At 49.9% G+C, this 115,343-nt stretch carries 98 protein-coding genes and 1 pseudogene (2 of these 99 cut by a window edge); 40 read left to right on the top strand and 59 right to left on the bottom strand.

The features are described from left to right. From ACKU41_RS09485 to ACKU41_RS09510, 6 genes are all read left to right on the top strand, one after another. On the top strand, nucleotides 1–349 hold the final stretch of the coding sequence (locus tag ACKU41_RS09485; protein WP_319776943.1) for a sn-glycerol-3-phosphate ABC transporter ATP-binding protein UgpC. Its footprint begins 749 nt before the window's first position; 349 of the gene's 1,098 nt are visible here — the last part of the coding sequence; the start codon falls outside the window, past its left edge; the stop codon is at nucleotides 347–349. Between the two features lie 147 nt (nucleotides 350–496). Next, a complete protein-coding gene (locus ACKU41_RS09490; RefSeq protein ID WP_321405172.1) occupies nucleotides 497–1,759 on the top strand; it encodes an ABC transporter substrate-binding protein in 1,263 nt (420 codons plus the stop codon). A gap of 171 nt (nucleotides 1,760–1,930) precedes the next feature. After that, nucleotides 1,931–3,049, top strand: a complete 1,119-nt coding sequence (locus tag ACKU41_RS09495) for a sugar ABC transporter permease (protein WP_321405173.1) — start codon at nucleotides 1,931–1,933, stop codon at nucleotides 3,047–3,049. A 3-nt stretch (nucleotides 3,050–3,052) separates the two neighbouring features. Continuing rightward, on the top strand, nucleotides 3,053–3,892 hold the full coding sequence (locus ACKU41_RS09500) for a carbohydrate ABC transporter permease (RefSeq protein WP_319776948.1): 840 nt from the start codon (nucleotides 3,053–3,055) through the stop codon (nucleotides 3,890–3,892). A gap of 10 nt (nucleotides 3,893–3,902) precedes the next feature. Beyond that, a complete protein-coding gene (locus ACKU41_RS09505) occupies nucleotides 3,903–4,790 on the top strand; it encodes a PfkB family carbohydrate kinase (RefSeq protein ID WP_321405174.1) in 888 nt (295 codons plus the stop codon). A 20-nt stretch (nucleotides 4,791–4,810) separates the two neighbouring features. Next, nucleotides 4,811–5,482: a D-lyxose/D-mannose family sugar isomerase gene (locus tag ACKU41_RS09510; RefSeq protein WP_319776952.1), complete on the top strand. Its 672-nt coding sequence runs from the start codon at nucleotides 4,811–4,813 to the stop codon at nucleotides 5,480–5,482. A 69-nt stretch (nucleotides 5,483–5,551) separates the two neighbouring features. On the opposite strand, the gene ACKU41_RS09515 is transcribed toward ACKU41_RS09510, so the two are convergent. The 5 genes from ACKU41_RS09515 to ACKU41_RS09535 all read right to left on the bottom strand — a co-directional run bounded on the left by ACKU41_RS09515 (nucleotide 5,552) and on the right by ACKU41_RS09535 (nucleotide 10,685). Next, nucleotides 5,552–6,511: a response regulator gene (locus ACKU41_RS09515; RefSeq protein ID WP_321405175.1), complete on the bottom strand. Its 960-nt coding sequence runs from the start codon at nucleotides 6,509–6,511 to the stop codon at nucleotides 5,552–5,554. Then, on the bottom strand, nucleotides 6,504–6,908 hold the full coding sequence (locus ACKU41_RS09520) for a response regulator (RefSeq protein WP_321405176.1): 405 nt from the start codon (nucleotides 6,906–6,908) through the stop codon (nucleotides 6,504–6,506). The genes ACKU41_RS09515 and ACKU41_RS09520 overlap by 8 nt, the downstream gene beginning before the upstream one ends. Nucleotides 6,909–7,002: 94 nt before the next feature. Next, complete coding sequence (locus tag ACKU41_RS09525) at nucleotides 7,003–8,643, bottom strand: GAF domain-containing protein (protein WP_321405177.1); 1,641 nt, start codon at nucleotides 8,641–8,643, stop codon at nucleotides 7,003–7,005. Between the two features lies 1 nt (nucleotide 8,644). Beyond that, entirely contained in the window at nucleotides 8,645–9,868 is a 1,224-nt protein-coding gene (locus ACKU41_RS09530; RefSeq protein WP_321405178.1) for an HDOD domain-containing protein, read from the bottom strand. A gap of 154 nt (nucleotides 9,869–10,022) precedes the next feature. Further along, entirely contained in the window at nucleotides 10,023–10,685 is a 663-nt protein-coding gene (locus tag ACKU41_RS09535) for an HAD family hydrolase (RefSeq protein WP_321405179.1), read from the bottom strand. 114 nt (nucleotides 10,686–10,799) lie between these two features. Here ACKU41_RS09535 and ACKU41_RS09540 point away from each other — a divergent pair, with 114 nt between their 5' ends. Then, nucleotides 10,800–11,183 carry a response regulator gene (locus ACKU41_RS09540; protein WP_319776963.1) on the top strand — a complete coding sequence of 128 codons (384 nt, stop codon included), beginning with the start codon at nucleotides 10,800–10,802 and terminating at the stop codon, nucleotides 11,181–11,183. A 5-nt stretch (nucleotides 11,184–11,188) separates the two neighbouring features. Here ACKU41_RS09540 and ACKU41_RS09545 read toward each other — a convergent pair whose 3' ends face one another. From ACKU41_RS09545 to ACKU41_RS09555, 3 genes are read right to left on the bottom strand one after another with little or no spacing between them, the layout of a single operon-like run. Continuing rightward, on the bottom strand, nucleotides 11,189–12,241 hold the full coding sequence (locus ACKU41_RS09545) for a hybrid sensor histidine kinase/response regulator (protein WP_321405180.1): 1,053 nt from the start codon (nucleotides 12,239–12,241) through the stop codon (nucleotides 11,189–11,191). 12 nt (nucleotides 12,242–12,253) lie between these two features. Then, nucleotides 12,254–13,333 carry a two-component system response regulator gene (locus ACKU41_RS09550; RefSeq protein WP_321405181.1) on the bottom strand — a complete coding sequence of 360 codons (1,080 nt, stop codon included), beginning with the start codon at nucleotides 13,331–13,333 and terminating at the stop codon, nucleotides 12,254–12,256. Between the two features lie 3 nt (nucleotides 13,334–13,336). Beyond that, on the bottom strand, nucleotides 13,337–18,667 hold the full coding sequence (locus ACKU41_RS09555) for a transporter substrate-binding domain-containing protein (RefSeq protein ID WP_321405182.1): 5,331 nt from the start codon (nucleotides 18,665–18,667) through the stop codon (nucleotides 13,337–13,339). 339 nt (nucleotides 18,668–19,006) lie between these two features. On the opposite strand from ACKU41_RS09555, the gene ACKU41_RS09560 reads away from it, so the two are divergent. The 3 genes from ACKU41_RS09560 (at nucleotide 19,007) to ACKU41_RS09570 (ending at nucleotide 20,893) form a co-directional block, all read left to right on the top strand. Next, complete coding sequence (locus ACKU41_RS09560; RefSeq protein ID WP_321405183.1) at nucleotides 19,007–19,705, top strand: Crp/Fnr family transcriptional regulator; 699 nt, start codon at nucleotides 19,007–19,009, stop codon at nucleotides 19,703–19,705. Between the two features lie 98 nt (nucleotides 19,706–19,803). Beyond that, nucleotides 19,804–20,115: a DUF190 domain-containing protein gene (locus ACKU41_RS09565; protein ID WP_319776972.1), complete on the top strand. Its 312-nt coding sequence runs from the start codon at nucleotides 19,804–19,806 to the stop codon at nucleotides 20,113–20,115. Between the two features lie 64 nt (nucleotides 20,116–20,179). Then, entirely contained in the window at nucleotides 20,180–20,893 is a 714-nt protein-coding gene (locus tag ACKU41_RS09570) for a DUF554 domain-containing protein (protein WP_319776974.1), read from the top strand. Nucleotides 20,894–20,962: 69 nt separating this feature from the next. Here ACKU41_RS09570 and ACKU41_RS09575 read toward each other — a convergent pair whose 3' ends face one another. Beyond that, nucleotides 20,963–22,198 (bottom strand): patatin-like phospholipase family protein, encoded by a 1,236-nt coding sequence (locus tag ACKU41_RS09575; protein ID WP_319776976.1) that lies wholly within the window; start codon nucleotides 22,196–22,198, stop codon nucleotides 20,963–20,965. Between the two features lie 166 nt (nucleotides 22,199–22,364). Here ACKU41_RS09575 and ACKU41_RS09580 point away from each other — a divergent pair, with 166 nt between their 5' ends. From ACKU41_RS09580 to larB, 4 genes are all read left to right on the top strand, one after another. Continuing rightward, a complete protein-coding gene (locus tag ACKU41_RS09580) occupies nucleotides 22,365–23,564 on the top strand; it encodes an aldo/keto reductase (RefSeq protein WP_321405184.1) in 1,200 nt (399 codons plus the stop codon). Nucleotides 23,565–23,638: 74 nt separating this feature from the next. Continuing rightward, nucleotides 23,639–24,859 carry a nickel pincer cofactor biosynthesis protein LarC gene (larC, locus tag ACKU41_RS09585; protein ID WP_321405185.1) on the top strand — a complete coding sequence of 407 codons (1,221 nt, stop codon included), beginning with the start codon at nucleotides 23,639–23,641 and terminating at the stop codon, nucleotides 24,857–24,859. A gap of 109 nt (nucleotides 24,860–24,968) precedes the next feature. Then, nucleotides 24,969–25,766: an ATP-dependent sacrificial sulfur transferase LarE gene (larE, locus tag ACKU41_RS09590; RefSeq protein WP_321405186.1), complete on the top strand. Its 798-nt coding sequence runs from the start codon at nucleotides 24,969–24,971 to the stop codon at nucleotides 25,764–25,766. A gap of 93 nt (nucleotides 25,767–25,859) precedes the next feature. After that, nucleotides 25,860–26,612, top strand: coding sequence for a nickel pincer cofactor biosynthesis protein LarB (larB, locus tag ACKU41_RS09595; RefSeq protein WP_321405187.1), 753 nt, complete (start codon nucleotides 25,860–25,862; stop codon nucleotides 26,610–26,612). Nucleotides 26,613–26,664: 52 nt separating this feature from the next. Here larB and ACKU41_RS09600 read toward each other — a convergent pair whose 3' ends face one another. From ACKU41_RS09600 to ACKU41_RS09695, 20 genes and pseudogenes are all read right to left on the bottom strand, one after another. Further along, nucleotides 26,665–27,087 (bottom strand): EutP/PduV family microcompartment system protein, encoded by a 423-nt coding sequence (locus tag ACKU41_RS09600; protein WP_319776986.1) that lies wholly within the window; start codon nucleotides 27,085–27,087, stop codon nucleotides 26,665–26,667. Between the two features lie 115 nt (nucleotides 27,088–27,202). Then, nucleotides 27,203–27,556: a BMC domain-containing protein gene (locus ACKU41_RS09605; RefSeq protein WP_321405188.1), complete on the bottom strand. Its 354-nt coding sequence runs from the start codon at nucleotides 27,554–27,556 to the stop codon at nucleotides 27,203–27,205. A 143-nt stretch (nucleotides 27,557–27,699) separates the two neighbouring features. After that, entirely contained in the window at nucleotides 27,700–28,251 is a 552-nt protein-coding gene (locus ACKU41_RS09610) for a BMC domain-containing protein (RefSeq protein ID WP_319776990.1), read from the bottom strand. A 104-nt stretch (nucleotides 28,252–28,355) separates the two neighbouring features. After that, a complete protein-coding gene (locus ACKU41_RS09615) occupies nucleotides 28,356–29,681 on the bottom strand; it encodes a 4Fe-4S dicluster domain-containing protein (RefSeq protein WP_321405189.1) in 1,326 nt (441 codons plus the stop codon). A gap of 138 nt (nucleotides 29,682–29,819) precedes the next feature. Then, nucleotides 29,820–30,929 (bottom strand): 1-propanol dehydrogenase PduQ, encoded by a 1,110-nt coding sequence (locus ACKU41_RS09620; RefSeq protein WP_321405190.1) that lies wholly within the window; start codon nucleotides 30,927–30,929, stop codon nucleotides 29,820–29,822. Between the two features lie 104 nt (nucleotides 30,930–31,033). Beyond that, the gene (locus ACKU41_RS09625; RefSeq protein WP_319776996.1) at nucleotides 31,034–31,321 is read right to left on the bottom strand and encodes a BMC domain-containing protein; all 288 of its coding nucleotides are present in this window, start codon (nucleotides 31,319–31,321) and stop codon (nucleotides 31,034–31,036) included. Between the two features lie 35 nt (nucleotides 31,322–31,356). Next, the gene (locus ACKU41_RS09630; protein WP_319776997.1) at nucleotides 31,357–31,698 is read right to left on the bottom strand and encodes a hypothetical protein; all 342 of its coding nucleotides are present in this window, start codon (nucleotides 31,696–31,698) and stop codon (nucleotides 31,357–31,359) included. A gap of 2 nt (nucleotides 31,699–31,700) precedes the next feature. Then, on the bottom strand, nucleotides 31,701–32,249 hold the full coding sequence (locus tag ACKU41_RS09635) for a BMC domain-containing protein (protein ID WP_321405191.1): 549 nt from the start codon (nucleotides 32,247–32,249) through the stop codon (nucleotides 31,701–31,703). A gap of 5 nt (nucleotides 32,250–32,254) precedes the next feature. Continuing rightward, nucleotides 32,255–32,524: a EutN/CcmL family microcompartment protein gene (locus ACKU41_RS09640; RefSeq protein WP_319777001.1), complete on the bottom strand. Its 270-nt coding sequence runs from the start codon at nucleotides 32,522–32,524 to the stop codon at nucleotides 32,255–32,257. A 10-nt stretch (nucleotides 32,525–32,534) separates the two neighbouring features. Beyond that, the gene (locus ACKU41_RS09645; protein ID WP_321405192.1) at nucleotides 32,535–33,134 is read right to left on the bottom strand and encodes a hypothetical protein; all 600 of its coding nucleotides are present in this window, start codon (nucleotides 33,132–33,134) and stop codon (nucleotides 32,535–32,537) included. Between the two features lie 128 nt (nucleotides 33,135–33,262). Beyond that, nucleotides 33,263–34,078, bottom strand: coding sequence for an ethanolamine utilization protein EutJ (eutJ, locus tag ACKU41_RS09650; protein WP_319777005.1), 816 nt, complete (start codon nucleotides 34,076–34,078; stop codon nucleotides 33,263–33,265). A gap of 115 nt (nucleotides 34,079–34,193) precedes the next feature. Next, nucleotides 34,194–34,859, bottom strand: a complete 666-nt coding sequence (locus ACKU41_RS09655) for a phosphate propanoyltransferase (RefSeq protein WP_319777007.1) — start codon at nucleotides 34,857–34,859, stop codon at nucleotides 34,194–34,196. A gap of 117 nt (nucleotides 34,860–34,976) precedes the next feature. Further along, the gene (eutM, locus tag ACKU41_RS09660) at nucleotides 34,977–35,261 is read right to left on the bottom strand and encodes an ethanolamine utilization microcompartment protein EutM (RefSeq protein WP_015850358.1); all 285 of its coding nucleotides are present in this window, start codon (nucleotides 35,259–35,261) and stop codon (nucleotides 34,977–34,979) included. Nucleotides 35,262–35,366: 105 nt separating this feature from the next. Then, the gene (locus ACKU41_RS09665; RefSeq protein WP_321405193.1) at nucleotides 35,367–36,812 is read right to left on the bottom strand and encodes an acetaldehyde dehydrogenase (acetylating); all 1,446 of its coding nucleotides are present in this window, start codon (nucleotides 36,810–36,812) and stop codon (nucleotides 35,367–35,369) included. A gap of 4 nt (nucleotides 36,813–36,816) precedes the next feature. Next, a complete protein-coding gene (locus tag ACKU41_RS09670; protein ID WP_319777013.1) occupies nucleotides 36,817–37,452 on the bottom strand; it encodes a BMC domain-containing protein in 636 nt (211 codons plus the stop codon). Between the two features lie 30 nt (nucleotides 37,453–37,482). Further along, nucleotides 37,483–38,412 carry a choline TMA-lyase-activating enzyme gene (cutD, locus tag ACKU41_RS09675; protein ID WP_321405194.1) on the bottom strand — a complete coding sequence of 310 codons (930 nt, stop codon included), beginning with the start codon at nucleotides 38,410–38,412 and terminating at the stop codon, nucleotides 37,483–37,485. A 108-nt stretch (nucleotides 38,413–38,520) separates the two neighbouring features. After that, on the bottom strand, nucleotides 38,521–41,067 hold the full coding sequence (cutC, locus tag ACKU41_RS09680; RefSeq protein ID WP_321405195.1) for a choline trimethylamine-lyase: 2,547 nt from the start codon (nucleotides 41,065–41,067) through the stop codon (nucleotides 38,521–38,523). Between the two features lie 31 nt (nucleotides 41,068–41,098). Further along, nucleotides 41,099–42,586: an aldehyde dehydrogenase family protein gene (locus ACKU41_RS09685; protein ID WP_321405196.1), complete on the bottom strand. Its 1,488-nt coding sequence runs from the start codon at nucleotides 42,584–42,586 to the stop codon at nucleotides 41,099–41,101. A 63-nt stretch (nucleotides 42,587–42,649) separates the two neighbouring features. After that, nucleotides 42,650–42,934: a BMC domain-containing protein gene (locus tag ACKU41_RS09690; protein WP_394700667.1), complete on the bottom strand. Its 285-nt coding sequence runs from the start codon at nucleotides 42,932–42,934 to the stop codon at nucleotides 42,650–42,652. A gap of 141 nt (nucleotides 42,935–43,075) precedes the next feature. Further along, nucleotides 43,076–43,264 (bottom strand): annotated as a pseudogene (locus ACKU41_RS09695) (BMC domain-containing protein); the annotation flags it as partial. 752 nt (nucleotides 43,265–44,016) lie between these two features. Between ACKU41_RS09695 and ACKU41_RS09700 the strand changes: the two are divergent. The 3 genes from ACKU41_RS09700 to ACKU41_RS09710 all read left to right on the top strand — a co-directional run bounded on the left by ACKU41_RS09700 (nucleotide 44,017) and on the right by ACKU41_RS09710 (nucleotide 46,367). After that, nucleotides 44,017–45,102: a hypothetical protein gene (locus ACKU41_RS09700; RefSeq protein WP_321405197.1), complete on the top strand. Its 1,086-nt coding sequence runs from the start codon at nucleotides 44,017–44,019 to the stop codon at nucleotides 45,100–45,102. Further along, complete coding sequence (locus ACKU41_RS09705; protein ID WP_319777025.1) at nucleotides 45,102–45,368, top strand: hypothetical protein; 267 nt, start codon at nucleotides 45,102–45,104, stop codon at nucleotides 45,366–45,368. The genes ACKU41_RS09700 and ACKU41_RS09705 overlap by 1 nt, the downstream gene beginning before the upstream one ends. A gap of 147 nt (nucleotides 45,369–45,515) precedes the next feature. Then, nucleotides 45,516–46,367, top strand: a complete 852-nt coding sequence (locus ACKU41_RS09710) for a MerR family DNA-binding transcriptional regulator (RefSeq protein ID WP_321405198.1) — start codon at nucleotides 45,516–45,518, stop codon at nucleotides 46,365–46,367. A 136-nt stretch (nucleotides 46,368–46,503) separates the two neighbouring features. Here the strand turns inward: ACKU41_RS09710 and ACKU41_RS09715 are convergent, their stop codons facing one another. From ACKU41_RS09715 to tssJ, 6 genes are all read right to left on the bottom strand, one after another. Next, nucleotides 46,504–46,944: a transcriptional repressor gene (locus ACKU41_RS09715; protein WP_321405199.1), complete on the bottom strand. Its 441-nt coding sequence runs from the start codon at nucleotides 46,942–46,944 to the stop codon at nucleotides 46,504–46,506. Between the two features lie 114 nt (nucleotides 46,945–47,058). After that, the gene (locus ACKU41_RS09720; RefSeq protein ID WP_321405200.1) at nucleotides 47,059–47,787 is read right to left on the bottom strand and encodes a hypothetical protein; all 729 of its coding nucleotides are present in this window, start codon (nucleotides 47,785–47,787) and stop codon (nucleotides 47,059–47,061) included. 10 nt (nucleotides 47,788–47,797) lie between these two features. Then, nucleotides 47,798–51,304: a type VI secretion protein IcmF/TssM N-terminal domain-containing protein gene (locus ACKU41_RS09725; RefSeq protein ID WP_321405201.1), complete on the bottom strand. Its 3,507-nt coding sequence runs from the start codon at nucleotides 51,302–51,304 to the stop codon at nucleotides 47,798–47,800. A gap of 26 nt (nucleotides 51,305–51,330) precedes the next feature. After that, on the bottom strand, nucleotides 51,331–52,071 hold the full coding sequence (locus tag ACKU41_RS09730) for a DotU family type IV/VI secretion system protein (protein ID WP_321405202.1): 741 nt from the start codon (nucleotides 52,069–52,071) through the stop codon (nucleotides 51,331–51,333). Next, nucleotides 52,071–53,450: a type VI secretion system baseplate subunit TssK gene (tssK, locus tag ACKU41_RS09735; protein ID WP_319777037.1), complete on the bottom strand. Its 1,380-nt coding sequence runs from the start codon at nucleotides 53,448–53,450 to the stop codon at nucleotides 52,071–52,073. The genes ACKU41_RS09730 and tssK overlap by 1 nt, the downstream gene beginning before the upstream one ends. 4 nt (nucleotides 53,451–53,454) lie before the next feature. Continuing rightward, nucleotides 53,455–54,027 (bottom strand): type VI secretion system lipoprotein TssJ, encoded by a 573-nt coding sequence (gene tssJ / locus ACKU41_RS09740; protein ID WP_321405203.1) that lies wholly within the window; start codon nucleotides 54,025–54,027, stop codon nucleotides 53,455–53,457. A 197-nt stretch (nucleotides 54,028–54,224) separates the two neighbouring features. Between tssJ and ACKU41_RS09745 the strand changes: the two genes are divergently transcribed. After that, complete coding sequence (locus ACKU41_RS09745; RefSeq protein WP_321405204.1) at nucleotides 54,225–55,682, top strand: type VI secretion system contractile sheath domain-containing protein; 1,458 nt, start codon at nucleotides 54,225–54,227, stop codon at nucleotides 55,680–55,682. 39 nt (nucleotides 55,683–55,721) lie between these two features. On the opposite strand, the gene ACKU41_RS09750 is transcribed toward ACKU41_RS09745, so the two are convergent. The 15 genes from ACKU41_RS09750 to ACKU41_RS09820 form a co-directional block, all read right to left on the bottom strand. After that, a complete protein-coding gene (locus ACKU41_RS09750) occupies nucleotides 55,722–56,495 on the bottom strand; it encodes a hypothetical protein (protein WP_321405205.1) in 774 nt (257 codons plus the stop codon). A gap of 211 nt (nucleotides 56,496–56,706) precedes the next feature. Continuing rightward, nucleotides 56,707–57,111 carry a DUF4150 domain-containing protein gene (locus tag ACKU41_RS09755; protein WP_319777045.1) on the bottom strand — a complete coding sequence of 135 codons (405 nt, stop codon included), beginning with the start codon at nucleotides 57,109–57,111 and terminating at the stop codon, nucleotides 56,707–56,709. A gap of 17 nt (nucleotides 57,112–57,128) precedes the next feature. Continuing rightward, nucleotides 57,129–57,752 (bottom strand): DUF3540 domain-containing protein, encoded by a 624-nt coding sequence (locus ACKU41_RS09760; RefSeq protein ID WP_321405206.1) that lies wholly within the window; start codon nucleotides 57,750–57,752, stop codon nucleotides 57,129–57,131. A 92-nt stretch (nucleotides 57,753–57,844) separates the two neighbouring features. Continuing rightward, complete coding sequence (locus ACKU41_RS09765; protein WP_321405207.1) at nucleotides 57,845–58,906, bottom strand: pentapeptide repeat-containing protein; 1,062 nt, start codon at nucleotides 58,904–58,906, stop codon at nucleotides 57,845–57,847. Continuing rightward, nucleotides 58,903–62,736, bottom strand: a complete 3,834-nt coding sequence (locus ACKU41_RS09770) for a DUF2169 domain-containing protein (protein ID WP_321405208.1) — start codon at nucleotides 62,734–62,736, stop codon at nucleotides 58,903–58,905. The genes ACKU41_RS09765 and ACKU41_RS09770 overlap by 4 nt, the downstream gene beginning before the upstream one ends. A gap of 12 nt (nucleotides 62,737–62,748) precedes the next feature. After that, the gene (locus ACKU41_RS09775) at nucleotides 62,749–65,058 is read right to left on the bottom strand and encodes a type VI secretion system tip protein TssI/VgrG (RefSeq protein WP_321405209.1); all 2,310 of its coding nucleotides are present in this window, start codon (nucleotides 65,056–65,058) and stop codon (nucleotides 62,749–62,751) included. A 21-nt stretch (nucleotides 65,059–65,079) separates the two neighbouring features. Beyond that, a complete protein-coding gene (gene tssH, locus ACKU41_RS09780; protein ID WP_321405210.1) occupies nucleotides 65,080–67,722 on the bottom strand; it encodes a type VI secretion system ATPase TssH in 2,643 nt (880 codons plus the stop codon). Then, the gene (tssG, locus tag ACKU41_RS09785; RefSeq protein ID WP_319777057.1) at nucleotides 67,719–68,744 is read right to left on the bottom strand and encodes a type VI secretion system baseplate subunit TssG; all 1,026 of its coding nucleotides are present in this window, start codon (nucleotides 68,742–68,744) and stop codon (nucleotides 67,719–67,721) included. The genes tssH and tssG overlap by 4 nt, the downstream gene beginning before the upstream one ends. Continuing rightward, on the bottom strand, nucleotides 68,708–70,438 hold the full coding sequence (gene tssF, locus ACKU41_RS09790; protein WP_319777058.1) for a type VI secretion system baseplate subunit TssF: 1,731 nt from the start codon (nucleotides 70,436–70,438) through the stop codon (nucleotides 68,708–68,710). Before tssF ends, tssG begins: the two co-directional genes overlap by 37 nt. Nucleotides 70,439–70,547: 109 nt before the next feature. Further along, a complete protein-coding gene (gene tssE, locus ACKU41_RS09795) occupies nucleotides 70,548–70,967 on the bottom strand; it encodes a type VI secretion system baseplate subunit TssE (RefSeq protein WP_319777060.1) in 420 nt (139 codons plus the stop codon). Nucleotides 70,968–71,018: 51 nt separating this feature from the next. Continuing rightward, nucleotides 71,019–71,501 (bottom strand): Hcp family type VI secretion system effector, encoded by a 483-nt coding sequence (locus ACKU41_RS09800; RefSeq protein WP_319777062.1) that lies wholly within the window; start codon nucleotides 71,499–71,501, stop codon nucleotides 71,019–71,021. A gap of 92 nt (nucleotides 71,502–71,593) precedes the next feature. After that, nucleotides 71,594–73,075 carry a type VI secretion system contractile sheath large subunit gene (tssC, locus tag ACKU41_RS09805; protein WP_321405211.1) on the bottom strand — a complete coding sequence of 494 codons (1,482 nt, stop codon included), beginning with the start codon at nucleotides 73,073–73,075 and terminating at the stop codon, nucleotides 71,594–71,596. Nucleotides 73,076–73,086: 11 nt separating this feature from the next. Next, a complete protein-coding gene (gene tssB / locus ACKU41_RS09810) occupies nucleotides 73,087–73,569 on the bottom strand; it encodes a type VI secretion system contractile sheath small subunit (protein WP_319777066.1) in 483 nt (160 codons plus the stop codon). Nucleotides 73,570–73,613: 44 nt separating this feature from the next. Beyond that, nucleotides 73,614–75,173, bottom strand: coding sequence for a type VI secretion system protein TssA (gene tssA / locus ACKU41_RS09815; RefSeq protein ID WP_321405212.1), 1,560 nt, complete (start codon nucleotides 75,171–75,173; stop codon nucleotides 73,614–73,616). 207 nt (nucleotides 75,174–75,380) lie between these two features. Further along, on the bottom strand, nucleotides 75,381–76,679 hold the full coding sequence (locus ACKU41_RS09820) for an MBL fold metallo-hydrolase (RefSeq protein WP_321405213.1): 1,299 nt from the start codon (nucleotides 76,677–76,679) through the stop codon (nucleotides 75,381–75,383). 206 nt (nucleotides 76,680–76,885) lie between these two features. On the opposite strand from ACKU41_RS09820, the gene ACKU41_RS09825 reads away from it, so the two are divergent. The 14 genes from ACKU41_RS09825 (at nucleotide 76,886) to ACKU41_RS09890 (ending at nucleotide 94,923) form a co-directional block, all read left to right on the top strand. After that, nucleotides 76,886–77,923, top strand: a complete 1,038-nt coding sequence (locus ACKU41_RS09825; RefSeq protein ID WP_321405214.1) for a LacI family DNA-binding transcriptional regulator — start codon at nucleotides 76,886–76,888, stop codon at nucleotides 77,921–77,923. A 67-nt stretch (nucleotides 77,924–77,990) separates the two neighbouring features. Then, nucleotides 77,991–78,995, top strand: a complete 1,005-nt coding sequence (locus tag ACKU41_RS09830; RefSeq protein ID WP_321405215.1) for a C4-dicarboxylate TRAP transporter substrate-binding protein — start codon at nucleotides 77,991–77,993, stop codon at nucleotides 78,993–78,995. Between the two features lie 54 nt (nucleotides 78,996–79,049). Then, a complete protein-coding gene (locus ACKU41_RS09835) occupies nucleotides 79,050–79,541 on the top strand; it encodes a TRAP transporter small permease (RefSeq protein WP_321405216.1) in 492 nt (163 codons plus the stop codon). Between the two features lie 3 nt (nucleotides 79,542–79,544). Then, nucleotides 79,545–80,825, top strand: coding sequence for a TRAP transporter large permease (locus tag ACKU41_RS09840; protein WP_321405217.1), 1,281 nt, complete (start codon nucleotides 79,545–79,547; stop codon nucleotides 80,823–80,825). A gap of 15 nt (nucleotides 80,826–80,840) precedes the next feature. Beyond that, entirely contained in the window at nucleotides 80,841–81,782 is a 942-nt protein-coding gene (locus ACKU41_RS09845) for a glycerophosphodiester phosphodiesterase (RefSeq protein ID WP_321405218.1), read from the top strand. A 57-nt stretch (nucleotides 81,783–81,839) separates the two neighbouring features. Further along, the gene (locus tag ACKU41_RS09850) at nucleotides 81,840–84,926 is read left to right on the top strand and encodes a hypothetical protein (protein WP_321405219.1); all 3,087 of its coding nucleotides are present in this window, start codon (nucleotides 81,840–81,842) and stop codon (nucleotides 84,924–84,926) included. Nucleotides 84,927–85,053: 127 nt separating this feature from the next. After that, the gene (locus tag ACKU41_RS09855) at nucleotides 85,054–85,860 is read left to right on the top strand and encodes a protein phosphatase 2C domain-containing protein (protein ID WP_321405220.1); all 807 of its coding nucleotides are present in this window, start codon (nucleotides 85,054–85,056) and stop codon (nucleotides 85,858–85,860) included. Nucleotides 85,861–85,922: 62 nt separating this feature from the next. Further along, on the top strand, nucleotides 85,923–86,966 hold the full coding sequence (locus ACKU41_RS09860) for an extracellular solute-binding protein (protein WP_321405221.1): 1,044 nt from the start codon (nucleotides 85,923–85,925) through the stop codon (nucleotides 86,964–86,966). 11 nt (nucleotides 86,967–86,977) lie between these two features. Then, nucleotides 86,978–88,024, top strand: a complete 1,047-nt coding sequence (locus ACKU41_RS09865) for an ABC transporter ATP-binding protein (protein WP_321405222.1) — start codon at nucleotides 86,978–86,980, stop codon at nucleotides 88,022–88,024. A gap of 24 nt (nucleotides 88,025–88,048) precedes the next feature. Beyond that, on the top strand, nucleotides 88,049–89,719 hold the full coding sequence (locus tag ACKU41_RS09870; RefSeq protein ID WP_321405223.1) for an iron ABC transporter permease: 1,671 nt from the start codon (nucleotides 88,049–88,051) through the stop codon (nucleotides 89,717–89,719). Between the two features lie 143 nt (nucleotides 89,720–89,862). Next, nucleotides 89,863–91,092, top strand: coding sequence for a glycosyltransferase family 2 protein (locus tag ACKU41_RS09875; RefSeq protein WP_319777088.1), 1,230 nt, complete (start codon nucleotides 89,863–89,865; stop codon nucleotides 91,090–91,092). A gap of 57 nt (nucleotides 91,093–91,149) precedes the next feature. After that, a complete protein-coding gene (locus ACKU41_RS09880) occupies nucleotides 91,150–92,064 on the top strand; it encodes a glycosyltransferase family 2 protein (protein WP_319777090.1) in 915 nt (304 codons plus the stop codon). Nucleotides 92,065–92,167: 103 nt separating this feature from the next. Then, nucleotides 92,168–93,583, top strand: coding sequence for a HAMP domain-containing sensor histidine kinase (locus tag ACKU41_RS09885; protein ID WP_321405224.1), 1,416 nt, complete (start codon nucleotides 92,168–92,170; stop codon nucleotides 93,581–93,583). After that, nucleotides 93,580–94,923: a sigma-54 dependent transcriptional regulator gene (locus tag ACKU41_RS09890; protein WP_319777094.1), complete on the top strand. Its 1,344-nt coding sequence runs from the start codon at nucleotides 93,580–93,582 to the stop codon at nucleotides 94,921–94,923. Before ACKU41_RS09885 ends, ACKU41_RS09890 begins: the two co-directional genes overlap by 4 nt. Here the strand turns inward: ACKU41_RS09890 and ACKU41_RS09895 are convergent. Next, entirely contained in the window at nucleotides 94,920–96,968 is a 2,049-nt protein-coding gene (locus ACKU41_RS09895) for a S16 family serine protease (RefSeq protein WP_321405225.1), read from the bottom strand. The two genes, ACKU41_RS09890 and ACKU41_RS09895, sit on opposite strands and share 4 nt — an antisense overlap. Nucleotides 96,969–97,469: 501 nt before the next feature. On the opposite strand from ACKU41_RS09895, the gene ACKU41_RS09900 reads away from it, so the two are divergent. The 4 genes from ACKU41_RS09900 to ACKU41_RS09915 all read left to right on the top strand — a co-directional run bounded on the left by ACKU41_RS09900 (nucleotide 97,470) and on the right by ACKU41_RS09915 (nucleotide 103,069). Next, entirely contained in the window at nucleotides 97,470–98,081 is a 612-nt protein-coding gene (locus ACKU41_RS09900) for a hypothetical protein (RefSeq protein WP_319777098.1), read from the top strand. 40 nt (nucleotides 98,082–98,121) lie between these two features. Continuing rightward, nucleotides 98,122–99,921: an SLC13 family permease gene (locus ACKU41_RS09905; protein WP_321405226.1), complete on the top strand. Its 1,800-nt coding sequence runs from the start codon at nucleotides 98,122–98,124 to the stop codon at nucleotides 99,919–99,921. A gap of 146 nt (nucleotides 99,922–100,067) precedes the next feature. Beyond that, nucleotides 100,068–101,690 carry a sodium/proton antiporter NhaB gene (gene nhaB, locus ACKU41_RS09910; RefSeq protein ID WP_321405227.1) on the top strand — a complete coding sequence of 541 codons (1,623 nt, stop codon included), beginning with the start codon at nucleotides 100,068–100,070 and terminating at the stop codon, nucleotides 101,688–101,690. A 332-nt stretch (nucleotides 101,691–102,022) separates the two neighbouring features. Then, nucleotides 102,023–103,069, top strand: coding sequence for a tRNA-dihydrouridine synthase family protein (locus tag ACKU41_RS09915; RefSeq protein ID WP_321405228.1), 1,047 nt, complete (start codon nucleotides 102,023–102,025; stop codon nucleotides 103,067–103,069). A 133-nt stretch (nucleotides 103,070–103,202) separates the two neighbouring features. Here ACKU41_RS09915 and ACKU41_RS09920 read toward each other — a convergent pair whose 3' ends face one another. Beyond that, nucleotides 103,203–103,592: a PaaI family thioesterase gene (locus ACKU41_RS09920; protein WP_319777105.1), complete on the bottom strand. Its 390-nt coding sequence runs from the start codon at nucleotides 103,590–103,592 to the stop codon at nucleotides 103,203–103,205. 418 nt (nucleotides 103,593–104,010) lie between these two features. On the opposite strand from ACKU41_RS09920, the gene ACKU41_RS09925 reads away from it, so the two are divergent. After that, nucleotides 104,011–105,603, top strand: coding sequence for a sigma 54-interacting transcriptional regulator (locus ACKU41_RS09925; RefSeq protein ID WP_321405229.1), 1,593 nt, complete (start codon nucleotides 104,011–104,013; stop codon nucleotides 105,601–105,603). Between the two features lie 100 nt (nucleotides 105,604–105,703). On the opposite strand, the gene ACKU41_RS09930 is transcribed toward ACKU41_RS09925, so the two are convergent. The 6 genes from ACKU41_RS09930 to ACKU41_RS09955 form a co-directional block, all read right to left on the bottom strand. Further along, nucleotides 105,704–106,420, bottom strand: a complete 717-nt coding sequence (locus tag ACKU41_RS09930) for an ABC transporter ATP-binding protein (RefSeq protein ID WP_319777109.1) — start codon at nucleotides 106,418–106,420, stop codon at nucleotides 105,704–105,706. After that, nucleotides 106,408–107,178: an ABC transporter ATP-binding protein gene (locus ACKU41_RS09935; protein ID WP_321405230.1), complete on the bottom strand. Its 771-nt coding sequence runs from the start codon at nucleotides 107,176–107,178 to the stop codon at nucleotides 106,408–106,410. The genes ACKU41_RS09930 and ACKU41_RS09935 overlap by 13 nt, the downstream gene beginning before the upstream one ends. Beyond that, nucleotides 107,178–108,191, bottom strand: a complete 1,014-nt coding sequence (locus ACKU41_RS09940) for a branched-chain amino acid ABC transporter permease (protein ID WP_319777113.1) — start codon at nucleotides 108,189–108,191, stop codon at nucleotides 107,178–107,180. The genes ACKU41_RS09935 and ACKU41_RS09940 overlap by 1 nt, the downstream gene beginning before the upstream one ends. A gap of 15 nt (nucleotides 108,192–108,206) precedes the next feature. Further along, complete coding sequence (locus tag ACKU41_RS09945; RefSeq protein ID WP_321405231.1) at nucleotides 108,207–109,118, bottom strand: branched-chain amino acid ABC transporter permease; 912 nt, start codon at nucleotides 109,116–109,118, stop codon at nucleotides 108,207–108,209. Between the two features lie 69 nt (nucleotides 109,119–109,187). After that, nucleotides 109,188–110,306 carry an ABC transporter substrate-binding protein gene (locus tag ACKU41_RS09950; RefSeq protein ID WP_321405232.1) on the bottom strand — a complete coding sequence of 373 codons (1,119 nt, stop codon included), beginning with the start codon at nucleotides 110,304–110,306 and terminating at the stop codon, nucleotides 109,188–109,190. A gap of 385 nt (nucleotides 110,307–110,691) precedes the next feature. Then, the gene (locus tag ACKU41_RS09955; protein WP_319777119.1) at nucleotides 110,692–111,174 is read right to left on the bottom strand and encodes an L-2-amino-thiazoline-4-carboxylic acid hydrolase; all 483 of its coding nucleotides are present in this window, start codon (nucleotides 111,172–111,174) and stop codon (nucleotides 110,692–110,694) included. A 201-nt stretch (nucleotides 111,175–111,375) separates the two neighbouring features. Between ACKU41_RS09955 and ACKU41_RS09960 the strand changes: the two genes are divergently transcribed. The 3 genes from ACKU41_RS09960 to ACKU41_RS09970 all read left to right on the top strand — a co-directional run bounded on the left by ACKU41_RS09960 (nucleotide 111,376) and on the right by ACKU41_RS09970 (nucleotide 114,462). Continuing rightward, complete coding sequence (locus ACKU41_RS09960) at nucleotides 111,376–112,659, top strand: L-serine ammonia-lyase, iron-sulfur-dependent, subunit alpha (RefSeq protein WP_321405233.1); 1,284 nt, start codon at nucleotides 111,376–111,378, stop codon at nucleotides 112,657–112,659. Nucleotides 112,660–112,699: 40 nt separating this feature from the next. Beyond that, the gene (locus ACKU41_RS09965) at nucleotides 112,700–113,083 is read left to right on the top strand and encodes a Rid family detoxifying hydrolase (RefSeq protein WP_321405234.1); all 384 of its coding nucleotides are present in this window, start codon (nucleotides 112,700–112,702) and stop codon (nucleotides 113,081–113,083) included. Nucleotides 113,084–113,184: 101 nt separating this feature from the next. Next, nucleotides 113,185–114,462 carry a hypothetical protein gene (locus tag ACKU41_RS09970; RefSeq protein WP_321405235.1) on the top strand — a complete coding sequence of 426 codons (1,278 nt, stop codon included), beginning with the start codon at nucleotides 113,185–113,187 and terminating at the stop codon, nucleotides 114,460–114,462. Nucleotides 114,463–114,480: 18 nt separating this feature from the next. Here ACKU41_RS09970 and ACKU41_RS09975 read toward each other — a convergent pair whose 3' ends face one another. Further along, nucleotides 114,481–115,343 carry the 3' portion of a sigma-54 dependent transcriptional regulator gene (locus ACKU41_RS09975; protein ID WP_321405236.1) on the bottom strand. 592 nt of this gene lie beyond the right edge of the window, so 863 of the gene's 1,455 nt are visible here — the last part of the coding sequence; the start codon falls outside the window, past its right edge — the gene reads right to left on this strand; its stop codon occupies nucleotides 114,481–114,483.

Below are 115,343 nucleotides of genomic sequence, written 5' to 3' on the forward strand. Positions count from 1 at the left end.
TGGCAAACGATTCGTGGAGGTAGGCAGCTCCAAATTCCCGGTGGGAGATCATCAGGGGCCGAACCTCAAGGACGGCGATGCAGTTCTGGCCGGACTGCGCCCCGACTGCATCAAGATGGGTGACAACATCGAGCGGCTGCCAAAAGACTGGTGGTGCAGCGGTGAAGTCGTGGTTTCCGAAGTACTCGGTGCCCATTCCCTGCTCGAAATCATCATTGACGGTGAAAATGAACTCATCGCCGAGGTAGAAGGCAGGGTCATAGCCCATCCCGGAGAAACCGTACCCATCGGTTTTGAATTCGACCGCATGGTTCTTTTCGACCCTGAAACGAAAGAGGCTCTTTATTAGCGGATTTTAAATGATGAACTCGCCTTGATGAAGATTTAGCGTCTACAGTAATATTGTATGAAAAACATTTACTGTAAAAATCTTCTGGAGGCGACGAATTATAAAGGCTTAAGGATAGAGTAGATTGTTTAACATTTAGGAGGAAAAATGAAACAATCCCTGATTAAATTTTGCTTGGTGTTCGCGGCGGTCATACTACTTGCGGTTCCGCAGGTCTCGCAGGCCAAAGAGCTCAAAGGAGATCTTGAAATTTTCTCTTGGTGGGCAGGTGACGAAGGTCCTGCTCTGCAGGCCCTGATCGGTATTTACAAAGGTCAGAACCCTAAAGTGAAAGTTATTGACGCCACTGTTACCGGCGGTTCCGGCGTAAACGCCAAGGCCGTGCTCAAAACCCGCATGCTCGGTGGTGAGCCGCCGGACAGCTTTCAGGTTCACGCAGGTCAGGAACTCATCGGTACCTGGGTTAAGGCCGACCGCATGGAGGACCTTACTTTCCTGTTCAAAGAGCAGGGTTGGATGGACGCATTCCCCAAAGGTCTGGTCAAACTGATCGGTACTGACAAGGGTATCTGGTCCGTTCCGGTAAACATCCACCGTTCCAACGTAATGTGGTACATCCCCGCCAACCTGAAAAAATGGGGCGTTGAAGCACCCAAGAGCTGGGATGATTTCCTTAAAATCGCTCCCAAACTTCAGAAGCAGGGCATAGTTCCCCTCGCACTGGCCCAGAACTGGACTGCCAACCATCTTTGGGAATCAGTTGCTCTGGCTTCACTCGGAGCGGACAACTGGGAAGCCCTCTGGTCCGGCAAGCTGAAATTTAACAGCCCTGAAGTAATCAAGGCCTGGGAACTTTTCGGCAAGGTGCTGCAGTACACCAACAAAGACGCTGCTTCCCTTTCATGGCAGCAGGCTACCGATATGGTCATCGACGGCCGCGCAGCCTTCAACATCATGGGGGACTGGGCAGCCGGTTATATGGTTACTACCAAGAAAATGGCTCCCGGCAAGGATTTCGGCTGGGCAGCTTCTCCTGATACCGCAGGTGAATTCATGTTCCTCGCCGATTCCTTCGGTCTGCCCAAGGGCGCACCCCACCGTGACAATGCTATTGCATGGCTGAAAGTCCTCGGCTCCAAGGAAGGCAGTGATACCTTCAACCCCCTCAAAGGTTCCATCTCCGCCCGCAAGGATACCGACCTGAGCAAATACAACGGCTACCTGCAGTCCGCAGCCAAGGACTTCGGTAAAGACCGTGTGGTTGCATCCCTTGCCCATGGCGCAGCAGCAAATGAAACCTTCATGGGCGGCTTCGCACAGGTTATGGAAATGTTCTTGAAGACTAAGAATGCCAAGGCAACTGCCATGGCCTGCCAGCAATTGGCCGACAAAGCCAAAATTGGCAAATAAAAATTAAAGCTCTGTAAAAAAACAGGGCGAAGCTTACCAAAAAGTTTTGGGATTCTTAAGCCCTTTTCCAAAAGGGTTTAAGGCCCCCGGCAGCGCCGCCGGAGGCATCCCATTATGAAAGAAAAGCCGCGCCGGGAAGTCCCGGCGCGGTCCCAAAAGGGGTAAGGGCATATGAGGGAAGCATCACGGGACAGGCTGAAGGCGTTTTTAACCCTTCTACCATCAATTATCCTTGTCGCCGTTTTCGTTTACGGTTTTATCGGCAACACCATCTGGATTTCCATGACCGACTGGGGCGGAAGTGGCTCAATGGCCCTTGACCCGCAAAAAAATTTCATAGGTCTGGACAACTATGTGGACCTGTTCAACGGGTTCCTTTCCAGCGGTTTCAGGCAGGACCTTGTCAATGCTGTCTACTACTCAATCATGCTGCTGGCCGGGGCTATCGGGCTGGGCATGTTCATTGCCATCCTGCTGGACCAGAAGCCCAAAGGCGAAGACGTCCTGCGTACCATATTCCTCTATCCCATGTCCCTTTCCTTCATTGTTTCCGGTACTATCTGGCGCTGGCTTCTGGCACCGCAAGGCGGGGTCAACGTGCTGCCCACCTATATGGGATTCGATGCCCTTAATTTCCAGTGGACTTCATCCACCAAGGCCATTCTAGAATTCAACTGGCAGAACCTGTTCCAGATTCTGATCTACATCGCAGCTTTCATTTTGATTATGGTAGGACTTTTCCTGCTCAAGGGAGAACCCGAAAAAGCGGTCAAACGCTGGCTCGGTCCCGGCGTGATCATCGGTGCTTTTGCATGGCTGGGGGGTTCCCTGCTTCCGGAGGCCCTGTTCATGGAAGAGATGCATGGCTTCAACCTTGCCACACTGGGGATCATAATCGCCACGGTCTGGCAGTATGCTGGCTATACCATGGCCCTGTACCTTGCCGGATTCAACGGAATTTCACAGGATCTGCGCGACGCAGCCATGCTCGACGGGGCCAGCAACACCGATTACTACCGCTATGTCGCCATTCCCATGCTCAAACCGATCACGATAAGTGCGGTTATCATCCTCTCGCACATCTCTTTAAAAATGTTCGACATTATCTTTGCCATGACCGGGCCGGACAACGCCCAGACCGGACACCCGGCCCTGAACATGTATATGACCACTTTCCGGGCCAACGACTTTGCACGGGGCGCAGCCATCGCCATCGTGCTCTTCCTCGTAGCGGGAACATTCATCGTTCCCTATGTAGTCAGCCAGTACAAGCAAAGGAGAAGGGGATAAGACATGAGTACTACAACCCAGAAATCCGGAATCACTCCCGGCTCCATCCTGCTTTACGGATCACTTTTCGTGCTGGCCCTGTTTTTCCTTATGCCGGCTTATATGGCGATTGTCACCGCACTCAAGGACCCGGCAACCATCAGTCTGCCCACCGCATGGGAATGGCCGGATAAACTTAACTGGGCCAGCTTTCCGCAGGCTTTTAAACTTCTCAAATCAAACATTGCCAGCTCACTGGTGCTGACCGTCAGCGCCACTGCACTTTCCACAGTACTGGGTTCCCTGAACGGCTACGTGTTCTCCAAATGGAAATTCAAAGGCAGCGAACTGATTTTCACCCTGTTCCTGTTCGGCATGTTCATTCCCTATCAGGTTATCCTGATCCCGCTCTTCCAGACCCTACGGGCCATGAACCTTTATGGAGGACTTCCGGGGCTGATACTCGCCCACGTGGTTTACGGCTTACCCATCACTTCTCTGATTTTTCGAAACTTCTATGCCCAGATTCCCACCGCTCTGGTGGAATCCGCGAGACTGGACGGAGCCGGATTCTTCTCCATCTACACCAGAATTGTCTTTCCGCTGTCCATTCCGGGTTTTGTTGTCACCAGCCTGTGGCAGGTTACCCAGATCTGGAACGAATTCCTCTGGGGTATCTGCCTGACCCGCCACGAGGACAACCCCATCACCGTGGGGCTGGCTCAACTGGCAGGCGGACAGGCCGTAAGCTGGAACCTGCCTATGGCCGGGTCAATCATGGCAGCATTTCCAGTGCTCATGATTTATATTTTCCTCGGACGGTACTTTATCCGTGGCTTATTGGCCGGTTCAGTAAAAGAATAAGAGGCATATTTTGACAAAACAATTCTTCATAGCAGGACTTGGCGAAATTCTCTTCGATGTACTAGCTGATTCCGAAGAGATAGGCGGTGCTCCGGTCAACTTTGCGTATCATGCGGGAAAGCTGGGAGCAGAAGGTGCGGCAATCTCCACCCTCGGGAATGACAGGCGGGGACGGCGGGCCACCAATGAACTCATGGACCGGGAGCTCTGCCTTTCCGGGGTCAGCATTGATCAGGACCATGAGACCGGATACGTGGAAGCCCAGTTGGATGAGGATGGTGTTGCTACATATTATTTCCCGGACGACATTGCATGGGATCACCTGAAGCTTAATGATATTGCCATGGGTTTTGCCTCACAGGTTGATGCTGTCTGTTTCGGTACCCTTGCCCAGCGTAGCGAAGAATCCAGAAAGGCAATTCTCACTTTTCTGAATGCAGCACCGCAGGCCTTGAAAATCTACGATATGAACCTGCGTCAGCTTTTTTATACCAAAGAAATAATTACTGAATCTCTTCATCAAGCAGATGTGCTGAAACTAAACGAAGATGAAATAAGGGTCATTGCCCCCATGTTCCAATTGAACGGAAGCGAACGGGATATGCTGAAAAAACTGCATAAGGAGTTCAATCTTAACTGCTCTGTGCTGACCCGTGGCAGCAAGGGAAGCCTGATTATCAGGGATAATGAAGAGGTGGAGCATCCCGGAATCAAAATCAAGGAAGTTGAAGATACTATCGGCGCAGGAGATGCATTTACCGCATCGGTAGTTATAGGTTTATTGCTGGGTCATCCGCTGATTAAGATCAGTGACCATGCTAATAGACTAGCCGCCCATGTTTGCTCCTGCAAAGGTGCCATGCCCGCCATCCCAACTGAATTTAAGCTGATCAAATAATTTTAATACAGGTTACGAACATGAAAAGAAGTGAAATCAACGCACTTATCGCTAAAGCCAAAGATTTTTATGCCGGTCACCGTTTCAATCTGCCCAAATGGGCCTTCTGGGGACCGGAAGATTGGAAAGGCAAAGGTGAGAGTGAAGTAGTCCGCAACATGCTCGGCTGGGACCTTACCGACTACGGCAAAGGAGATTTCGAAAAGCTGGGTCTGATCCTGTTCACCATTCGCAATGGTAATCTCCAGACCGGGGACCCGAAACCATACGCGGAAAAAATTATGATCCTGCGTGAGGGACAGCTCTGCCCCATGCATTTTCACTGGTCGAAGCGCGAAGACATCATCAACCGCGCAGGAGGCAACCTTGTGATCCAGCTTTACGGGTCAAACGAAGATGAGTCTATGTCCGATAAGCCGCTTGATGTCAGCGTGGACGGATTTATACGCACAATAGATCCGGGCGGGGAAATCGTTCTCGAGCCGGGCGAATCCATCTGTCTTGAACCGGGCATGTACCATTGTTTCTACTGTGAAAAAGGAACCGGAGATGTCATGGTCGGCGAGGTCAGCGCAGTGAACGATGACAATATAGATAACCGCTTTCACGAACCCCTGCCCCGCTTTCCCGAAGTAGATGAGGATGAAGAACCGATCCATCTGCTGGTTACTGACTACGCAAGATATGTGTAGAACGCTGAAAAATCCCGGACAGGAGCAGAATCCAGTCCGGGATTATTAATTTTAATCCTTCAGCATCCGCTAAGAAGCAATTAATTTAAAACGCTCCAGTTGCTTCTGCAACCTATCAAACGTAACGGGCTTGATTATATAACTGTCCGCCTGACATTCATAAACAGCCTTGTGGAGGGTTTCGTCATCGCCCAGACTGCTGACTATGAAAATTTTTGATTCCTTACCGAATGAATCCAAATTCTTGCTGCGTTCCAGCTGCCGAATGGCCTTACAGGCCTGCAGGCCGTCAATATTAGGCATCATTATATCCAGCATGATCAGGTCAAATCTGGGGCAGTTACCGGCAAGACTTTCCGAAACGGCCTGAATGGCTTCAACCCCGTCTTTAGCCACATAGCAGGGCATATACCTAGAAAGAAAAGTACTGAGAATCTTACGGCTGGAAAAATCGTCATCCACTATCAAAGCCGTCGGCTCTGCCCTGAGTCTGATTTCCTCTCCATCTGCAGCGGAGGGAAGATCTGTCTTTGCGGCCTTCTCTACCTCTTTAGCAGTCAGCCCTTTTACGCTCTGTCCTGCGGGAACCGGTTCAGCCCCCCTGTCTTCGGAAACACGCTTCCCGGAAGAGGATACACCTGTCTGGGAGTCCATTTCCTCTAGAAGCCGATATCCTGAGCTGAAATCTATTTTGTCATGACCGTTTTCAAGAATACAATCAAAGGCTTCATCAATACGGTCAAAGCTTTTGAGCAGCACAGAGATTGCTGTCTTGTCCACTTCCCTTTTACCGGAACGAATATCCGAACAGGCATCTTCAACTCTGTGTACAAATCCTGACAGTTCCATCAATCCCAACATGGAAGAATTGCCTTTGATACTGTGCAACACCCTGAAAATGCGGTCCAACGAATCCTGATCATGCATTTCCTCAAGATTCAGGATATCCTGCACTGCCAGCTCTGCGGCTTCGCGACACTCATTGACAAACTCGGCAAGAAATGAATCCGGATCAAATCCCTCACTCATCTTTAATAAGTCCTATTTCCTTTAACTTAGCAGTCAAGGTTTCCACATCCAGCGGCTTGGTTATATAATCTGTGGCTTCGCTCTTATTAAAAGCCTCAAATACAGTTTTCACATCTGAAAGAGCTGTGGCCATAATTATTACAGCTTCCTTAGCAGGTGCCACATTAAACTCACGCTCAATTTCCCGAATTTCCCGAGCGGCATCCAGCCCGTTCTTCTCCGGCATCATGATATCCATAAATACATATTGATATGGAGCTTTTTCATTCAGAGCTTCCTTAAAAACTTCCAGAGCCTCACTCCCGTTTACTGCAACATCCACTTCCCCATATTTTCTGAGAAAAAATTGCAGAAAGTTACGTGAGGCAAAATCATCCTCGGCAACCAGTATTTTCATTATGCCACCTCACTGGCTTGGATTACGAAAATCATTACTCAACACTATCACTCCAAACCCTTTTCTTCAAACAACTTCTCGTAACAAATATGTATTATTCCTCTATTCCCGGAAATTCAATAAACATAGAGGTCCCTTTTTCACGGGAAGTTTCAAAATAAATATGTCCGCCCATGGTTTCAGTTATAAGTCTGGCTGAATATGTCCCCAGCCCGGTTCCTCCTGATTTATTGGCTGTCACGTATTTATCAAAAAATGTTTCACGAATTTCATCCGGGATTTCACCTATATTATGAATGTGCAAAAGCACATTACTGCCCTTACGTCTCACCTCGAAAATGATAGCTTCATTTACCGGAGAAGCTTCCACTGCATTTTTTAAAAGATTGGACAAGAGTGAATAGGTAAGGAATTCATCGCAACGGACATTAAATGAATAACTTCCGCCCACATCCTTACCCTCAAACTGTTCCCTGATTACAAGCTTCTTGTAATTTACCAGATCGAACAAATCCTTGAGAACTGACCGGGCAATGGCATAAATATCGGCCACAGCAGGGCGGTATTCATAAGTTCCGCTCTCCATTTTATAAAGATCAAGCGAAAGGTTGATCATGTTCAGCAACTTATAACCGGAGGTCTGGATATATTCCAGAATCTCGCGCTGGCTTTCGTTGAGTGGAGCATCGTCATCCATCAGCAATACTTCAGGCAGGCCGATAATTCCATTCAAAGGCCCTTTCAAGTCATGGCGCATGATGCGGTCGACATCTTCCTTAAGTGCGGCCAGCTTTTTCTGCTCGGTAATATCGATAAAATTTTCAACCATGTGCAGTTTGCCATTGATCATGACCCGGCTGACAGTCTTCTGTATCTGGATTTCGCTGCCGTCTTTTCGCTTAATAGAAAACTCTCCAGTGTGCTCGTGCTTCCCTTGATGCATTATGGGGCAATTGCCCCGCAAAGAATCACGGATCACTTTAAAGCACTCTTGACCTATCAGTTCTTCCCAACTCAGTCCCAGCATTTCCAGAGCCTTGGGATTGGCTTCTACAATTTTATAAGTATTGGCTTCCACAACCATTACACCGGCCTGCATGCCGTTCAGGGTCACATCCAGCCGGTCATAGGCATCGGCAAGTTCAAGGGTACGTTGTTGAACCTTCCGTTCCAACTCCAGGTTATGATTGCGCATAAACTGGTGGTTTTCACAGTTTTCCAGAGCATTGACCGCCGAAAGCATGAAAACGGAAAAAAGTTTAAGGGTTGTATCCAGAATATCATGCTTGTTCTGGAGCATCAGCCCGACAAACATGCCCCGCATCCGAAACGGAGTGGAAAGTGAATGGAGAAGAATATGTTTTTCTCCTGTGGAATCAAGAAAGAATACTGGTCCGTCAGACTGCAGCGCATAGGCAAAAGACTGGTCTCTTATCAACGAATTGACTTCTTTATCCAGCACTGTGGAGGAAAGATCAGGATAAGACCGGGCCTGCACGAAATCCTGTGTTTCGTTGTCCACAAGATAAATCGCACAGGACTTAAAAGGGATCATACGGTTGGCACGAATACATATTTCCTGCAGCAGTTTTTCCAGAGAAGGCTGCTCCTGAGTAAGGCCCGTGATCGAACCCAGCTCCCGGGCCAGATCAAGGGCATCCATAGCGGCGGCCTTCTCCTCCTGAAGAATCTTAATCTGCCGACTCTGAAAATTTATCAACGTTTTATCGTCCACCCTACCCCCCGAATATGGCAAGAATATCGGTAATCTGCCGACGGGCCTTTAAAACCGAGGTCGCCAACGCTCCCCCCGGAAGCCCCAGAACATCCCAAGCTCCCGGATAAGGAGCACCGACAAGTCCCGGACCGTCACTGCCGTACTGCATGGCAACAGCCATCATGTCTGCAACGGAACAGATAGCCGACTCAATTGAAAGCTCCCTGCTGCGGTCGCCATGATGACCGGCGACACCGACAATCAAAGAAGGAGGAAAATTCCAGTGCTCAAAAAGCTCTCCGGCCAGTTGGCAATGGTCAAAACCGAAAACCTTTACCTCCGCCTGACACCCTGTCAATCCATGAAATTTACACAATCTGAATGTCAGGCTGATCTCGTCCGGATGATGCTGCATCAGGACCAACCGCCCCAGATCATGGAGCATACCGACCACAAAACATTTATCCTGTGATGTTCCGGGAATCTGGGAAGCGAAAATACGGCAGAAGACCGCGCAGGCTAATGAGTGTTTCCAGAAATCAGCCATGGAAAGAACATCGGCACCAGAGCCTTTGAAAGACTCCATCACCGAGACGCTGAGTGCCAACTGACAGAGTCCGCTTGTACCCACAAGGGAGACTGCCCGGCTCAAGGATTCCACCGGAAGACTGAATCCGTAAAGCGGGCTGTTCACCAGACTGATGAGCTTGGCGCTCAATCCTGAATCTTTAGAAATTATATCCGCGAGGCTTTCAGAGGTTGCAGTAGGATCATTGAGCGCGTTCATGATCTTGTAATAAATATCCGGGAAGGAACTTAGCCGGATTCCGCTGGTCATGAAAGCTGCGGCATCGGCATAAAGGTGATCCTCAGGAATGTCACTCAACTCGTTACCGTATTCCGGAAGAGGTGGAAGCGATAGATTCTCTGACAGCATTCCGGCGTAACGCTTAACGCAAATTCCTTTCAGCAGCCGCACAGGTTCTGAATCCTTATTCACATTGGCAAACAATCGCCCGGCATATTCTTCGGCGCGCTCTACAAGAGCAGGGTCGAAATCGCTATCATTTTCTCCGCCACCGGAACCTTCGACCTCCACTTCGCTGACACCCCAGATATTGAAAACACGCAAATGCTGTTCTTCAATAACCGTACCGGCAGCAAGCAGAAATCTTCCATTGGCACCTTTTACGTCCTCAGCCAGACGCATTCCTGTCTTGATATCACCTACGAATACTTTCATAGAATTCCCCGCGATTAAAAAAACAGACTCAGGATTTATCCTCCACCATAAATTATTTAGAGCAATTATTAAAGGACAATCGGAATTTATACTCTACTGCACAGCAGGGTGCCAGTATGACAATGCGGCTTTTCAACAACCAGACTAATCCAGCTTAAAGTAACGATACAAGATCAGCAGGAGTATCCAGCACAATATTGGCACCGGCCTTGATCAGTTCTTCATCGCCACGAAAACCCCACCCCGCTCCAATGGAAATCATTCCCGCGTTAACGCCGGTTTTGATGTCCACATCGGAATCACCGACAAACAATGTCTGTTGTGGCGAAACTCCCATGGCCTTAGCAAGCTTAAGAGCCGCATCCGGTTCGGGTTTGAGCGGAACACCTTTGCGCCCGCCGCAAACTGCAAAAAAATCAACATTCGGCAGGAACTTGCTGACCGCCTCCACTGTAAATTCATGAGGCTTGTTGGAAAGTACGGCCAGCTTCTTTCCGCAGGACGCAAAATCAGCCAGCACTTCAGGAATCCCGGCATAAGGTTTGGCCACAGTATTGAGCCCCTGCCCGAATTCTTCAAGAAGCACGGGGACAAAACTGTCATATACTTCCTGAATCTGTTTTTCTTCGGGAAGAACCCGCCAGGCCAACTTCTTTGCCCCTGCCCCAACGAATTTACGGTAAGCATCAACAGGGTGGGTATCAAATCCCATACGTGAGAGAGCGGCATTACCGGCAGAAGCTATCTCACCAAGTGTATCAAGCAATGTTCCGTCCAGATCAAAAATCACAGCGGAAAAATCAAGCGAACTTTCCATATTTACAACCTAATATTATTTAAATGTTTACGATCTATTTTCGACAACATATTGCATTCAATAAAAAAAAGAGGTACTCGTTATAGTACTATCCAGTATATTATGGAGACTGCTATGCTAAACACAAACGCAAGCGTACTTATTGTAGACGACCATCAGTCCATGCGCCGCACCGTTGCAGATATTATGCGCATGCTGGGCTATTTCAACATCAAATATGCAGAAGACGGACTTATGGCTCTAGAACAGCTCAAGGAACACTCTTCAACCAAACTGGTTCTGTTGGACTGGAATATGCCGCGCATGAGCGGCCTTGACTGCCTGCGGGAGATACGTAATTCCCCGGAATTAGAAAAAATTCCTGTAATAATGGTCACAGCAGAAGCCGAGCAGGACCTTGTGGTCGAAGCCGTGGCTGCAGGAGCCACCAATTATATTGTCAAACCATTCACTCCTGCAACACTGGAAAGAAAGCTCAAAGAGGTCTTTCCCGGATAAAAAATCTACCGTGGAATAACGACAGACACAGAGACCTCATTGTCAACGCTATCCATAAATATATCGCCCTTATGAGCCTGCGCGATGAGTTTGGCGGAATAGGTTCCCAAACCTGTTCCCCGATCTTTTCCGGAAGTGGCGTACTTGGCAAAAAAACGATTTTTTATATCTTCCGGAACCATTCCGGGATTATGAACGGAAATCCGCACAGAATCATCCGTCTGCTGCAGGCGGACTCGGATCGTTCCCCCCTTGGGGCTGGCATCTACTGCATTTCCTACAAGGTTTCCCAACATAGAATAGCAGAGCAATTCTTCCCCGAAAAACATGAACTCCTGCCCGGGGACAGCCGTGCTGCCTTCAATTTCCAGCACCAGTTCCTGTCCGCGCATTTGGGCAGTATCCTCATACCCGAGAAAAACTTTACGCACCACTGCGGCAAGGTCAAATGATTCAGGGACAAAAGAATAAGTCCCACGCTCCATTTTAAAGAGGGCGGTGGACATGTTGATCATGGACAGCACAGTATATCCGGCATCCTCAATACGCCCGAGCATAGACTTGATATGGTCATCAAAATCCCCGGACATAAGAATAAGCTGCGGCAGGCTGATCACGCTGGTCAACGGTGACTTGAGATCGTGGCGCATGATCCGTTCAACATCTTCACGCATACGCACAGCTTCCCTGAGTTCAAGATGATTCCTGACCCGGGCCTTAACGATATCAGGATTGAACGGCTTGGTAATATAATCAATGGCTCCGAGAGCAAGCCCTCTGGTTTCATCTCCGGCTTCACTGAGGGATGTGACAAAGACAACAGGGATATCTTTGGTCCGCTCCTCAGACTTCAGGCGTTTGATGACCTCATAACCGTCCATCCCCGGCATCATCACATCCAGAAGAATAATATCAGGTTCTTTTGAATGTGCCAGCTTAAGAGCCTTTTCACCATCTTTGGCTGCGATTATGGCGTAATCGACCTTAAGCAGATCCATGAGAACATGAAGGTTTTCAGGCGTATCATCCACTGCCAGCACGGTTGGTTTATGGCTCATATCCGATTATCCCTATTTTTTAAGGGTTTTCCGTTCCTCGTCAAAATCAGCGAATTCAAGTGCTATTTCCCTGAATTCCTCCTGAATTTTCAAAAAAATATCAGTCAAACGCGGATCGAAATGGGTCCCACGCCCTTCGGAAATTATTTTTACCGCCTTTGAGTGCGGGAAAGGTTCTTTATAAACCCTTTTGGAAATCAATGCGTCGTATACATCGGCAATGGCCATGATCCGGGCGGACAAAGGGATATCCTCCCCGGAAATACCACGCGGGTAACCGCTACCGTCCCATTTTTCATGGTGGGCAAAGGCAATTTCACGGGCATGATGCAAAAAGGAATTTCCGCCCAAAGCCTTTTCGGCCCCGGCCAGAGCATCAGAGCCGAACTGTGAGTGCTTTTTCATTTCCTCAAATTCTTCAGCAGTGAGCTTACCCGGCTTAAGCAGGATGGCGTCGGCAACACCCACCTTACCCACGTCGTGCAGAGGGGCGGAAAGGTAAAGGGTTTCAATCAGTTCTTCATCCAGCTGGGATGCGAATTTTTCCTGTTTCATGGCATGCTCAGCCAGAATTTTCACATAATTCTGGGTTCGGGCAATGTGTCCCCCTGTTTCAGGATCACGCCATTCTGCCATGGTTGCCAGACACTCAATGGTGACTTTTTTGACCAGAGCGAGCTCTTTAGTGCGTTCCTTGACCAGTCTTTCAAGATTATCCTGATGTTCCTTTAGATCCAGCTGATTCTTGACCCGGGCTTTAACAAGCGCCGGACAGAAAGGCTTTACAATGTAGTCCACCGCACCAAGCGCAAGCCCCCTTGCCTCATCTTCCTCCTCCATGAGTACGGTGATAAAAATAACGGGAATATCCTTTGTTCGCACATCGGCTTTCAGCTTCTCGCAGACTTCGTAACCGTTCATTCCCGGCATCATTATATCAAGCAGGATTATATCCGGGCGGGGCTTGTTCATGGCCAGTTCAAGAGCTTTTTCCCCATTTTTGGCCGTGACAATGGCATATTCGCTTCTAAGAGCCTCCATCAAGACCTGTAAATTCTCCACCGTGTCATCAACAATAAGTACCTGTTTCATAACTTAAACCTGCTTATCGCCAAGCGAATCAAGAATAGCCCGTGCTTCATCACGGGCCTCATCCGTTTCGAAATCATCCATAGCCTGAACCATTTTCCGGACCGAATCCAGCATATCCGTCCCGCTGACCATCTTTTCAAGCTCTCCGGCAAGCTCCATGGCCTGAGCGACATTTTCATCGACCAGAACAACAAACTGCTCCAGCTTTTCCTGTAATTCCCCTACATCCGGGAAATTACCTTCGGCTTCAAAAGAACCCTGCCATGATTCACCTGAGGCAGCGTTGCCATCCGGTTCAGGCAAGAGTTTATCCAATGCTTCGGCAACAATATCCATCCGGGCAGACATGTCCATTAATAAATCATCCTGTTCGGTCCTACCGGCCCTGAAAGCTCGCTCGACTTCCCCGGCTGAAAGTGAAAGATCATCCGCACCGAGATTTGCAGCCACCCCTTTTACTGTATGAGCGGTGCGGGTTGCGGTTTCAACATCACCTGAGCGCAACTGCTCGCGAATGTCTTCCACTGCCCCGAGATACTTGGCACGAAACTGTGTAAGCAGTTTTTTGTATAATTCACGGTTACCGGAAACCTTGACCAGACCGGACTTCACACTGATTCCCGGAACCCCTTCAAGAGGCAGACTGCTTTCGACAAGCTCCCGCTCCTTGAGCTCAGTGCTGGAAACATATCCATCAGGAAATTGCCGCTCACCGGGAGTTATCCATTTTACAAGGGTAGCTATAAGTAGATCAGGATCGATCGGTTTGGTTATATGATCGTTCATCCCGGCTTCCAGACTCTTGTCCCGGTCACCGGTCATGGCATGGGCGGTCATGGCGACAATTGCCAGCTCATCAGCACTAATACCCATCTCCCTGATTTCCGTGGTTGCGGAAAGACCGTCCAGCTCCGGCATCTGAATGTCCATGAAAACCAGATCATAATTATTTCCCAAGACACTTTGCACTGCTTCCCGGCCATTGTCGACAACATCAACAACCATGCCTGCTTTCTCAAGCAGTTCAACAGCTATCTGCTGGTTTATTTCATTGTCTTCCGCCAGCAGAACCTTTGCCCCGCGTATTTCATTCAATCCTTCAGGTTCCTTGGAAAAAAGCAGTGCCCTCTTTGTTTTCCGCTCTACATCATGGCCGAAAACTCCCATGATGGTATCGAACAGGACGGACTGGTTTACCGGCTTAATGAGGAAAGCTTCCAGCCCGGCCTCTTCGGCCTGCTGCATAATCTCTTCCCGGCCATAGGCGGTGACCATTAAAATTTTAGGTAACTTATGACCACATTTTTTTTCAATCAACCGGGCTGTTTCTATGCCGTCCAGACCGGGCATTTTCCAGTCCAGAAGAACAAGTTCGTACGGTTCGCCTTCTTCGGAAGCCCGCTTGAGAATATCCACGCCTTCCTGACCGGAAGAGGCAGTATCAACTTTGAAACTCATGCTTTCCAAAGCCTCAGACAGGATTGTCTGCGCCGTGGGGTTATCATCCACTACCAAGGCCCGCAGGCCGCGCAGGTCTGCGGCAGGGATATAACCGGCCGAAACCACCTCTCCTTTACCCAGTACGACGGTAAATGAAAAAGTTGCCCCCTGTCCGGGCCGACTCTCCACCCGGATATTACCGCCCATCATTTCCACAATCCGCTTGCAGATAGCCAACCCCAACCCGGTACCGCCGTACTTTCGGGTTGTCGATCCGTCCGCCTGAGAAAAAGATTTGAAAAGCCGGCCTATCTGCTCTTCAGTCATTCCGATACCTGAATCAGTAACAGAAAAGAACAGGGTCACATGCTCATCAGTCTCAGCCTGCTTTTCCACGGAAATGACAATATCGCCCTCATCTGTGAATTTGGTGGCATTGTTGGCAAGATTTATGAGCACCTGCCCCAGACGCAGAGGGTCACCGACCAGATAGTTGGGTACATCTGGGCAGACATGGAAAAGCACTTCCAACCCTTTTTCTTCAGCTTTAACCGCAACTACATTGGCAAGATTATCCATGGTTTCATCCAGACGGAAAGGAATATTCTCCATCTCCATCTTTCCGGCCTCGATTTTGGAAAAATCAAGGATATCGTTGATGATACCAAGCAGGCTATTCGCCCCGGAGCGTATTTTTGTAAGATAATCATGCTGCTTGGCAGTGAGTTCTGTCTGCAGAACCAGATGGCTCATACCGATAATGGCGTTCATGGGCGTCCGGATCTCATGGCTCATGCGGGCCAGAAAATCACTTTTTGCCCGCGTGGCCTCTTCTGCTTTGTCACGCGCTTTAAGCATTTCCTGCTCGGCTTCCTTACGCATCAGCACTTCCCCGGCCAGCCGCCTGTTGGCCCGGACAACGACAAACAGAATAATCCCGGCCACACTTCCTATACCGAGAACAATTTTAGCCACCATCCACAAATTGATTCCACTCTCCACCCGCAGGCTGATCCACTTACGGATAACTGCTTCGGACTCCCTTTCGGTAATGGAACTGATCCCTTTATTGAGGATTGACAGCAGGTATGGAGACATCTGCTTGCGCAATGCAAATCGAAGCTGACGGGTAATGGGAAGCTGCAGGGCCACTTTAAGATTGTACAAACCATTCTGGTTGATCAGATACCCAAGCACTTCAAGGGTACCCACATAAGCATCGGCCTGTCCCTTAGCCACCATTTTCAATCCGTTCAAAGCGCCGGAAACAGGAATCAGATTCAATTGCGGGTAATTGGCTTCCAGATATTTGTGGGCAGCATTGCCTGCGCTGACCCCGACCCGCATCCCGGCCAGATCCTCCACACTGGAAATAAAAGGCATATCCTGCTTGACCACTACAACTTCGGAAAGATTGATATAAGGATTGGAAAAATTCAAAAACTGTTTGCGTTCCGCTGTTTCACTGGCTGCGGCAAGCATGTCTGTTTTGCCATTACGGACCAGCTCAACCGATTCACTCCACTTTTCAGTGGGCACCAGTTGAAGGGAAAGTCCAGTGCGATCCGCCACCATACGCAGCAGGTCCGCGGAAATACCCTCATACTGCTTTGAACGGGGATCAATGCGTTCCAGAGGCAACCAATCGGGGTCAACGCTGAACCGGATCACCGGACTGGTACGCAGCCAGAGCTGTTCATCCCGACTGAGGTCAACCCGGCGTTGCCTGCCTTCCCCGGTCCACTTTTTAAGAATTTCACGTTCTTCTTTCCGGCTTATTGATTTCAAGGCCCGGTTAAAAATAGAAGTCAGCTCTGGCCAGTCCTTACGGACCCCGATAGCCAGCACAGATCCTTTCCTCTTGATTTTTCCCTGCACTTCCAGATTGGTCAGCAGATTACGTTCAATAAGGTAAACGGCCACGGCACGGTTACCTACGTAGACATCAGCCTCTCCCTGGGACACAGCCTCCAGTGCCGCTAGGGTATCCGGGAATTCTTTGACCAGTGCAAGGGGGTAGTTTTCACGAAAATATTTTACATTAAAAAAACCGCGCTCAAGGGCAATGGTCTTATCCGCAAGGTCTTTTTCTGCCGCTGATTCAGGACCATCGGTACGTCCCACAATCACATGGGGAATAACCATATAAGGATCTGTAAAGTCCACAAACGGTTCACGGTCCTTCTTCGGGGTCACGTCCATAAGAGCATCAATGCGCTTTTCCTTGACCGCTTCAAGATTCTCCTTGAACGGCCCGGCAATAATCTTCAATTTTTCGCCCAGACGTTTGTTGAGCAGCTTTATGTAATCAACACCCAATCCTTCCGGTTCACCGCGTTCGTTCGCGTAATCAAGCGGAGGCCACGCATTCATGACCGCAATTGTAATCTGCGGATGTTTATCAAGCCATTTCAGATCATCCGCGCTCAACTTGAAAGAATTGCTCTCCGCTGAATAGTAAAGCTCTTCAGGATCAGAGACCCAGCGTTTTTCAATATCAGCATAAACCTGATAGGGAATCGCATTGAACCCGGCCTCTATTTTTTTTTCCAGATCGAGACGTCCCTTGAGTACCCCAGCCCTGATAGAATCGGAAAAGACGGTCTCAGGTACTTTGATCAAAACCCCTTTCATCTGCCAGCTTTCCAACTCTGCTCTTACAGGAAGAACCTCGTGAAAAAGGGCATCCGCCTTACCTTGTAAAACAGCCAGCACTAGGCTCTCGCCGTCCGGGTAGGGTACGGCTTCAATCTGCGGGAATTTCTGTTTCAGATAATTCTGTTGAAACGAACCATCCAGCACAGCTACCTTTTTCCCGCCCAGTTTATCCAGTCCGCCGGGCAATATCCGGTCAGCGCGGAAAAACAAGGCAGTATCCACTCCAAATAAGGGCCTTGAAAAATGAAAATATTTCTCCCTCTCCTTTGACATGAACAATCCGGAATGAATATCGGCATTGCCGTTTTTGACCGCTTCTATGGTCCCGGTCCAGCTGTCGGGCATGAAATCAACCGGAATTCCTGTTTGCGAACTCCACGCCCTCCACAAATCAACCAGAAGTCCGGCAGGTTCTCCATTTGGGCCAAGCAATGAGAACGGCGGATAATCACGGTCCAGAGCTATGGTCAGGCTTTCCGGGTCACGTCCATGCGCGGCTGCCACCCATTTACGGTTTAAAGACCGTTTTTCCTCAGTTCTGAGGCCGCTCATACCTTTATTGACGGTGTCTAAAATCTGTTTCCGGCCTTCTGGAACAGCCACCCGCCAATCATTACGATAGAGGGGCTGTCCGGGTTTATAATGGAACTTTGAAATAAGGTTGTTTTCTCTAAGGTAGGAAAGGCCCACCAGAGTTTCGGCGACGAAAACTTTCAACTTGCCATTTTTGAGGTCTTTCATCATGGCATCGAAATCAGGATATTCGACAAGAATAGTTTCCGGCTGCTTTTCGCGCATGAATTCTTCCGACAGATCACCTGAAATAACCCCAACCCGGTAAGCGGAAATATCGTCATTATTCTCCACGGGAAGCGCTTTATGATAAAAAATATGGGTATCGCTACGGCATAAAGAAACTCCGAACTGCAGGTATTCATCCCGTTCTTTGCTGTAGAACAGTCCGGCATGGGCATCAGCTTTCCCCTCCCGGAGCATACGCAGGGATTCTTTCCACGGAGCGGGTTTAAAATTCAGATTTGTACCGCTTGCTTCTGCCCAGAACTTCCAATAATCCATAATCAGGCCATCCGCCCCGCCCTCGCTGTTCTGGAACTCAAAAGGGGCGCAATCCTCGCAATAGACCACCGAGAGGGAATCATCCGGCTGCTCAGCAGCAAAAGCACCTTGGGCTGAAAACAAAAGCAGAAGAACAATAAAGAATCTAGTCAAAACCATCAGGAACATCCTCCCGAGAAGCACTGGAACGGAATAAGAAACGAAAAGGCGGAATATAATATTATGCAAGATAGCTAATACCGGACCTTATGTAAACAAAAGTACATTATAATCCTCAGTACCCCCAAAAGAATCATCTACTTCATCAACCAACATCCTTTTTCAGCAGTCTGAATCAAAAGATTAACAGTTAAACCTGCGGTTGAACTTTTCGCTTTTACAACAAGCACAAAAGGTTAATGTCACTAAAAGACAAAAAAGTATTTTACTGTTCAATAGTAATTTCAAAACCTAACTAATTCCGGTTGAAAACAGCGGGCTATAACTATAAAAGCAGGCATGCCGCATACAGATCAGAACAAAAAAGAAGTACTCGAAGCCCTGCAGGCAGACATCAACTTGAGCCGGGCGGAGATTCCAGCTCTGGTGGAGCTGGCAGGCAAAACCAGGCGCATGCATTTCCGCAAAGGCGAGTTCATTTTCAAGGCAGGAGATGAATCAAACAACTTCTGTCTGGTGGAAAGCGGAAAAGTTATCCTTTCCAAAGAATCTCCTTCCGGCAAATCATTTACCTACCTCGTCGCTACAAAGGGAATGACGCTGAACGGCATCACCTGTTTTAAATCGGGACCGAGACTTTTTACTGCCCGCGTAGTGGAAGAGTCATCCATCATCACGATCCCCTGCTGCGAATTCAGAACGTGGGTTGAAGACACCCCTGCAGTTGCCATTGGCATTCTGGGAACAATGGGAGAACTGCTGGACGGTGCGTACACCCGCATTATTGACCTCATTGATGAAAGTGTGGAAACACGCATCCTCAATGTTCTGAACATGCTTTCCACCCGTATCGGCCCTGAACTTCCCCTGACCAACGGGGATCTGGCCGAAATGGTTGGAACTTCACGGGAAAGTGCAGCCAGAGTCATATCCAAATTGCAAGAAGCAGAAATTGTTTCCAAATCACGGGGCAGCATCACCATCCTCAATAAGGAACAGCTGGAGCAGACAGCATCAAGTCCCTTTTTCATAATTTAAATTTTCACCCATCAGTGACCTGCATCATTGTTCAGATCATGCTTCCGTTATAAATCCTGTTTAAGTGATTTCACCAGACAACAAACAGGAATATATCTATGCAGGGTTATTTAATTACTTTTTTCACTCAATTAAACCGGGAACAGGACGGTATGCCGATTGCCGACTGGCTTATTGAAGAAGCCCGAAAGATCGGAGTACGCGGAGCCACCCTTTTCAACGGCAAGGAAGGATTCGGTCATGACGGACGCTTTCACTCGGGCAGCTATTTTGACTTTGAAGATCCACCACAGTTAGTGACCATGGCCCTTAGCGAAGATGAATGTGATAAACTTATGTCCCGCCTGAAAGAAAGCGGGCAGCGTATTTTTTACACCAAATCAAAAGCCGACTTCGGATTTACAGCTTAAATCCAAAGATAATTACCTTCCGCCATCCGGCAGACCATTCTTACAAAATTAAAGGAATCCTATTATGATAGGACCATATATCAATGGAGCAGCACTGCTTGCGGGCAGTGTTGCCGGGGCTTTGATCGGCCCGAAACTGAATGCCAACATCCGAACCCGCATGCCTATGGTTTTCGGTTGCGCTTCCATGGGACTTGGCGTGGCAATGATCGTAAAAGTAAAACTGCTGGCCCCGGTGATGCTCGCCCTTGTTGTCGGTTCACTGCTTGGCGAAATCATCCAGTTGGAAACTCTGGTTCAGAAAAGCGCAGCAAAGGCAAGGGTTGTGATTGAAAAAATGACCCGCCCCAGCGGCGACATTAATCAGGAAGAATTTCTGGATAAATTCGTGGCCCTGCTGGTCCTGTTCTGCATGAGCGGGACTGGAATCTACGGATCCATGACAGAAGGAATGACCGGGGACCCGACCCTGCTCATTGTCAAATCCATCCTTGATCTGTTTACCGCGCCCATATTCGCATCCACCATGGGATTTACCGTTGGCATACTGGTCTTTCCGCAATTCATGATTCAAGGTTTGCTGTTTCTGGGAGCATCCATGATTCTACCCCTGACCACCCCGGACATGTTGGCGGACTTCTCATCCTGCGGCGGGCTGATCATGCTGGCTACAGGCTTCCGTATCTGCGGCATCAAACAGTTTCCGGTGGCGAATATGATCCCGGCACTTATTCTGGTCATGCCGCTTTCGCATTTATGGACAATTTACCTGACCTAAAATAATCCCCGCAACACTTAAGCATTGCGGGGATTCAAACAATTCAACAGATCATCCGACTGATTCAGATCATTTAAGGATAACTTCCGCCGGAACGGCATCCGGTCCTTTGCGGGCTGTAGTCGAAGGCGGGGCCGAATGCCACGGCTTCGGAGCCTTTGCCATGCTGTGCCCGAGCATAAAGAGCTTACTCATATAAACCGGGCTGAACAGCTCGTCCGACTTTTCGTTGTAGTCAGGTGGAATAAAGGTCAACTTAAAATCTACGCCATCCCGCTGAGAGGTATAGTACATGCGGAACAGGTCACCGATGCCCTGATTACGGATTAACCCGGCAAGCGATCGCGCCGCAATCCCCCCTATATACGGTTCCACCTGCACCCCTTCGGTAACGAGGGCGTCGTTGCGAATCACATAAAGAGTGATCTTCCTTTTCTCGCCGATCTTTTCCAACTCATCAGCCAGATGAACACTTGGAGGATAGGAAAAAACCTGATTACAGACTCCACCGTCCACATGCATTTCATCATAAATTTTATCCCCGGCCTTGACCTTGAAATAAACCGGAGGAAAAGCTACCGGGACCGAAGCTGACGCAAGGATTACATCACGAATGAGTTGATCCGCTTCCGGTGTGCCGTACTGAGCCAAAGCCCCGATATCCCAATATACCGGACGCATGGCATCAAGGTTGGTAGTCCCGATCAAGAGCCTGCGCCCTTTGCGGTGCTCTTGCGCTATCTTGGCTATGAATTCGTGATTAACGAACTCTTTCAAGGCTTTTTTCAAAGGCTCCGTGCTGTACACGGAATCACCCGAAATTGCCGAAACATATGAACGCTGCTGCACAAGATCGCTGGTTTCAAAGGTCGTATAAAACATTTCGACAAAAGGGTCATAATCCGACCCCATGAAAGCAAAGGGAGCGATCAACGCCCCTGTACTGATCCCGGTAACCAGCCCGAAGGTGGGACGGTCACCGCGCTCGGTCCAGCCGCAAAGGAAGCCGGCACCGAAAGCACCGTCTGCTCCGCCACCGGAAAGGGACAGAAAGCTTATCTCATCCGGCAGCATATTTTTTCGGCTCAGCTCGGCCCATTGTTTCATAACCTTATCCATATGCTTCGGGGTGGTATCCCCGAAAAAACGAACTTCTTCATAACCGGGAAGACTGGCCTGAGCCTGCATTTCCACCGGAATAGGATTGCGCTTCAGTCCGCAACCTGCCAGCAGGGCCAGCATGGTGGAAAAAAGAATCAGCCGGAATGACCATTCGCTATACTTCCGCTGAAAGTCTCTACTCATTAATGACTCCGTACAAAATATTAATCCGAACCAGATCATTTTAAGACATAAGTATGATCAAAACCCTGCAGTAAGTGTATACATACTCTTTTTACACATACTGCCGAAGCAGGATGAATATAGATATGAATTGAAAAACCTGCAAATGAGCAAAGGAGAAAAATACATGTTATACCGTAAGGTTCCTAAAACAGGGCAAGAACTGTCTATTCTGGGATTCGGCGCAATGCGTCTGCCCATGATTGACGACAAAACCATTGATGAAAAACGCGCAATCGCACAGATTCGCAACTCCATTGACAACGGCGTAAACTATGTGGATACCGCATGGCCCTACCACGGCGGCCAGAGCGAAGTAATTGTGGGCAAAGCCCTCAAAGACGGTTATCGCGAAAAAGTGGCCATCGCCGACAAACTGCCCCAATTCATTGTCGAATCCCGCGAACAGATGGACGAAATCCTTAATGAGCAGCTTAGACGCCTTGATGTTGACTGCATCGATTACTACCTGATCCATGCGGTTGAAGGCAACTCATGGGATCGGTCTGTTGAACTGGGAGTAAAAGACTTTCTGGACAAGGCCCTTGAATCCGGCAAAATCCGTTACGCAGGTTTCTCATTCCACGGCGTTCCTGAAGATTTCAAATGCATTGTGGACGCTTACCCATGGACTTTTTGCCAGATCCAGTACAACTTTCTGGACACAGAAAATCAGGCCGGTACCGCTGGGCTGAAATATGCCGCATCTAAAGATATCGCAGTAATAATTATGGAACCCCTGCGCGGCGGGAACCTCAGTGCGCCCACGCCTCCGGACGGAGTTCAGGACATCTTCGATCAAGCCGAAACAAAACGTCCTCCTGTGGAATGGGCTCTGCGCTGGATCTGGAACCATCCTGAAGTAACCGTGGTTCTTTCCGGCATGAACAACGAAGAACATATAGAGCAGAACCTCGCTATAGCTGCCGAAGCCGCACCGAATTCCCTGACCGAAGGGGAAATCGCTATTGTGGACAAAGTAGCTGCAAGGTACAAGGAACTCATGCAGGTTCCCTGCACCGGATGTGCATACTGTATGCCCTGTCCCGCCGGGGTCAGGATTCCTGGATGTTTTGAGATGTTCAACAGCGCACATATGTTCACGGATAAGGCCGAACGTAACAAATTCCAGTATGCAGTCCTTTTCAGTCAGGAAATGGCCGGTGAGTCAGCATACGCTTCACAGTGCGTTGAATGCGGACAGTGCGAAGAACACTGTCCCCAGCATATCGCCATTCCCGAACAGCTCAAACGTGTTGTTGATTACTTTGAGCAGGGAGATATGAAGGCAATGGTAAACATGGTCGCTAATAAACAAAAAGACTAATCAAGACCGGTACGGGTGCCGGTCAAGCGGCACCCGTACCGAACGTACACAACACTATTCTTACCGATAATAAAATGAATATACTTTACTACGATTGTTTTTCAGGCATCAGCGGAGATATGAATCTCGCCGCCATGATAGATCTAGGCGTGGACCCGGAATTCCTCCAGGCCGAACTTTCCAAACTCCGTCTCGACGATGAATTTTCTCTCAAAATTTCGCAGGATTCCCGCAAAGGAATTTTCGGAACCCGCGTGGATGTAGAACTGTCCCACCATCACCATCATGACCATGATCATCACGGACATACCCACGGACATCACCACCATGAACACCGCAATCTGAGAGACATCGAAAAGATCATAAACAACTCTAACTTGAGTGATCAGGTCAAATCAACCAGCCTCGCAATATTCAAACGCGTTGCTGAAGCCGAAGCCAAAATCCACGGCAGAACCGTGTATGAAGTCCACTTCCATGAAGTAGGCGCCACCGACTCCATTGTGGATATTGTCGGTGCGGCTATCTGTTTTCACCAACTGGAAATCGATCAGGTCTGGTGTTCCTCCATTGAACTGGGCGGCGGATTCATCAACTGCGCTCACGGCATGATGCCCGTACCCGCTCCGGCAACATCCGAAATTCTCGCCGGGCTGCCTTCTACACAAGGCGCGGTGCAAAAAGAAACCACAACTCCCACCGGAGCGGCCATCCTTGCCGAACTGGTTGATAATTTTTCTGATTCCCCGCACATGGTTGTACAGAAAACATCCTATGGCATCGGCCACCGGGACAACGAAATTCCCAACGTACTCCGTGTCCAGCTTGCGGAGATCAGTCAGCAGGCTGACGCCCTGCCTACGGTCCCGGCCCGGCTACTACAATGCAATATCGATGATATGACCGGGGAGATGCTCGGTGCGGCACTGGAGCAACTTATGGAAGACGGAGCCATGGATGTACATTTCACAGCCATCGTCATGAAGAAAAACCGCCCGGCCACCACCCTCTCCCTGCTCTGCTCAGCCGAAGATGAAGATAAATTCAAAAGACTTATTTTCAAACATACGACAACCCTAGGCATCAAAAGCACTGACCTTGAAAAAACCGTGCTCGACATATCATTCGACAAGCTTGAAACACCGCTCGGGACAGTGACCATGAAAAATGCCATCCTTGATGGAAAAGTGATCCGCTCCAAACCCGAGCTGGAAGACTGCCGCGCCTTAGCAAAGAAACACGGTATTTCTTTAAATGAAGTGTACCTTCAGGTCGGGAAAGCAAGAGAGATTTGAGTTTTTTATGGTGATGCCTCCGGCAGACCTCCGGGGGCCGGAGAACCCTTTTGCATAAGGGTTCTCTGAACTCTCCTAAAACATTTTAGTTGTTTGATCGGTTACTTTGATGGACATACCTGCCTCTAAATATGGTAAACTGCTCGAGATTCTCGCTGAAACTGATGGAGCGGTGATAGCTTTTTCTGGCGGAGTGGACAGTACCCTGCTTCTCCATGCCGCAAAAGAAGCTCTTGGAGAGAAAACAATAGCAGCTTCCATTGCCACCCCTTACGTTCCACAATGGGAACAGAGAGAAGCAAAAGAATTTACCCGAAAAATGAGCGTGAAACATGTTGTTGTCGAAATGGACTTTCCTGCAGAACTCCGCATGAATCCCCCGGACCACTGCTACACATGTAAGAAAATCCTTTTCGGCAAACTGCTGGAAGAGGCGCAGAGACAAGGGCTTGAACACGTATTCGAAGGCACCAACATTGACGATCTCAGCGACTACCGCCCCGGCATCAAAGCATTGCGAGAACTTGGAATCCGCAGTCCTTTTGTGGAAGCGGAACTTACCAAACAGGAGATTCGTGATCTTTCCCAAAGATTCGACCTGCCAACATGGAATAAGCCTTCTTTCGCCTGTCTGCTCTCGCGCATGCCGGTAGGTATTGAAGTTACAAATGAAGCATTGCAGCAGGTGGAAAAAGCTGAATTTTTCATCATGGGTATCGGCTTCCCGGCTGTACGGGTTCGCCATCATGGCGATATAGCCCGCATCGAAGTACCGGCGGACAGGCTTCAGGAATTCATAGAAGCCAATAAGGTTCACGGAATCAATAACAAGCTTAAAGAATTCGGATATCGCCATGTATCGCTTGATCTAGGTGGATACAAAATGGGTAGCCTGAATAAGAAATAGAATTTTTCCCCGGCTAAGGATTTCAAAGGAGATTATCCCCTTTGGCCTCCGGAAGCGAAATCTTTCAACATAAATGAGAAGCGCATCATAACTATGACCAATGATAATCTTAAAAATATATTGAAAGCCGTAAAAGACGGAAGTCTCAACGTGGATCAGGGCTTGGATAAGTTGCGCGACCTGCCTTATCAGGACATCGGCCATACCAAGATCGACCACCACCGCTCTTTACGCAACGGTTTCCCGGAAGTGATTTACGGCGCGGGTAAAACGCCCCAGCAGGTCGGTGATATTTTTGAACACATGTGCGAGCGAAACAATGTGCTGGCAACCCGCGTTTCCCCGGAAACAGCCGAACACGTCATAACCCGCTTTCCATATGTGGATTATAATGCTGTAGCCAATACCCTGACCTGCAAAAGCAAAAAAATCTCCTACAATAGCGGCATGGTGGGTATCATCACCGCTGGTACTTCCGATCTGGATGTTGCCGAAGAAGCGCGGGTGACCTGCGATATGTTAGGCAGCAATGCTGAAATAATCTCGGACATAGGAGTAGCAGGAATCCACCGTCTATTCGACCGTATTGATGCTATCCGTAAATACTCGGTACTTATTGTGGTTGCAGGCATGGAAGGAGCTCTTTCCAGTGTGATCGGCGGACTGGTGGACCAGCCCATCATTGCCGTGCCGACCTCGGTAGGCTACGGAGCCAATTTCTCCGGCCTTTCCGCCCTGCTGGGCATGCTTACCTCCTGCGCCAGCGGGGTGACCGTGGTGAATATTGATAACGGATTCGGAGCGGCATGTGCTGCCTGTAAGATTAACAGGGCTATTGATCGGTAGAAAAAGTCTTCGGCGACCCTGCCGGGGGGCTTTACCGCTGTTATTTTGGAATCTAGGATATAATTTCCAAAAGTTGCTCAATCCCTTCACCGGTCACGCAACTGGTGTGGATAATACCCTTTGCCCCGGCCTGCCTGAGGAAACGTTCAGCCAGAACAGGATCTGCGCTTGGTGCGTCTATTTTCGAGACAAGGCCAATGACTCTGCGGTTGAACATGGAAGTAAAAAGAGGCGGAATAAGGCTGGCCCGTCGGGTAGCATCCTGAACAATTGCCAGCACTTGGCAATCTGCGGAAGAGGTAATCAGGGCGTGATAGAACCAGCTGTTTTCGAGAAATTCGCCGGGAGTATTGATGAAGGGTCCGAAATGCTCCACGGCCATAGCCCGGCGCGGGGAGTAGAATTCCCCGGAAAGGACCTTAATAAGTGAACTTTTGCCGGAACGGGTCTCGCCCACGAACATTGTTTTTTTCATAAGAGGCCTTCGGCTACCCTGCCGGGGGCCTTAAACCCTTTTCCAAAAGGGTTTAAGAATCCCAAAACGTTTTAGTAGGCTTTGCCGTTTCATATGGCAGAGCTGCTTCATAATTTTAGGATCTGGTAAGTTCGACAGAGGAATAATGCAGGATACCCTCGAAGTAATCAAGTACAGCCCGAAGCGCGGCTTCAACACTGGCAACATCCCCCAGAAGAAGTAATGAACCACCGAAACGGTCCAGAAATCCGATCTCAACGGCTGCTGCTTTAGTCGCTACATCAGAGGCGATGATCACACCCTCACTGGGGGTGATGGTCATGATGCCGATAGCCCCGGCGGAATTATCATCCAGCCCCAACTTGAGGTAAATATCCCGGTGCGGGCTGGCAATAAGATGGGCAAGGGTAACCTGCTTACCGGGAACGTATTCCTGAATAATGCGCTGCTTGTTGTCATTGTCCATCATTATGAAAACTCCTCTTTTTTAAATTCCGCAAACCTTTTCATACATAGGGGCGAAGTCCGAATAAAAAAGTTTAGGATTCTAAACCCTTTCCAAAGGGTTTAAGCCCCCGGAGGGTCCCCGAAGGGCCGCCGGAGGCTATAAAACTAAATCAACTGCTCTTTAATTTCTTCGCTGGGGGAAGGAATAACCACGTGGCTGTGAACCGGTCCGCCATCGCCGACACCTTCGATTCCAGCCTCAACAGAAGCTTTAACGGATCCGACATCGCCGGTCATGGTGACATAAGCTTTACCGCCGAGGCCCGCCGCCATGCGGACTTCGATCAGGCTCACGTTAGCGGCTTTGGCTGCTGCATCAGCTGCAAGGATGCAGGATGCGGTGGTGCAGGTTTCAATCACACCCAGCGCGTCGATTCGGGGAACAATGGAAGTCCCGCTCAAAGCGGGGATAACATCCTCGTGCACGCTGGGAATGGTAAAGTGGTCCACAACCATGTCCGCACCGATTTCACAACCGACTTCAACGGAACTCTTAACCGCCCCGGTATCACCGGTAACAACTACAATATATCTGCCCGGACAGGTGGGACGTGCCATGACCAGCTCAACAGATGCAGCTTTGAGCATTTCATCTGCGGTGTGCATGCCTAGGGCAACGCTGTTCAGTTCTACACAACCGATTGTACGTAAATTCATTTTATATCTCCTTTTGGGAGTGGTGCGTTTCGCGCTTTGATTCGCCTGCGGCGGCTTAAACCCTTATGCAAAAGGGTTTAAGAATCCCAAAAATCTTTTATTAGTTATTTCCTGATAACTACGACGCCGTTGTCGATGCTCTCGACTGTTCCGTCAATGCTGGCGTGAACCCTTGCACCCATTGCACCTTCGGGAATTTCCCCGATCAAATCACCGCAGCTGACCTTATTGCCGACAGAGACAACACAGTTGGCCGGAGCGCCGATGTGCTGACCGAGACGAATGTTGACTACGGTGGGGGTAAACTCACCTGCGTACTCAGGATGACCGTCATACTTGGTCAGGTTCAGACGCTGGATCAACCGCTTGGTAGGAATGGCCCTGCTTTCGCGGAACGGGTTGGCTTTCAGTTCATTGCCTTTGGATTCCCAAGTCACACGTTCCTTCATCAGGATCTGCTTGATCTGGGCATTAACCTCACGCGGTGAAACCATCATGGGGCAGGAAAATTTCTCACAGATTCCGCATTCGGAACACAGCAATGCTTCCTTGGCGACTTCACTGTCCAACTCGTTGTTGGCGATTACGCGCATCAGTTTATGGGGATGCAGGGAATGGCCGAGCAAATTGCGCGGACAGAGATCTGTACAGCGGGAACACTGACAGCAGACTGTATTGGTAATACGGCGGATCTTTTCGGGATCCATGATCTTTCCTGCCACAACGTTATGACTCGGGGGCAGAACCAAAAGACCGCTGGTGGTCTTGGTCACGGGCTGACAGGTATCAGGAAGCACCCGGCCCATCATGGGACCGCCGTCCACAACCCTGTAATCTGAGATAGTCGGTCCGCCTGCGAATTCAAGTACATCGGAAACAAGGGTTCCCACGGGAACTTTAACCACCATGGGCTTCCTGATTTCTCCGGCAACGGTAAGATAACGGTGGGTTACAGGCTTGCCGTCAAGGGCCAGAGCCACGTTGAACAATGACTCGGTGTTGCTGACCACGGCACCAACCTGAAGGGGAATGCCACGTTCGGGGACTGTGCGTCCCAGAACTTCGTGAACAAGCACCTGCTCATCACCTGCGGGGTAAAAATCTTTGAGCACAAAGCATTCAAGGCGCCCGGAACCGTCACGGGCAACAGCATCCTGCACGGCTTTCACTGCTTTGGCATGCTTGCCCTTGAGACAGATGATACCTTTCTTTGCTCCGGTACACTCCATGATAGCTTCAAGGCCGCGGATCATGGTGTCCACTTCCGCTTCCATAAGATAAGGATCGCTCATGAGCAGCGGTTCACAGGAGGCACCGTTAACCAGAACAGTGTCCACGTTGGCCTCGGCCTTGACGTGGGTCGGAAGGCCGGCACCACCAGCCCCGACAACGCCTGTTTCTCTAATCACATCAACTATATTTACAGCCATTTTATCTCACCTATTCAAACGGTTAGATTCAAAAACTAAAAAACAAATAAAAGGGTTTAAGCCGGCGGAGACGAAATCATTTCACCCCAAAACGCAATAGCGCATCAGAATCTACCCCGCAGGGCCGCCGGAAAAATCCTACCAAGCCTTGAGCAGAAGTTCCTTTACATCATCACGGGAAGGAATTCTGGGGTTGCCTGCAGTGCAGATGTCATCGAGCACGTTACGGGCAATGGTATTCAGGCTGGAACGGAAAACATTTTCATCAATCTTCAATGCACCGATATTATTTGGAATGCCCATAGATTCGTTGAGTTCACATACCGCGTCGATCAGGGATCTGGTGCCTTCTTCAACAGTTTCCGCAGGCAATTTCAGCATAGTGGCTATCTCGTGGTAACGGATACCCACGTCAAAACTGTTGAACTTGATTACGTGGGGCAGAACAACCGCATTCGCAAGGCCATGCGGCACATGGAATATTCCACCCAGAGAATGGGCGACGGAATGGGTTATGCCCAACCCGCTGTTATTAAAAGCCATGCCAGCCATGCAGGAACCGAGCAGCATGTGTTCGCGTGCATCCATATCGTCACCGTTGAGATAGGCCCGCTGGAGATACTTGAACACGTAGCGGATAGCGTATCTTGCATAGATGGAAGTAAAGGCATTGGCCTGACGGGAGGTGTAAGCTTCAATGGCGTGAGTCAGCACATCCATGCCTGTTGCCGCAGTTACATGTGGCGGAAGGGTACGGGTAAAACGGGCATCAAGAATCGCCATATCCGGGATAAGCATTTCGTCATTGAGAGGAATCTTGACCTCATTAACCTTATCGGTGACCACGGCAATGCTGGTAACTTCAGCCCCTGTTCCGCTGGTGGTGGGAATGGCGACCAGTGTAGGCTTGGTCTTTCCTTCCAAAGCTTTTCCTGCAAAAAAAGAAATGGATTTGGCCGCATCAATGGGTGAGCCGCCGCCGAGAGCAATAATCAGGTCTGCCTGATTTTTAAGAAAAATCTGTGCTCCCCTGGTAACGGTCTCCAGGGAAGGATCAGGCTCGACTTCATCAAAAATAATATAGGGGATCCCGTTGCGGTCCAGATGGGTGCGAATCCGGTCCGCAAATCCGGTCTTGACCATAAAGGAATCAGTAACAATAAAAGCCCGCGTTGCCGGAAGACTCTCCAGATTATCCAGAGCATCCTCTCCGTAGCAGATTTTTGTTTTGCCGTAGAACTGTGTCACCCTTTTCTCCAATAAATCAAACTAGCAGTGTTAAAAATCTTCAACTTTAATTTTGTATCGGGGTGCAGGTGTGAGGGGAGGAAAAACCTGCACCCCTTGAGTCCTTATTTTACAGCACATTTGGGAAGAATAACTTCCACTTCGCTGTGAGGACGGGGAATAACGTGTACACTGCGCAGTTCGCCGACTCTTTCAGCTGCGGCAGCACCTGCGTCAACAGCAGCTTTAACAGCCCCAACATCGCCGCGAACCATTACGGTTACGAGTCCGCCGCCGACCTGTTCACGGCCCATGAGCTGAACATTTGCTGCTTTGACCATGGCATCGGCTGCTTCTACTGAACCGACGAGTCCTTTGGTTTCAACCATTCCGAGAGCGTTGAGAGATGACATCTTTTTCTCCTTTTAGGATACTTGACTTTTAAACTTTAGATATTGCCTTTTACGACTTCAGCGACCTTAAAACTGAGGTCCTTGAGCTGAGCCATATCAGTGATTCCGTATTCTTCCTTGAGCAGCACAGCGATGCCCATGACCAGATCTTCACATCCGTCACAGACTTCCTTGGTGCAGTCAGGATTACCGCATCCGCGGTTACCGGTTTCGGCAACAGCAGCGGCGTCTTCCACGCGAGCGATTTTGATCTTTCTCTTGCAAAGCTCATCTTTAGCTCCGGGAGTAAGGATCATGGTATTATCTACGTAGAGAGTTTTACTGTCCGAGCAGATAAATGAATCAAGATTGCCCGCTTCGATAAGTTTCTTTTTCATCTTTACCTCGTTCCCCTTACTAAGGCCTTTACGACCGAGGCGTCGGGTCCGGGGATGACGACCGCCTCAACAAGATTGTTGCCCAAAGTGGCGGATGCAGCATCCGCGGCTTCCTGAACCGCAGCTACATCGCCGCTCATAACGAAATATGATTTGCCGTTGATGCCCTGCCCGGCAACAAAGCGGGCCAGTTCAATACCGGAACGCTTGACCGCAACATCTGCCGCCACCACGCCCGCCGAAACATTACGGCATTCAATAACCCCGATAGCCCGCACATTTTCCAACGGAACAGCGTTTTTTAGTACGGCAGAAACTTCCGGGGAAAGGCTGGAGATAACGAAACTGCCCTTGAGCCTGCTGCCGTCCTGCTCTGCTGCTTCAACACTGGCTGCCACCGCAGCGCGTTCACCGGAAACAAAAATCAGGTATCTGCCGGAACAAATGGGAGCAGCGCGAACAAGTTCCACATCCGCAGCCTTCATCATGGCATCGGCCATGCGCACCCCGGAGGCAATGCTTATACTCTCAACTATGCCCAGCGTATCCATAATGATTACACCTGTGCCTGAACTTCATCGATGATGGCCACGATGGATGCATCCACCGGAGCTTCATGATTACGTAGAGACATACGTGCCGAGCTTCCGGTAGTTACCAGAACCTGCTCGCCGATCCCTGCGCCCACGCAGTCCACAGCTACGAAAATTTCATCACTGCCCTTTCCTTCGATATCAAGCCGCTGAACAACCATCAGCTTCTCCCCGCTCAATTCATCCTTTTTGCGGGTGGCCCAGACATTGCCGACAACTTTGCAGATAATCATAAAACAATCCTTACAGGGTCTTGCTGATGTTGATGTTTAGTTCCTTGGCTGCTTCCTCGGCAAGCGGGGTTACCATGGCTGCAGGCAGTACCACCAATTCTTTAGCACCCTGCGCCGCCGCACCACTGACCACCTTTTCGGTGATCAGTGATTCCCTGACTTTCAGGGACTCGGGCGCCTTGGGTTGAAATCTTTTCATACCGAAGCCCTTCAAGGTCTTCTCGTGGTCCTGATAAAGAGCATAGAGAGGGCCGGGAGCTGTCTGGATATATTCTTCATAACCGAAAGAAAGCACTTCCACGGTGTGACCCAACAGCATCTGGCGCAACACCTCGGTCATGATTCTGCCGTGAGCCTTGCCCACTGCCAGATCAGACATTTCGCAGACGCATAGAGAAGGCACGATATAACGGCTAAACTCGGCACAAGGAGCTTCTTCACCGAAGAAGTAGTAATCGTAGTCATCGCCAATCGTATTGCGGACCTTCTCAGCCACAAGGCAGTCGCGCTCAGCCAGAACCAGCGCGCAGGCCTTCCTGGAGTCGGGCTGGAGTTGCTTCAGTACTTCAGTTGCGATGGATTGAACTAATTCATTGATGTCGATGCTCATGTTTGTCTCCGACGGCCCTGCCGGGGGCCTCTCCGAGGGCCAAAGAAACTTTTTGGAAAAAGTTTCTCTGGACTCTTTAAAAACTTTTGATAGGGCTTTGCCTCTTCGTAAAAAAAAGTCTGCTCAACTTAACAATTCAGGGCGATGCCCAGCGGGGTTACGAGAAACGGGTTGGCCGGTTTGTAGACCGGGATGCCCACTTCCTTTTCCACCACTTTTTCCATGTCCTTGAGGCAGCAGGTACCGCCCACAAGGTAGATGGCTGAAATATCGCGATCCTTGATGTGTGCCTTGACGATGGTGCCCATTTTCTGGACCACCGGACGAACAACAGGCAGAATCTCGGCATGGCGTTCCTTAACCTTTTTAAGGTCTTCGGCTTCTTCAAAGCTGACCTTGTAGTTACCGGAGAGAACCAGCGTTACATGGGTTCCGCCAGTGGGTTCGTCAGCTACGTAAACAACTTCGCCATCTTCCAATACAGAAAGCCCGGTGGTGCCGCCGCCGATGTCGACAATGACACCGTTTTCGAGTCCGAGCACAGCATTTGCCGCGGTAGGTTCATCCAGAACATTGGTCACTTCAAGCCCGGCACCTTCGACAACGTACTGGTGAGTGGTAACGTCCTTTTTCCCGGTACCGGGAGGAACCGCTATGGCGGCGCGCTCCAGCTTGCGGCCCAATCTTTCTTCAAGCTCGCCCACCAGCTTACGGGTGATACGGGTGGCGCCCATGTAATCAACAACCAGACCGTCCTTGATGACCCGTGCAAATTCCATGGCGCAGGCCACAGGTTCCTTCCTGCTGTTCAGAACCACCACCACAATGTAGGCGGTACCGAGGTCCACACCCACAAAAAGCTCCTCGTCATGTGTGACAGGAACGGTGTTCTCAATGCAGCTTTCAAGGTCGCTGATCTGCCGGTCAATTGCTGAAAAATCCATGTTGGTCTATTCTCTCCCCGCACACTCTCGGCTAAACAGTGACGAAGCCTATTAAAAAGTTCTCTGACCGCCGAAGGCGAAATCTTTCAATCAAAACGCGAAGCGCCTCAAATAATTATCTAACAATCTTACCGGTTACGGACTTGTTCCAGCCTGCGCTGTTGCCTTCATCGGGATCGATGTGCATAGCCAGCTTGAACTCGGGATGAACGCGGCAAACCACGTCTTCAAGGATAACCGGGCGGTCGCTTTCAAGGCGAACACATACGCGGTCGTTGTCTTTAACGCCGAACTTCTCGCCATCTTCAGGAGCCATGTGGATATGGCGGGCAGCAACGATAACTCCTTCTTCGAGACCGACTATTCCGGTCTGTGAAGCGAGGATGATGCCGGGAGTTCCGGTAACATCGCCGGATTGGCGGACCGGGGCCTTAATACCGAGAGTACGGGCTTCGGTGTTGGAAATTTCTACCTGTGAAGAGGAACGCGCGGGTCCGAGCACGGCAACGTTATCCATCACACCTTTGGGTCCGATGAGCCGCACACGCTCTTCGCAAAGGAACTGACCGGGCTGAGAAAGTTCGCGTACCGGGGTCAGGGGCTTGCCGAAGAGTTCAAGAGCGTCCTGCTCGCTGAGGTGAACGTGACGGGCGGAAAGCTCCACGGGGATGGGTTCACTCGCTCCGGTGGATACGGACACATGCGGAACTTCGGTCTTCAGTTGGTCAATAACGCCCTTGATGACCCCTTCCATGATATTGTTGATGACTTGTTCGTTCATGCTCATTTCTGTGTGAAAAATTTTTATATTATGGCCGGGAAAGGAAAGAACATGCGGATAGAACTTTCCTTCCCCGGCCTAAATGCCACAAGTAAACTTGCGGCAAATAAGCATTAATTAACCTTCAGCTTTAGGAAGGATGATTTCAACTTCGCCGTGGGGGCGGGGGATAACGTGTACGCTGATGAGTTCACCAACGTTCTGTGCAGCAGCAGCGCCTGCGTCGGTTGCTGCTTTAACAGCACCTACATCGCCACGAACCATAACGGTTACGAGACCGCCGCCAACCTGAGTCTTACCAACCAGAGTTACGTTTGCTGCTTTTACCATTGCGTCAGCGGCTTCTACTGCGCCAACGAGACCTTTGGTTTCAATCATACCCAGTGCGTTCAATGAGGACATTTTTGTTCTCCTTTAAATTGATTTATCGGCCCCCGGAGGGACCACCCTCTATTCCCTGTTCGGGAATCACTTTATTATTTTAGAGCGGGAAGTTTTTACTTCCGGCTATACCATCTGTTTCAGCTGCTCGACGATCATGGCTGTGATGGCCTGTACGTCGATGGAATCGGAATCGGATGCGTGGGACGCGGGAGCTGATTCGCAGCAAGTGTTTCCGAGATCGTAAGCAATCCTTCTCACGTTCATGAGATTGAGCGGAGTAACGTTATCGGAAGTGGCACTTCCACCAACAGTACCGCAACCAAGGGTAAAGGAGGGGAAGAGAGAGGTAGAGAGGCCTACACCGCCGTGAGTGGACGGAGTGTTAACCATAATTCTGGAAACAGGTTTCTTAAGACCGAACTCGCGAATAACTTCTTCGTTGCGGGAATGGATGGCGAGAGAATGGCCGATACCGCAATTTTCAAGCAGAGCATGGCAGAGTTCACATGCTTCTTTCCAATCTTCAACAACGTAAAAACCGAGAAGTGCAGTGAGTTTTTCCTTGGAAAAAGGAAACTTCTGTCCAACTCCTTTTTCATCAGAAAGAAGAACACGGGTTCCGGCTGGAATAGTTATTCCGGCCAGTTTGGCAATGAACTGTGCATCGCGACCTACGATCGCGGGGTTCATTGAACCGTTTCCGCGTTCCATAATCGCTTTTACTTTGGTCAGGTCTTCGCCCTGCAGGAAAAAACCGCCGTTAGCAACAACTGCAGCTTTTACTTTTTCAGCGATGCAGGCTTCGGTTACGATAGACTGCTCTGATGCGCAGATAGTACCGTTGTCGAAAGTTTTACTTTTGAAGATTTTGGCTACAGCATCTTCAATATCCGCAGTTCTTTCGATGTAAGCGGGAACATTGCCTGCTCCTACGCCGAGAGCCGGAGTTCCGGAGCTGTATGCAGCCTTAACCATGCCCGGACCGCCGGTTGCAAGAATAAGGTCGGCAACTTTCATAAGTTCACCGCTGCCCTGAATGGTAGGCACACTCATTACGCTGACCAAATCTTCATTTACGCCGCATTCGTGAAGGACATTACGGATGATCTCCACTGTTTTGCCAATGCATTTCTTGGCACTGGGATGCGGGGTGAACACAATTGCGTTCCCGGACTTCAGCGAAATCATGGCTTTGTAGATAGTTGTTGAAGTCGGGTTGGTAGAAGGAACGATACCTGCAATTACTCCCATGGGGACTGCAACCTCAGTTACCTTTTTTTCCTTGTCTTCATTGAGGATACCAACAGTCTTCATGTCCTTGATAGCTTCCCAGAGCTTCTGGCTGGCAAGAACGTTTTTTGCTGTTTTATCCGCAACCTTACCGTATCCGGTTTCTTCAACAGCTATAGCCCCAAGGGTCTCAGCCTGAGCATAAGCTGCCTCGGATATGGCCTTTACAATGCCGTCAATTTTTTCCTGGGTCATTTCAGCCAGCTCAGCCTGAGCTTTTTTGGCGGCACGAACCAGTGAACGGGCTTCCTGAATGGACAATAAATCTTTGTCTACCATTGGATTACTCCTCTATCTGCCTGGTAACATTTATAATCTCGTCAATAAGAGTCTTCTTGGTGGCTTTCTTGACTTCTTCATTAGTCATGGAAATACCTTCCAAGCTTCGGGCTATCTGCCGAACCTTACTGATTTTCATTTTCCTGAGTTCAGCAGCCTTATACTGGGGTTCATTTTCCTTTATTTCGGAAACGACCGGAGCTTCCGGTGCCGACTCCTGCACTGCCGGAGTTTCAGATTCCTCTTTCTGAGATTCTTCCACTTCAGCTTTTACTTCCACAGGAGCAGGCTGAACCTGCTCATCCGCAGAAACGGGCGATGGTGCTGTTTCCCGAGAAATTTCTTTTACTTCTGCTGCGACTGGCGCGCTGGTAGCGATAATCTTGCTGATTTCATCATAGGGACGGGCAATCACATGATGCGAAACCAACTCTGAGCCTTCAATACGTCTGATGGCAGCAGTGCCTGCTTCAACAGAAGCCTGTACTGCGGAAACTTCCCCGGTTACGGAGATAGTCACCAGTCCGCCGCCGGAAAAATTCTTTTCCAAAAGGATAACTTCAGCGGCCTTAAGCATGGCATCCGCCCCTTCGATGGCAGCCAGCAGCCCTTTTGTTTCAATAAATCCAAGTGCGTTCATAGCTCTGTTCTCCCTCGTCACTGATTTGGACTAGTGTCTGACCACCGAGACCGGAAAATTGTATTGGCTGATGACCCGTTCAATATGTTCGAGGTCGGCATCGCTCAATTTGGGATCTCCTTCCACCGGATATTCCCAACCAAGCTGGGTATATTTGTTCACACCCATCTTGTGGTAAGGAAGCAGATCCACCCCCTTAAAATTCTTAAGATCCTGATAAGGCATGAGCAGCTCAACCAATTGCCGAATTTCATCTTCACCGTCATTGACGCCCTTGAGCATGGGCATCCTGATCTTTACGTTGTACCTGTTCTCAAGGAGCCAGATCAGATTTCCGAGAATCATTTCATTACGCACACCGGTCAGTTCTCGGTGCCGTTCTGAATTCATGTGCTTGACATCGAAAAGGAAGAGGTCAACATAGCCGGCAACTTTTTCGAACACTTCGGGACGGGCGTAGCCGCAGGTTTCAATAGCGGTATTGATGCCCCTCTGTTTGCAGGCCTGCAGCAGGCTGGCCGCAGCTTCGGGTTGGGCCAGAACCTCACCGCCGCCTAGGGTCACACCGCCACCGGATGTTTCGTAAAAGGGACGATCCTCCTCAACTATATCGAGCAGCTCGGAGATGGTCTTTGATTCACCCACGATTGCCATGGCGTTTTTGAGGCAGGCTTCTTCACACTTGCGGCAGCCGATGCACTCGACATCGCGGTCGATGAAATGTTTTCCTGCTGCATTAATTTTATGTACGCCCGCAGGACAAACGGACACGCATGTTCCGCAATTTACGCATTGATCCTTTTTGTAGAGGATCTGGTATTTTTTATACTGTCCCTCGGGATTTGAGCACCATTCACAGCGCAAGGGGCATCCCTGAAAGAAGACGAGAGTTCGCACTCCCGGACCGTCATGCATATTGTACTTCTGTACGTTGAATATCTGAGCTTTTCTTTCAATCACGGTTCAATTCTCTTGCTGTATGGAACACTCAAATCCCGAAGGATTTTTTATTTCTTCCCTGATAGGTGAAATCGCCTATCAACGCGCGATGCGCATCAATTACCTGTCTTAGATTTCATTCAGCATGGTACGGCTGATAATTTCGTCCTGAACATCCTTGCAAAGCTCTACGAAGAATGCAGAGTAACCGGCCACGCGAACAACGAGGTCGCGGTACTTGTCGGGATTCTTCTGCGCATCAAGCAGGGTTTCGTTATCGAGGTAGTTGAACTGCATTTCACCGTTACCCAGAGCGTTAGCAGTACGCAGCAGGGTAATGATGCTGTTCTCGCCTTCGGGGGTATCGAGCAGACCGGACATGATCTTGAAGTTGTGAACCATGCCGATGTTCATCATGTCGTTAGCCATCTTGGAAACAGACTTGATGATGGCGGTCGGGCCTTTGTAGTCCGCACCCTGAGTCGGGCTGATTCCGTCGGAAAGAGGCATCCATGCATCACGACCGTTGGCGGATGCGCCAAGCAGCTGACCGAAGGGGGTGTTGTTGGAGATAGACAGGGTTCCGTGGCTGAGTACGGAGTACAGGGTCTTGTACTTGCGGTGCTCGGCCTCGGTGAAGTGAACCAGATCTGCAGCAATCATGTCGGCGTAGTCATCGTCGTTGCCGTACTTGGGGGCAGCAAGGCAATCGGCCTTGATCTGGTCGTAACCCTTGAATTCTGCAACAAGAGCTTCGTTGAGCTGGGCAAGGGTGTACTTTTTGTCATCGTAAACAAGCTTTTTAATGGCGGCCATGGAGTCGGCGTAAGTTGCAAGACCGGACCAGACAACTCCGGGACCGAAGTTGTACATGGCGCCGCCTGCGGAAACATCACGGCCGGACTCCATGGTGCCTTCGTACATAAGGGACATGAGAGGTTTAGGAGCATGTTCCCTATGAACGCGCTGGGAAATGACAGTAGCGACACTGGTCCACTTGGTAATGTATTTGATCTGCTCTTTTACGGCAGCTTCGAATTTGTCATAAGTATCGTAAGCTTCAAGCGGCCCCATGTCCGGGGTAACCTGCTTGCCGTACCAGAGGGGGACACCATGGTTCAGGACCAGCTCAATGCAGATAGGCCACTGGGTGTAACCGGTGGAAGTCCACTGGTAGAGACGACCAGACTTCTGGGGTTCAACACAACCCATCAGGCAATAATCACGGGCATCTTCTACGGAAACGCCCTTGGCAAGCATCATCTTGATATGGGCATCGTCAAAATGAACTGCGGGGAAGCCCATACCGGAACGGATAACATCCACAATCTTCTTCAGGTACTTATGGGGAGACTTGGTGTGAACACGGGTAGCCAGTGAGGGCTGGTAGATACGCACGTGACGTACCGCATCCATGAGCAGATATGTCAGGTCGTTGGTTGCATCAAAACCTTCACGGGTCACACCGCCCACGCACATGTTTACGAAAGGCTGGTAACCGGCGAAAAATTTAGAAGCATCTTCGCTGGTGAGCCACATCATTTCGGACATTTTGATGAGCATGCACCCTGCAAGGTCAAATGCTTCATACTCGGTCATGCGGCCTGCTTCGAGGTCAGCCTTGAAGAAGGGATACATGTACTGGTCAACACGGCCGATGGACATACCGGTCTGGTTTTCTTCAACAACCAGCAGAGATTCAACTGTCCAGACAGCCTGAATAGCTTCCCAGAAGGTCTCGGGCTTATGTGCGGGAACACGGGCGTTGACTTCGGAAATCTTGAGCAGTTCGGCTTTGCGTTTAGGATCGGTTTCCTTGGCTGCCAATTCTGCTGCATATTCGGACATACGCTTGGCGTAGATTATAACACCTTCTGCAGTGTCGATTACAGACTTGTAGTAGTAAATCTTATCGAAATCTTCGGGGTTGGCGTAATCCAGATGGTCAAGGTGTTCCTGAGCTTCGGCAATAATGTCGAGCATGCCTTTTTTCATCAGGATAACGTCGTAACCGGGGTTGGAATCGCCACCGCCGTTTACAGCATGGTAGGAACAATCGGAAACATAGGATTCACCGGAAAGTTCCCAGAGTCCGGCTTCGCGATATTGGCCTTCGCAGTATTCATCGAGGGATTTATTTTCCCAGAAGGGGAAAAGTTCTTCCTTCATGTACTTCTTATCTTCTTCGGAAATATAAAATGGGTCCTGAGCGCGGGTAGCGATGGTATCAAGCTCATCACGCATCCAGCGCCACGCGATTTCCGGAGAAAAAGAAGCGGTGCGGGGGGCGCCGGTGGGAGCACCGACGATAAGTTCGTGATCCTGAATTACCAAAGGTGCGGTTTCGCAGCTGGCACGGAAACTTTTCCCGCGCAGGAGGGCTGCAGGCAGACCGGGATTCTCTCTGGCAATCTCAGTCATAACACGGGCACTGTGTACGCTGACGGAAGGAACCTGTTTGAGAAAGTTCTCTTTCAGTTTAACGTGACGCTCGGTAGGACCTTCGGGAATACCGTCGGTCTTGACGCAGGCAGCAGCGGCTACAGGCTGCTCTGCCTTGTTTTTAAAAACCTCTGCGGATACGCCTTCGAAAATCTTCTTGAGCGAGGCACGTTCCTCAGGGGTAAGGTTTTTGGTAGCTTCAGCAAGCTTGTTGGAAAAACTTTGAAGATCCACTGTATTTCCTCCGTTTAAGGGATTTAATTCTTTAGCGATCCGCGGGATCATCTATGGCAGCTATGGCCTTTTGCAGGATTTGTTGAATGACCTGTGCCATATTGGAATCGTTTACTTGTGCTTTATTACGACCGCCTGTGTGACCGGACTGTCCCAAAACTTCCTCAGCACGCCTTACCCCGCAACCAACCTTCCTGATATAAATGAGGTTCATTGGGGAAACATTGTCGGAAGTAATCCCGAATCCGGCAGAAGAACTGCCCAGAGTCATGGAAGGAAACAGGTTGGTGGTGGCACCCATGCCGCCAAAAGCTGCCGGGGTATTGACCAGAAGGCGGCCAACGGGCTTTTTCAAGGCGAACTGGAAAATCACGTCCTCATCAGTGGAATGAATGACCAGAGTATGGGCGTTCCTTTCGTGAAGCAGCAGCTCGATGCACTTTTCACAGGCGTGCATCCAGTCGTCCTCCACATAAAGGGCCAGTACAGGGGAAAGAAATTCTCTATAGTAGGGATCGGTGTCAGAAACATACTTACGTTCCGCCACCAGTACGGTGATATTTTCCGGTACGCTGAACCCGGCTCTGCGGGCCAGCACCGGCGCAGGCTGCCCGGCCATCCCCTTCCTGCGCTGTCCGTCAGGAGCGATGAACAGTGCGGCAAGGGATTCAGCTTCGCTCTCAGACATGAAATATGCCCCGCAGGAACGAAGGGACCGGCGCACATCTTCGGCCACACAAGAATCAACAACGATGGATTGCTCCGCTGAGGGAGCAATCCCGTTATCAAAAGTCTTGCTGGCAATGATGTCTTGAACGGCCACCCCAATGTCGGCAGTACGTTCAATAAATGCCGGACCGTTGCCGGTTCCCCCGTAGATAACCGGTTTGCCGGTCTGCTGGGCAGATTGGATCATCCCGGGGACTCCGGTAACCATAACCAGCGAGATATTCCTGTGATTCATAAGTTCACGGGTTCCGCTCTTGGTAACAGTCTCCAGATATGAGAGGCAGCCTTCAGGAAGTCCGCAGCCCTCTCCGGCTTCGATCATGATATCCAGAACCCGACTGATGCTTTTTACTGCACCCGGGTGAGGGGAAAAAATAACACCGTTTCCGGACTTGATAGCAATCAGGGTATTGTAGACCGTAGTAGAAACAGGACCGGTCACTGGACAAAGGGCAGCGATAACTCCGACAGGAACACCGATGCCGGTTATCTTTTTCTGCGGGTCTTCATTGATGACACCAACGCAGCGCATACCGCGCAGTTCCTTGCGGACCTGATTACAGACAAAGCGGTTTTTAATCAGCTTGTCCTGCCATTTTCCGCCGTCAGTCTCTTCGTAAGACATGAGCGCCAGCTCTTCGGCATGCTCCTCAACCGCATCCGCAATCCGCTCGACTATTTCGTCAAGCTTTTCCTGCGGAAAGGTCGCCAGCTTTTTCTGGGCCTCATGGGCTACCTCCGCCAGAATTCTGGCTTGCTGGATGGAGAGTAAATCGTTGTCAACAATCATCGCTTACACCTTTCTCCGGGACTGAAACGTTCTTTAACTATCCGGCTTCCCCTGCACTCCCAATTAGGGAAGCAGGTTATCGATTGCGTAAATCTTGGTGATTTGTTCCAGATCGCGATGGGGAGTGGGGATGACGAGGGAAGCGTAGACTTCGGCTTCCATCCGTTCCACAGCTTTTACACCGGCTTCAACAGCGGCCTGACAGGCTGCGACATCACCCTGAACCAGTACGGAAATATATCCGGAAGCAACGTTTTCATAACCGACGAGTTCAACGTCAGCGGCCTTCATCATGGCATCAGCCGCTTCAAGCACATAAACAATGCCGAACGTTTCAATCAGGCCCATTGCCCGGGGGCGAGGTCCGGAAGCATCAGATTCCGAGGTCTCCACACCATGGACTGACACAATGTCACCGACACCGCGAATCGGACGGGGCATAACGTTATGGGCAGTAAGTTTCCCAATTTCGGCTGCAGTAGCAGAGCCGGCTTCTACAGAAGCCTTGACTGCCGCAACATCACCCTTGACCATTACAGCCACAAGGGTGGAGCCGATATTTTCATAACCGACGAGTTTAACATCTGCTGTTTTGAGCATCTGGTCCGCGCCGCCGATGGCCGGGACCATTCCGAGAGTTTCGATAAGCCCGAGAGCCTCTTCGCCTTGATACCTCATGTAATCTCCATTGAGCTGGTATTTCAGTTCAAAACCATGACTTATGACTTTTGACGGATGCTTGTCTTAAGAATCCACCTTTTCCACATCCTGCTCACAGCCTAGCCCCTGACCTAAAGGGGAAGGTCAACAGAGATTTCACATTTTTAGCACATTTTTTTGTAAGACATTAAAAATCAACACTTTTTTTGAGTTACATTTTCGTAAGAACCTAAGAGATGTGATTACGAGAATCAATTCCAGTGACCACACAATAGTTCCTCGAAAAAATCAGTTCTCAACGTTTCCCGATTAGGTTGAACTGAAATTCAGTTATGAACTTTAACCAAGACATCAAAGCCGACTTCATGCACATACAAAAAAATAAAATTGACTGAACACCAAAACCAATTTTTCACCTAACCGGAGCGCATAAAGACTGCTATCAATCGTCAAATAACTATTTTGGAAAATAATATTCGAGAAATATTTTCTTTTTTATTTAACAACCAGATAAGGCATTGAGATAATGGAAGTTTTTAATTCTTTACCTATAGTCAAACCTACATTATCAGGGGGCTTTCAAAGTTATTCTGAAAAAGCGCGTTGACCTTCCCCTTAAGGGAAAGGATATAAATTTAAGGACTAGTACCTTCCCGTTAGGGGAAGGATGTTTTCCCTGCGATGTGGAAGCGAATGATTAGAGCAGTGACGAGAATGCAGGGATACGGGTGTGAATTTCAGTTTAACTTTTAATGATTAAGGAGACGAGCATGGGGGAAGCAACCGTTGCAATAAACCCGGCAGCCGTCGCTGCAAAGCACAAGCTGGCTACCAGTTTTAAAAGAAAGGGCATTGTTATCGCCCTTCTTTCCGGACTGCTGTACGGTTTTTATACCGCATTCATGACTCTGGGCATGTCCAAAGGGATCTGGGCAGAGTGGTACGGTGAAAATTCGGGACTGTCTGCATTTACTGTAATGTATCTTTTAAGTGCCATCGGCGCGGCAACCACCGACTCATGCAGCGCGGTCTGGGCTGTAGGTATTGCTGGTTTCCGCGGACGCTTTAAAGACTTTGTACGCTGCATCAAAACCAAACCCGGCATGGTTATGGTTGCCGCTGCCGTCATCGGCGGACCTCTGGCAAGTACTGCTTATGTTGTTGGTCTGCAGCTTGCTGGATCTCTGGTAGTACCCATTGCCGCGCTCTGCCCGGCAGTAGGAGCCATCCTCGGCCGCATCCTTTTTAAGCAGGAGCTCAACGCCCGCATGCTGCTCGGTATCGCTATATGCTTCGGTGCCAGCTTCATGATCGGCTCCACCAGCCTTGACGGTGCAGGCGGCCCCAACCTTCTGATAGGCCTTTTCTTCGGTTTCCTTGCTGCAGTTTGCTGGGGGATTGAAGGCTGTGTCTGCGGTTACGGAACCTCCATGATTGATCCTGAAATCGGCATCACCATCCGTCAGGTTACCGCAGGTTTCTCCAACCTTTTCATCCTCGTTCCCCTGTTCGGCTTCATCGCCCACGTTGATACTTTCAACATGGTCACACAGTCTTTCAGCGACAGCGAAGCCATGATCTGGTTTGTTCTGGCCGGACTCTCAGCATACCTGACTTTCATGTACTGGTACAAAGGAAACGCCATGTGCGGTGCTGCTCTCGGCATGTCCTGCAACGGTACTTTCTCTTTCTGGGGCCCCTTCTGCTGCTGGATTGTACTCGGCATCGCCATGGGCATGGAAGGCTGGGCAATGCCTCCCGTCGCATGGGCAGCAGCAATCATCATGGTAATCGGTATCTTCATCATCTCTATGAACCCCATGGACCTGTTCAAGAACAATGAGGAGGCAGCATAATGATTCCCCTTAACTACGCCATCCTGAAGCACTTTACCAAAGTTGAAGAAGCCTGCGCCGACTGCGTTATGGACGCCCTTAAAGATCAGTACGGCACCTTCAAAGCCTTCAAGAAACCATCTGTCATCAACGCCCTGATGACAGCCGAAGCAAACGGACTCATCGAAGAATCCCGCTTCGACCTCGACTCAAATCAGGAACTGCGCGTCTACTACCGCGCCCACGCTGAAGGAGCCGAAACAATCAATAAATATATTAAAGGCTGATAGCCAAGACCTCACTGAAGCAAGGGGAGCGGTCTCGCAGAGAGCGCTCCCCTCTTTAACGTGATATGTAAATTATAGCAGCGCAGGTGAAGATTCTGTTGAATTAATCTCCGAAATACCGGACCATAAGAACTGGAGGAGAGACCAGTGAAGTACAAGGAACGCTATTTCATCGGGGAGATGAGCAAACTCTGCAACATTTCCAAAAAAGCACTCCGTTACTACGACCAGATAAACCTCATCCCCTCGCAGCGACACGATTACAACAACTATAGGTACTACACCCGGGAATCCCTGCTTTCGGTCCCGGTTATTAAATATTACAAACAAATGGGCTTTACCCTTGAAGAAATGAAAGAATTCATTGAGGGGAGCGCACAACACGTATTCAAATCCATTCAACATTCTTTTCGCTCCAAAATCAGGGAATTGGAGAAGGAACAGGAAAGAATACGCCGAAAGTACGTATCAGTAAAAGACTGGTATGAACTGGTTCGTGAAGCAGAAATGGTCATTGATAACAACATCAATGAAGTCTCTATCAAATATATTGAAAGCAGCGACCTGCTTTTTCAGGACCAGTTATTTGAACTCGACCTGCAATGGTCAATCATTAATTTGGAATTCACCCAACACGTGGAGGACATGAATAACGAGATAACCGGACCGGTCATCATCAATTTTTCATCCCGCAAAAACCGCGTTGAAGGAGAAGATCAAAAAATCAAAATGCTGCAAAAAACAGTCATACCCTGCAGCGAAGAATATAAATACGAATTCGGCGGGGACATGATGATCTCCTGCTACCACCTTGGAGACCACAAGGACATCAACAAAACTTACCTAAAAATGGAACGCTGGGCTGCAAACAACGGTTACCTGCTTGGGGAGGAATCCTTCGAACGGTATGTCACTGACTACTGGACAACCAACAACAGTGCTAAATTCGTAACCGAAGTCCTGATTAAATGCTCACGCCACGGCGACCCTGAAACTTAAGATTACCATTAATCATGCGAAAAGGCCTGTTTCATGAATGAAACAGGCCTTTTCGCATAGTACAGCAAAAGCATATTCATGCTTAGCAATTACCCATAAAATTTGAAGGTGTTGACTGCCGATTTCAAAAAAAAGTTCATTCTTCCTGCTCCCGGCATTGCGGACAAAGCCCGAATAAAATCATCCGGTGCCGGGTCAGAGTGTAACCGTTTTTTCTGGCCAACTCCTCCTGCCTGCGCTCAATGACATCATCCAGAACCTCAATTTTTTTATCGCACCGTATGCAGATAAGGTGGTCATGATGTTCATGCCCGTAAGAGTGCTCATAAAGCGCAACCCCGCACCCGAAATCGAGACTATCTGCCAGCCCGGAATCTACAAGCAGCTTTAATGTCCGGTAAACAGTTGCCAATCCTACTTCAGGAAGCTTTAGTTGAACAAAACCCAAAAGCTCCTCGGCTGAAAAATGGCCTTCAGTTTCAAGAAAAGTCTCAACTATCACCTTACGCTGAGGGGTCATGCTCAACCCATTTGCGGCAAGGTAATCAATAAATATTTTTTCTGCTTCATTTGACATTATGAAAATGAAATCCATTTTCATAAAGCTGTCAAGAACTTTCTAAATAACCCCATGGCAAAAGCCGCAACCGGATCAAAAAGTACGCCTCACACATTCATAAAATGACAGCAGTCAAGGCTTTGTTTTTTCTTCGGAAGCAGGAATAGCAACCACAATATCCAGCCCGCGCGGAGTACGGATCAATTGCGGTGAAGGTCCTCTTTTTTCATTCGGATCACGGAAATTAAAAACCAGCCGCAGACGGTCAGGATGCCTACCCAATATAACCTGACCAACGAAACCGGACAGCAGGTCCGTTACCCGCGGCACAGAATACCGCCACTTACCACGTAGATCCACCACCAGCTTGGAAGGATTGTCCATCCAGAAATAAGTCACCCGTCCCACCTTGGCGCTGGTCTGCAACCGGGCCAGAAACTGATCATCAGTATGCGTAAATTCCAAGACTTCCAACACACCAGCGCTGCCAACAATTTCAGTTGGCTCAGCCCCGGTCCGGGTACGGTTAGCAGCGAGATCGTCCTTAATTTCCTGTTCGACAGGATCAGAAACCGTTTTATTCTCAAGAAAATCCCGCTTCAACCCACGCTCCACCTTGTGGACATCATGCACAACTTCCCGGCGAATGGAAGTTACTTCCTCCTTTGCGGCCTGCATAAAAGTTTCCGAACCATTTGCACTCACGGGAGTCCCATTGACTGCCATGCGGGAAGGAAGATTGAAATCATTAATAAATGTATCGAAATCTCCCCATACGGAAAGGACAAACAAACTCCCCACCGCCCCGAACCAGATCAGGAAAAGCAGGATGTAGAATCTTCTGTAGAAAACAGTCAGCACATCCGCCTCCTTAATTCTGCCAGCAATCGGTTATGAAATTCGGAACATTCAATGGCTTGATCTGCAGGACTTCAATAACCGGAACAGCCCCATCGAAATTATAGCCGACCTTCACACTCTCAACTCCCAGCCCCTTGAGCCCTTTGGATTGTTCAGGAAAATCATCGGGAGTGAAATTGACCTCGCCGTTGCGGAATTCTGACAAGAACTTAGCAAACCCCAGACTGCCTTCATAAGTCTTGACCAGATCCAATCCCGGAAAACGGATAGTCAAGGTAGTGGTGCCGCACTGATCCGGTTTCCACTTAAAGACCATCTTTTCTGAATAGTTGTAGTTGACCAATTCCTGCTTTCCGCTGCCGCATTCCAGAGAAAGCATAGTAGCATATGGTTCTTCAGTAGCGTTGGAATTAACGGAAGTCGGGATAGTTGACATGCCTACCTTGTATTCGGGCTGGATTTCCTGCGCTCCCTGCTCACCATCATTCAAGAAAACAAAGAACTCTTCTCGAAACGGAAAGGGAATGCCCAGCCACTGCTCGCTCTGCCAGCCTTTGACTCCCTTACTCAGGAAAGGCGCTGCACTGCCTGCGGTGAACTTGTCTACAATTCCACTCTTGCCGAACAAAGTACTCCGCAGCTTATCCGCAGGTACATGAGCTGTCTCGGCAAGTACCTTTCCTTCCCAAAGCTCTTGTAATTCGCAGGAGGCCTCCATGGTGATCACGTAAACCATGAATTCAAGCGGACCAGCCACAAGGTTCCAGAACGTATGGGTACCCTGCCCGCCACCGTGCATACGGGTCCGCAATGCAGCCATCGCCCGGGTAGCCCCGTCCACAGGGTTCTTCTTGACCGCTCCTTCACCGGATTTGCCTTCCGCACTGCCGGCCCCTGCTCCCTGTCCGCTGGAAGGATAAAGGGCAGCCGCGCTTTTAAACGCAGTCTCCTGACTGGTAGTAAAACCGGCCAAATCATTTAACACCTTCATATAGTCATCAATCTGCTTGGCTCCCTCAATGCGGGCTTCAATATTTTTGGCCATTGTTCCACCCAGATCAGCCACAATTTTACGTAGAGATTCCTCTGCCTTCCGGGAAGACTCTTCCACTCCCTTGGCTTTGACTGCCTTGTACTGGACCAGCACAATATTAAAATCAAAAAGGTCGGTCACCCACTCTGGAGGAGTCCCCAGTCCCTTGATGGACGAAAACTCTTCTTTCATCCTGCCCAGAAGTTTAAAATACGGGTTATCAGGATTGGCCATGGTATGGGCCATGTTGATATAATCGTCCTTGGTCAACAGCTGCCGCTCGCCTTCGGAAAAATGTTCGGAGAATGAATACCATGCCCGGTAGAATTGTTCGGCATACCAGCTCCAGAAATCCTTTTCACGTTGGCCGAACCCGGAATTATCCGGCATGGCCCGGCGCAATTCTGCAAGGAAATCTTCAAGCATTTTGCGCCCGGTATCCGTATACGCCGGGGGTACATGGACTTCATTTTCAAAATGCAGACGCGGACCACCCCAAAAATCGCGCAGAACGACCGGCTGTACTTCGGGATTTGCATCAACCCAGTCCACAAGCCATTTAAAATCAGCTCCCTTAAGGCTGAAGACCTTAGCCAGCCTTGCCTGTAAAAGCAGACGCTGTTCTTTTAACGTTTCAACATCACGCCCCCAATCAAGATAGGAGCTGTAGGTCTGCGCATAATATTTCATCAAGTCCGGATCGAAATTCTGCACCGCAACGGACATGGCCTGCCCAGAAGGAAGTTCATACGGAGCCAACGGCTTTGACTTCTTCCCCTCAATCCGGTCATCAAGCAAATCTATACGCCAGCCGAGCAGCTTGACAAAATCGCTGATGTCCTGTTCCGAAGAACCGGCATGTAAGCCTTCAATGCTTCGGGTCAGTTTTTCATCCACGGGCTTCAGCAGGACGGAATCAAACTTTTCAACATAAAGCTGCTGAACCTTCTGCTCTGCTTCAAGACTGACATCCAGCCCCATGCGGGGTACCCACCACCCGGAATTAAGCTCATGCAAATGTAAAATTTTCTGACGGAACCCTTCCATCTCCACAATTCGCTCATCAATATTTTCCGAGAATTCAGGCGGCTTTGGAAAAGCGGTAAACAAATCATGCAAAGCGCGACGATTGCCCAGAAAAGACATGCTGAACAAACCGCAGATAAAAAAAAGTAAAAGCAACCAGACCAGCATGCCCAGATTTCGGGTCAGCAGCTTCCATTTCAGAAATTCAATGATGGGGGTGAAGAGGTTACGGTCACGGGTCAGAACTTTTGAAAAGAAATCATGCAAAAACAAGCCCTGTCTGGTTCCGGGAAGTTTTTTTTGGACATTTTCCAAAGAAGGAAGGCTGTCCAGAAAAGCAGAACTCTGCTCACCGCTCTGTTCTCCGCTGGAAAAATAAATCCCCCGGAAAAAAGGTTGTTCCTGATAGGGGTTATCCTCAAATACACCGTCCGCAAAAGCACTAATGCGAGGCCGCAAACGATCCAGTTCATCGGCAAAGAGCAGGAAAGCGGGGTCAAAACTGTTCTCCCGCTCGAGCAGATTCACCCGTAATTCGCGCAAACGCTCGATAACACCGGTTACGGCAATGTTCACGAATTCTTCGGGATCGGAAACTTCGGTCTCGTTAACCATGCCCATAGCCTGAGACCGGGCCTCGGCAGGCAGTACTTCAGCCAGCCCTTTTAGCCCGAAAACCAGATCCATCTTGGTAAGAAGCACATAAACCGGGAAACGCACTCCCAGTACGCGCATAAGCTCGTTAATTCGACGCCGCAGACTGCGCCCGTATTCATGCAGGCTGTCTTCATCGCCGGACTGCAGACGATCGGCAGGCAGGGTGATGATCAGGCCGTTAAGCGGTTCGCGCTTGCGGTATTTGACCAGCAGGGTCAAAAACTTCTCCCACTCTTCCTTGTCCCGCGATTCATCAAGGGGAATAGCGTAACGCCCGGCAGTATCAAGGATGACCGCCTCTTCAAAAAACCACCAGTCACAATTACGGGTGGCTGATACACCGGGGGTGGGACCTATATCAGAAAGGATGGAAGTGAGCCTGCTGCTGGACACAGCAGTGCTTTTGCCGGAATCAGATTCGCCGAAAATCATATACCACGGCAGAGCATAAAGGGGATTGCCATGCCTGCGCAGTTGAGAATTCTGCAACAGATGTACGGCCTCCATCCAGCGGGACTGCAATTCCTGTAAACGAGAACGCTCATGTAGCGGAGCGGCTGCAATAGCGGAATCATCCTGATCCACGATACGCTTGACGAATCTCTTCTCCCGTCGACGCAACATCCACTTACGGATAAAAAAGAACGCGGCGACCAGCCCGATCACTCCGCCGAAAAGACTGGCTCCGGCCCACCACGGCCAGCCCATATAGGTAACAAGGGCGTAAGAGCCCACTGCCGCCAGCACAAAAAGCAGCACCAGAAAAACAATCTTGAGCAGATTAAGTAGGAATTTCTTCATGCTTTCGCCTTGTTACCCCTTAGAAATCAGCCGAACCAGAGCTGCAAACTATGCTCAAGCAAAACCTTATAAGCCAGATACATCCCGCCGGTAATCAATACCGGCAAAATCAAGAATATCAACGCCACCGGATCAAGTATCCGCCCGTAACAACATCTGCGGGGTGCAGTCTCTCCGGTTCCGTAAGATTTCGGGAACGCCGTCCCCCCGAGAGTTCTTCCCCCGCCGGAAATGCGGGCCACACACTCCCGGCGCAACTTCTTCAAATGTTCTTCGCCGGATTCACTGAAATATTTACCTGTATAGCCAAGAGAAAGACATAGGGCGTAAACTTCCAAAACTTCAGTTTCCCGGTTTACTTTACCGTTTTCTGGACCGGCATCTTCCTTTTGCATATCCGCAAAAAGACTTTGATCCACCGGTCCGTTATTGCGATTAAACAATTTATCCAAACGCTCAAAAAATTCCTCCCCTGCATTGGACGTTGCATAGAACTCCCGTTGCAAAGGATGTTTCAGCCATTCGCGAACCCCGGACCAATTTGAAACCAGCACGGCCTCATCCGCCCATGCAAAAACCGCGAAACGGGCATCATTATAGATATCTTCAGAAACACCCAGCAGATCACTGCGGTCATCCATGCGGGCAATCAAAGTTCTCACATCTTCACGTACCTGCTCATAGTCAGCCCCGGCCAATTCAGGAGTCCCGGTCAAAAGCCTGATGTAAGTGAAAAGTTCGAGAAAGCAATCCGAAAGATGCATCATCACCCCCTCATGGCGGCGATATAGACAGCCAAGTCTTTGGGGGCGCTGTCCCAATAAAGGGAAAGGCTGCCTGATTTTACTACATCCTCCCAATGGGGAGACTCGGTATCAATGCGAAAACACAAGGCCCCCTTGGTTTTCGGCAGTCCGGGAGGCAGGTTATCCATATGAATCATGCCTATTCCATGAACCGCACGGGCCAGCAGATTGCTCATACCGTGAGTGGCCGAAAGCTTGGCGATATTCAGCAGTTCCGGTAGGGCCTGCTCCGGATTCTCAGTCTTGATCAACAGCCAGAAACTGTTTCCTGCGGCAAAAGCCCGCTCCGGCAATTCTACGCTGAAATAAGGATCACTGAACACAAACTGGCTCATGAATTCAGGTCCGGCAGTCAAGCTGTCCAGAATATTGGTTATGATCTCACGGGCCTTTTCAAAGCAGGGACCGATATTCTCATGGTCATAATCCGGCAGAACCTTCTGCCCGTCCGGCCCTTCACCAAGAGCGGACATCTCCCGCGAGAAAGAGGAGAGTTCCCCGATTATCTGACGCAGCAGCCCGAATGCATTCCACGGATGGATATGCGGGGCCGCAGCAAAATGCTCCAGTTGCGGGGCGTATCGGTTCAGGGTCCGCAGCACCAGCAGAAAGACAGTAGAAGTAAAATCAAGATCACCGGACCCGAGTCCGGCGGGATTTTTATACTGCTCCAGTCTGCGGCAACGCGAAACAACCTGATCGCTGATATCACTGAAAAGATGCCTCAGCCATCTGGAGGCGGTAAGGGTTATGCACGGCGGAACAAAACTTTCATCAATGCGTATATCCTGCACGTCACGATCCAGCCGTGCCAGCGGGATTATATTGTAAGCCCCGAGATCTTCCAGTTCATCTTCCCAGAACAAACGCAGAACATAACGCATGGGCTTAAGCTGCGCCGGAGGTCCGCTACCCAGTAAATCCGGCTGTTCCACCGGGTCCGGGGAAACGGCGTACATTGTATTCACCGAAGCGGTAGTATCCTCAACCTGTGTGACATTGCCACCTTCCGGGTCCCACTTACGCAGCCCCAGATAAACCGTGAACGGATTGCCACCGTCCTCCCACGCATTTTCAAAGGAACGTGGTTCAATGTGGGCATTACCCGGAAAAGTAACCAGATGTCCGTCGTCAAAAAAAACTTCAATCTCGCTAACCTCAAATTTTTTCCGCTCCAGTGCTCCCTTGCGGATTTTAAGCCCGGCCACGCCCCAGAAGTAGGGCAGACCATACTGGCGCATGGCCCTGAACCTATGCAGCTGGTGCAGGTCCGCAAGCTGAAAATGCTGCGGCTGCAGAAATAAACCCTGATGCCAGAAAAGCGGCTTGTCAGCATGCATATTTCTATTCCCCCACCTTCTGAATTTCATGAGGACCGAGAATGAGCATGCCATCCAGCTTTGCCGGGGCATACCAGGTATCACTCCACCATAACATTCCGGTTTCGCTAACATTCATGGGAATCTGCCATGTACGCGATGCCTTGCCCTGCAAATCAAAATATCCGGCTACCACACCAACGAACCTGGTCCCCTCGGCCCGATCCATGGTTATGGTCGCATTACGTCCCGGCTGAACGAATTCGCGTTTAACCTGAGTTACGCTATGGTCAAAGCTGGTGCAGTTGAGCATTTTCTCAACACCGGTAGAAGTACCGGCCAATTCATCGAATTTGCTTAAGTTTGAAAGCTGATAAAAACAGAGCAACAGAGTATGCGGTGCCCCGTCATATTCATTAAGATTCTTATCCACACCCAGCTTAAAAGAAATAGAATTGATCTGGTAAGTCCACTTCATCTGCTCCGGACTTGAAGCTGGAGTGGTTACAGTTGTGGGATTGACCGGTTTTTTCTTTCCACCGCAACTGCAAACCGCCACAAGCAGTAATAACAGGAGTATCAGTAATCTGCCGCGCACTATCCGTCCTCCGATTGCATAGTTGGAGCCACCAAAAGAGATTTCAGTACTTAATATCAATTTACACGGAAAATAAATTTATGTCGACGACAGATGTAATCTAAGCACAAAAGAGCAACACTTTGTTGCCTCAGAAGACCAATATACGTTACGATGACTCCAATTTATATTTGCAATATAACCGCAGCGAGGTTTCCATGCATATTGAATTTCCGCCTTTCAAAATTCTGGTACTGGCCCCTTTCTCCCCGGCACTGGAAACAGACAATCCCCCGTGCATCAACACAGACCCTTTCTCCATTGATCAGGCTCTGGCCCAGCTTAATCCCAGCCTCGACATTCCCCTGAACCGAAATATATTTCCCACAGCATCAATCAATATTTCCATCAGCAAACTGGCCGATTTCCGGCCCAAAAACATCAGCCGCACCCCGGAATTCAAAAATATCATCAGCCGGATGACGGAAAACGTCCTTCCGCAACCACAAACAAAGCAATCCCCACAAGAATCTGCCGTGCTGGATGATATTCTTGCCATGGTAAGCAGCGGTGAGCAGGAGCAAGAGTCATTCGGCAGCCCGGAAAAACAGGACCGCCCTAAAAATGAACTGCTGAAGGCAATTTTCACCGACCCTGTTTTCAGAAAAATGGAAGCAGCATGGCGGGGCTTGGAGTTGCCGGCCAGACAACTTTCTTCCGGCTGCAGGGTCAATGTTGAATTCAACCTCATCCCCATTTCCGAGAGCAACCTGATCCCGGTTCTGGACAGGCTGAACAGAGAATCTGCCGAAGTTCCTCCCGGATTGATCCTGCTGGATATGGACTTGAGCAACTCACCCCGATCTATAGATAAGCTAGAAAAAATCATGACTTTTTCTGAATCCATGCTGACCCCGGCAATCATTGGATTCGGGCCACAATTCCTCGGGCTGGAGAATTGGGCGGAAACAGACAAACTGCCCTTCATCCCCTCCCTGCTGGAGGGACCTGAATACGGACGCTGGAAAACCCTGCGCCAGCAAACTTCCGCTGGGTGGATAATGGCCTGTGCCGGACAGATAATGGGCAGGACCATGCACATCCCGGAAGCTGGATACGACAACACATCTCTTTCCGAACGGGGGCCGCTATGGACAAGCTCTGTATGGGCCGTGGCGGCTCTTTGCACACGCAGCCTAGCTGAAAATGACCGGGCCACGCTTTTCGGTAACCATTCCAGCACCCGTTTGGAAGGACTGCCCCTTGCCGAAGGACCCAGACCAAGTCCGGTCTCCCCTCCTTTGGGAACGGAACGGATCAAGGATTTTCGTCTGGCAGGTCTGAACGTGTTGGCCTTCAACGGAGATCAGGCATTTTTGCTCGGTGCAGTATCCATCGATGGCGGACCGCTTAACCTGAGGCTCTATCTTTCTAGGCTGATCCATTTCCTTATTCTGCTCTCTACTGAAAAACGTAAAGAATTCATTGATCTTGAACCACAGCTAACCAAAACCGTGTCCCTATTTCTGCAACAGCAGGGCTACCCGGCACCTCAGGATTTGAGCATTAAAAAAGGAGAACCGTCCGCTGAGACGATTCCCCTTGAAATCACAATAACGCCGGGCTCAGAAATTCTGCCCGGAAATGCGCCAATCAGTTTTGGATTCAATTGGTAATTTGATGCGTTACGCGCTTTTTAAAGTTATCAACCTTAACTATTTAAGCTGCAACGAATAAAACTCAGCATCGTCTCCTTCCGGAAATTCGCCGAAGATCATTGCGTCCGGTGTTCCGGTTACTTTGACGAAATAGGATTCGTTCTCGCCCAATTCATTTTTCACGGCCCAGCCGATGAAATCCTTGCCGGACATTTCCATCTTCAAGCCCTTCATGGGATAATTGAGCACGCATTTTTCCGGCAATTGCCCGGCAGGCCCTACACCGTGCGCGCCGATATCACCGTTGCTAACGCCAAGCAGTGCCCCCTTCCATTCATGACCCGGAGCTGGGCCGACTTCAATCCACAATCCCAGACTGGGCAAAGGATAAAGGTCAAAACGGTATTCAGACTCAACTTTCTTGATCGGCATATTGGCTTTGGCCGCAAGCTTGGCGCCAAGCTTGGCCCCGTCCACCACTTCCGCACCGCGCAGCATGGTCGGCAGTGTTGCAGGATCAAGTTCGCCGTCATCACATATACACAGGATCGGAAAGCCATGTCCGCGCCGGGCCTGAACAGCAGCTGCCAGCAATCCCAGACCGAAACGGATTTCAGGATTTTCATAGCTGCTCTTGCCGCCCTTGATAAGCCAGACACCGACTTCCGGCTTATCCATTTCACCGATAGGTCCGGCCCATTCCATCTTTTCCAGATTATCAGACCAGAAATGACCGTTCACGCCCAATCCGTACCGGGTCACAGTCTGGAAAAGACCCTTGCCCTTGGCTTCGTCTTTTTCAAGAATAGATATGAAGATACTTTTTGACATGTGTTGCCTCCGGCGGCTCTCCGAGGGCCAGAGAACCCTTTTGAAAAAGGGTTCTCTGGACTCTCCTAAAACTTTTAGCTGTTTTAAATTAACCTGTTAACTACAAATTTTGCGCTAATAACGACGAAGCCCTATCAAAAGGTTTTGAAGGGATGGGGTCTGGGGAAGGGAAACTTTTGCAAAAGTTTCCCTTCCCCAGCCGCCGGAGGCATCATCCTAACGTTAAAACAGTCACCTGACTTGGAACAGAGCAGATACCGGGGGCATTGGGCAACACAGCCAGACAATTCTGCCCGGTCACACTGGTCAGCCGCTGCACGGGGATGCCGTCGGCAAGGATAGTGATGCAGCCGACAATGTACTCCGTCTGCCCGGACTCCAGATGCGAAACAACTCCCATCTCCACGCCCGGTTCATCGCCTTCACTGACCAGTCCAAGCGAGAGCTGATTCAGGGTGGGCATGCAATCGCAAAGCACGTTGTATGCTGCCGGGGCCGATGTAGCTGACTCGGCAATATTCGGGTAGGGAACCGGCACCGGAACAGGACCCGCAGGGGTCAGGCAGACATCCGGGAACCCCATATCCATACCTGCTCCCATGGTAAGCGCAAACATATGATACTCCTTGATTTTTAACCCATATGGATCAATTCACCATCAATCTTTACATGTTCCTCTGAAACAATCATGGTATTTTTACTCTGTATGGTCAGGGTTTCATCCACCAGCTGACGCCGGGACTCGGTCTGACAATCCTCATGTTCCCTGGTGAAACGGAAATAATTGACCACCCGGCGGGTAAATTCCCGGCTGACCTCATCCACATTCCCGGCAACCTTCTTGACCCGTTCAATATTGCTGCTGAACAAACGCGAGGTAAGCGAGATCTTTCCTGCTGAAATTTCCACATCATTGGCATGCAGGGCCACTTTGTCGCTGATGCAATTCAATTCATCATCAGCGGCAATGGTCAGACTCCCATTTTTACTGCGCAAAGTAACATCGCCATCGATTTCCAGAGAAGTCGCCGTCTCCGCTGCCCTTGCCAGAACCGATAGAATCCAGACCACGCCCTGTGCATCAATGGATACCAACACACTGTCACCCGCTTCCGGGCTGACCAGACAACTGACCGCCTTCTGCGCTTCAAGTTCTCCAAGGGAAGTCTCAACAACCACACCATCATCAGCCAAAACCACCCGCCCATACTCAAGCTGAGGTGTAACCGTTTCATGTTTTTTCGCCAGATTATTCATATATCCTCCATCGTTGAAGAACCGCATTAATTATATTCTCATACTACGCTAGAAACCGCCGCAAAGCGGCTGATAAAAAGTTTTGGGAGGCATCAACCATGCACCCAGTTTTCGGCTTCCTCCATATCCTTATCCGTACCCTGCAGCATAATCAGGGACGCTCCGTCCCAATGCGTATCCTTCTCAATTATACGATGCAGCTTGGCCCGGTACATGGACGCCCTGCTGAAATCCGCATGGGTCAGATCTGCGTGCGAAAAATCAGAATGTTGCAAACTTGCCCCGACAAATTTTGTAGCCTGACAAATCGCCTTGGCAAATATGGCATGAACCATAATCGCACCGCTGAAGTCGGCAATAGTTGCATCCACACCGCCCAGATAAGCCTTGGTTAAATCTGCACGACTAAAATCAGCTTCACGCAGAATTGCTCCGCTAAGCATGCAGCTGCGCAATGTTGCCCCTGACAAGTTGGCCGCGGTCAGGTCCGCACCCATAAAATTGGACATGGTCAGGTCCGCACCGGAAAGATCGGCTCCGCGCAGATTGGCGCTATCCAGCAACACCTGTGAAAAAAGCTGCCCGGAAATATCCTGATTCTCCAGATCCGCTTCACGCATCATAATCTTGAAATAGGTCCCGCCCTTGAACTTGGTCCCCTTGAAAGAAGAACCGTTAAACACCACCCGGTCCAGATTGGCACCGAAAAAATCAGCACCGTCGAGACCGGAATGAGAAAGCACGGTTTTGACTATCTTCATCGAGCGCATGTTCGCATTCTTGAAACTGGAATGCTGGGCCATGGACCATGTCAGTTCTGCCCCGGTAAGATCTGCATCGCTGAAATCCGTTTTCTGAAGGGTCGCCATATGTATTTTCGCTTCTTTGAAAGATGCTCCGACAAAACTCATACCCTGCAGGTTGACCTTGGTCAGGTCGGTCCCGTCAAAACGCGCTTCGTTGAACTCGCATTTTTTGAACCCGGTCTTGAGAATATTGGCACCGGAAAGGTCGGCACCATTCAGCTTCACATTCCGAAAACGCCCCCCGGTAAGGTCCGCGCCGGAAAGATCGGCACCGGAAAGATCGATGTCATGCAAGGTCTGATTATCAACAATAGACGCAAGTATCTGTTCGCGAGAGAGAGTGCTCATGAGTCGTCATCCAGCAGTTCGAGTTTACCGTGCAACTGGCTGCGCTTTAGATTGGCTGCTTCGAAACGAGTATCGCCAAGCACCGACTTGTAAAAATCCACGGCAAAAAGGTTGGAACCGCGCAGATCGGTATCCACCAGCCGGGCCTTGCGCATGCCGCCCATGTGTATATTCGCGGCCCGCATGGATGCGGCTTCAAGATTACTCTTGGTAAAACGGGCTCCTTTGGCGGAAACTCCGTTAAGATTGGCCCGGACCATTTGGGAATTATCTATCAGCCCGTTTTCAAAGTTCGCACCCCGGAAATCAGATCCGGTAAAATCTGACTCGCGCAAGGCCGCACCACGTAAAGTGGCATTGCGAAAATCAGAATCCTTGAAACTGGAATTGCGCCCGGTGCGCAGCTTATCCAGATTGGCATCAGTAAAATTTACCTTCTGCGCATCTACGTCATTGAACAGGGATTCGTTCACCGATGCCCCACTGAAATCAGCTTGGGTAAGCGAAGAAGACTTGAATATGGATTTCTTGATACTGGATTTGCTGAAATCAGCTTTATCCGCCCTGCCGCTGATCATGCACATATTGATACGCGCGCCTGTGAGATCGGCTGCGCTGAAATCAGTTTTTTCTAAAATAGCCATGTGTAGATCAGCATTATGCAGCACTGCTTTGGGAAACTGCGCATCCTTGAACACAGCCTGTGCAGCACTGGCTCCGCTAAGATTGCTTTCCGCGAACAGGGCTTTATTAAACAAACCGCGACCAAGATCTGCACCTTGGAGGGAAGCCCCGCTGAAATCCGCTCTTATAGCCAAAGCCTGCACCAGCTTGGCTTTATCGAGGTTTGCGTCCTTAAAATTCGTTCTCTTAAGCTGGCATTTACTCAAATCCGCTCCACTGAGATCAAGACCGGAAAGGTCCACCCCGCTGAGCACTGCGCCGACCAAGGACTTGCCCTGCTCGTGATAACGCAGCACTTCCTCACGAGTCAGCACACGCAGGGAGTCTGCGCTGAGACCGTGTTCGGCCAGCTTTGCTGCTCCTGCTTTCGGCAATTCCCTGGCTTTAAGCTTTTTAAGGCCCTCACCAAGTTCAATCTTCTTAAGCTTCAACTTGTTGAGCAGATCCGCCTTCTGGGCTTCAAGCTTGGCACCTGCTTTTTCAGCCTCGGCAGCTTCTGCTTCCATTTTAGCGGCTATTTCAGGAGTAATTTTCTTAGTCTTGCTCAGCTCTGCGGCATGACTCCTGATTTTAGCGGCAAACTCCTTCCCCATTTCAGCTGGCGACTGCTCAGACTTGCCGGCCCCAAGAACAACTTTTGAAGGATCTGCTCCGTACTTGGCATATTTCTCGGCCTTCTCGCGCATCAGGTTGAGCATCTCACTCTGCCGGGCTTTAAGCGGCTCGAACTTGGCCTCCATGCTTTTCTGGACTTCGGCACGGATGCCCTTGGACAAACCCTTAATATCAGGGAACGGAGGCATGAAACCTTTGAGAAAATCCCCGCCCGGAAGTTCACCCTTTGCAGGCATGTTCATGGACATAGCGTGTTCCGCGGCATGCTCTTCAGGCAGATGGTCCAGCACCCATTGGCGGATATCGCTGCCCTTCCTGCGCGAATCAAAAACCGTGTATCCGTACTCCAACTCCAACGGCTGAGCGGTCTTAAGTGCGGATTGCCAGTCGGCCCATTCTTTCCTCAGTGTGCTGTCTGCATTCCACTTTTCAGGCTGGACAACCAGCACGGCAAGTGCGTTTTTCAATTCCTTGGCTGCATCCTTGCCCGGCTTTTCCTTAGGTGACCCAAGGCTCAGGATGGAACAGAAATCACCCACCTCCTGCTCCATAAACATAGCCTGCAGCTCATCAGCCACGCAGACCACCGGTGCCGCAGCAGCTGCAGGCATGGTCGGCAAATCGATGAGCGTTGCGCTGGGCAGGAAAAGCGGTTCTTCATCCGATCCGGGAACAAGCTGCGCTTTACCATCTGCAAAATTACCCGGATTGATCTTGATGTGATTGAGCACCGGTCCCTCAAAACGAGGCAGCACCAGCCCTGCGGGAACGGAAAAATCCTCATCACCGTCCAACCCCCAATCCGCAGTGAATTCGTTCAGGCTTTCACTGTTCACTCCCAACCACATACGCTTGATGGTCTTGCGCTCAATACCGAGGTCGGTAAGCTTCTTCATGGTATCCCGGTCATTTTCCAACGCCCTTCGCCAGCGTGCCACCATCGGAAAACCACGGTCATGCCACGGATTGACCTTTTTATGTAATGGAAAATCTGCCGGGATAGGATCATCTGGATCAAGCCCATTCTGCTTAAGATACTCAGGTTTAATCCCCTTGAGCTTGGCCGCTGCTTTTTTAACTTCCTGCTCCCGGCTGGCTTCCAACCGCTTTTTGGTAGCGGAGAGCTTTGCTCCAGTTGCTGTCAGCTTTTTTTCAAGATCTGCAATCTTACCCCGGAATTTATCGAAAATGCCGAGATTGATCTCTACCAGATGCCCATGCTCGGCATGAGCCTTACGGGCCATTGCTTCCAGATTGTCCAATGTCTTGTAGTGTCCGGCGATCATTTTCTGCGCCCCGGCGATAACTTCTTCCGGTTCCTGAGGCGGCATAGCCGGACGGTTACCAAGGGCCTTCTGGCGGATATCATCCGCAAATTTGGGAATATTCTTGATCTTAAGCAAAGATTTCTTAGCCTTCTGCATCACTTCCTCGGCCTTGGACATATCAATATCCACTCCCCGATTAAGAAGACTGATCTGTAAATCCCGGTAGTGTTCAATGGGCTTGGCTTCCTCGTCTTGTGCCTCATGACGAATCAACACCCGCAAAACGTCTGCGCCCTCATCATCCACAACTTCGGTGGTGCCGCGATAGATGAGGAGCCCGCGCAGGATGGATGGAAAGAACCAGACAGTTTCCAGCCGGGTACTTACTTCGCGGAACTCCTCATCATCTTGTATCTGATGGGATGGCAGAGGCCCCACCGGAAATTTATGCGGTTTGAATTTTGTATTTACGGTTACAAAACAACGCATACGCAAGCGGGGCAGCATGCTTTCAATCAGCGGAAAATCAGGATGCATATTCTTGATTTCAACTGATTCCCCACCCTTGAAATAGCCGTCCACAAACTGGTCTTCACTGGCGGCATTGAAAAACTCGTAATCCATATCATCAGGGAAAAAAGGCCAACGTTCGTTCTTCCACCTTTCATCATAGGTGCCGTTCTTCTGCGCCCGTTGCGGCCACATGAGATCCAGCGGTCCTAATCCTGCCGGGTCCGGCTTCTGGGACGGAGATCCGATCTGCTGCTGCGGCAGTTCCACATTGGGCAGTGGAACGGCCTCGGAACCATCGGGCATAGGGATCTTGCCCATGCCTTTACCCTGAGGATTCTTAGAATAGTCAGGTCCGCCGAAACCATTGGCCCAGACCACAGGCATTTCCACAAACGGCTCCGGCTCAGTGATCAAACCGTTTTTCCAGTAACGGTCCCCGAAAATATTCAGCGTCTTTTCCTTTGCCCCGACCCTGACCCGCACCTGCGAAGCCGGACGGGTCTGCCCACGCGGGGCAAAGCATGATCCGCTGACAAGAAACTCCCCACGAGGCTTGGGAACGCCCTGATCCAGAATCGGCTTTGGTCCCAATTGGGTCGGCACGGTCTTCCAGAGTTCCTGTTCATCGAGCAGGAGATCAGGATCATTAAGGTCAAAAAAAACCATCACCCCGACACTGAGGTAGAACTTATCCCTAATACCCAGCGGGCGCGGGAAAAAGGAATGCTGCTTTTCCTTGAATATCTTCATGATACTCCGGGGCTAGATGGTCGTATCCAATCCGGCAATACGAGTAATCTCGCCGGAAATCTTGCTTGATTCAGCCGAAACTTCGGAAAAAGCCGCCACGGCAGCAGTCTTGTTGCCGCATGCTTTAACGACTTCGCCGGAAATCCCTGTTTCTTCCCCTGCAATCTTGGTTAGTTCTCCGCATACTTCCGAAACATCACCGGCTACTTCAGTGACCTGTCCAGCAAGATTCTCCAACTCTCCGGCCAATTTGTTGGTTTCACCAACCAAGGTGGAGGTCTGACCGGCCAGTTTGTTATGTTGGCCGACAAGTTTATCATGATCACCCTTCAATTCCTGATGAGCTTCCACAAGTTCAACACACTGAAATCTAAGCTGGGTGCTGTCCCCTTCCAGTTCGTCGACCTTGGCGTGCAGATGTTCCTTTTCTGTCTCCAGCCTGCGGGCAGTACCGAGCACCAGACCGTTTTTCGTAGCTGTTATTTCATTAAGCAGGGCGAGCTTTATCCCGGTCTCCATACCAACTACGACGTCTTCCTTAAGAGCACCGAAGAACTTTGTATCGTTACCTATATTTACAACCTGAGAGAATCCCAGAACAACCTTGCTCTCATTGCCAAGTACATAGCTGGCAATGTTCTTGCCGCCGATTTTGATATTTCCTTCTGAGGAAAGAACAAGACTGTTTTCTTTCTCCTTGGCTTCAATCTGCTCATCGGCAATCTCTTTGGCCTTATCTTCGGTAACAGGCTTTTCACCTCCATTGGGTTCAGCCGCCGCCGAGCCCAGCCGCACATAGGTATTGTCCTTGGGAGTTTTCAGATGCATGCCTTCGCTGCCCTGCTTGTCCTGAAAATGGAACAGGTTCTGGCCTCCGGTAGCGATAATACACTTAGTCTGGTTGGCATCCTTGACCAGACTGGGGTTTTCCGGATTAGGGGCTGCGGATTGGATAATGGGCCGGTCCGGGTCTCCTTCGATACAGGTTATCAGGACCTCGGTTCCCTTATGCAACGGGAAATGCATACCGTGATTGGAGCCGCCGTAGGGCTGGGCCATGCGCAACCATGTGGTGGCCTTGCCGCCGAAGCGCCCGGACTCGTCAAAAGGCATGATCACCTTGTAACGGCCTTCGCCGTCCAGCTCGGCATATTGACCGCTGCCCGAAGCGTCGACCTTGGCATTGATAGTCCCGGAGAACTTCGGCTTTACGGACTTGCGCTCGGCCCGGAACTGGGTCTGAGCCGGAATACAGCTAAAGGAATTGCGATAGTAGAGGCGGTCGGCGTCTTCTGCCAGATTCAGGCCCAAACCGGAAACCAGATAAGCCTCCTGACTGCCTTCATGGACCACCTCAGTTGTCAGGTAACGCTGGTTGAAATCCTGGCGGTAATGATCTTTCAACTCGAAAATATATCCGGTTCGCACATAAGGAACAGTGGATACGCCGTGAAAGACCTTTTCCCGGCAGAGAAATTCCTGTGACCTGATTTTGGCCAGTTGATTACCTTCTTCGGGAGTCTTGAAGTGTTCACCATAAATATAGATTTCGCCCATGCCATGTTGCGAGACCAGAGCCTCGGCCTTCATTTCAAGGCTGGGTTTACGGTAGTTGTAATCCTTGAGCAGCACCTTCTTGGGCAGCGGCTGCTGTTTGAGCATGAAATTCTTGACGATCTCCTCTCTATGGGTGTGGTCAAGATTACTGGGCGGAGAATAGGTCAGGCTGGTGCCTTCCTTCATGGGCGAATGCGAGATGTGGGTATCGGTAATGACCATCTTCTCACCCTGATCGGTCTGCTCAAAATAATAGTACATGCCGTCCCGTTCCATCCAGCGGGAAACAAAATTGAAATGGGACTCATCGTACTGGCAGACATATTCCCACGAAGGATATGAACCCTGCAATTTGAAATCAAAACTCAAGCCTTCCTTGAGTCCGGCCTTCTTGAGTACGTCACCGAGAAATCCCTGCGCATTTTCATTCAGAAAAATCTGATTGCAATGGGTCAGGGTTGCCCACCATAATTTGGGAACCAGTTCCGCACGATAGAAGCAGGACTTACCTACCTGATGAAGTTGTTCAAAGGAACTGAGCATTCCCTTGAAGGGGATATCCCCGTCATCCCTTTTGATGGTAAATTCCGCAGGATTCTGGAGGATGGTACCAATGTCGAGATCATCCTTTTCCGAAATCAGCATGATGCTGAAACGGTAAATGGTCGATAAGCCTTCGGTGCCCTTGAAACGGACTACGCTGAAAGTATTCTTATCCGCACCCTTGGACTCGAAAACAAACTTGGGCTTGGAATTATCTGCCATAAAACTACCCTCTCATGCTCTTTATTCAGCGGAAAATTCCATGGTAAAGGAGCCGTCCCCGTCCACTCCCAGATGCACAGCCGCAGGCATGCCGCCCTCGGTCATATGCAGCAGGATTTCCTTCGACATCTTCGGCAGCACGTTGCCGTTCAGGATGTATTCGATATTGCGCGCTCCGGTTTCCACTTCAGTGCAGCGGGCGGCTATCTGGTCCACGACCTGATCATCATAGCTCAACTTCATTTTGTTGTTGGCAAGGAGCATCTTTTCCAGCTTGCCGAGCTTCAGCTGGGAAATCAGTTTCATGGCGTCAGGATTGAGACTGAAATAAGGCACAACGTTCATGCGCGCCAAAAGTGCCGGTTTGAAATGCTGGGAAAGAATTGGCCGAACAGCGGAAAGTACCGCCTCCAATGGCATTTCGTCTTCTTGTGCAGTCATTTCCTGAATAACGTCCGTGCCGAGGTTTGAGGTCAGGATAAGAATGGTATTTCTGAAATTGATATCCTTGCCCTCGCCATCGGTGAGCACCCCTTTGTCAAAAACCTGATAAAAGGTATTCATCACATCCAGATGGGCCTTTTCCACCTCATCCAGAAGAACTACGGAGTAAGGCTGACGGCGCACAGCTTCGGTAAGCATGCCGCCCTCGCCGTAGCCCACGTAACCCGGAGGCGAACCGATCAGCCGGGAAACAGTGTGTTTCTCCTGAAATTCACTCATATTGACGGTGACCACGGAACGCTCATCGCCGAAGAGAAGGTCTGCCAAAGACAACCCGGTTTCGGTCTTACCCACCCCGGATGGCCCGACCAGCAGAAAAACCCCGATGGGTTGGTCCGGGTTCTTGATCCCGGCCTTGGAAGCCCTGATAACCTCGGCAATAGCCGCAAGGCCCTGATCCTGTCCCTTGATACGCAGTTTTAGTTTTTCATCAAGATCGGCAACGGTAGCAGCCTCGTCACGGGCCATCTTACCCACCGGTATTCCGGTCCAGTCCGAGACAACCCGTCCCACCAGATCCGGGGTAACTTCAATCTGGACCATGGGATCATCGCCTTGGAGTTCGGCAAGGGCTGCATCGGCCTTGTCCAGTTCTTCTTTGAGCTTAGCAAGGGAAGCTTCATCCCCGGCATCTGCGGAATCACCGTTGCGCGCTTCCTGAATCTGCGTGCGAACATCCAGCACGGCATGGGCGGCGTCCTTTTCCTTGAGCCATTTTTCGCTGATCTCAGCGGCCTCGGAATTTTTGGCCTCTATCTGTTTCAACAAATCACTGTAATGCTCTTCATCCACTTCCACGGCATTACTGCGATCCCGGTCCACAGCTTGCTTTTCACGTTCAAGAGCCTGAACTGCACGCTGGCAGTCTTCCAGTCTACCGGGCTTGGCAGAAAGGTTGACTTTGACCCTCGCACAGGTCGTATCCAGCAGGTCAATGGCCTTATCCGGCAGAAAACGTCCGGCGATATACCGATCAGAATAAACCGCAGCAGCCACATTGGCATCATCACGAATGATCACATTGTGGGCTTTTTCATAACTTTCACGCAGGCCCCGCAGAATAATGGTAGAAGTGTCAACCGACGGTTCATCCAGTTTGACCAGTTGGAATCGACGGGCAAGAGCCGGGTCCTTTTCAAAATATTTCTTGTACTCGGTCCAAGTGGTGGCGGCACAGGTCCTCAATTCTCCACGGGCAAGAGCCGGCTTAAGCAGGTTGGCGGCGTCCGCTCCCCCGGCGGAACCTCCTGCCCCCACAAGGGTATGCGCTTCATCAATAAACAGGATGATCGGAGTCTCACTGGACTTGATCTCATCGATTACGCCTTTGAGACGATTCTCAAACTCACCCTTCATCCCGGCCCCGGCTTCCAGCAGCCCCATATCCAGACCCAACAGGCTAACGCCACTTAAAATTTCAGGAACGTCGCCTTCAGTAACACGCAGGGCCAGTCCCTCAATAACCGCAGTCTTGCCCACTCCCGGTTCACCTACAAGGATGGGATTGTTCTTACGGCGGCGGGCAAGGATGTCCACCATCTGGCGCATCTCCGGGTCTCTCCCGAAGACAGGATCAATACCGCCCTCACGGGCCTTGGCTGTAAAATCAATGCAAAAGCGTTCAATAAACCCGCCTTCGCCTTTGGCTGGTGCACTTGCTGTTCCCGGTGCGGAGGGCATCTTGTATTCCACCGAACCTTTGGTCACAGTCCAGAATTCCTTAAGCAGGTTTTCACGATTGATACCGGAAAACAGATCTGCATAATTGCCGGAAGCATAGAAATTCGGTTTACCCAGAAAGGCTAAAAGTACAGAACCGGAGCGGATGCGCATTTCACCCAGTTCCACCGAGGAAATGAGCCATGCATCCTCAAAAAGTTCCAACAGCATGGGTGAAAATACCGGCTTACCGGAATTCCCGGTCTTGAAATCCTGCAACACAGCGGTGAGCGCTGCAGTAACGCGCGACCCATCCATCCCGTATTGGCGAAAAAGGAGCGGCAGGTCGCTGTTCACATCCTCAATGCATTTAAGGAAAAAATGCTCCACTGAAACCTCATAATTGCTGAGCGAAACACTCAAGCCTGCTGCATTATGCAATGCATTGGTGCAGAAGGTATCCAGCTTTGAAAGAAGGTTTCTTATGTCTACATTGATCATAATTCATACCTCTCATAAATATGTCCACGCTTATCGGCGAAGGACGCCTTTGCGTGCTCCAGATAATCCCCGGCAAAAATCCAGGTATCGCAGCCGAGGACCGACCATTGCTCTCCGCCGAGTACCGTTGTATTGGCCTCACCTGATTTCATCTCAAGGACCAGATCATACTTGAACGGCTCCACAAGATAGCTACGTACAAAATTGTCCAGCTTTCTGCCGTCATTAAACAAAAACTGATGGAAACGGCCTGAATCCAGATTACGCAAATGCACCGCCAACTTGCTGTTGCGGTCTTCCAGCTCCTCCCCGATCCATGAACGCTCGCCAAGCAGGTTGGAGTTTTCCCCTAAACAAAAACGCTGGTCTTCAGGAATTTTGACCTTGCGCAACACGCACTGCTCCACATGAATGTCCCGGTGCTGCAGGGAATCCTTGAGCAGGGTTTCAAGTCCTAGGGCACTGCGCGGATACTGAGTCAGCAGTCCGATGTGCCGGTAGCGACGGCATTCCGGCGGCACATGGGAAAAAGCCTTGTGATGACCATAGCCGAGCAGGCTGTCCAGACGTTCAAGCCACGAATGATCCTCTTCATCAACGGCCTTTATCATCAGCCGGGAACGGCTCCAGGCCCGGAAGAACTGGACATAGGCATTATTGTTGATGATATTCAGGAAATCGCGGGTAACAGACTTGTCTTCGGAAGCTTCAGCCAGCAACTCCTCAGTATAAAAAACCGGAAGCGGCGATGAAGCTCCGTAAAGTCCCAGAAAAGTGGTTTCAAGGCGGTAGAGATCACCTTCTTCATGTTCAATATCGATCAGATCGGTGGCCGGAAAGCCGAGGGAAAGCTGCGGATGCACCCGCAGGTGGTCGCGAAAGAATTCTTCAAGTTCTTTCCCGGCACAGGTATGCGAATGCAACCGTAATAAACGGATGGCTTGAAAAAAAGAAAAACCGGTCGGTTTATCGAGCAGCTTCCCGGTTACAGAAGCGGACGGTTTCCGATCATCGCAGCCCACTTGTAGACCTCCTTGTTTAAGGTGTCCTCAACAGTCAACCGGGTGAAACAATTGACCGATGCATAACCAGAGAAAAAGCGGTTCATCACCGAACTGAACAGATAAAGATCGCCGCTGTTGGCAAAGCCGTCACAGCTGAGCGACATCCTGATCTCCCGCCCACGCATTACCAACCCGCGCACAAGACGGTCACCTTCACTGACCTCCATGCCGGAAATGGCCTCCACCCGTTTGGTATTGGCCACCACCGAACTGCGATCCCGGGTGTCGGTAAAGATGTATAGCTTGACCATGGCCCGCAAACTTTCAATATCAGCCACGGAAAGATAATTAAGGTAAAGATGCGAGAGCAGCCGCCAAAGCAGGTTCCTGCCCAGCGGGGGCTGAACAGGGGAAGTAGGCTGGCGGATATTTTCAAAGGAAGCCAGCTCCGGAGAAGTCCCGGTTGGTTTGCTGATATCCCCATAACGCAATTTTTCCGGCAGGGTGCCGTTGGTGCAGGTCAAAGCCATGGAAAGGGTTTCGGTAACCGGTTCATCAGCCTTTGCCGGGTAAGCCACTGAAACAAAAATATCGGTTTTATCGCGCACCGGGGAACGGCGGTGATGCACGGTATAAACAGGCATCTCCCCAGCCTGAGGATTAAACATGTGGAAAGGTTTGTACGGTTTTTCCTCCACCGTGCCCTGCACATAGCCGACCACGGAATCCACGGAGTAAACCTGATAATCTCCCCCGGAATCTCCTGACGGGCGGGCCTGATATTCCGGACGTTTATGATCCAGAATCACAGGCTCGGCATCACGCTTGAACAAATTGATGGCCGGGGTTGCAAATAAACAGAGATCATCCTTTGTAAATCGATTGAATGTCTGGGGAATCTTTTCCAGCTCCAAAATGATCTTGAACTTTCCGCCACTGCCCCGGTTACGCCAGTTGTCCAGCCCGGTTATCTCAAAAAAAAGAAATTTTTCCGGCAGGATAAAATATTCCTGAAGAATCCGGTAACCCGGAAATGATTGCGAGGGATAAGGCAGCAAAGCCTCCTCATCCTCAAAACCCACAGCCTTGAAGTTATTCTTGCCCAGCACACACAAACTTCCGTCTTCAGAACTTATCCTGATCTCGCGGATATAATTGAATAAAAACTTATAGCGCATGGATGCACCGGCTGCGTCTCCGGTAAGATGAAAACGCAAAGCTGAATTATCCCATTCATCCAGCGGAAGGCCTTTAAGCTCCAGATCTATATTCAAAGTTCCCGATGTGCCTGCCCCCTTGACCAGTTCCACACCGGTTATGAATAGCGGATGCAGGTCTACATCGTAAGTGGTGGAAAATGTACAGGGCACCCCACTAACCGGAATTGATGCGATCTGCGATCCACTGGGAACCCTGATGCTTTCCATCAAGCTCGGCTTGGGGGTAAATTTGATGATCGTGGTTGAAGGAATGGGCCGCAGGTAATGCGGGAAAATAAGCTGTACCAGACCGTGTACTATCTCGGGGAATTCATCGTCCAGCTTCTGGTTGATCATGCCGGACAGAAATGCCGAGCCTTCCAGAAGCCGCTCAACATCAGGATCGGCTCCCGGTCCGGTCAGCATGGGAGCCAGCGCCGGGTGGGTCTTGGAAAACTCCACCGCCAGTTCTCGCAAATGGCTCAGTTCCCTCTGATAATACTTTTCGATCATACTCTGTATGCCTCCGGCGGCCCTGCCGGGGGCCTTAAACCCTTTTGCAAAGGGGTTTAAGAATCCCAAAAACTTTTAATAGGGCTTCGCCACTTTTAAATTCGAGAAACTAGTTATCTTTTACTGAAATCTGACCGTCCGGATCAAGGACCGTCTCGAACACTACGGGCATGTCCTGACCTTCGAGGGCCAGCTTGGCCTGCAGCTTAAAATGCAGAGCCAGAGGGTTGTCCTCCATAGGCACAAACTTGATGTTTACGTTTGCCAGCCGGGGTTCATACTTGAGGATGACCTCGGTCATTGATTCCTCAATGGAGCGTACAGCATCCAGCCCGGTGGCCCCGATCATGGAAGTGAAATCCGGCACCCCGAAATCCGGGGCGATCTGAGCATTTCCCTGCCGCGTATTCAGAATCATGCGCAGATAATCAAGAACAGACTTGACCACCTGTCCCGGCTCGGCGCTATCACGCCAGTCCGGGTCCTCTTCCATGAAGCGGATACGTTCAAGAAGTCGCTGGGTGGTCAAGATTGTCTCCGTTATTCAGGACAGGGGGTTCCCCTGTCCTGAATATCAGTTTTAGCTGGACTTCCAGTCGTCAGTATATTCGATATTGCCGTCAGCGTAGGTCCAAGTGATCTTGGAATAAGTAAAGCTGACATCTTCCATGTCATGATAAGCCTTGTTGTCTGGCAGAAAAGTTACCGGTTTATAGCTGTGGAGGTTGACGATAATCGCTTCTTCCATCTTGATGGTGTAGTACTTCTTCTCGATTCCGGTGGGGTCGATATGGTAATGATCAATTTCAACGGTAAGCTGCTCACCTTTACAGCAGGCCTGAGCCAATTTGGGAGATGCATTGTCCACATGCTTGGTTACGGTGAACGGATTGTGAATACGCTGTCCGGTGGGAAGACCGGTATGGGTATCCTTGGGGATTTCCACATTATGATCCAGCGCATAGACAAGCATGGTATCTTTTTTATCGCCGGTCTGGGTGCAATCACCCTTGATTTGTCCCTGAGTCTTTCCTGTTACTTTCATATACGAAGTAAGTGCCATAACCCTTCTCCTCAAAGTTAATGATTAAAGGTTTACCGGTTCAGCGGCTGCTGTCGCGAAGAGGACAACAGCCGGACTCTTTTTCAGGCTGACTATTCTTTCTCCAGCTTTCCGACCAATGACAAAGTGAATGCCGCACCCATGTACTTGAAATGCGGACGGGCCTTCAGGGAAACCTGATACCAGCCCGGATCTCCTTCTACATCGCTGACCTCAATCTTGGCCATGCGCAAGGGGCGGCGGCTGCGTACACTGGGTGCGGGGTTGTCCATCTCGGTGACATACTGGGAAATCCAGGTATTAAGTTCGCGTTCAAGATCACCACGCTCCTTCCATGTGCCGATATTTTCACGCTGAATAACTTTGATGTAATGGGCCAGACGGTCCATAATCATCATGTAAGGCAACTGGGTGGAAAGCTTATAGTTAAGCTCCGCTTCCTTACCTTCCTTGCTGGTACCGAAAAACTTCGGTTTCTGGCAGGAGTTGGCAGAGAAAAAAGCGGCATTGTCACTGCCCTTACGCATGGTCAGGCCGATGAAACCTTCTTCGGCAAGTTCAAATTCCCTGCGTTCGGAAAGAAGCACCTGCGTCGGGATCTTGGTCTGCACCGCGCCCATGGCCTCGTACTGGTAAAGGGGCAGGTCTTCCACCGCCCCGCCGCCCTGCGGACCGATGATGTTGGCGCACCAGCGGTATTTGGCGAATGAGTCGGTCAGCTTGGAGGCAAATGCGAATGCGGTATTGCCCCAGCAGAAATCATCATCACCGTCGGAAACGGATTCATGGTAATTGAAACTTTTGGCCGGAAGGGTTTCCGGGCCGTAAGGAAGACGCAGCAGGAACTTGGGCAGGGTCAGTCCCACATTGCGGGCATCATCCGATTCACGGAAGGCATTCCACTTGGCGTACTGCGGCATTTCAAAGATGGATTTGAGATCCTTGAGGTTGGGCAGCTCGCTCCACTTTTCAATGCCGAAAAAATCAGGTCCTGCGGCAGCAATGAACGGAGCATGGGACATAGCCGAAACCGACGCGGTATATTGCAGCAGTTTCATGTCCTGCGGTCCGGGTCCGAAATCATAATTGCCGATAATGGCCCCGAAAGGCTGGCCGCCGAACTGTCCGTATTCTGCAGTATAAGCCTGCTTGTATAGACCGGATTTGGTTATTTCCGGGGCATCGTCAAAATCATCCAGCAGATCTTCCTTGGAGACATTCATCATCTGGATACGTACGTTTTCGCGAAAATTGGTACGATCAATCAAAAATTTGAGCGACCGCCAAGAGGATTCCATTTTCTGGAAATCCTTGTTGTGGATAATGCTGTCCATCTGAGCGGACAGCTTTTCATCAATCTGGGCCAGCATATCATCCACGAGATTGCCGGAAACCTTGGCTCCTTCGCGTTCCGGCTTAACCATTTCCTCAAGGAAAGCCTGCAATCCCGCCTTGGTTACGGAATACGCTTCATCTTCAGGTTTGAGTTTGGTGGCCTCTACAATATCATCAAGAAGTGAACCTTCTGCTGTTGACTCAGCAGCCTGCTGTTGTTCAAGTTTTTCGTCTGCCATGGGTATTCCCCCTACTCGATTCCAAGTTCTTTGAGCAGTTTTTCGCGCGCACCGTCATCCTTGACCAGCTCCTGCACCCTTTTTCTGAATTCAGGCACGTTGGAGAGCGGACTCTTCAGGGCTTTCAGTGCTTCACGCAGTTCCATGAGTTTCTGCAGTTCCGGCACCTGCTTAATAATCCGGTCCGGATCGAAATCCTTTAGGCTTTCAAACTTGAGCTTAACCGCCATCTGCGCGTCCGGATCGCCGCTGAGCTTATCTTCAACGCCCATATTCAGTTCAAGATCCTGTGCTTTGAGCACTTCGTTGAAATTATCCTTGTCGATGTTCACCGGGTCACGGTCTTCGACCATGCGATCATCATCCTTCTGGGTAAAATCGCCGACCACCAGCAGTTTGAGAGGTAATTCAACCTCTTCCTTGGCATCTCCGGTATCAGGCTTGTAAACAATGTTAACCCGCTCCTTGGGAGCGACAGAACCTTCTTTAGCCATATTCAAGACCTCCGCTGAAAAGTTTCTGGGATCAGTCCAAACCGTCAGTTAAATCCGTTAATCTTCAGCCCCTCAACAGGACTGAGCCTGATGATGCGCTGTAAAATTTCAACACTCTTTGCTTCCGAATCAGCCCCCCCCTCAGCAATTACAGCCCCGTAAGCTGCCTGCAGGCCGGATAAAGCCAGCTCCGGCTCCCACTGCTCAAGATTGCAGCTCTCGATCTGCTCCAGAAGCGCGGCAGCATGAACATGGGCCACCCCGGCCTGACCTTCCGCAGTAAGCAGACCGGTCAATCCGGTCCGCAACCGGAAAGCAGAGCGCAGGGAGGGAGATGTATTAAGCGTATCACAAATTATCGCCACTGCCTCCAATATTTTTTTATTTGCAGCCAATTGTTCGGCTTTAACCATTATTTCAGCCACTTCGTCACTCCCGCTGCCGGAGTAAACACCCCCATCCGAGACTTTGCCTAGAGACTGCAGCCACGATCTGGTCCTGGGATCGGCAAAAGGAGTGCCTTCGGCAAAACTCAATCCGGACATACCGGGCAGACGCTGTACATAAAATTGTGTTTCCAGCTCAAGGGCAGCCAATGCATCAGCATAACCATCGCCCATTCCCTTGAGAGCCTCTGCGGACATGCGGCTCAGATCAAGCCAGAAAAGATACTCCCCGATGCGAGATTCCGCCTCAAGCAAGGCACCGGAAAAATCCCCGGACGCAAGCCGGCTGGCAATGGAATCCTTGATCGAACCTTCAGGGTCGGGGATCATGGTCCGCCCGTTTTCTGCCGGAGGCAGGGAAACTACTGGCATCCACGCACCCATGCGCCGCAACCTGTACCCTATGGCATCAGTAAGATCAGCGGAAAGAAGGTATTCGGAAACAGGGACAAAAGATGAGAGTGCGGCCTTGATTCCGGCGGCACATTCTTCGGGGGAATTAATATCACCCACGCTGACCTCAGCCTTAGGAAGCGGGGCAGCCGATACAGGGGGCGAAGATTCGGCAGCAGCGGAAATGCCGCTTTCATCCGACACAGAGGTCTGCTCCGGTTCCGGGGGGGCTTCTACCGGCAACCGTTGAACATATCCCGACAAATCCCTTAAAATCGGCGCATCATCTGATTTTTCGGCCAGAGCAGCGTCCAGAGCGTCAACACGTTTTGCCAGCAGCTCTGCCACTTCTTTGCGAAGCTCATCACCGCCATAATCTTTAAGAAATTTCTCGCCGTTTTCGCCCCACCAACTGATAGCACCGAACCTGCCGCGCATCCGCTTCTTGGCCGGATAAAGCGTGTCCCAGAAATTCGTAACCAGATCGAGCAGAATCTGCGCACCGGCCAAAAGTCCTTCCACACCTTTAAGGTGCAGCAGCCCCACCCCCAGATAGGACGCCACCTTTAAATCCTTGGATTTGTCTTTAAGTATGGAGGAACTGAGTTTGACAACTTTTTTCCAATCCACGCCCCCGCCAGCTGTTGCACTGGCAAGTTTATCTATCTCCTGCTGCAACAGGTCGTATTCCGGCTCATAGCGGGCATCATCACCTGCCGGTTTTGCATCACTGACCGGCTTCCTGCCCAGATCGAGAAGTTCCATCCGTCCTCCGCACCTAATTCATTACCGGGTTGATTCAAATTGTACTCCGAAACAATGCGTACAGAATATAGACATGTAAAAGCTTACCACACATATGGGCTGTGGCAAATAGAGATCCTCAATATGATCAAAAGATGCTGCAAAACAAAAAAATCCCCGCAATGTTAAAACATTGCGGGGATTTGTCATCCATCTCAGCTCTTTTATTTAGCAGTGCCCATCCAGAACATACCAACGCCCCTCCTCCGCCAAGGGAAAAGGACTGTTGGCCAGAAAGAAACAATGATACCCAAGCACCCTGCCGGAAATTTTCTCCTGCAAGGACTCAACCTGTTTCCAATGGGTGTGAACGCTGTCCGGGTTATCAAATTCAATTTCGTGAAAAACAAGATCACAGGAACTGAACCATTCGGCTTCCAATTCAGCACGGTCCAGAACTTCATTAATCTGTTCATCATACTTGGTATCACCGGAGTAGCCGAAACATCTTCCCCCGGCTGAAATTTTCAGACCGATGGTCCCGTAGGGAAGGATATGATGATTCCAGCGGCTGTCTATCTGGATTGGCCCTAACTGCAACGGGACTCCGGGCTGCAAGGGAACGATCTCTACATACTCTTCCAGATCGGGGAAAAGCGGGTAGTAAAGATCTGCCAGCACCCGGAATACATTTTCTGCAAGAATCAACTTCAGCTTGCGGTTGTATTTACGTGCCCGCTGGAGGCAGGCGGTAAAACCCTGCACATGATCTTCATGATTATGGGTGAACAGAAAATGAGTCACGTCGTCCCAATGGACTCCGTGCCGGGCAAGGGTATGCGCCGGATACCCGCAAGGATCTATCCAGATCACATATTCACCGAAACGCACAATGGTGTTGGCCGTTGTGCCGTAAACACCGTTACCGCAACCGACCGGGAGAACCTCGAGGTGGCTGCGTGTTTTTCTGTCTCTAGGAATTGTTTTCAGCAGGTTCTCAATGGCTGTGTCAGGACTTTCAGCCGGCCAGAAATCGTTGCGCCGATACAGGACTTCACCGGCATCCGAGATAACAATATCTCCGTCTTCAAAACAGATTTCCAGCTCACCATTCCTGTAGACCGGGCCAGCGACATTCAAATGGAACCATTTGCCCAGCCAGTCTTTACGTTCCACGGAAAGGTTTTTGTCATCAAAAAAATATGGAAAAATTCGTTCAAGATTCCGGTGGAGCTGCTCCACATTATGCTTCAAGCCTACATATTCCTTTAATATGCCGCCCCTGATCTGGGCCTGCCAGAGCACAAACTCTTCCCCGGTTCGGTTATCCCCCGCCTGAGATACTTCCCAACCGGGGACGACTACAGTCTCTTCGCGAAAGCCGTGTTCTGTCACAAACTTTGTAACATCCGGCATGCTGCCGACCCTTACGGTGCCCCTTGAGGTACGCACCAGATCAACAAACATCCCGCAATACTCTATCCGCTGTACCTTCGCTGACAGCTCTCGCAACAAACTGCTAGTCATCACCCCACCCTTTTTAGCGATGTATATGTTTACATAGAAATGACATTGGCGGAACAATAACGTCATATCCATTCTTTAAAATATGCTTAACAGCATCAAAAAAAATTAAAAATAACAAACTATTATAATACATTTTGACAAAAACGTTGACATTAAGCTTAGCAAGCTGCTAACCAAATGTAAACGTTTACATAAAGAGGCTTTCTGTGAGTACCATTCATGATGTTGCACGACTTGCGCAAGTATCCACCGCCACGGTGTCCCGGGTAATAAATTCCCCGGAAAATGTGCGCAAAGAAACCCGGGAAAAAGTTCTCCGGGCCATGAAGATGTGCAACTATAAATACAATGCTCTTGCACGCGGCTTTGCCACCAAGAAATCCAATACAATCGGATTGATATTACCAAGCATCAACAACCCCGTTTTCGCTGAATCAACTCTCGGAGTTCAGGAATTCGCCGAAAAGCAGCAGATCAAAGTAATCCTCGGCAACACATCCTACAAGGCTTCACAGGAAAAAAGCCTGATTAAAGCCTTACGTGAAAGCCAGGTGGACGGACTGATCATTACCACGACCGACCCCAAGGGCGATATAATCAAAAACCTTGTGACTGAAAAAATCCCTTTTGTCCTGCTTTTCAGCACGATTAAAGGGGGCGAAATTTCTGCCGTTGGTGTTGATAACTATCGTGGCGGGTACGTTGCAACTGAACATCTTATTTCCCTTGGACACAGCAGGATCGGGATGATTGCAGGCACCTTTTCAGTGACTGACAGATCATACCACCGCTGGCACGGATACCGCCAGTGCCTTAAGGATAACGGCATCGCCTATGATAAGGAGCTGCTGGTCCAGACCGAATATTCCCTTGCCGGGGGACGGGATTCAATTAAACAGCTGCTCGGGTTGGAGACTCCGCCCAGCGCGGTTTTCTGCTCCAACGACTACATCGCTCTCGGAGCAATCAAAGGGGCAAGAGAGTCCGGACTGACACTGCCAGAAGACCTGTCCATCGTGGGCTTTGATGATATGCCCACAGCTTCATACATGGTCCCGGCCCTGACAACTGTCCGCCAGCCGGCCTACGAAATGGGACGGCGGGCCTGTGAACTTCTGCTGCAGATAATGGAAACACCGGAAAAAACGGTGCAACATATGATGGAGACCAAACTGGTTGTCCGTGAATCCACCGCCTCCGTATTGCCAAAGACGGAAGCCGGAGACAACAAGGACAGACAGTAGCAAAAAGGGTTGCTGCAGTTGTTGCGGCAATTCTGATAAGTAAGGAACCTTTAGGAGGAAGATTACAATGAGCTTCAAGAAGACCCTTTCCGTGCTTTGTGCAGGCGCTGTCCTGATCCTGTCCATGGGCACCCAGTGTATGGCTGACGATTACAAACTGACCCTGAAGCTGAGTCACGTATTCAGCCCTGCCGAGCAGCTTTCCAAATCCATGGATGCCGTGGCCGAATCAATTTACGAAAAAACCGACGGCGCCATCAACATCCAGACTTTTCCACAGGCCCAGCTTCCCGCATATAAGGAAGGCGTAGAACAGGTTGTGCGCGGCGCAAAATTCATCTCAGTTGAAGATCCTTCTTTCATCGGCGATTATGTTCCCGATTTCAAGGCTCTCTATGCTCCCATGCTCTATCGCAGCTTTGATGAATACGTAAACCTGACCCATACCGACCTCGTAAAAAAAATGCAGGCCGAAGCTGAAAAACAGGGCATCAAAATTCTTGCCCTCGACTACATTTACGGATTCCGTAACCTGATTACCCAGAAAGTCATCAAGACTCCCGCAGATCTCAAAGGAATGAAAATCCGTACCCCCGGTTCCAAATCCTACATCGACACCCTTACCGCCATGGGCGCTGTTGCTACTCCCCTGCCATGGGGCGAAACCCTCTCCGCAGTGCAGCAGGGTGTTGTTGACGGTCTCGAAGGTTCCGAATTCACAAACATCGGCACCAAAGTATACGAAGGCCCGACCAAAAACGTAGCCAACACCCGCCACATCCTCGGAACCTGCGGTGTATACATCTCCACCAAGGTCTGGAACGACATTCCGGCCAAATACCAGAAAATTATTCAGGACGAATTCACCAGCGGTGCAAACCACATGGTCAACCTGCTTAAATCCCAGCATGGCGGCGTGGTCAAGGAACTCGAATCCTACGGCGTGAAGTTCAACGAAGTTGACGGTGACGCTTTCCGCGCAGCCCTGAAACCTCTTTACAAAGAGCAGAAAGGCATGACCCCCGGCGTATTCCAGTCCATCTTCAAAGAACTCGACGCAATGAGAAAATAAAAACCTTGCGGCGCATGGGAGCCTGCCTCTCATGCGCCGTTCCGGGTAGGAACAATGTCTGAAGCATCAAAATTTCTATTCAAAAATTTCGACCTTTTTGTCAGCGGCTTTTTTCTCTGCATCACCGTTGCAGTGGTCATAGTCAATGTCGCGCTGCGCTATCTATTTCAGAGCGGGCTGTTCTGGGCTGAGGAAGTTTCCACCACAGCATTCATCTGGTCCGTATTTGTCGGTTCGGCTGCGGCGTACCGGTACAAAATGCATATCGGAATCGACATGATCAGCCAGATCGGCCCCAAAGTATGGCGCAATTTCATTGCCGTGGTCATTGACCTGCTCATGCTCGTCATCAATGGATACATTGTCTATCTCAGTGTCCTCTACATTCAGGCCAACAAGCTGAAACGCACACCAGTATTGGATATTCCGGCTGTCTACGTAAACCTGGCACTAACAGTAGGGTTCTCGCTAATGACAATCTACGCACTGGGCTTTTTATACACTGACCTGCGCAAACTTTTCGGCAACCGGGCGGAAGGAGAATAGAACATGCTTACATTTCCCATAACCATTGTAATGACGCTCTATTTTACAAGCATTCCTATCGCCTTTGCGCTCTTGGCTGCAGGTCTTGCATATTTCACTTTCGGCGATGTAGGCACACCGCCGGATCTAATCCTGCAGAAGTTCATAACTTCCACCGCTTCCTTTCCTCTGCTTGCCATCCCTTTTTTTATCATGGCCGGCGAAATCATGAACTTCTCCGGCATCAGTTCCAGCCTCATGAAAATGGCTGATGTCCTGACCGGACACCTGCGCGGCGGGCTTGCCCAGGTCAACGTGCTGCTTTCAACTCTCATGGGCGGTATTTCCGGTTCCGCCAACGCAGACGCGGCCATGCAGTCCAAAATTCTTGTCCCGCAAATGACAAAGCGCGGCTACAGCGTACCCTTTGCGACCGCCATTACTGCAGCGTCATCAGCCATTGCCCCGGTAATTCCTCCGGGCATCAACCTGATCATTTATGCCCTCATCGCACAGGTTTCAGTGGCCAAAATGTTTATCGGCGGTTATATGCCGGGCATACTGATGTGTTTAGCCCTGATGCTCACCGTGAATTTTATTGCCAGAAAAAGGGACTACAAACCCTCCCGCGAAAAAATGGCTTCCGGCAGGGAAATCATCAAACAGGCACGGGAATCAATCTGGGGCCTGCTGTTGCCGCTGGGTATCATCGCCGGTATCCGCTTCGGGGTATTCACCCCCACGGAAGCAGGTGCCATGGCAGTCCTTTTCTGCATAATCATCGGTGCCTTCTTCTACAAGAAACTGCGCTGGGAACATTTTCCCATCATCATGAAGAACACCATTCTGGGTACCAGCTCGGTAATGCTGATTATCATTGCGGCTTCTGTTTTCGGGCAGTACATGAGCTGGGAACGCATCCCCCACCAATTGACCAAGGCGATTCTGGCTATCTCCGATTCACCGTGGCTCATTCTGGTTGTCATCAACATCCTGCTTCTTGTTCTGGGCATGTTCCTTGAAGGCGGGGCGCTGCTCATCATCGTTGCCCCTCTGCTGGTTCCGCTGGTCAAAAACATGGGCATAGACCTGACCCATTTCGGCCTGATCATGATCGTAAACATCATGATCGGGGGCATAACCCCGCCCTTCGGTTCAATGATGTTCACGACCTGTGCCATCACCGGATCTACGGTAGGGGAATTCTGCCGGGAAATATGGCCCTTTATTCTGGCCCTGCTGGCGGTGCTGGTTATCGTGACCTACATGCCCTCAGTGGTCATGTTTCTGCCTAATTTGTTGTAGTACGGAGAGTTTAACATGATGCTGATAGGACACAGGGGCTGCAAATACCCCGGTTACAACCAGAACACCATCCGCTCTTTTGAGAAGGTTACTTCCGAAGGAGTCCCGGCTATTGAATTCGACGTGCAGCTCTGCGCTGACGGAAAACTGGTCATCGTCCACAATCTGGACCTCGAAGAAGTATCCACAGGCAGGGGTGAAGTATCCAGCACGGACTCCGAAACCCTGAAGACGCTCTTTGCGGGCGACCCGGATCAAGGCAAAGACCGCATCCCCTTTCTGGCGGAAGTCTTCGACTTCTTTGCCTCCTGCGATCCGGTCAAACGCCCGGCCATCCACATGGAGCTGAAAGGAAACAATACCGGCAGAAAAGCCGGGGAATTGTTCAACGAATACGTTGCTGCAGGAAAACTGGAGACTACAGACCTGCTGGCCAGTTCTTTCAACTGGAAAGAACTGGAGGCTTTAAGAAAAGTCTGCCCCGAAGCTAAAATAGCACTGCTTGACGGAGCCATACGCCGCAACATATTGTTAAAAAAGACAGGTCCCGAGGGTGAGCGGTATTTTGCGGAGCTTTTTGCCTACGGCAATGAAGACTACATGCTGCCGAGATTTCCAGCTCTCCCGGAAAACATGGCCCTGCTTGATAAAATTTGCACTGAACCGCATATCCATGCCCTGCTTGCACAGGAACTTGAAGACTGCCTGAACGGAAAATATTATACGGAAGAACTTCTGAACAGCGCCTGTTCCATGAATGCTACTTCTGTCAATCTGTGGTATCGTACAGTCTCGCCGGAATTCGTTAAAAAAGCCCATGCAAGAAAACTTGCTGTTTTTGTTTATACCGCCAACCTTCCTGAAGAATGGAAAATCCTTGCCGACATGGGAGTTGACGGTGTTTTCACTGATTTTTACGCAACCGCAGTCAAAACACTGGCTGATTATAAATATTAACCGACAGAGGGTCAGGCATGGGGCTTCCGGCTTCTGCCTGGCCCATCTCCCCTTGCCATGACCAGAATCTCTTCCATTTTCTTCGATAAGCTCGACTATCAGCTTCTGCAGATTGTTGACGACGTCCTCAAACGAGGCTCCGAATCACGCGCTTTCCGCTCCTTTTTTGTAGAATACATGCATCCACAGGGGATTAAGGAAATGGCTGCACCGCAGGGGCTGCGCATTGCTTATGCTGTAATCAGCCTGCTCGGAAGTCTTGAAAAAGGCATGGCCCGAGACAGATTGAAAGCGCTGCGCTCACTGCGGGATGAAGTATTCCTTTCATCTTCCGGGTATTACCGCAAAAACACGGCCCGGGTATTGTTGCAGATAATGAAAAAACTGGTCAGGCCGGGCAACAGCGAACTGAGCAGACTAAAACTGGCTCATGATTTCCGCATGGTTTCAGCAGGAAATCCTCGCAAGATACGCAAGGAGCTTGCAAAATATCATCTGGTGGAAATGCCGGAAGACTGGAACCACTTCGCCTTTGACGACCACGTGCATGATGCCAACACCAAGGGCAGAAAATCTCCCACCCATCTGATCATGGACGCATGGATCAAGGGCATCCGCAATCTTACCGTTGTCTATTACAATTATGTCAGCCCGCAGGTTATCGAAGAGCTGCTTGAAGCGGGAAGCATTCTCGATATCGATGTACGGGTCGCCATTGAGCTTTCGGCACGATTCCGGGATAAATTCGTCCGCTTCACATGGGAACCGAACGTACTTTCCGACAGTTCCAGCTACCACAAATTTTTAGCCAAAGAACATGTGGCTGCTTTCTTTGAAGAGGGAAAGGAAGTTTCTCGCTATCAACAGAAATACGTCTTTGAAGTTCTGACTGAATTCAACGACATACACTGGCAACAGTTAAGCGAGCAGTTGGGCTTGAAGCTGCCACCCCTGAGTCGGGATGAATTTCTGGGCTTCGTGGGAACAGGTCAACCTTCCATTCTGCACCTAGGCCGGTTCATCCATAACAAACTGTCCCTCTATGCCGAGACTGAGCCCCGGTCAAAAGCGGAAGTAAGTGATACGGACAGTCCACTGACCACGGAACAAAAAAAGCAGGTTCAAAGGCTGACTGTCAGTACCATTATTGCGGAATATCTGGCCCCGGAAAAAAATCCCCAGCTGAACAACCCTGCCGAACCTCACAAGGATACAGAACTCCCTGAGCTTCTGCGCTGCAACATCAATGAACTGATGACCCGCCTGCTGCGCCTGCACTCAAGTTCCGAGTTCACGCTCAACCTTGCCAACCTGACTGCACAGGACACATTGGAACTTCTCTATGCCGGCGGGGGCATGATCACCCACATTGAAGCCTACAACCTGAAAGATGCATGTCAGGGAATCAATTCCGAAGATAATAGGCACTCTGCCGGAAGCCGAGGCACCCAGCTTACCGGACGCGAAAAACACTACAAGCTTATCGGCAGGCTGCAGGAAGCGTTGAACGATGACAGCGTAATAACCCTGAAAAGAGCCATCCGTGAGATAATTTATGACCATGAAGAGCAACTGGAACGGCTGAAAAAACTTTCATCCGGCAGTCAGGAAGCCGGGAACAGCAGTCGAATAGCCCTGATAAACGCAATGCAGGAGCGAAAGCCGGAGCTGGTCGGCATTCTTTTCGATCTGGAAAAATTTCATACCATATACCGAAAAAGAAGCTTGAAATCACGGATAGGTTCCGGTTCCACCGGGCAGGCCGAGCACAGGCACGGCATGGGATTCGTAGTCCTCGACACCCTCCCGGCCCGCGCACGCAAACCTTTCTACCGCATGGACTGCACCACGGGACGCATCCGCATTCCAGTCAGTGCCCTGATGACCAAAAGTATCAACAGTAAAGCCGGGTACTCGGATCACGGCCTGTCACGTATATCTGAGAGGAGAGGAAAGCGCTGGGTAAAATGGACCCTTGATTCATTCAGGATACACGCCGGCAAGCCGGGCAACATAGGCACACTGGGCGGTATTTATATCCAATCTGAAAACGGTTCAGTCCGCAAAGACCACCCCGAATCAATAAGCAGGCCCTGGACCTACCTGAACACCAACATAAAAAATACCGCCAAGGTACTGCTGGGATTCATCCCCGCATTCCTGACTTTCTTCCTTACCAAGGACTGGTGGCTGCTCTCCTGTTTCGGAGCGGTCATCTGGTTTGCCATCACCGGATCGAGAAATATAATTCAATCCGTCCTCGGCGGGGGAGGATTACGCCGCTCCCCGCTGCTGCCGTGGAACTCGCTGGTCAGTTGGAGCCGAATTTCAGACTCCCTGCTCTACACCGGCTTCTCAGTCCCCCTGCTGGACTATCTGGTCAAGACACTGCTGCTGGACAACACCTTCGGGGTAACTACAGCCACCAACCCGATCCTGCTCTATTCCGTAATGGGGCTGGCCAACGGCATCTACCTTTCCAGTCACAACGCCATACGGGGACTTCCCAAAGGAGCCACCTTCGGCAACTTCTTCAGATCCATACTGGCTATCCCTGTTGCTGTAGTCTTAAGCGGACTGATCGGTATGCTTCTGGGTATGGCCGGACTTCCGGACGTGACCGGAATTCTGCAGAAATGGGCGGCAATCATCTCCAAGTTCGCATCAGACAGTGTTGCGGGATTCATTGAAGGGCTGGCAGACAGGCAGACTAACGTGCAGAACAGGCTGGCCGGATACAAAACAAAAATATCCCAGCTCTTTTCGGTATTTTCCAAACTGGATCTCATGTTTCCGGAAGAAGATGTGCTCGAAATGCTTCAGACACCTAAAATGATGATGAAAACCCTGAACAAAGAAGCAAGCGACCTTGAAAAACTGATCATCGTAAATGCCCTTGATCTGATGTATTTCTGGCTCTACCAGCCGCGCTCACGAAAAGCGTTGAGCAGAATAGTTCAAAACATGTCCCGCGAAGAATGGCTTATCTTCTACCGTTCGCAGCTTATCTTGAAGCGGCATAAGGAAATCAGCCAGTTTTTTGTCGACGGACTGGTGGGCAAAAACTTTTCCAAAGCCCTATCCTTCTATCTGGACCAATCACCGCAATATCTTGAGGACATGGAAAAGCTGGGCAGGAAATGACCGTAAAACAATGACCAAAGGCAACTCATCAACACCTTCTATGAAAACAGCCCTGCACGATAGTACTTAGCTATTTGATATGATTTTTAGATTCCTGCTATGTGATAATGCATTGAGGTATAAAAGCATGCAGGTTGAATCTATACTGGAACACGGCACCGGGTCCGTTAATGAAGACTTCCTTCTGGTGGAAGAGAACCTTTTCGGCGTTTTTGACGGCGCGACCAGCCTGACTCCTGAAACATATGAGCATGGTCATACAGGCGGATTTCTGGCTTCCAACCTTGCTGGCGAAGAGTTCAGAAAAAACCATGGAACCATGGAAGAGCTGGCCCAAAGAGCCAACAAAGTCATTCGGCAGGAAATGGCCCAGCGCAACATAAACCTGAACAGCAAAAAAGATCTCTGGAGCACAAGCGCTGCCGTGGTTCGCGTTCAGGATAACCGGATGGAATGGGCTCAGATAGGTGATTGCAGGATAGTATGCATCTACGAAAGCGGTGACTTTGAATTCCTGTGCCGATGTCAGGATCAGGATCTGGAAACCCTGAGCATGTGGAAAAAAATAGGCCCGTCCACAGAAGAGCCTATCGGAGTTGCCATGCATGAACAGATTACTAAAGTACGTTGCCGCATGAATCTGGACTACGGTGTTTTCAACGGAGAACCCGAAGCAATTGATTTTCTACAAGCCGGGATTCATGATCTCACGGGAGTACGTAACGTTCTCCTGTTTACGGACGGGCTGCTCATGCCCAACGAGCTGCCCTGGGAGGAACGGGATTACAAAGAACAGGTCGACCTGTTCCGTCAGTCCGGTCTTAAAGGACTTCGTGACCGTATTCGAAATATTGAAGCCACCGACCTTGGCTGCCGCACCTACCCCCGCTTCAAAACTCACGACGATATCGCAGCCGTTGCCATCAACATGTGATTGCTGCGCTGAACTGATTAAATTAATTTCCACAACACATAACAGCCTGCAGGAGGCATAAAATGAAAATCGGCATCCATATCAAATGGGTTGTACTGGCCCTGCTTGTAATTATGGCGGTTCCGGCTGCGGCAATGGCTGCGAACACAAAGCTGGAAGACAAAGTGGTGGTATATTCCACCCACGGCGAATCTATGCTGGAACTTGTAGCAGACGCTTTTGAAGAAAAGACCGGAGTCAAGGTCGAATTCATCAATCTCAAGGGCGAACTGGCGGACAGGGTTCGTGCGGAAAAAGCAAATCCGCAGTCCGATGTCATGTACGGTGCTCCTTCATCCGTTTATCAGGAGCTCAAGAAAGAAGATCTATTTGCTCCTTCCACTCCAAGCTGGGCAGCCAAAATCAATCCCCTTTTCAAGGACAAGGACGGGTACTGGTACGGCACAATCCAGACCCCGGTGCTGATGTTCTACAACAGCAAGATGATGAGCAAGGCAGATGCCCCGAAGGACTGGTGGGACCTTGCCGACCCCAAATATAAAAATAAAATTGTATCCAGAAATGCCCTCTCCTCTTCGGCCCGTGCTACATACTCCGCACTGCTGCAGCAGTTTGAGAAAAAAGGCGATCTGAAAGAAGGCTGGAAATTCTTGAAAGCCATGGACGCTAACGTTAAACGTTACTACGGAAGCGGTTCTCTGCAGTTTCAGGCTGTTGGCCGCAAGGAAGCTCCCCTGAGTTTCGCGGTTCTCAACTCAGTGATTGACAACAAGATAAAAAACAAGTTGCCTCTTGAAATCATTGACGCCGAAAGCGGTTCCCCGGTCATCACCGATGCTATCGCGGTCATCAAAGGAGCCAAACATCCCAATGCGGCCAAGGCTTTTGTAGAATTTGCAGGCGGAGCCAAGGCTCAAGCCATGCTCGCCAACAAATTCAACCGCATGCCCACACTCCCTGAAGCCATCGCCAGTGCTCCGAAATGGATGGGCGAAATAAAGTTCCGGGTCATGAATGTGGATTGGGGGGCTCTTGCTTCCAAGCAATCCGAATGGATGCAGAAGTGGGATATGGAAATCAAGGATTCCGGAAAAGACAAGAAATAAGGGGAATTACTATGGGGGCTGTTATCCTTGAGGGAGTGGAAAAATCCTTTGACGGCACTCCGGCCTGTTCACAGATAAACCTCTCCATTAATAAGGGTGAATTCTTCACCTTTCTAGGTCCTTCCGGATGCGGAAAAACAACATTGCTGCGCCTGATCGCGGGGTTCATTGCCCCGCAATCGGGCGCAGTTTTCATTGACGGCAACGACGTCACCAACCTGCCCCCGGAAAAACGCAAAGTGGGCATGGTATTCCAGAACTACAGCCTTTTTCCCTACCTGACTGTCAGCCAGAATATAGAGTACGGGTTGACCATTCAAAAGAGAACCGCCCGCGAGAGACAGGAAATTGCAGAACGCTACATGGAGATGGTCGGCCTGACCGGATTCGGCGAACGCAAGGTCACGGAACTTTCCGGCGGGGAGCAGCAGCGGGTGGCTCTGGCCCGGTCACTGGCAGTGGAACCGGAAGTCCTGCTTCTGGATGAACCCCTTTCAAATCTTGATGCCCGCCTGCGGGACAAAATGCGCGCAGAAATCAAATCATTGCAGAAACGGCTGGGCATAACCACAATTTTCGTAACTCACGACCAGACCGAAGCCCTGACCCTTTCCGACCGTATCGCTGTATTCAATCAGGGACGGGTCGTGCAGGTAGGCACTCCCCGGCAGATTTACGACACCCCGCACAATGTCTTTGTCGCAGGATTTGTTGGAGATACCAATCTTTTCCGGATAGCCCGTTCGGGCAGTACGGTCAGGCTCGAGAACGGCATGGAGCTTAGCGTTCCCGCCGGTTCAGAGTCCGGCGACTGGCTCTCAATCCGGCCCCAGAATATCAGGATTTCAAAAACTCCTTCCCGCGAGCCCAACTCTTTTCAAGGGCAGGTTCTGGAACGGCAGCTGAACGGGGTCTCAATCGACTATATCATTGAGCTGGGACAGACCGTTATTCGCGCCGCGGAGTTGAACAGCTTCGAAAAGGAAGATGAATTCCGGCCCGGGACAACGGTCTGGGTAACCCTGCCGGAAAAAAGGCTCAGGCTCCTTGCCGAGTAATACGGGCATGATGTGATTGTGGACATGAAAAGATTGAAAAACCTGATTCTACCGGGCATCGGAATTCTGGCACTGCTATTTGTGCTGCTGGGGTACATCCTTTATCCGGCCTTGACCACACTCCTGAAAAGCCTTGCTGTGAACGACGGTTCCGGTTTTGATCACTATATCCGTTTTTTCACTTCCCCAACCAGTTTACAGGTCCTGAAGAACACCCTTGTTCTGGGCGGACTGACCGTAATTCTATGCGGTATCGTTGGAACCGGGCTGGCTTTTCTGGTCCACTACTTCGAATGCCCGCACCGTAACCTGTTGGATAAGCTATTGCTGCTCCCGGTAATGATGCCGGGGATAATCATAGTTTTTGCCTTTGTGCAATTGTACGGCGAAAGCGGGCTGGTCACAAAAAGCATCGAGCTTCTATTCGGGCTTGAAGAAACACCGTACAGCTTTTCGGGACTACCCGGAATCCTATTTGTCCATATCTATACCCAGTATGTATATTTTTATCTCACGGTTTCACTTGCCATCCGGCAGATAGACTTTTCAGTTATTGAAAGCGCCAGAATCCTCGGCGCTTCCCGGTCCAAAGTTTTTGTTTCAGTCATCCTTCCTTATGTAACTCCGGCCATAATCACATCATCAGCCATGACTTTCATGACCGGGATAGGATCTTTTTCCGCTCCAAGCATCATAGGCGGAGGCTATAAGGTACTGACCACCCAGATTCTGCTCTCAAAGGCCAATAACTTCATGGAAACGGCAGCGGTTCAGGTCGTAGTGCTCACGATTATCTCCATGGCTTTCTTCGCAATATTGCGCTGGTATGAAAAACGCAGACTCTTCTCCGGTTCGGTCAAAGGAATTCCGTTTCAGCCGGTCAGGATCAGCAACCCGTTCATGCGATATTTCGTAACGGGGCTTAAGGGGCTGCTGATAATGCTGATCCTGCTGCCGTTCATCACAATCATAGTACTGTCCTTTGTGGATTCCGCATCATGGATGATGAGCATATATCCACAGGAGTTTTCGCTGACAAATTTCAGCGCAATTTTTACAAAAGCACGAAAATTCAGGCCATTCATGAACAGCATTGAAATGTCTGTACTGGCAGCCTTCATCTGCCTGCTGGTAGCTGTCCCTGCTTCATGGATAATTGAGAAAACAAAACTGAAAATTAAGGGACTGGTTGAATTTCTGGTTATACTGCCATGGGCAATGCCTGCCAGTGCCATAGCCATCAACATAATCATCGCCAACAGCAGGCCTACGATTTTTTCTTTCAACACCGTTCTGGTCGGGGCTTATATCCTGCTGCCGCTGGGCTATTTCATCAAATCCCTGCCCATAGTGGTCAGGATTACCCATATTTCCTTTCAAGGTCTTAATTCAACATTGCTTGAAGCATCCAGAAGTCTCGGCGCATCAGGGTTCAGAACATTCCGCACAGTCGCACTGCCCATGATCTATCCGGGCGTCCTAGCCGGATTCCTGTATGTCTTCGTGCGCAGCATCGGTGAATACACTACTTCAGCCTTCCTCTATACCGCCTCAAACAAACCAATCTCCATAGCAATGGTCAATGCTATCTTCGAATATGATATCGGGCTGGCCATGGCCTATGGAACCCTACTGATGGTTCTGACCGTATGCTTGAGCATCATCATAAGCAGAATCCGTCCGCAGATTAAATAACCGAAAAGAACTCCCGCCAGAAACAACTTGCTGAATTTACTCCGCACAGGCATATTCAATATTTACATGCTGAAACCATAAATAAATTTCAGGCTGATCTTTTTCGGGTCACCCTCCTATTCCTTTTTCAGTGATTGCTTCTTATGAAAAAACCTCATCTATCCATAATCATCCCTGTCCTTAATCTGTGGGAAATGACCGCAGAATGCCTGAAAAGCATCAAGACCCATACTCCAGGAAGTTTTTACGAAGTCATCGTGGTTGATAACGGTTCGGATGACGAAACCTCTGCGGAGTGTCCACTGCTTGCTGAAGCCCTTTTTGAAGATCGGTATCAATACATCCGGCTGCCCGAGAACATCAACTTCGGTCCGGCCTGTAACCGTGGAGCTCAGGCGGCGGAAGGAGCTCTGCTGTTTTTTCTTAACAACGACACCCTGCTAACAAAAAACTGGTTCAAATACCTGCTTGAAGCATTCAGGCATAATCCAAGAGTAATGGGCTGCAGCCCCCTATGCCTGTTTCCTGAAAACGACAGGATACAACACCTCGGTATCGCTTTTGATGGCGGACTGAATGTTCGCCACCCCTATTTCCTGTTCCCCGGCGACCACCCGGTTACGCACAGAAAACGAACTTTTCAGGCCTTAAGCGCGGCAGCATTTATGACTCCGGCAAACGTATTCAATGAGCTGGGAGGATTCTTCCCGGAGTATATCAACGGCTTTGAAGACATGGACCTCTGTTGCCGCATAAGAAAAAAACGGGGAATACTGGTTCAGGAGAATAGAAGTGTCATCTATCACTGGGCCAGCAAGACTCCGGGACGCAATAAATTTGATGCCCACAACAGCAGGTTGATCAACAAGCGTTGTCCCGGTTTATTCACCCCGGACCTGCACAAAATAATTCTGGAAGACGGTTTCCGTTGCGAGCTTACCCCCTGGCTGGAGATGATCCTACGGGATCCGGACGAGATACGCATGGCGGAGCTGGACCTCCTGTCCGGAGAAGAAGAGCTGGCTGAAGCCCTGCACAAATATCCGCTTTGGGAAAACGGTTATGACAGACTCGCAGCTCTCTACGAGCAGGACGGTAGGATTTCCAAGGCTGCAGACATACTTTTTTATGGCACATCAATGTTTCCCGCAGCGGACAGGCTTGCCCGCTTGGCCGATCTGGCTGAAAAATCCGGTGCGGATAATATCTCACGCCAATCCCGAGCCAAAATAACCAGCATAAAAAATACCCTTGCCGCCCCGGAGGGAATACTCAGGCAGGCCCAGGACCTCATGGGCTGGGCTCTGGAAAACAAAGATCGGGAATTAGCCGCAATTTACAAGAAGTGGATACAGGAATACAACAAGAACTAAGGCCGCTTAAGGAAGCTCCCGGACCATTAAAAATTTCAGGATTATGGAGAACCAATTGTGAATAAAACCGAAGAGAATATTCCTTTCTTCTCCATCCTGATGAGTACCTACAATCGCGCAGATCTTCTTCCAAGGGCGATCCGTTCCATAAAAAAACAATTGCTGCCGAACTGGGAACTGATCCTTGTCAACGACGGAGGTGAGGACATCTCCCATATCGTCAAATCCTTTTTCGACAAACGCATCAGGCTTGTGAACCTTGAAGACAATGCAGGTAAATCAGCCGCCATAAATATTGCCTATAAACATTCCAAAGGTGAATATATCGCCTACCTTGATGATGACGATGAATGGCTGCCCAATCACCTGCAGACCCACTACGACTTTATCCTAAACCACCCGGAAGCCATGGTCAGCCATTCGAACGCCTGCAGGGTGGACGTGGAAAAAAAACGCAGCGGTGAAGAAATTATAATTTCCCGGCACCTGATTTATTGCAACCCGGTCTCTTTTAAAGAACTCATCAAGAAAAACGGAATAACTTGGCTCTCCGTAGTCCATAAGCGTGAATGTTTTGAGACGGTTGGCGGACTCGACGAGCGCCTTCAAGTTCTGGTTGATTTCGACTTATGGCGCAGGATGTCAATGTTATACCGGTTCCACCATATACCGGTGCATACCGGGAACTATTACATCCACCGACAGGTCGACCAGCAGATAACAGGATTGGCTGTAAAAAATCCGCTCCGATTTCACGCCGCCGCAGTGCTTGTACAGCGAAAAAAAGTGCCGCCGGAATTAAAAGCACGTTACTGCAGGGAGCTGCAGGCCGCCCGTGCAGAAGCATATAAGTTGTTCCTTCAGGCTCGGGCAGATCAATTTATGAGCGCTGGCAATGAAAAGAGGTGCGCCGCTTCGCTTGCCTTGGCTGAAAAAATCGGGAAGAAGCAGAGCCGGGCAGAACCAGCCTAGCCAAGCATGCACAGAAACTCACAATTGCCATTTGAAGACTCAGGCCGTAAGCTAAGTGGGCCTTGTGAGTATAGGCAAATGCATGACAAGTGAGGGGACTACTGTGTTCAAACTGAATATACGCCAGAAAATCATCATCGGAATTATCATTTTTTCATTCTGCTTCGGCTGTTTGGGGCTGCTTTCTTATTTAAACACCCTGCAACTGGAAAATGAAGTCCTGCTGATTGAGCGAAGCGATGACTTGAGTAATCTCATCCTTGAAATCCGCAGCATTGAAAAAAACTATCTTTTGTATCGAGATCCTGCCCTTTTCTCACTTGGACTGGAGTACCTTAATCATGCTGACAGCCTGCTGCAAAAACTTGTGAAAGAATTTAATAAAATTGACAAGATACAAAGTGGAGAAAAACTAAAAGAAAGTCTGAACCATTACAGAGAACTGATCATCCAGCTTGAATCAACTCCGGGGATATCATCCGACACGGACAACAAAATAAACGCACATCTTCGTGAAACCGGACAAAAAATGGTGGAACTATCCAAGGAAATCTCCAATTTTGAGCGGGAAAACATTCTCAGCATCAACCGCAATCTCCGCTCCAACCTGACTCTGTCCATGATCGGAATTGCCGCGGTAATCACGGCTCTTGTCGTGTTCTTCAGTTCCAACATCCTCAAACCTCTTCGCGAAGTACAGCAAGCAACCCGTAAGATTTCTCAAGGGACTTTCAAGGCCCTCCCGATCAAGAATTCTCACGATGAAATCCAGCAGGTGTTCGCAGCGCTGAATTCCATGGTGGAACAGCTGGTTAAACGCCGCCGCCAGTTGGTGCAGGCCCAGAAACTCTCATCCATTGGAACGCTTTCTTCAGGGATTGCCCACCAGTTGAACAACCCCCTGAACAATATTTCAACATCATGCCAGATTCTTGAAGAACGCCAAAAAGGCAAGGATGAGCTGGCAGACAGAATGATGAGCAACATTATGCAGGAAACCCTGCGGGCGAGGGATATTGTCAAAGGGCTGCTTGAGTTTTCAAGGGAAAACGAATATTCACCGGGACCTATCGAGATCGGAGTAATCATGAAATCGGCTGTGGACCTTGTTTCCAGTCAGGTGCCGTCCAATATTTCCCTTTCCATGGATATTCCTGAACACATCATTGTCTACGCTGACCGCCGCAAAATACAGGAAGCATTCATCAACCTGCTTATTAACGCAATTCAGGCCATTGCAGACTGTCCCGGTTCAATAAACATCACCGCCGAAACAGACAAGACCAACACTGTCATCAAAGTAAAAGATACAGGGCAAGGCATGTCCCCTGAAATAATGGAACGTATTTTTGATCCCTTTTTCTCAACCAAGGAAGTCGGACAGGGAACAGGGCTGGGACTGTACATCGTATACGGAATTATAGAAAAACATCAGGGAAGTATCAGGGCTGAAAGCAGTCCGGGGCAAGGAACCACCTTTCACATCACCCTGCCTCTCGATACGGAGCATCAAGTATGATCAACCATGCCAATATTCTCATTGTTGAAGACGAGGCAATAGCCCGCGAAAACCTTGCCCATGTCATGACCGCAGAAGGACACACTGCAACTGCAGTCGGTTCAGGCACGGAAGCCTTGCAGAAAATCGGCAAACAGGACTTCGAGCTGGTGCTGACCGACCTGATGCTTCCGGGTATGAACGGCATAGAGCTTCTTGAACATATCAAAGAAATCCAGCCTTCAACACAGGTCATAGTCATAACCGGACATGCCACAGTCGATACTGCGGTAATCGCCATGCAGAAGGGAGCACATTCATATATCGCCAAGCCTCTCCATCTTGATGAGCTGCGGGCGCAGGTCCATAAGGCTTTGGAAAGGCAGGCTCTCTCCGTGGAAGTCCTGCGCTTGAGGCAGGTTCTGGAAGAAGGGAAACAGGACTTTCCCCTTGTGGGCCAAAGTGATCAGATCTCCAAACTGAAAAAAACCATTGAACAATTGGCGCACATGGACTGCAACGTCCTCATTCAGGGAGAAACAGGGACTGGTAAGGAACTTATCGCCCGCGGAATCCATATGCTCAGTCCCCGTTCACAGGAACGCTTCATGGCCATCAACTGCGGAACATTCACAGCGGAATTGATGGATAAAGAACTTTTCGGCCATGAAAAGGAAGCCTTCACCGGAGCCCAGCGCGGGCAGAAAGGCATCCTTGAAGTTGCCACCGGAGGAACTGTTTTCTTCGATGAAATGAGCGAACTGCCCCTGAACATGCAGGTCAAACTGCTGCGGGTACTGCAGGAGAGAAACTTTCTGCGGGTTGGCGGAACTCAGGAAATCCCGGTTGATATCCGTGTCGTATCCGCAACAAACTGCGACCTAAAGGAAGAGGTTGAAAACGGCACCTTCCGTCAGGACCTGTTTTACCGTTTGAACGTGGTAACCCTTTCCGCCCCACCCTTGCGGGAACACAGAGAGGACATACCGGTACTTATCGGTCACTTTCTGGAAAAGCACCGTTCCGACACTCAGTCCATCGATACGATTTCACAGGAAACACTTGATATCCTGATGAACTATTCCTTTCCGGGAAACGTCCGTGAACTGGAGAACATTTCGCAGCGGGCTCTGGCACTGGCTCGAGGCACGGTATTCTCGCCGGACCTTCTGCCCGAGGAAATCCGCAACATCGCCCGCAACAAGCCACTGCGGACACTGGAAGAAGTGGAGCGTGACCATATTGGAAAAGTCATGCTGGCCACTAACGGCAACAAGACTCAGGCAGCCAAAATACTGGGAATTGACCGTGTTTCCTTATGGCGGAAAATGAAACGGCTCGGACTTGATAAAAAAAACTAATTCAGGGCAGCTTCCAAAGCGTCTTCCAGTCGGGAGACCAGTCTGATTTCCAGCCCGGACAAAACCTCGTCCTCAAGCTGACTTACGACCTGCCCGCATTTCTCCGGCAGGACAACGGTACTGATCCCGGCCCTGACTGCAGCCATGACCTTCTCTCGCACGCCTCCCACCGGCAGGACATCGCCATGTAATGATATCTCGCCGCTGAAGGCCATATCCTGCGGTACGCTACGCCCTGTGAGCTGCGAAAGAATCGCCACGGCAATGGTCACTCCTGCGGAAGGTCCTTCCTTGGTTATCGATCCGGCAGGAATATGGACATGAATATCCGATGATTCAAAAAAGTCCTCGGAAAGACCGAACTTGCAGGCATTGCTCCGCAAAAAACTCAGGGCCGTCTGGGCTGATTCTCTGAGCACTTCCCCAAGTGAACCGGTAAGAAGCAAATTCTTGCTTCCGTGCATACGGACCGCTTCAACAAAAATAATTTCCCCCCCGTTTTCAGACCAGACCAGACCGGTGGCTACCCCGGTCTTCAAAGTTCGCCCTACAGTTGCGCTGAAATGAGGCGCCGGACCCATCAATTCTATCAATCCGGTCTCATCCACATGCAATATATCTGAGTGATCCTGTTCATCCAGCCTTCTCTTAGCCAGCTTCCGGCAGAGGGCGGCAATCTGTTTATCCAGTCCCCGCAATCCCGACTCACGGGTATATTCAGCAATAAGCTTTTTCAGGCCGTCTGCGGAAACATCCACCTCATTCAAGGAAAAACCATGTTTCAATAATTGGGCCGGGAGCATGAAATTTTTTGCTATGTTAAATTTTTCTCCGGGAGTGTAGCTTGAGAATTCTATCATTTCCATACGGTCCCGCAATGGTCCCGGTATGCGCTCCACAATATTGGCTGTAGCAATGAAAAGCACACCCGAAAGATCAAAAGGCAGCCCCAGATAATTATCCACAAAACCTGAATTCTGCTGCGGATCAAGAATTTCCAGAAGAACAGATGTCGCGTCACCTTGAAAATTCTGGATTATTTTATCAAGCTCATCAAGCATGATAACCGGGTTGCGGACTCCAGCCTTCTGGATACTTTGAAGAATACGCCCGGACATGGCCCCCACATAAGTTCTCCGGTGACCGCGAAGCTCTGACTCATCCCGCAATCCGGCCAGGGACATGCATATAAATTTGCGTCCCATCGCTTCAGCAATGGCCCGGCCGATGGAAGTTTTCCCGGTTCCGGGAGGGCCGTTGAAACAAAGGACCGGTCCCTGCAATCCCTGCAGCCGCTGATTGCGTCCTAACAGATCCTGCACATATTCGCGCAAACGGGTAAGATTCACGGGCTTGCCGAGATACTGGTCGGCACCGTTTTTCATGGCTTCGACTGCCGTCTTAACAGTGGCATACCCGGTAAGCATGATAACCCCGGTATCCGGCCAGCGGCTGCGCAGGACTTCCAATAGTTCAAGACCGTCCATGCCGTCCATCTTGAGGTCGGTAATCACGATATCTGCAGGTTCTTCCTCCATGGCGGCTACTGCCTCCAGACCGTTACCCACAGTCCTGACCGAAAAACCTTCATGTTCAAATATTATGGATAAATTTTCACGGGCAATAATCTCATCATCGGCGATAATCAGGTTCGGGCTGATCCGGCTGCGCAGATTCTTGACTGCGAGAAATTCCAGAATTCGCTCCTTTACATTGTTCAGCCCGTAATGGCGGGCATCAAGAATATCCGCCGCCTTTTGAGTATCAAGATCATCTTTCGTTGTTTCATTCCACGGCAAAGAAAGTATGAATTCCAAATATGCATGGGAAATGGAAAACTCGGGAGAGGTACTCTCGGTCTTGCGAAGACGTTCACATTCATCACGGGCGACTTCCAGAATATTATCGGGAAGCTCAGCGGACTCAACCCGGCTGCAGATCTCATCAGCCACGCTTTCAGTCACATTCTCAGGCCCGGCGTGCGCATCGGTAATATTCTCTTCAGGCCGCGTCTTTTCGACATTCTTTCTACCAAACCATTTCATAAGAATCCTCCGGATAAATCTTGTCTGTCCACCCTGAACCGAACGCTATACACAAATAGGCTTAGGAGCTGGTCATTCAATATCATTAAAGTTTAGCCCTGTTAACGTTGCACATTGAAACAAGACAAGCAGAACATGTTCTTTTTTGCACAATCTATCTCAATTTATATATAAGTCATTAATATAAAAGCTTTTCTAAAAAATAAACTTTTCATATGCTTTTAATACAGCCTTAAAAGCACCCAAACAAGGTCACAAAAGCAAGTAATCTTGTTGCAAATAGCAACGCACTGTTCCGCACTTTTCTGACCAACCCCACCTGAAATAGCCCTTAACAAATTTTATGCCGTTGCGAATAGCAACACGCAAAAAACTACACGAAAGAACACTTTTATATAAACATCTGATTTCATGGCACTTTTTACATAAAAAATCCTTGGCATGGATATTGATCCATGTGGGAGCAAGTTCAAAGGAAGGAAATAACAATCAGGAGGAACCATGGCCACAGAACAAGGATTTTTCGGTCTTTTGGAACGCTATTATGCAACAAAGGCGGCGAATCAATGCAATACCTGCAATGTTGGCGCATGGGCCATCAACCGGGATCAAACAACAAATGACCCCAAAGATAGGGAGGTTTTCTTGAAAACTTTATTAAACCGCTTTCTGAATAACAGTGGAAAATCTGAAGTTTCCCAAGAGGAAAACAACGAACTGGTAAACAACCTTTCTGAATGCACCTGCGAAGGCGGAAAAATCCTTGTAGTAAGCAAGGGTGCTGCTTTCTCCGGCAAAGTAGTCAACTACGCAGTAGAAATGGCAGCAAGAACCCAGAGCAGCCTCATCGCCTTGAACCTTGATGAACGTGGTTCTGATTTCAACAATTTCTGTTCCCAATCCGAAGAGAACATCTCTCATTTCTCAGCAAAAGCAGAGGAAGCAGGCCTTCTCTTTGCCCATGTTGTGAAACAGGGAGCCGAAGATTCCGTTGTGGCCGAACTTCATAATCAGGATAAAAAGCTGCGGTATGTAATGGAAGACGTTGCACGCAACAAATCTGCTAGCGCGGCTATTCCGGTATATACACGAGCGACACTTAGAGTCGGGTAACCCGCACTTTTTGCTGTTTTCATAGATAAAAGGGATACTTATGACTCCAGAAATTCTTCTAGTAATGGCAGTACTGGCCTTTGCGGTACTGCTTTTCATATTCGAATGGGTGAGGGTCGACGTAGTCGGCATCATCATGATGGTATTATTGCCCCTGCTCGGGCTTGTGACCCCCAAACAGGCTATCAGCGGTTTGAGCAGTAACGCCGTCGTATCCATCATTGCGGTTATCATCATCGGAGCCGGGCTCGATAAAACCGGCGTTATGAACACCCTTGCAAGGGTTATCCTTAAATTTGCCGGAAAAAGCGAAACCCGGATCATGTCCCTCATAGCCGGGACTGTGGCTATCATCTCCGGATTCATGCAGAACATCGGGGCCGCCGCCCTGTTTCTGCCTGCAGCCAAACGTATCGGCAACCAGACCGGAGTCCCGGTTGGCAGACTGCTCATGCCCATGGGCTTCTGTGCCATCATCGGCGGATGTCTGACTCTGGTCGGCTCCAGTCCCTTGATTCTTCTCAACGACCTCATGGTTGTTGGCGGCAAACATTACGAGCCCTTCGGAATGTTCGGGGTAACCCCCATCGGGATATGCCTGCTGATAGCGGCGCTTATCTATTTCATTCTTCTGGGACGCTTCATACTCCCAAGTGAAAACGTGGACGAAACATCAGGACCCATGTCGGAACTGCTCGCCAACACATACGGCGGAGTTGGTTCTTTATATGAACTGCATGTGCCGGAAACATGGACCTGCGACCACGACCTCATGAACCTTGAGCTGCGTCCAATGTATTTCTCCACCATTGTTGCCATCGCACGCGAACGTGGTAAAAACCACAAAATCGCTCCTGACGCACAGGAAGTAATCAAGCCCGGAGACCATCTTGCAGTGGTCGGTCCTATTGAGGCTGTTCGGCACATGGCTGTTGATTTCGGCTGGTCTCTCAAGGAAGATCTTGAGACTTTTGCCGAAGAGCTTTCCCCCAACAACGCAGGGCTGATGGAAGGGATCATCACTCCCCGTTCCGAACTTGTCGGTATGACTCTGCGTACACTGGGCATTCGTAACCGTTTTCAGGTTTCCCCTGTGGCAATCTTCAGGGGCGAAAAGCTGTTCATCAGCGGTCTTACCGATCTGCAACTGGAATCCGGAGACGCACTCCTGCTGCATGGTCGCTGGGAAATGTTCCACATGCTCAAAGACCGCCCGGACTTTGTATTTACTGAAGATGTAAAAGGCGAAATCCTCCGCACAGATAAAGCCAAACTGGCCCTGATGTGGCTTGCAATTTCCCTTTTCATGATACTCGGCCTGCATATTCAGCTCTCCATCGCCCTGCTCACCGGAGCACTGGGCATGGTCCTGACCAAGGTCCTGAGCATTGACGAAGCATACCAGTCAGTAGACTGGATGACAGTATTCCTGCTCGGCGGGCTTATTCCGCTGGGTATGGCCTTTGAAAACACAGGGGCCGCAAAATACATAGCCGATACCATTATGGCCGCACTGGGCCAGCCCTCGGCTCTGGTTCTGTTGACCGTTATCGGAGCGCTGACCTCGTTCTTTACGCTGGTAGCCTCAAACGTAGGTGCAACAGTTCTGCTGGTGCCGCTTTCAATGAACATGGCCTTGAACGCCGGGGTTGACCCGCGCATAGCAGCCCTTACCGTGGCTGTAGCAGCATCGAATACCTTTGTGCTGCCCACCCATCAGGTAAATGCCCTGATTATGCGTCCCGGCGGCTACAAGACCATCGACTATGTTCGAGCCGGGACCGGTATGACCATCCTGTACATGGCCGTTATGATCTCCGCCTTAATGATGCTTTACTAATTCCCCCTGTGGAGAAAGGTCCCCCTACACCTGGACCTTTCTCCACATACCGGGAATCCAACTATTCCAATAATACCGGAGAAAGCGACGACAAACGGATACTGCCGCGTAATATCCGGCCATGAATTATTATAAAGGAGACTCTGATGCAGCAAACTTTTCTGCAATCACTTGGCAGTAACTTTTTGGGCCATGCCCCGAAATGGTATAAAAAAGTCATTCTGGCCTTTTTGATCATCAACCCCATACTCATATTCACTGTCGGATCCCAGATCGCAGGTTGGGCACTCATCGCTGAATTCATTTTCACCCTGGCAATGGCCTTGAAGTGTTACCCCCTTCCGGCAGGCGGTTTACTGGCTATTGAAGCTGTCGCACTCGGGATGACCTCACCCGAGACAGTTTACCATGAAGCACTGAACAACTTCGAAGTAATCCTGCTGCTGATCTTTATGGTCGCAGGCATCTACTTCATGAAAGAATTTCTGCAATTCACCTTTACCCGTATTCTGGTCCGGGTACGTTCCAAAATTGCCATCTCGCTGATGTTCTGCTTTGCCGGAGCTTTTCTCTCCGCCTTTCTGGACGCACTCACAGTTACCGCGGTTATCATTGCCGTAGCCTACAGTTTTTACAATATCTACCACCGGTTCGCATCAGGCAAGACCATGCAATGTGAGCACGACCTCTGCAGTGATCAGGCGGTCATAGAAAAGAACCGTTCCGATCTTAAGGAATTCAGGGCCTTCCTGCGCAACCTTATGATGCACGGAGCTGTCGGTACCGCTCTGGGCGGAGTATGTACTCTGGTAGGCGAACCCCAGAACCTGCTTATCGGCGGGGAAATGGGATGGCACTTCGTTGACTTTTTTGTGGAAGTAATGCCTGTATCCCTGCCTGTACTTGCTATCGGGCTGCTGACATGCATGACTGTGGAAAAATTTCATCTCTTCGGCTACGGCGCAAAGCTGCCCGGCAATATCCGTTCCCACCTGCTCGAAACCGCAATTAAAATGGAAGAAAAGCAGGGACAGAGCGGAAAGACCAGACTGATCATCCAGTGCTTCACAGGACTGTGGCTGGTTATAGCTCTGGCTTTTCACCTCGCAGCTGTCGGAGTTATCGGCCTCTCGGTAATCATCATTCTCACTTCAATGAACGGATACATCGAAGAGCACCAGTTGGGTAAAGCTTTTGAAGAAGCCCTGCCTTTTACCGCACTGCTGGTTGTCTTTTTCTCAATTGTCGGCGTAATTCACGATCAGGAAATTTTTCATCCGATCATCGAATTCGTTCTCAGTCTGCAGGGACACACACAGCTTGCCGCATATTACATCGCCAACGGATTGCTTTCTGCAATCTCGGATAACGTATTTGTGGCCACTGTCTACATATCCGAAACAAAACTTCATTTCATCAATCTACTGGGAACTCTCCCAGACATAGGCATGAGCGGTCAGGCCTTGATGGAAAAGCTCACCGATCCTCATCTGGCGAGGATCGATGTTGTCGCCGGTATGCCTCAAGCTACTGCTGCAAAAGTACTTGAGATCATGCATCACTTTGACAAACTGGCCGTGGCCATTAACACAGGAACCAACATCCCCAGTGTGGCTACCCCTAACGGACAGGCGGCTTTCCTCTTTCTCCTGACCTCAGCCCTTGCACCGGTCATAAGACTCTCTTATGGCCGTATGGTAATGCTGGCATTACCATATACCATCACCATGTCCCTGACGGGACTCGCGGCAGTCAATTACTTCTTGTAAACTGCCACGCCGCATTATTGCGGACTCCCTTTCTCCGGCGGACTCTCCACTGCCGGAGAAAGGGAAATCCGAAAAAAAATTCCTCACTCATATAATGAGTGAGGAATTTTTTTAATATGACCTGACTAAACTAAACATCTTCACCCCATGCCTTGGTACTACGCTCCACTTTTTTGCGCACGCTCTTCATGATCCTGCGAATTGATTAGAATAGGGTGTCAAAAAGAAATGACGTAAAAAGCATATTTCAAGACATCAGGACTTGCCCCCTGTACAACAACAGGTTAGGCAATGCTGCATCCCGGACACCTATAACCAGCCTTACAGATCCTATGAAAAACACCGTTCCGCCCCATTTTTCCAAGCTGGCGACCCAGCTTAAAACTCCCATTGCCATTGGTGGAAAGACAATCCCCAACCGGCTGTGGCTGGCGCCCATGGCCGGACTGACCCACTGCGCATTCCGGCAGGTTCTGGCCCATTACGGATCATGCGGCCTGCTCTTTACGGAAATGTGCAGCGCCAAGGCTGTACCGACAGAAAAACCGGGGATTTCCCCGGTATTCAGCTGGAAGGAATGGGAACTCCCCAATCTGGTCTGCCAATTGGTGGGCGGTACACCGGAAGAGTTGGTGATTGCAGCAAAGCGGGTGGAACAGGAAGGCTTCTTCGGCGTGGATATAAACATGGGCTGCTCGGCCCGTGGAATGATCAAACGCGAGGCGGGAGCAGCCCTGCTCAAAACTCCGGACAAAGCCGTGGACATAGTCAAGGCTGTCCGCGAAGCCGTGTCTATCCCTGTTTTCGTCAAATTCCGCACAGGCTGGTCAAAGGAAATCGAACCGGCAATGGCTCTGGCCAAAAGACTTGAGGACGCAGGAGCAGATTGCCTGGTATTCCACCCGAGAGTGGCTCCGGACAAACGCACCCGCCCCCCCTTCATTGACCACATCCGCTTCATCAAGGAGGCCGTCTCCATTCCCGTCTTCGGCAATGGCAATGTCACAACCCGGCAGCATTGTCAGGACATGCTGGACAAGACAGGATGCGATGGTGTGTCCGTAGGGCGTATGGCCGTGGCCCGTCCTTGGCTCTTTGCCCAATGGACCGCAGGCTACACACCGGACGACAGCATTTTCAAGGACTATGTCCTGCGTCTTGCCACAGCTTTGGAGCAGGAATTCGACCCCATCCGGGCAATCAAGCGGTTCCGGCTGTTCATGCCCTATTTTGCAGCCAACTTCCGATTCGGACACAGTATGCAGGCCACATTTTCCACCGCCAAGACCATGGATGACGTCCGCCGCATGGCCGAAGAACACATCAGGCCGGACATGCCCTTAAGCATGTCTCCCAACATGAATCTATACAATCTCTAAGTCGTATTTCCACCAAGGATACAGCCTCGCAGTACTTACATATAAACTGATCCGGGATGCAAGCTTCTGCTGTAAAGCGGGCCACGCCATCGTGGATTAACGGTTGGTCCGGTTCCCTGAATCAGTTTTTCCGTTATGCTCCCGCCAGAACATGTTCTTTGGTGACAAAGCAGGTAAAAGTTCCGCTGAACACGGTCTCCCCGTCGCAGGAAACATCAACTTTTACTATATGCTTCCTCCCGTCCTTTTCCTGCTCCTGAGCCTTTGCGGTAAGAATGTCGCCAACCCTGGAAGGTTTCAAAAAACGGCTCTCCGCACCCGCCAATACCACATTAGGATGATTGACTGACAGCATCGCTGCGTAATCGGCCATACCGAAAATAAAACCGCCGTGAATCAGTCCACTTCCGTCGGCAGACATATTTCCGGTGCATGTAAGGCGAACCTCACTACTTCCTTCAGATACTGAAATCGGCTCACCACACAGGGAACGGTCGATATTTTCATGTGTATTGATATCCATAATTTTCTCCATTTATTTTTTATTGCCTCATTTTGCAGGCACTAAATAAAAACCGGACAGGGGTTGTTTTCAATAGCATCTGCGGGGCTGTTTTCAATGTGCAAATCCGGCTGCCCGGTTGCTCCGGGTATGCCGTATAAAAATTTATAAACAAAAAATTTAGATCCTTCGATGATAACCTTCTGAGAAACTATAGAACCGGTCTTACATTACCGGAATAACGGAGTCCTGCCGGGCCATTTCCCAAAATCAAATCTTGGCAGGAAACATGCAGAATAAATATCACCGAGCCTCAAAAAGAATCTAAAGACAGATAAAATGGGGATACGGCAATAAAACATACAACATTTTTGTTAACTACAGGAAAAACTCTTCACAAAAACAGAACAGATTCAACCTTAAAAAGCGCAAATACAAGATGAAGACAACAGCCCATAACGCCCCTTCATGGGCACTTTCTTCCAAAGACAGAAACATTGCACCGGATGCTGTCAGTACCTGCCGGGAACTGCAGCAAGCCGTAACTGTCATATCGCGTTTGTCCGGCATTGATATGTACATTATTAACACAGACTATCTGTGTGTTGCCGGTTCCGGATTTTACAAAGCTGCCGTTGGTTGTATCAGCCCAAGGGATACAGCCATCGGGTACAGTCTGGCAAGCGGACGGCCAACCATGGTAGTTGACCCCAAAGTACATGCCGCATGCCGCGAATGTTCACAAAAACTGACCTGCCGCGACCTTGCCAACTACACTGCTCCCATCGCCATCCGAGGCCGGGTTGTCGCTGCTGTCCAGATTGTAGCTTTCGACTCCGCCCAGTGTGTGACTCTTAAAGAAAAGGGAGAGGATATAGCTGAAGCAATCACTCTTTTTCTGGTACAAAGCTGCGAAGCGGACTCCAGACTGCTGTCCGCCTTAGCCGGATCCGAAGACGAGCTGGACAGTTCAGGACTTGAGCGTCTCATCGGAGAAAGCCAAGCCATGCGGACCCTGAAGGACGGCATCATACGTTGTGCCCCGCTTGATTCAACTGTTCTGATTCAAGGGGAATCCGGAACAGGAAAGGAACTAACCGCCCAAGCCATACACGATCTTTCCCCCCGAGCTGCTGCTCCGTTTGTAGCGGTCAACTGCGGAGCTATTCCCGAATCAATCATTGAAAGTGAGTTATTCGGATATGTTTCCGGCACATTCACAGGAGCCCAAAAGGGAGGCAAAGCCGGATTGTTTGAGCATGCCGAGGGAGGCACTCTGTTTCTGGATGAAATCGCCGAACTTCCCCTGCAACTTCAGGTTAAGCTACTGCGAGTGCTGCAGGAGCGCAAGGTCATGCGCCTCGGCGGACGTCAGGAACATGATTTTGATGTGCGTATTATTGCTGCTGCAAACGTTGATGTTGCCGAACAGGCCAGAAACGGGAAGTTCCGGCAGGACCTTTACTACAGGTTATCTGTAATTCCTCTCTATGTACCGGCCCTGCGGGAACGGGAAAGGGACATTGAACTTCTGGTCCACTATTTCGCCCGTCTCTATGCGCGGCGGAGAAATGAACCGCAGCCATGGGTTGAACCGGCTCTGTTGAAAAGGTTCGCATTGTACAATTGGCCCGGAAATGTGCGCGAACTAAAGAACTTCATTGAATATGGAATCAACTTTCGCAAAGGCGCAACTCTGGATCTGGCAACCCTTGAAGACAGATTTCTCAATGCTGAAAAACAAACTTCCCCTGATGGATGCGCTGATTGGGCCACGAACAATACCCAGCCATGTCAGGAGAATAATTCCGGGGCTGATGAAAAGAGCAACCCAAAACACCAGAACGCAATTTCCGAAAAAGAACTTTCAGAACAGGAAACTTTGAGTAAATGCCTTCAGCTATACGGTGCCGATCTGGAAGGGAAAAAACGTACTGCAGAAGAACTGGGCATCAGCCTTGCTACTCTTTACCGTAAAATTAAGCGGTACAGTTTACAGAATGCCTATCGCTATGATGTGGGCATGCCTTAAGCTGCCATTCTTTTTATACAGACTAAACAGCAGAGCCGGGAAGTTCCTGAAAACTTCCCGGCTCTGCTTATAAAGGATGGAGGATGAAAATAGTTTTTATCTAATGGCCCTTTCCTCCCATGTAGGCTTCTTCCAGACGTCCGTCGGCAATCAGTTCCGCAGCAGGACCTTCCATAACAATAGTCCCGCCTTCCATTATATAACCATAGTCAGCAACAGAAAGAGCCGCCTTTGCATTCTGCTCAACGATAAGTATGGATGTACCCATTTCACGGATTTTTACGACCAGATCAAAAATGCCCTTGATTATAAGGGGAGCCAGACCAAGGGAAGGTTCATCCAGCAGAAGCAGCTTGGGACGCCCCATAAGAGCGCGACCGATGCACAGCATCTGCTGCTCACCGCCGGACATTGCCCCGGCCTGTTGCCGAAGGCGCTCTTTCAGGATAGGGAATAATCCGAACACATAGTCGAGATCATCTTTAAAATGCTTCTTATCCTGATGGTACGCTCCCAGAATCAGGTTCTCTTCAACGCTCATATTGGCAAAAATCTGGCGGCCTTCCGGGGCTTGGCAAACACCTGCCATAACGGCCTTATCCGAACCGATATTCCCGATGTCCTTTCCCTGGAAAAGAATCTCGCCATCTGTAACCTGATAGATATTGGAAATAGCCCTCATCAAGGTTGTCTTGCCGACACCGTTGGCGCCAAGCACTGCGACAATTCCGTTTTCTTCCACTGTCAATTCCACTCCCCGTAGAATCTGCTGGACGCCCATGCTGACATGAAGATTGTGGATATCTAATATTGACATTCTTCGCCTCCAAGATAGGCTTCAAGTACTTCCGGGTGTTTCTGGATCGCTTTAGGAGTATCATCGGCAATTTTTTTGCCCAGGGCCAAAACCATAACCCGGTGGCAGATACCCATGACCAATCCCATATCGTGCTCCACCAGCAGAATAGGAATACCTTCGGAGTTCATCTCACCGATAAAGTCGGCAAGTTCCGCTGTTTCCTGCTCATTGAGCCCTGCTGCAGGTTCATCAAGAATGAGAAGTTCGGGATTGGTAGCCAGTGCCCGTGCGATTTCAAGATATTTTCGTTTACCGTAAGAAAGGTTCGCGGCCAGTTCTCCCGCCAGAGAATCCAGATGCACACGCTTGAGAATGTCCCAGGTTCGCTGGCTTATCTCTTCATCAGCCTTACAACGCATGGGCCAGACAGCCCGGCGCAATGAATGGCCTACCGAACCGATAGCTCCGATCGAAACATTATCAAAAACAGTCATGTTGGGCATGATACGCAGGTTCTGAAAAGTCCTGCCGATGCCAAGCTTGGCAACCTGATACGGTTTGAGGCCGGTAATGGGCTTACCCATAAAACGGACCTCGCCTTCACTGGGGGGATAAAACCCGGTAAGACAGTTGAAGAAGGTACTTTTTCCGGCACCGTTTGGACCGATAAGCCCGACCAGTTCGCCGGACTTCATACACATATCAACATTGTCCACGGCAACCAGTCCGCCGAAACGCCGGGTCAGCCCTTTGGTTTCCAATACATATTCCGACATTATTTCCACCCCACCATCTGACGGCCGCTCCAGGCCGCGTTGAACTGCTTTCTGGCCATTTCGATAGCCGAGATCTCACCAAAAATTCCCTTGGGCAATAACAGGATGGACAGAAACATGACCACACCTACCGCGATCATACGAAAGTCGCCCAGTCCCCTTGCTACCTCGGGAAGAAGGATAAGGAGCAGGGCTCCAAGCAGACCGCCCGGCAGTGAACCGAGTCCGCCGACAACCACCATCGCAAGGATGAGGATGGATTCGCTGAACTGAAAGCTGTCGGGACTGATATAACCGACACTGTGAGCCATCACGGCTCCGGCCAGTCCGGCAAAAAAGGTACTGGCCCCGAACGCCTGAATCTTGAGCTTGACCACATTGATGCCCATGGCTTCAGCACACTGGTCATCCTCTCTGAGGGACCGCAGTGAATTGCCGAAATAGGAATTGGTCATGCGCCAGATAAAGTAGATCGAGATACAGGCCAGCACGGCAATAACATAATAAATGGAAAGCAGACTGGTGAACCTGTACCCGAAAATGGTGATTGGATCGTAAAGCTGAACTCCCATGGGGCCGCGGGTTACAGAAACCCAGTTCAGCAGGGTTACGTGAATAATCTCTCCCACGCCCAAAGTGGCCACTGAGAAATAAATACTGATCAGCCTCATGGTAGGCAGAGCAACCAGAATACCGGCAATACCGGCGGCAAGCCCACCCAACGGAAGGGTTACCAGAAAAGGCAATCCGTAATTGGAAGCCAGCAGCCCGGCTGCATAAGCTCCTATTCCGAAGAATGCCGCGTGGCCGAGACAAAGCAGTCCGGCAGTTCCGGTAATAAGGTTCATACTCGCTGCAAGAATACAGAAGATCAACGCCGAGTTGGCAATCTGAATATAATAACTTTTACCCAGTACGGACAGAACCCCCGGAACCACTGCAAGAACAAAGAGCAGGGCCGCTACAGTGAGCAACCGGGAACGCCACGGGCTATTTTTTAAACTATCAGTCATAAGTGAACCCTCAAATTATACACGCTCTCTCCGGGCTCCGAAAATGCCCTGAGGAAAGAAAATCAGAGTTAGAATGAGAAAGCCGTAAGCGACCATATCGCTCCAGCCCTGAGTCATGAAATCTGTTGCCAGAGATTCACAAACACCGAGGAGAAGAGCACAGATGACCGCGCCGGGGATACTGGAAAGTCCGCCCATAACCATGGCCACAAAGGCCTTGATGGAAGGAGCAAAACCCATGGAAGGAAAAATTGCTCCATAATAAAGGCCGACCATAATCCCGGCTGCACCGCCGAGCATACTGCCCACGCCGAAGGTGGCGATGATGGTTTTATCTACGGACAGGCCTACATACTTGGCTCCGAGGGGGTTATTGGAAATAGCCCGGATGGAAAGGCCGATGCGGGTATGGTAAAGCACGTATTGCAACCCGCCGAGCATGACAACGGAAGACCCGAGGATCAGAAACTGCCCGGTTGAAAAAGAAAGCGGACCGACTGGAATGGGATTGTTAAGCAGATACTGGCCCGGAATAGTCTGCATTTCTGCACCAAAGAAATGCTGGAGTAATTCTTTGATGATGATTGAGAAGGCCAGAGAGGACAGCAGGGTAGCTTCTCTCATGGCTCTTGATTTGAGCGAAGCTTCATCCTGAAAACGCCTGAAGGGCTTAAAGGCGATTTTTTCCAGCCCTATCCCCGCGATTCCACCGGCTGCGAGAGCAGCGACAATAACCAGGGCTAAAGGCCAGTTCAGAGCGTTGATGCAGACCAGGCCGGCAAATGCCCCGATTGTATACATCTCTCCGTGGGCGAAGTTCACAACATTCAGCACGCCGAAAATAAGCGTGAAGCCGATAGCGATCAGTGCGTAAATCATTCCGGCACTGAGTCCGTTGACGATTTGCATCAAAAAATACGAGTCCATTGTGCGATATTCCTGTAATTGGGGGCGGGACCGGATGGCCCCGCCTATAGTAACTGAGATTAATCTGTTTTATTTTACGAGAACAAAAGAACCGTTTTCGACTTTAAGGCGGGCCAGTCCCTTAACAGGCTCACGGGTTTCAGGATCAAATGTTGTGGAGCCGGTAACGCCGGGGTAATCCTTTGTCTGGGCCAGAGCGTCACGAAGGCTGGAACGGGTTACGCCGGGGCCGACTTTGGCAATGGCATCAAGCATAATGCCCACAGCATCATAGGCCTGTGCAGCGAACATGTTTGGTTCTGATTCGTAATTTTTCTTGTAACCACTGACAAATTCAACAACGTTAGGCTCGGGGCTGTCACACATAAAAGTGCTGGAAAGCAGAAGACCGTCTGCGGAATCACCAGCCAGTTCGATCAGCTTGGGAGAATAAAGGGAGGAGGTGCCGAAAATAGGAGTTTTAATTCCGAGCTGTTTTTTCTGCTGTAAAACCATGGCACCTTCTTCATACATCATACAAAGATAGACAGCCTCAGGCTTACCGCGGCTGATTTTAGTCAGGATGGAGCGAAAATCGCGGTTTCCGGGGTTGAAATACTCAATAGCGGTAATTTCTCCGCCAAGCTCTTTGATACCTTTTTCAAAATTCTCAGCAGCTGAAATACCCCAGTCATTCTGAATGGCGATAATTGCGAATTTCTTGAAACCAAGTCCTTCTGCCCATTTGGCTACGAAAGGACCTTCGTATGCCTGAGTGGTAATATTACGGAACTGACAGTTGCCAACTTTGGTAAAATCAGGGTGGGATGCAGTCTGAGAAAGCTGCGGCATTCCTTCCATACCGTAAACACGGCCTGCAGCCATGGATACTGTGGAAGTAAAATCGCCCAAAACCCCTACGATCTGTTCGTTATCTACAAACTTGCGGGCAATGTTAATTGCTTCCTTAGGGTCGGACTTGGAATCTTCATAGACGATTTCAACTTTTGTCCCTTTAAGCTTTCCTGATTTATTAAATTTATCCAGCTGGAGCTTGGCAGAGTTACGAAAAACTTCACCATACTGAGCGTGGCTACCTGTCAGAGGTAACGAATAGCCCAACATAATGTTTTTTTCTGCAAATGCAGATGAGGCCATCAACATGCTGACCATGGCAACAAGTCCCAAAATAAGATTTTTCATTTTCATCGGTCCCTCCGGGATTTTTTTTACAGGTTGAGCTTATATTTGCTGTTTTTATTAATTCCGCCTGACCCCCCTTCCGGGGCTTTATCAAAAAAGAGCAAACAACATGCCACAACGAACCTCTTCTATAGTTATTTTTTACATATTATGGAAATTACCTCGAAAACCCTCTATCCCACATTGAATTCTTCTACAAAAAAACAAATCTTCGCCAACCTCACCCAAAATAAAACCCACCAGAAATTGCGAAATTGTAATTTTCGCATCCAAAATTGAGAATTATCATCCAACTTGCGAATTTCGCATCATTCATGAGAATTTTCAGGCCCAAAAAAAGGAGCAGGGAATTTCTCATCCCTGCTCCTTAATAATGAATAATAGATCTTAACTATTTTTTTTCACGAATCTTGAGATAACACTTATCCTTGCTGCCTTCAGGAAGAGCAGTCATCTGAAAATCGAAACCAGCGCCTTCAAAGGTACCAAAGTCAATTATTCCGGCAACTTCGCAAAGAGTAGCACACTCTTCATCAGAGAGCCCCATGTCACGCCATGCGTTCTTCAAGGGACAATTATCAAACTCGATATCAAGCCCACCGTCATCACAACGGGTAACAGTGGGAGCAAACATCTTTGAATCATCGGGGATAACGCCGAGGAAAGCATCGCGCAGCCCTTTGAAATCACAGGGAGAAAACTGCTTAAAGTTCTCGCCGATCTGCTCACCTCTTTTATAAATACCTTTTTTCATTACTTCTTTAGCCTTCTCAAGGCCAAATTCTTCAACCATGGCATCAAAGATCAGCTTATAGATGATAGCTCTGTTCTCATTGGCGGCATAAAGCTCTTCGCGCAGTTTAGCTTCACTCATTTTTGTTAACTCCTTTTATTATGCCGGCGCATTTTACGCCGAACGCGGTTAATTTTATCATTCTCTTTGCACAATACGTACCTAATTGTAAAAAGACAAAGCTTGGCATCAATTTTGATAGTAAAAAATCACAAAAAGAGAAATTCACACAATAACCGGCTGCGGACATGAAAATTATCCGCACATACTGAAAGGAAAAATATGGACCTGCACGCTTTCTTTAATAATGAAGTGAAACCGGCTCTGGGATGTACCGAACCCGGCGCAGTGGCTTTTGCCGCCAGTGCCGGAGCAAGCTACCTGGCCGGACCGCCGAAGCACATCCACTTACGTCTGTCGGCCAACATCTATAAGAACGGACAGTCGGTAGGAATACCGGGGACACCGGGTCTCAAAGGAAACCTGCTGGCTGCGGCCCTCGGAGCTATCGGTGGTGATCATGAAAAGGGACTGCAATCCCTTGAAAACATCGATGAGAAATGCATTTCAAAAGCCACTGAAATGCTTAAGGCGGGCAGCCTGACTCAGGAAGTTCTACAGGATACCCCCAATGTCTATGTGGAAGTTGAGCTGATCAGGCAGGGTGAAAGTGTAACTGCGGTTGTCGCCCACACACACGACAATCTTGTTGAAATCATCCGCAACAAACAGACTGTGTTTGAGGGACAGGAATGCGAATCCGGTTCCGGTCGGCTTCCCGCTTACCTTAATGAACTCATACATATGGATTTCGCCCAGCTTTGGGAGCTTGCCGGAAGCATAAGCCCTGAGGACGAAGCCTTCCTGCTCAAAGGGGCTACAATGAACATGGAAGTAGCTGAAAAAGGTTTGTCCAAACCGTGGGGACTCGGCTCCGGTTATGTCACCGCTGAAAACATGCAACAGGAAGATCTCGGCCTGATGATCAGAGCGTGGTCTGCAGCAGCAGCCGATGTTCGTATGGATGGAGGTCAGTGGCCTGTGATGAGCAGTGCAGGAAGCGGCAACCATGGTCTGACCGCCATTATTCCTCCTGCTCTTGCTGCCAGATTCTGGAAAAGAAGTGATCGGGAGCTTGCTGAAGCTTTAGCCCTTTCACATCTGGTTACCGGAGCGGTGAAGGCTAAAACAGGCCGCCTTACTCCGGTATGCGGATGTTCCATTGCAGCCGGAGCCGGTGCAGCAGCGGCCCTTACCAGACTTGCCCAGGGAACGCCAGCTCAGGCAGAACAGGCCTCTGCCTTCGTGCTTTCTTCCGTACTCGGAATGATCTGCGACGGAGCCAAAGGGACATGTGCCCTGAAGGTGGGAACAGCCGCCGGAGAAGCTTATCAGGGAATGCTGCTGGCAACAAAAGGTAAGCCGATGACCTCCCAGCAGGGTATCATAGGTCCCGATTTCACCGGCAACACAACTGCAGTCGGAGAACTCTCCGGTATAGGCTTTGCCGCGGTTGATGCTGTAATCCTGCGTTTGCTGGACAGGCAACCCTCCGGCACAGCCTAAAATATCACATCTTGAAACCTAAAAATGGAGAACAAAAAAAATGAGTAACCTTGATTTCATAGCTACAGAAAACGCTCCCGCTGCGGTTGGACCATATTCTCAGGCAGTTGCCCATGACAACGTTCTTTACGTAAGCGGGCAACTGGGACTGAACCCGGAAACAATGACTCTTGCTGAAGGATTCAGTGCACAGGCAAAGCAGGCTGTGGCAAACCTCGGAGCAATTCTCGCGGAAGCCGGATGTTCTGTAACCGACATCATCAGCGTAGATGTTTTTCTTGTAGATATGGGCGAATTCAAAACACTTAACGAAATCTATGCCGACTTCATGGGAGACCACAAACCGGCCCGGGCAGCTATTCAAGTTGCAGCCCTGCCGCTTGGCGGTCTCGTTGAAATTAAATGCGTTGCCCGTAAGAACTAACTTTAAACTTTCGCAATAAAAGGCTAAAAGCTCCTCGAATACTGTTTACCAGTATTCAGGAGCTTTTGGCATTACATTAAAAGATAACAGATTCAAAATTTATGCTTACCACTCTGCAACGATACACTGGATGGATCATTCTCAGCACTTTGTTTCTTTTTATTGCCAGCAAGCTCACGGCATCTCTGATCCTCATTGTTGCGCTTCTGGCATGGCTGGTAGTAATCGTAGAGTGGAACAGACTCCCCTCCGGTTCACGCAGGCAGGCTTCCCTTCTTCTGGGCATAGGGAGCATCGCGCTGCTCTTTTCAGCATGGAACGGGGTCTTTGTGGGCTGGCAGAAAATACTTACCCAGAATCTGCAACTGCTGCCGATGTTCATAGCCGTATCATTTCTGGGATTGACTACCCCTGACGCTCAGGACCTAAATCTGCCGAAAGGCAAAAGGGCCATGCTGACCACATCGGTCGGGACCAATCTGCTCGGCGCGGTTATCAATCTGTCTATCCTGTTTGTTTTCGGGGATCGGCTGAAACGCAATAACACTTTAAGCAAAGCACAGGCAATTATCCTTGCCCGCTCCTTCTGTGCTGCGGCATGGTGGTCTCCTTTTTTTCTTTCGGCAGGGGTTGCTCTTACTTACGCCCCGCAAATGGAGTTTCAGCGCATACTACTGCCGGGAATCATTCTTACCGCCATTTCAATAGCTTACTCCATCATAGAGGTCGGATTTGTCCGCAAGATTGAATTTACCGGCTACCCGGTACGCTTGGAGAGTCTGAGTGTACCGTTTTTACTCGCAATAGCGGTAATCATCAGTCATCATTACTTTCCTGATCTGGGCATGATCCTGCTCATCTGCATAATCACCCCGCCTGCTGCCATTCTGTTAATGCGCGATAAACCGAGACTTCATTATCTGCACGATTTCATATCCTGCCGCATAACGTCCACGGTCAGCCAGTTTGTCCTTTTTCTCACAGCAGGCATTTTCTCAATCGGTATATCCTCATTCATGCGGGTCTATCCGGAACTGTTCAATTTTTCCGGGACAACATTCAGTCATTCATTATTTGCAATGGTCTCAGCCCTGCTCATAGCGCTGGGGTTTATCGGTGTACATCCGCTGGTGGGGATATCCATTGTCAGTCCTCTGCTGCTGCCCCTGAATCCCGACAACTCCCAACTTGCTTTTCTGTTTCTGACAACCTGGGCCGTAGCTGCGGGCAGCAGTCCGCTATCTGCAGTAGGCCTGGTAATGAGCAGTCGCTACCAGTTATCGCCATGGTCTATACTGACCAACAACCTTCACTACGCAGTAGCCATGTGGCTGAGCGCTAATGTGGTAAGCATATTATATTTCGGCAGCCACGTATGACGGAAATCTTCTCCGATTCTATTTTTTCCCGCTCTTTTCTCTAGCCGCCAACCTGTAATAAAGCATGCGGATAGAAATCCCCAGTTGTGCTGCTGCTCTGGTTTTATTACCGCCAGTTGCGGCTAGAGCGCTGTTTATGTCTTCTTCAGTAGGCCGGGACCGTTTTTGATGTTCTGTTTTGCTTGCTGGCGGAACTTTTTCCCGCAACGGTGTGCTGAGCATCATACCGGCCAGATAACCGGACAGATGATCAGGGAGAAGAACGGGAGAATCATGCATAACCGAAATCCATTCCATGGCATTTTTAAGTTCACGCACGTTGCCGGACCACGCATGTTCCAGCAGAACCTCGGCAGCTTCGGGGCTGATTTCTTTGAAAGACTTGCCCCGCTTCTCTGAAAAAGCCCTCAAAAAAAGTAATGCCAGCGGGATGATACCGTCACGACGCTTACGCAGAGGTGGAACCATGATACTGCCCACCCGCAGACGGTAGTAGAGATCACTACGAAACAGCCCCTGCTCGATGCGCTCGGTCAGGTCGAGATTGGTCGCGGCGATGATACGTATGTCGATTTTTATTTTGCTCAACCCGCCTACGCGGTAAAAACTTTTGTCTTCAATTACGCGCAACAGTTTGGCCTGCAGCCCCACCGGGATTTCACCGATTTCGTCCAGAAAAAGCGTCCCGCCCATAGCCAGATCAATCTTGCCTCTCGCTCCACGGGTAGCCCCGCCGGTAAAAGCCCCGGCCTCATAGCCGAACAATTCACTTTCAAAAAGATTGGCTGGCAGAGCCGCGCAGTTAATGTCCACAAAAGGACGCGTTGCAAGGGAATTATCCTCACCGTAATGGATAAGCTTGGCTACAATATCCTTGCCGA

This window comes from Maridesulfovibrio sp., from assembly GCF_963678865.1.
GTDB lineage: Bacteria > Desulfobacterota > Desulfovibrionia > Desulfovibrionales > Desulfovibrionaceae > Maridesulfovibrio.

What these genes read in the sequence shown, in the direction of transcription:
- ACKU41_RS09545 (WP_321405180.1), bottom strand. Translation starts at nt 12,241, where the DNA reads ATGAGCCATAAACCAACCGTGCTGGCAGTGGATGATACGCCTGAAAAC.
- ACKU41_RS09550 (WP_321405181.1), bottom strand. Translation starts at nt 13,333, where the DNA reads ATGAAACAGGTACTTATTGTTGATGACACGGTGGAGAATTTACAGGTC.
- tssB (WP_319777066.1), bottom strand. Translation starts at nt 73,569, where the DNA reads ATGGCTAAAGAAGGTTCTGTCGCTCCCAAGGAGCGGGTTAACATTGTT.
- ACKU41_RS09530 (WP_321405178.1), bottom strand. Translation starts at nt 9,868, where the DNA reads ATGAAAGTATTCGTAGGTGATATCAAGACAGGAATGCGTCTGGCTGAG.
- ACKU41_RS09965 (WP_321405234.1), top strand. Translation starts at nt 112,700, where the DNA reads ATGAGTAACCTTGATTTCATAGCTACAGAAAACGCTCCCGCTGCGGTT.
- eutM (WP_015850358.1), bottom strand. Translation starts at nt 35,261, where the DNA reads ATGTCCTCATTGAACGCACTGGGTATGATTGAAACCAAAGGTCTCGTT.
- ACKU41_RS09770 (WP_321405208.1), bottom strand. Translation starts at nt 62,736, where the DNA reads ATGAAGATATTCAAGGAAAAGCAGCATTCCTTTTTCCCGCGCCCGCTG.
- ACKU41_RS09600 (WP_319776986.1), bottom strand. Translation starts at nt 27,087, where the DNA reads ATGAAAAAAACAATGTTCGTGGGCGAGACCCGTTCCGGCAAAAGTTCA.
- ACKU41_RS09500 (WP_319776948.1), top strand. Translation starts at nt 3,053, where the DNA reads ATGAGTACTACAACCCAGAAATCCGGAATCACTCCCGGCTCCATCCTG.
- ACKU41_RS09625 (WP_319776996.1), bottom strand. Translation starts at nt 31,321, where the DNA reads ATGTCATCTCTCAACGCTCTCGGAATGGTTGAAACCAAAGGACTCGTC.
- ACKU41_RS09570 (WP_319776974.1), top strand. Translation starts at nt 20,180, where the DNA reads ATGATAGGACCATATATCAATGGAGCAGCACTGCTTGCGGGCAGTGTT.
- ACKU41_RS09935 (WP_321405230.1), bottom strand. Translation starts at nt 107,178, where the DNA reads ATGTCGGAATATGTATTGGAAACCAAAGGGCTGACCCGGCGTTTCGGC.
- ACKU41_RS09560 (WP_321405183.1), top strand. Translation starts at nt 19,007, where the DNA reads ATGCCGCATACAGATCAGAACAAAAAAGAAGTACTCGAAGCCCTGCAG.
- nhaB (WP_321405227.1), top strand. Translation starts at nt 100,068, where the DNA reads ATGCAGCAAACTTTTCTGCAATCACTTGGCAGTAACTTTTTGGGCCAT.
- ACKU41_RS09930 (WP_319777109.1), bottom strand. Translation starts at nt 106,420, where the DNA reads ATGTCAATATTAGATATCCACAATCTTCATGTCAGCATGGGCGTCCAG.
- eutJ (WP_319777005.1), bottom strand. Translation starts at nt 34,078, where the DNA reads ATGGATTTTTCAGCAATTGACCGGCAGATCAGCGACCTTGAAAGCTGC.
- ACKU41_RS09490 (WP_321405172.1), top strand. Translation starts at nt 497, where the DNA reads ATGAAACAATCCCTGATTAAATTTTGCTTGGTGTTCGCGGCGGTCATA.
- ACKU41_RS09830 (WP_321405215.1), top strand. Translation starts at nt 77,991, where the DNA reads ATGAGCTTCAAGAAGACCCTTTCCGTGCTTTGTGCAGGCGCTGTCCTG.
- ACKU41_RS09685 (WP_321405196.1), bottom strand. Translation starts at nt 42,586, where the DNA reads ATGATTGTTGACAACGATTTACTCTCCATCCAGCAAGCCAGAATTCTG.
- ACKU41_RS09495 (WP_321405173.1), top strand. Translation starts at nt 1,931, where the DNA reads ATGAGGGAAGCATCACGGGACAGGCTGAAGGCGTTTTTAACCCTTCTA.
- ACKU41_RS09535 (WP_321405179.1), bottom strand. Translation starts at nt 10,685, where the DNA reads ATGGAAAGTTCGCTTGATTTTTCCGCTGTGATTTTTGATCTGGACGGA.
- ACKU41_RS09745 (WP_321405204.1), top strand. Translation starts at nt 54,225, where the DNA reads ATGCATATTGAATTTCCGCCTTTCAAAATTCTGGTACTGGCCCCTTTC.
- ACKU41_RS09955 (WP_319777119.1), bottom strand. Translation starts at nt 111,174, where the DNA reads ATGAGTGAAGCTAAACTGCGCGAAGAGCTTTATGCCGCCAATGAGAAC.
- ACKU41_RS09895 (WP_321405225.1), bottom strand. Translation starts at nt 96,968, where the DNA reads ATGAAATGGTTTGGTAGAAAGAATGTCGAAAAGACGCGGCCTGAAGAG.
- ACKU41_RS09715 (WP_321405199.1), bottom strand. Translation starts at nt 46,944, where the DNA reads ATGTCAAATGAAGCAGAAAAAATATTTATTGATTACCTTGCCGCAAAT.
- ACKU41_RS09630 (WP_319776997.1), bottom strand. Translation starts at nt 31,698, where the DNA reads ATGAAAAAGAAACTTATCGAAGCGGGCAATCTTGATTCATTTATCTGC.
- ACKU41_RS09670 (WP_319777013.1), bottom strand. Translation starts at nt 37,452, where the DNA reads ATGAACGCACTTGGATTTATTGAAACAAAAGGGCTGCTGGCTGCCATC.
- ACKU41_RS09690 (WP_394700667.1), bottom strand. Translation starts at nt 42,934, where the DNA reads ATGGGCCTGATTGAAACGTTCGGCATTGTTTATGTGCTTGAAGCGGCT.
- ACKU41_RS09510 (WP_319776952.1), top strand. Translation starts at nt 4,811, where the DNA reads ATGAAAAGAAGTGAAATCAACGCACTTATCGCTAAAGCCAAAGATTTT.
- ACKU41_RS09645 (WP_321405192.1), bottom strand. Translation starts at nt 33,134, where the DNA reads ATGAGCATCGACATCAATGAATTAGTTCAATCCATCGCAACTGAAGTA.
- ACKU41_RS09970 (WP_321405235.1), top strand. Translation starts at nt 113,185, where the DNA reads ATGCTTACCACTCTGCAACGATACACTGGATGGATCATTCTCAGCACT.
- ACKU41_RS09635 (WP_321405191.1), bottom strand. Translation starts at nt 32,249, where the DNA reads ATGGATACGCTGGGCATAGTTGAGAGTATAAGCATTGCCTCCGGGGTG.
- ACKU41_RS09845 (WP_321405218.1), top strand. Translation starts at nt 80,841, where the DNA reads ATGATGCTGATAGGACACAGGGGCTGCAAATACCCCGGTTACAACCAG.
- ACKU41_RS09765 (WP_321405207.1), bottom strand. Translation starts at nt 58,906, where the DNA reads ATGAGCACTCTCTCTCGCGAACAGATACTTGCGTCTATTGTTGATAAT.
- ACKU41_RS09950 (WP_321405232.1), bottom strand. Translation starts at nt 110,306, where the DNA reads ATGAAAATGAAAAATCTTATTTTGGGACTTGTTGCCATGGTCAGCATG.
- ACKU41_RS09890 (WP_319777094.1), top strand. Translation starts at nt 93,580, where the DNA reads ATGATCAACCATGCCAATATTCTCATTGTTGAAGACGAGGCAATAGCC.
- ACKU41_RS09520 (WP_321405176.1), bottom strand. Translation starts at nt 6,908, where the DNA reads ATGAAAATACTGGTTGCCGAGGATGATTTTGCCTCACGTAACTTTCTG.
- ACKU41_RS09945 (WP_321405231.1), bottom strand. Translation starts at nt 109,118, where the DNA reads ATGGACTCGTATTTTTTGATGCAAATCGTCAACGGACTCAGTGCCGGA.
- ACKU41_RS09750 (WP_321405205.1), bottom strand. Translation starts at nt 56,495, where the DNA reads ATGTCAAAAAGTATCTTCATATCTATTCTTGAAAAAGACGAAGCCAAG.
- tssK (WP_319777037.1), bottom strand. Translation starts at nt 53,450, where the DNA reads ATGCATGCTGACAAGCCGCTTTTCTGGCATCAGGGTTTATTTCTGCAG.
- ACKU41_RS09700 (WP_321405197.1), top strand. Translation starts at nt 44,017, where the DNA reads ATGGGGGAAGCAACCGTTGCAATAAACCCGGCAGCCGTCGCTGCAAAG.
- tssF (WP_319777058.1), bottom strand. Translation starts at nt 70,438, where the DNA reads ATGATCGAAAAGTATTATCAGAGGGAACTGAGCCATTTGCGAGAACTG.
- ACKU41_RS09555 (WP_321405182.1), bottom strand. Translation starts at nt 18,667, where the DNA reads ATGGTTTTGACTAGATTCTTTATTGTTCTTCTGCTTTTGTTTTCAGCC.
- ACKU41_RS09605 (WP_321405188.1), bottom strand. Translation starts at nt 27,556, where the DNA reads ATGATGGACAATGACAACAAGCAGCGCATTATTCAGGAATACGTTCCC.
- ACKU41_RS09640 (WP_319777001.1), bottom strand. Translation starts at nt 32,524, where the DNA reads ATGATTATCTGCAAAGTTGTCGGCAATGTCTGGGCCACCCGCAAAAAG.
- ACKU41_RS09565 (WP_319776972.1), top strand. Translation starts at nt 19,804, where the DNA reads ATGCAGGGTTATTTAATTACTTTTTTCACTCAATTAAACCGGGAACAG.
- ACKU41_RS09820 (WP_321405213.1), bottom strand. Translation starts at nt 76,679, where the DNA reads ATGACTAGCAGTTTGTTGCGAGAGCTGTCAGCGAAGGTACAGCGGATA.
- ACKU41_RS09915 (WP_321405228.1), top strand. Translation starts at nt 102,023, where the DNA reads ATGAAAAACACCGTTCCGCCCCATTTTTCCAAGCTGGCGACCCAGCTT.
- ACKU41_RS09580 (WP_321405184.1), top strand. Translation starts at nt 22,365, where the DNA reads ATGTTATACCGTAAGGTTCCTAAAACAGGGCAAGAACTGTCTATTCTG.
- ACKU41_RS09855 (WP_321405220.1), top strand. Translation starts at nt 85,054, where the DNA reads ATGCAGGTTGAATCTATACTGGAACACGGCACCGGGTCCGTTAATGAA.
- ACKU41_RS09575 (WP_319776976.1), bottom strand. Translation starts at nt 22,198, where the DNA reads ATGAGTAGAGACTTTCAGCGGAAGTATAGCGAATGGTCATTCCGGCTG.
- ACKU41_RS09615 (WP_321405189.1), bottom strand. Translation starts at nt 29,681, where the DNA reads ATGGCTGTAAATATAGTTGATGTGATTAGAGAAACAGGCGTTGTCGGG.
- ACKU41_RS09940 (WP_319777113.1), bottom strand. Translation starts at nt 108,191, where the DNA reads ATGACTGATAGTTTAAAAAATAGCCCGTGGCGTTCCCGGTTGCTCACT.
- tssH (WP_321405210.1), bottom strand. Translation starts at nt 67,722, where the DNA reads ATGATCAATGTAGACATAAGAAACCTTCTTTCAAAGCTGGATACCTTC.
- ACKU41_RS09515 (WP_321405175.1), bottom strand. Translation starts at nt 6,511, where the DNA reads ATGAGTGAGGGATTTGATCCGGATTCATTTCTTGCCGAGTTTGTCAAT.
- ACKU41_RS09925 (WP_321405229.1), top strand. Translation starts at nt 104,011, where the DNA reads ATGAAGACAACAGCCCATAACGCCCCTTCATGGGCACTTTCTTCCAAA.
- ACKU41_RS09610 (WP_319776990.1), bottom strand. Translation starts at nt 28,251, where the DNA reads ATGAATTTACGTACAATCGGTTGTGTAGAACTGAACAGCGTTGCCCTA.
- ACKU41_RS09540 (WP_319776963.1), top strand. Translation starts at nt 10,800, where the DNA reads ATGCTAAACACAAACGCAAGCGTACTTATTGTAGACGACCATCAGTCC.
- ACKU41_RS09840 (WP_321405217.1), top strand. Translation starts at nt 79,545, where the DNA reads ATGCTTACATTTCCCATAACCATTGTAATGACGCTCTATTTTACAAGC.
- larE (WP_321405186.1), top strand. Translation starts at nt 24,969, where the DNA reads ATGGACATACCTGCCTCTAAATATGGTAAACTGCTCGAGATTCTCGCT.
- ACKU41_RS09920 (WP_319777105.1), bottom strand. Translation starts at nt 103,592, where the DNA reads ATGGATATCAATACACATGAAAATATCGACCGTTCCCTGTGTGGTGAG.
- tssC (WP_321405211.1), bottom strand. Translation starts at nt 73,075, where the DNA reads ATGGCAGACGAAAAACTTGAACAACAGCAGGCTGCTGAGTCAACAGCA.
- ACKU41_RS09655 (WP_319777007.1), bottom strand. Translation starts at nt 34,859, where the DNA reads ATGAACGAACAAGTCATCAACAATATCATGGAAGGGGTCATCAAGGGC.
- ACKU41_RS09755 (WP_319777045.1), bottom strand. Translation starts at nt 57,111, where the DNA reads ATGTTTGCGCTTACCATGGGAGCAGGTATGGATATGGGGTTCCCGGAT.
- ACKU41_RS09800 (WP_319777062.1), bottom strand. Translation starts at nt 71,501, where the DNA reads ATGGCACTTACTTCGTATATGAAAGTAACAGGAAAGACTCAGGGACAA.
- ACKU41_RS09875 (WP_319777088.1), top strand. Translation starts at nt 89,863, where the DNA reads ATGAAAAAACCTCATCTATCCATAATCATCCCTGTCCTTAATCTGTGG.
- ACKU41_RS09905 (WP_321405226.1), top strand. Translation starts at nt 98,122, where the DNA reads ATGACTCCAGAAATTCTTCTAGTAATGGCAGTACTGGCCTTTGCGGTA.
- ACKU41_RS09860 (WP_321405221.1), top strand. Translation starts at nt 85,923, where the DNA reads ATGAAAATCGGCATCCATATCAAATGGGTTGTACTGGCCCTGCTTGTA.
- ACKU41_RS09870 (WP_321405223.1), top strand. Translation starts at nt 88,049, where the DNA reads ATGAAAAGATTGAAAAACCTGATTCTACCGGGCATCGGAATTCTGGCA.
- ACKU41_RS09850 (WP_321405219.1), top strand. Translation starts at nt 81,840, where the DNA reads ATGACCAGAATCTCTTCCATTTTCTTCGATAAGCTCGACTATCAGCTT.
- ACKU41_RS09705 (WP_319777025.1), top strand. Translation starts at nt 45,102, where the DNA reads ATGATTCCCCTTAACTACGCCATCCTGAAGCACTTTACCAAAGTTGAA.
- ACKU41_RS09835 (WP_321405216.1), top strand. Translation starts at nt 79,050, where the DNA reads ATGTCTGAAGCATCAAAATTTCTATTCAAAAATTTCGACCTTTTTGTC.
- ACKU41_RS09960 (WP_321405233.1), top strand. Translation starts at nt 111,376, where the DNA reads ATGGACCTGCACGCTTTCTTTAATAATGAAGTGAAACCGGCTCTGGGA.
- tssA (WP_321405212.1), bottom strand. Translation starts at nt 75,173, where the DNA reads ATGGAACTTCTCGATCTGGGCAGGAAGCCGGTCAGTGATGCAAAACCG.
- ACKU41_RS09760 (WP_321405206.1), bottom strand. Translation starts at nt 57,752, where the DNA reads ATGAATAATCTGGCGAAAAAACATGAAACGGTTACACCTCAGCTTGAG.
- ACKU41_RS09865 (WP_321405222.1), top strand. Translation starts at nt 86,978, where the DNA reads ATGGGGGCTGTTATCCTTGAGGGAGTGGAAAAATCCTTTGACGGCACT.
- larC (WP_321405185.1), top strand. Translation starts at nt 23,639, where the DNA reads ATGAATATACTTTACTACGATTGTTTTTCAGGCATCAGCGGAGATATG.
- ACKU41_RS09725 (WP_321405201.1), bottom strand. Translation starts at nt 51,304, where the DNA reads ATGAAGAAATTCCTACTTAATCTGCTCAAGATTGTTTTTCTGGTGCTG.
- ACKU41_RS09730 (WP_321405202.1), bottom strand. Translation starts at nt 52,071, where the DNA reads ATGATGCATCTTTCGGATTGCTTTCTCGAACTTTTCACTTACATCAGG.
- ACKU41_RS09900 (WP_319777098.1), top strand. Translation starts at nt 97,470, where the DNA reads ATGGCCACAGAACAAGGATTTTTCGGTCTTTTGGAACGCTATTATGCA.
- ACKU41_RS09665 (WP_321405193.1), bottom strand. Translation starts at nt 36,812, where the DNA reads ATGGTAGACAAAGATTTATTGTCCATTCAGGAAGCCCGTTCACTGGTT.
- ACKU41_RS09775 (WP_321405209.1), bottom strand. Translation starts at nt 65,058, where the DNA reads ATGGCAGATAATTCCAAGCCCAAGTTTGTTTTCGAGTCCAAGGGTGCG.
- larB (WP_321405187.1), top strand. Translation starts at nt 25,860, where the DNA reads ATGACCAATGATAATCTTAAAAATATATTGAAAGCCGTAAAAGACGGA.